Origin of the sequence: Roseococcus pinisoli, from assembly GCF_018413645.1 — a bacterium.
GTDB classification, from domain to species: domain Bacteria; phylum Pseudomonadota; class Alphaproteobacteria; order Acetobacterales; family Acetobacteraceae; genus Roseococcus; species Roseococcus pinisoli.
Genome location: NZ_JAHCDA010000002.1, coordinates 947,891 through 1,060,084 on the forward strand (window position 1 = coordinate 947,891; position 112,194 = coordinate 1,060,084).

The 112,194-nt window shown below is 69.4% G+C and carries 103 protein-coding genes, 2 pseudogenes and 1 riboswitch (1 of these 106 running past the window's edge); of the genes and pseudogenes, 42 read left to right on the forward strand and 63 right to left on the reverse strand.

What is annotated here, in order from left to right; all coding sequences use genetic code 11:
* Positions 1–8: 8 nt before the first annotated feature.
* The gene (locus KHU32_RS13215; RefSeq protein WP_213670547.1) at positions 9–2,267 is read right to left on the reverse strand and encodes a xanthine dehydrogenase family protein molybdopterin-binding subunit; all 2,259 of its coding nucleotides are present in this window, start codon (positions 2,265–2,267) and stop codon (positions 9–11) included.
* A 165-nt stretch (positions 2,268–2,432) separates the two neighbouring features.
* Between KHU32_RS13215 and KHU32_RS13220 the strand changes: the two genes are divergently transcribed.
* Positions 2,433–3,896, forward strand: coding sequence for an L-lactate permease (locus KHU32_RS13220; protein WP_213670548.1), 1,464 nt, complete (start codon positions 2,433–2,435; stop codon positions 3,894–3,896).
* 18 nt (positions 3,897–3,914) lie between these two features.
* On the opposite strand, the gene KHU32_RS23465 is transcribed toward KHU32_RS13220, so the two are convergent.
* Entirely contained in the window at positions 3,915–7,511 is a 3,597-nt protein-coding gene (locus KHU32_RS23465; RefSeq protein WP_213670549.1) for a YhdP family protein, read from the reverse strand.
* A gap of 20 nt (positions 7,512–7,531) precedes the next feature.
* On the opposite strand from KHU32_RS23465, the gene KHU32_RS13230 reads away from it, so the two are divergent.
* Both KHU32_RS13230 and KHU32_RS13235 read left to right on the forward strand, forming a co-directional pair.
* On the forward strand, positions 7,532–10,456 hold the full coding sequence (locus KHU32_RS13230) for a bifunctional [glutamine synthetase] adenylyltransferase/[glutamine synthetase]-adenylyl-L-tyrosine phosphorylase (protein WP_213670550.1): 2,925 nt from the start codon (positions 7,532–7,534) through the stop codon (positions 10,454–10,456).
* 110 nt (positions 10,457–10,566) lie between these two features.
* Complete coding sequence (locus tag KHU32_RS13235; RefSeq protein ID WP_213670551.1) at positions 10,567–10,845, forward strand: hypothetical protein; 279 nt, start codon at positions 10,567–10,569, stop codon at positions 10,843–10,845.
* Between the two features lie 10 nt (positions 10,846–10,855).
* Here the strand turns inward: KHU32_RS13235 and KHU32_RS13240 are convergent, their stop codons facing one another.
* The 6 genes from KHU32_RS13240 to KHU32_RS13265 all read right to left on the reverse strand — a co-directional run bounded on the left by KHU32_RS13240 (position 10,856) and on the right by KHU32_RS13265 (position 15,942).
* Positions 10,856–11,671, reverse strand: a complete 816-nt coding sequence (locus KHU32_RS13240; protein ID WP_249681022.1) for an ABC transporter permease — start codon at positions 11,669–11,671, stop codon at positions 10,856–10,858.
* 8 nt (positions 11,672–11,679) lie between these two features.
* Positions 11,680–12,597 carry an ABC transporter permease gene (locus KHU32_RS13245; protein WP_347265552.1) on the reverse strand — a complete coding sequence of 306 codons (918 nt, stop codon included), beginning with the start codon at positions 12,595–12,597 and terminating at the stop codon, positions 11,680–11,682.
* On the reverse strand, positions 12,594–12,983 hold the full coding sequence (locus tag KHU32_RS13250) for a VOC family protein (protein WP_213670553.1): 390 nt from the start codon (positions 12,981–12,983) through the stop codon (positions 12,594–12,596). Before KHU32_RS13250 ends, KHU32_RS13245 begins: the two co-directional genes overlap by 4 nt.
* On the reverse strand, positions 12,983–14,632 hold the full coding sequence (locus KHU32_RS13255; RefSeq protein WP_213670554.1) for a peptide ABC transporter substrate-binding protein: 1,650 nt from the start codon (positions 14,630–14,632) through the stop codon (positions 12,983–12,985). The genes KHU32_RS13250 and KHU32_RS13255 overlap by 1 nt, the downstream gene beginning before the upstream one ends.
* Positions 14,633–14,692: 60 nt before the next feature.
* Complete coding sequence (locus tag KHU32_RS13260) at positions 14,693–15,136, reverse strand: PPC domain-containing DNA-binding protein (RefSeq protein WP_213670555.1); 444 nt, start codon at positions 15,134–15,136, stop codon at positions 14,693–14,695.
* An 80-nt stretch (positions 15,137–15,216) separates the two neighbouring features.
* Complete coding sequence (locus tag KHU32_RS13265) at positions 15,217–15,942, reverse strand: orotate phosphoribosyltransferase (RefSeq protein ID WP_213670556.1); 726 nt, start codon at positions 15,940–15,942, stop codon at positions 15,217–15,219.
* A gap of 87 nt (positions 15,943–16,029) precedes the next feature.
* Here KHU32_RS13265 and KHU32_RS13270 point away from each other — a divergent pair, with 87 nt between their 5' ends.
* From KHU32_RS13270 to KHU32_RS13285, 4 genes are all read left to right on the forward strand, one after another.
* Entirely contained in the window at positions 16,030–16,947 is a 918-nt protein-coding gene (locus KHU32_RS13270; protein ID WP_213670557.1) for a mitochondrial fission ELM1 family protein, read from the forward strand.
* Positions 16,944–17,816, forward strand: a complete 873-nt coding sequence (locus KHU32_RS13275) for a protein-methionine-sulfoxide reductase heme-binding subunit MsrQ (RefSeq protein WP_213670558.1) — start codon at positions 16,944–16,946, stop codon at positions 17,814–17,816. The genes KHU32_RS13270 and KHU32_RS13275 overlap by 4 nt, the downstream gene beginning before the upstream one ends.
* A 30-nt stretch (positions 17,817–17,846) precedes the next feature.
* Positions 17,847–18,917, forward strand: a complete 1,071-nt coding sequence (locus KHU32_RS13280; RefSeq protein ID WP_213670559.1) for a tartrate dehydrogenase — start codon at positions 17,847–17,849, stop codon at positions 18,915–18,917.
* A 268-nt stretch (positions 18,918–19,185) separates the two neighbouring features.
* Entirely contained in the window at positions 19,186–19,425 is a 240-nt protein-coding gene (locus KHU32_RS13285) for a hypothetical protein (protein WP_213670914.1), read from the forward strand.
* Between the two features lie 99 nt (positions 19,426–19,524).
* On the opposite strand, the gene KHU32_RS13290 is transcribed toward KHU32_RS13285, so the two are convergent.
* The 3 genes from KHU32_RS13290 to KHU32_RS13300 all read right to left on the reverse strand — a co-directional run bounded on the left by KHU32_RS13290 (position 19,525) and on the right by KHU32_RS13300 (position 22,731).
* Positions 19,525–20,688, reverse strand: coding sequence for an aminotransferase (locus KHU32_RS13290; RefSeq protein ID WP_213670560.1), 1,164 nt, complete (start codon positions 20,686–20,688; stop codon positions 19,525–19,527).
* A gap of 56 nt (positions 20,689–20,744) precedes the next feature.
* On the reverse strand, positions 20,745–21,293 hold the full coding sequence (locus tag KHU32_RS13295; protein ID WP_213670561.1) for a DNA-3-methyladenine glycosylase family protein: 549 nt from the start codon (positions 21,291–21,293) through the stop codon (positions 20,745–20,747).
* Positions 21,294–21,354: 61 nt separating this feature from the next.
* Positions 21,355–22,731 carry a carbohydrate porin gene (locus tag KHU32_RS13300; protein WP_213670562.1) on the reverse strand — a complete coding sequence of 459 codons (1,377 nt, stop codon included), beginning with the start codon at positions 22,729–22,731 and terminating at the stop codon, positions 21,355–21,357.
* Positions 22,732–22,882: 151 nt separating this feature from the next.
* On the opposite strand from KHU32_RS13300, the gene KHU32_RS13305 reads away from it, so the two are divergent.
* Complete coding sequence (locus KHU32_RS13305) at positions 22,883–23,587, forward strand: RraA family protein (RefSeq protein WP_213670563.1); 705 nt, start codon at positions 22,883–22,885, stop codon at positions 23,585–23,587.
* A 3-nt stretch (positions 23,588–23,590) separates the two neighbouring features.
* Positions 23,591–24,082: a thioesterase family protein gene (locus tag KHU32_RS13310; RefSeq protein WP_213670564.1), complete on the forward strand. Its 492-nt coding sequence runs from the start codon at positions 23,591–23,593 to the stop codon at positions 24,080–24,082.
* A 98-nt stretch (positions 24,083–24,180) separates the two neighbouring features.
* Here KHU32_RS13310 and KHU32_RS13315 read toward each other — a convergent pair whose 3' ends face one another.
* From KHU32_RS13315 to KHU32_RS13325, 3 genes are read right to left on the reverse strand one after another with little or no spacing between them, the layout of a single operon-like run.
* Positions 24,181–24,555, reverse strand: a complete 375-nt coding sequence (locus KHU32_RS13315; protein WP_213670565.1) for a cupin domain-containing protein — start codon at positions 24,553–24,555, stop codon at positions 24,181–24,183.
* Positions 24,556–24,592: 37 nt separating this feature from the next.
* Positions 24,593–25,276 (reverse strand): cysteate racemase, encoded by a 684-nt coding sequence (gene cuyB, locus KHU32_RS13320; RefSeq protein WP_213670566.1) that lies wholly within the window; start codon positions 25,274–25,276, stop codon positions 24,593–24,595.
* On the reverse strand, positions 25,273–26,031 hold the full coding sequence (locus KHU32_RS13325) for a sulfite exporter TauE/SafE family protein (RefSeq protein ID WP_213670567.1): 759 nt from the start codon (positions 26,029–26,031) through the stop codon (positions 25,273–25,275). Before KHU32_RS13325 ends, cuyB begins: the two co-directional genes overlap by 4 nt.
* 93 nt (positions 26,032–26,124) lie before the next feature.
* Between KHU32_RS13325 and KHU32_RS13330 the strand changes: the two genes are divergently transcribed.
* On the forward strand, positions 26,125–26,943 hold the full coding sequence (locus tag KHU32_RS13330) for a sulfite exporter TauE/SafE family protein (RefSeq protein ID WP_213670568.1): 819 nt from the start codon (positions 26,125–26,127) through the stop codon (positions 26,941–26,943).
* A 37-nt stretch (positions 26,944–26,980) separates the two neighbouring features.
* Here KHU32_RS13330 and recJ read toward each other — a convergent pair whose 3' ends face one another.
* From recJ to KHU32_RS13360, 6 genes are all read right to left on the reverse strand, one after another.
* Entirely contained in the window at positions 26,981–28,744 is a 1,764-nt protein-coding gene (gene recJ / locus KHU32_RS13335) for a single-stranded-DNA-specific exonuclease RecJ (RefSeq protein WP_213670569.1), read from the reverse strand.
* 13 nt (positions 28,745–28,757) lie between these two features.
* Entirely contained in the window at positions 28,758–29,753 is a 996-nt protein-coding gene (gene glpX, locus KHU32_RS13340) for a class II fructose-bisphosphatase (RefSeq protein WP_213670570.1), read from the reverse strand.
* A gap of 22 nt (positions 29,754–29,775) precedes the next feature.
* The gene (locus tag KHU32_RS13345; protein WP_213670571.1) at positions 29,776–30,447 is read right to left on the reverse strand and encodes an SIMPL domain-containing protein; all 672 of its coding nucleotides are present in this window, start codon (positions 30,445–30,447) and stop codon (positions 29,776–29,778) included.
* Positions 30,444–31,736: a homoserine dehydrogenase gene (locus KHU32_RS13350; RefSeq protein WP_213670572.1), complete on the reverse strand. Its 1,293-nt coding sequence runs from the start codon at positions 31,734–31,736 to the stop codon at positions 30,444–30,446. Before KHU32_RS13350 ends, KHU32_RS13345 begins: the two co-directional genes overlap by 4 nt.
* Positions 31,733–32,944 carry an LL-diaminopimelate aminotransferase gene (locus KHU32_RS13355; RefSeq protein ID WP_213670573.1) on the reverse strand — a complete coding sequence of 404 codons (1,212 nt, stop codon included), beginning with the start codon at positions 32,942–32,944 and terminating at the stop codon, positions 31,733–31,735. Before KHU32_RS13355 ends, KHU32_RS13350 begins: the two co-directional genes overlap by 4 nt.
* A 104-nt stretch (positions 32,945–33,048) precedes the next feature.
* Positions 33,049–33,735, reverse strand: a complete 687-nt coding sequence (locus KHU32_RS13360) for a hypothetical protein (RefSeq protein ID WP_213670574.1) — start codon at positions 33,733–33,735, stop codon at positions 33,049–33,051.
* Positions 33,736–33,824: 89 nt separating this feature from the next.
* Here KHU32_RS13360 and KHU32_RS13365 point away from each other — a divergent pair, with 89 nt between their 5' ends.
* Positions 33,825–35,630: a PHA/PHB synthase family protein gene (locus KHU32_RS13365; RefSeq protein ID WP_213670575.1), complete on the forward strand. Its 1,806-nt coding sequence runs from the start codon at positions 33,825–33,827 to the stop codon at positions 35,628–35,630.
* Positions 35,631–35,672: 42 nt separating this feature from the next.
* Here the strand turns inward: KHU32_RS13365 and KHU32_RS13370 are convergent, their stop codons facing one another.
* From KHU32_RS13370 to rplM, 8 genes are all read right to left on the reverse strand, one after another.
* On the reverse strand, positions 35,673–36,302 hold the full coding sequence (locus tag KHU32_RS13370; RefSeq protein WP_213670576.1) for a hypothetical protein: 630 nt from the start codon (positions 36,300–36,302) through the stop codon (positions 35,673–35,675).
* The gene (locus tag KHU32_RS13375) at positions 36,299–36,787 is read right to left on the reverse strand and encodes a hypothetical protein (protein WP_213670577.1); all 489 of its coding nucleotides are present in this window, start codon (positions 36,785–36,787) and stop codon (positions 36,299–36,301) included. The genes KHU32_RS13370 and KHU32_RS13375 overlap by 4 nt, the downstream gene beginning before the upstream one ends.
* 79 nt (positions 36,788–36,866) lie before the next feature.
* A complete protein-coding gene (locus KHU32_RS13380) occupies positions 36,867–37,430 on the reverse strand; it encodes a hypothetical protein (protein WP_213670578.1) in 564 nt (187 codons plus the stop codon).
* A 96-nt stretch (positions 37,431–37,526) separates the two neighbouring features.
* Positions 37,527–38,090, reverse strand: a complete 564-nt coding sequence (locus KHU32_RS13385) for a hypothetical protein (protein WP_213670579.1) — start codon at positions 38,088–38,090, stop codon at positions 37,527–37,529.
* Between the two features lie 62 nt (positions 38,091–38,152).
* Positions 38,153–38,686 (reverse strand): gamma carbonic anhydrase family protein, encoded by a 534-nt coding sequence (locus KHU32_RS13390; RefSeq protein WP_213670580.1) that lies wholly within the window; start codon positions 38,684–38,686, stop codon positions 38,153–38,155.
* The gene (argC, locus tag KHU32_RS13395) at positions 38,683–39,645 is read right to left on the reverse strand and encodes an N-acetyl-gamma-glutamyl-phosphate reductase (protein ID WP_213670581.1); all 963 of its coding nucleotides are present in this window, start codon (positions 39,643–39,645) and stop codon (positions 38,683–38,685) included. The genes KHU32_RS13390 and argC overlap by 4 nt, the downstream gene beginning before the upstream one ends.
* Before the next feature lie 128 nt (positions 39,646–39,773).
* Complete coding sequence (gene rpsI / locus KHU32_RS13400; protein ID WP_213670582.1) at positions 39,774–40,277, reverse strand: 30S ribosomal protein S9; 504 nt, start codon at positions 40,275–40,277, stop codon at positions 39,774–39,776.
* A gap of 4 nt (positions 40,278–40,281) precedes the next feature.
* Positions 40,282–40,776: a 50S ribosomal protein L13 gene (rplM, locus tag KHU32_RS13405; RefSeq protein ID WP_213670583.1), complete on the reverse strand. Its 495-nt coding sequence runs from the start codon at positions 40,774–40,776 to the stop codon at positions 40,282–40,284.
* A 184-nt stretch (positions 40,777–40,960) separates the two neighbouring features.
* Here rplM and KHU32_RS13410 point away from each other — a divergent pair, with 184 nt between their 5' ends.
* The 7 genes from KHU32_RS13410 to KHU32_RS13440 all read left to right on the forward strand — a co-directional run bounded on the left by KHU32_RS13410 (position 40,961) and on the right by KHU32_RS13440 (position 47,208).
* Positions 40,961–42,676 (forward strand): dihydroxy-acid dehydratase, encoded by a 1,716-nt coding sequence (locus tag KHU32_RS13410; protein ID WP_213670584.1) that lies wholly within the window; start codon positions 40,961–40,963, stop codon positions 42,674–42,676.
* 278 nt (positions 42,677–42,954) lie between these two features.
* Positions 42,955–43,785, forward strand: a complete 831-nt coding sequence (locus KHU32_RS13415) for an NAD(P)H-binding protein (protein WP_213670915.1) — start codon at positions 42,955–42,957, stop codon at positions 43,783–43,785.
* A gap of 23 nt (positions 43,786–43,808) precedes the next feature.
* Positions 43,809–44,984 (forward strand): M20 aminoacylase family protein, encoded by a 1,176-nt coding sequence (locus tag KHU32_RS13420; protein ID WP_213670585.1) that lies wholly within the window; start codon positions 43,809–43,811, stop codon positions 44,982–44,984.
* Positions 44,977–45,633 carry a chromate transporter gene (locus KHU32_RS13425; protein ID WP_213670586.1) on the forward strand — a complete coding sequence of 219 codons (657 nt, stop codon included), beginning with the start codon at positions 44,977–44,979 and terminating at the stop codon, positions 45,631–45,633. The genes KHU32_RS13420 and KHU32_RS13425 overlap by 8 nt, the downstream gene beginning before the upstream one ends.
* The gene (locus KHU32_RS13430) at positions 45,630–46,148 is read left to right on the forward strand and encodes a chromate transporter (protein ID WP_213670587.1); all 519 of its coding nucleotides are present in this window, start codon (positions 45,630–45,632) and stop codon (positions 46,146–46,148) included. Before KHU32_RS13425 ends, KHU32_RS13430 begins: the two co-directional genes overlap by 4 nt.
* Positions 46,145–46,681 carry a chromate transporter gene (locus KHU32_RS13435; RefSeq protein ID WP_213670588.1) on the forward strand — a complete coding sequence of 179 codons (537 nt, stop codon included), beginning with the start codon at positions 46,145–46,147 and terminating at the stop codon, positions 46,679–46,681. Before KHU32_RS13430 ends, KHU32_RS13435 begins: the two co-directional genes overlap by 4 nt.
* Complete coding sequence (locus tag KHU32_RS13440) at positions 46,678–47,208, forward strand: chromate transporter (RefSeq protein WP_213670589.1); 531 nt, start codon at positions 46,678–46,680, stop codon at positions 47,206–47,208. Before KHU32_RS13435 ends, KHU32_RS13440 begins: the two co-directional genes overlap by 4 nt.
* A 41-nt stretch (positions 47,209–47,249) precedes the next feature.
* On the opposite strand, the gene KHU32_RS13445 is transcribed toward KHU32_RS13440, so the two are convergent.
* The 5 genes from KHU32_RS13445 to KHU32_RS13465 form a co-directional block, all read right to left on the reverse strand.
* Positions 47,250–48,062, reverse strand: coding sequence for an aspartate dehydrogenase (locus tag KHU32_RS13445; protein ID WP_213670590.1), 813 nt, complete (start codon positions 48,060–48,062; stop codon positions 47,250–47,252).
* Between the two features lie 61 nt (positions 48,063–48,123).
* Entirely contained in the window at positions 48,124–48,909 is a 786-nt protein-coding gene (locus tag KHU32_RS13450; RefSeq protein ID WP_213670591.1) for an SDR family NAD(P)-dependent oxidoreductase, read from the reverse strand.
* Between the two features lie 78 nt (positions 48,910–48,987).
* Positions 48,988–49,725 (reverse strand): peptidase, encoded by a 738-nt coding sequence (locus KHU32_RS13455; RefSeq protein ID WP_213670592.1) that lies wholly within the window; start codon positions 49,723–49,725, stop codon positions 48,988–48,990.
* 81 nt (positions 49,726–49,806) lie between these two features.
* Positions 49,807–50,748 (reverse strand): alpha-E domain-containing protein, encoded by a 942-nt coding sequence (locus tag KHU32_RS13460; RefSeq protein WP_213670593.1) that lies wholly within the window; start codon positions 50,746–50,748, stop codon positions 49,807–49,809.
* Positions 50,742–52,187 (reverse strand): circularly permuted type 2 ATP-grasp protein, encoded by a 1,446-nt coding sequence (locus tag KHU32_RS13465; protein ID WP_213670594.1) that lies wholly within the window; start codon positions 52,185–52,187, stop codon positions 50,742–50,744. The genes KHU32_RS13460 and KHU32_RS13465 overlap by 7 nt, the downstream gene beginning before the upstream one ends.
* A gap of 169 nt (positions 52,188–52,356) precedes the next feature.
* Between KHU32_RS13465 and KHU32_RS23535 the strand changes: the two are divergent.
* From KHU32_RS23535 to KHU32_RS13475, 3 genes and pseudogenes are all read left to right on the forward strand, one after another.
* Positions 52,357–53,280: pseudogene (locus KHU32_RS23535) on the forward strand (thiamine pyrophosphate-binding protein); the annotation flags it as partial.
* A 222-nt stretch (positions 53,281–53,502) separates the two neighbouring features.
* A pseudogene (locus tag KHU32_RS23540) lies at positions 53,503–53,982 on the forward strand (thiamine pyrophosphate-dependent enzyme); the annotation flags it as partial.
* 64 nt (positions 53,983–54,046) lie between these two features.
* The gene (locus KHU32_RS13475; RefSeq protein ID WP_213670596.1) at positions 54,047–55,000 is read left to right on the forward strand and encodes a Bug family tripartite tricarboxylate transporter substrate binding protein; all 954 of its coding nucleotides are present in this window, start codon (positions 54,047–54,049) and stop codon (positions 54,998–55,000) included.
* Positions 55,001–55,052: 52 nt separating this feature from the next.
* On the opposite strand, the gene KHU32_RS13480 is transcribed toward KHU32_RS13475, so the two are convergent.
* Positions 55,053–55,802, reverse strand: coding sequence for an enoyl-CoA hydratase (locus KHU32_RS13480; RefSeq protein ID WP_213670597.1), 750 nt, complete (start codon positions 55,800–55,802; stop codon positions 55,053–55,055).
* Positions 55,803–55,921: 119 nt separating this feature from the next.
* On the opposite strand from KHU32_RS13480, the gene KHU32_RS13485 reads away from it, so the two are divergent.
* Genes KHU32_RS13485 through queC form a run of 3 tightly spaced genes read left to right on the forward strand, consistent with a single transcriptional unit; the run spans position 55,922 to position 58,034 of the window.
* Positions 55,922–56,320, forward strand: coding sequence for a RidA family protein (locus KHU32_RS13485; protein ID WP_213670928.1), 399 nt, complete (start codon positions 55,922–55,924; stop codon positions 56,318–56,320).
* Positions 56,317–57,357: a tRNA epoxyqueuosine(34) reductase QueG gene (queG, locus tag KHU32_RS13490; protein ID WP_213670929.1), complete on the forward strand. Its 1,041-nt coding sequence runs from the start codon at positions 56,317–56,319 to the stop codon at positions 57,355–57,357. Before KHU32_RS13485 ends, queG begins: the two co-directional genes overlap by 4 nt.
* A complete protein-coding gene (gene queC, locus KHU32_RS13495; RefSeq protein WP_213670598.1) occupies positions 57,354–58,034 on the forward strand; it encodes a 7-cyano-7-deazaguanine synthase QueC in 681 nt (226 codons plus the stop codon). Before queG ends, queC begins: the two co-directional genes overlap by 4 nt.
* A gap of 45 nt (positions 58,035–58,079) precedes the next feature.
* Here queC and KHU32_RS13500 read toward each other — a convergent pair whose 3' ends face one another.
* From KHU32_RS13500 to KHU32_RS13510, 3 genes are all read right to left on the reverse strand, one after another.
* Positions 58,080–59,681, reverse strand: a complete 1,602-nt coding sequence (locus tag KHU32_RS13500) for a thiamine pyrophosphate-binding protein (protein WP_213670599.1) — start codon at positions 59,679–59,681, stop codon at positions 58,080–58,082.
* Between the two features lie 84 nt (positions 59,682–59,765).
* Positions 59,766–60,182, reverse strand: a complete 417-nt coding sequence (locus tag KHU32_RS13505; RefSeq protein WP_213670600.1) for a hypothetical protein — start codon at positions 60,180–60,182, stop codon at positions 59,766–59,768.
* On the reverse strand, positions 60,179–61,657 hold the full coding sequence (locus tag KHU32_RS13510; protein ID WP_213670601.1) for an N-acyl-D-amino-acid deacylase family protein: 1,479 nt from the start codon (positions 61,655–61,657) through the stop codon (positions 60,179–60,181). The genes KHU32_RS13505 and KHU32_RS13510 overlap by 4 nt, the downstream gene beginning before the upstream one ends.
* Positions 61,658–61,985: 328 nt before the next feature.
* Here KHU32_RS13510 and KHU32_RS13515 point away from each other — a divergent pair, with 328 nt between their 5' ends.
* The 3 genes from KHU32_RS13515 (at position 61,986) to KHU32_RS13525 (ending at position 64,741) form a co-directional block, all read left to right on the forward strand.
* Entirely contained in the window at positions 61,986–63,218 is a 1,233-nt protein-coding gene (locus KHU32_RS13515) for an ABC transporter substrate-binding protein (protein WP_213670602.1), read from the forward strand.
* A 252-nt stretch (positions 63,219–63,470) separates the two neighbouring features.
* Positions 63,471–64,487: an amino acid ABC transporter substrate-binding protein gene (locus tag KHU32_RS13520; RefSeq protein ID WP_213670603.1), complete on the forward strand. Its 1,017-nt coding sequence runs from the start codon at positions 63,471–63,473 to the stop codon at positions 64,485–64,487.
* A gap of 53 nt (positions 64,488–64,540) precedes the next feature.
* Positions 64,541–64,741, forward strand: coding sequence for a hypothetical protein (locus KHU32_RS13525; protein WP_213670604.1), 201 nt, complete (start codon positions 64,541–64,543; stop codon positions 64,739–64,741).
* Positions 64,742–64,833: 92 nt separating this feature from the next.
* Here the strand turns inward: KHU32_RS13525 and thiC are convergent, their stop codons facing one another.
* From thiC to KHU32_RS13580, 11 genes are all read right to left on the reverse strand, one after another.
* On the reverse strand, positions 64,834–66,648 hold the full coding sequence (gene thiC / locus KHU32_RS13530) for a phosphomethylpyrimidine synthase ThiC (protein WP_213670605.1): 1,815 nt from the start codon (positions 66,646–66,648) through the stop codon (positions 64,834–64,836).
* 48 nt (positions 66,649–66,696) lie between these two features.
* Positions 66,697–66,807: riboswitch (TPP riboswitch) on the reverse strand.
* Positions 66,808–66,896: 89 nt separating this feature from the next.
* Positions 66,897–67,694, reverse strand: coding sequence for a GntR family transcriptional regulator (locus tag KHU32_RS13535; RefSeq protein ID WP_213670606.1), 798 nt, complete (start codon positions 67,692–67,694; stop codon positions 66,897–66,899).
* 77 nt (positions 67,695–67,771) lie between these two features.
* Complete coding sequence (gene putA / locus KHU32_RS13540) at positions 67,772–71,299, reverse strand: bifunctional proline dehydrogenase/L-glutamate gamma-semialdehyde dehydrogenase PutA (protein ID WP_213670607.1); 3,528 nt, start codon at positions 71,297–71,299, stop codon at positions 67,772–67,774.
* 34 nt (positions 71,300–71,333) lie between these two features.
* Positions 71,334–72,089 (reverse strand): class II aldolase/adducin family protein, encoded by a 756-nt coding sequence (locus KHU32_RS13545; RefSeq protein WP_213670608.1) that lies wholly within the window; start codon positions 72,087–72,089, stop codon positions 71,334–71,336.
* A gap of 15 nt (positions 72,090–72,104) precedes the next feature.
* Entirely contained in the window at positions 72,105–73,079 is a 975-nt protein-coding gene (locus KHU32_RS13550; RefSeq protein WP_213670609.1) for a Bug family tripartite tricarboxylate transporter substrate binding protein, read from the reverse strand.
* A gap of 145 nt (positions 73,080–73,224) precedes the next feature.
* Positions 73,225–74,658, reverse strand: a complete 1,434-nt coding sequence (hpnJ, locus tag KHU32_RS13555) for a hopanoid biosynthesis associated radical SAM protein HpnJ (RefSeq protein ID WP_213670610.1) — start codon at positions 74,656–74,658, stop codon at positions 73,225–73,227.
* 169 nt (positions 74,659–74,827) lie between these two features.
* Positions 74,828–75,412, reverse strand: a complete 585-nt coding sequence (locus KHU32_RS13560) for a transposase (protein ID WP_213670611.1) — start codon at positions 75,410–75,412, stop codon at positions 74,828–74,830.
* Between the two features lie 251 nt (positions 75,413–75,663).
* On the reverse strand, positions 75,664–76,416 hold the full coding sequence (locus KHU32_RS13565; protein ID WP_213670612.1) for a hypothetical protein: 753 nt from the start codon (positions 76,414–76,416) through the stop codon (positions 75,664–75,666).
* Positions 76,406–78,034, reverse strand: a complete 1,629-nt coding sequence (locus KHU32_RS13570; RefSeq protein ID WP_213670613.1) for an RNA-directed DNA polymerase — start codon at positions 78,032–78,034, stop codon at positions 76,406–76,408. Before KHU32_RS13570 ends, KHU32_RS13565 begins: the two co-directional genes overlap by 11 nt.
* Positions 78,035–78,344: 310 nt before the next feature.
* On the reverse strand, positions 78,345–79,493 hold the full coding sequence (locus tag KHU32_RS13575; protein ID WP_213670614.1) for a radical SAM protein: 1,149 nt from the start codon (positions 79,491–79,493) through the stop codon (positions 78,345–78,347).
* Positions 79,490–80,566: a lysylphosphatidylglycerol synthase domain-containing protein gene (locus KHU32_RS13580; protein ID WP_213670615.1), complete on the reverse strand. Its 1,077-nt coding sequence runs from the start codon at positions 80,564–80,566 to the stop codon at positions 79,490–79,492. Before KHU32_RS13580 ends, KHU32_RS13575 begins: the two co-directional genes overlap by 4 nt.
* 65 nt (positions 80,567–80,631) lie before the next feature.
* Between KHU32_RS13580 and KHU32_RS13585 the strand changes: the two genes are divergently transcribed.
* On the forward strand, positions 80,632–82,323 hold the full coding sequence (locus KHU32_RS13585; RefSeq protein WP_213670616.1) for a thiamine pyrophosphate-binding protein: 1,692 nt from the start codon (positions 80,632–80,634) through the stop codon (positions 82,321–82,323).
* 127 nt (positions 82,324–82,450) lie between these two features.
* Here KHU32_RS13585 and KHU32_RS13590 read toward each other — a convergent pair whose 3' ends face one another.
* The 5 genes from KHU32_RS13590 to KHU32_RS13610 form a co-directional block, all read right to left on the reverse strand.
* Positions 82,451–83,422: a Bug family tripartite tricarboxylate transporter substrate binding protein gene (locus KHU32_RS13590; protein ID WP_213670617.1), complete on the reverse strand. Its 972-nt coding sequence runs from the start codon at positions 83,420–83,422 to the stop codon at positions 82,451–82,453.
* Positions 83,423–83,502: 80 nt separating this feature from the next.
* On the reverse strand, positions 83,503–84,261 hold the full coding sequence (cnbZ, locus tag KHU32_RS13595) for a 2-amino-5-chloromuconate deaminase CnbZ (RefSeq protein WP_213670618.1): 759 nt from the start codon (positions 84,259–84,261) through the stop codon (positions 83,503–83,505).
* 93 nt (positions 84,262–84,354) lie between these two features.
* Positions 84,355–84,597, reverse strand: coding sequence for a LuxR C-terminal-related transcriptional regulator (locus tag KHU32_RS13600; RefSeq protein WP_213670619.1), 243 nt, complete (start codon positions 84,595–84,597; stop codon positions 84,355–84,357).
* Positions 84,598–84,786: 189 nt separating this feature from the next.
* Positions 84,787–85,767 carry a Bug family tripartite tricarboxylate transporter substrate binding protein gene (locus KHU32_RS13605; RefSeq protein WP_213670620.1) on the reverse strand — a complete coding sequence of 327 codons (981 nt, stop codon included), beginning with the start codon at positions 85,765–85,767 and terminating at the stop codon, positions 84,787–84,789.
* A gap of 64 nt (positions 85,768–85,831) precedes the next feature.
* Positions 85,832–86,143 (reverse strand): hypothetical protein, encoded by a 312-nt coding sequence (locus KHU32_RS13610; RefSeq protein WP_213670621.1) that lies wholly within the window; start codon positions 86,141–86,143, stop codon positions 85,832–85,834.
* A gap of 120 nt (positions 86,144–86,263) precedes the next feature.
* Here KHU32_RS13610 and KHU32_RS13615 point away from each other — a divergent pair, with 120 nt between their 5' ends.
* On the forward strand, positions 86,264–87,052 hold the full coding sequence (locus tag KHU32_RS13615; RefSeq protein WP_249681024.1) for an SDR family NAD(P)-dependent oxidoreductase: 789 nt from the start codon (positions 86,264–86,266) through the stop codon (positions 87,050–87,052).
* A 59-nt stretch (positions 87,053–87,111) separates the two neighbouring features.
* Here the strand turns inward: KHU32_RS13615 and KHU32_RS13620 are convergent, their stop codons facing one another.
* The 3 genes from KHU32_RS13620 to KHU32_RS13630 all read right to left on the reverse strand — a co-directional run bounded on the left by KHU32_RS13620 (position 87,112) and on the right by KHU32_RS13630 (position 90,546).
* On the reverse strand, positions 87,112–88,755 hold the full coding sequence (locus KHU32_RS13620) for a flavin-containing monooxygenase (protein ID WP_213670622.1): 1,644 nt from the start codon (positions 88,753–88,755) through the stop codon (positions 87,112–87,114).
* 79 nt (positions 88,756–88,834) lie between these two features.
* Positions 88,835–89,818, reverse strand: coding sequence for a Bug family tripartite tricarboxylate transporter substrate binding protein (locus tag KHU32_RS13625; RefSeq protein ID WP_213670623.1), 984 nt, complete (start codon positions 89,816–89,818; stop codon positions 88,835–88,837).
* Positions 89,791–90,546 (reverse strand): sensor histidine kinase family protein, encoded by a 756-nt coding sequence (locus KHU32_RS13630; RefSeq protein ID WP_213670624.1) that lies wholly within the window; start codon positions 90,544–90,546, stop codon positions 89,791–89,793. The genes KHU32_RS13625 and KHU32_RS13630 overlap by 28 nt, the downstream gene beginning before the upstream one ends.
* Positions 90,547–90,657: 111 nt before the next feature.
* Between KHU32_RS13630 and KHU32_RS13635 the strand changes: the two genes are divergently transcribed.
* The gene (locus tag KHU32_RS13635) at positions 90,658–91,473 is read left to right on the forward strand and encodes a DUF6502 family protein (protein WP_213670625.1); all 816 of its coding nucleotides are present in this window, start codon (positions 90,658–90,660) and stop codon (positions 91,471–91,473) included.
* A complete protein-coding gene (locus KHU32_RS13640; protein ID WP_213670626.1) occupies positions 91,470–92,816 on the forward strand; it encodes a DUF5666 domain-containing protein in 1,347 nt (448 codons plus the stop codon). Before KHU32_RS13635 ends, KHU32_RS13640 begins: the two co-directional genes overlap by 4 nt.
* Before the next feature lies 1 nt (position 92,817).
* Here KHU32_RS13640 and KHU32_RS13645 read toward each other — a convergent pair whose 3' ends face one another.
* From KHU32_RS13645 to KHU32_RS13660, 4 genes are all read right to left on the reverse strand, one after another.
* Complete coding sequence (locus tag KHU32_RS13645; RefSeq protein ID WP_213670627.1) at positions 92,818–93,786, reverse strand: tripartite tricarboxylate transporter substrate-binding protein; 969 nt, start codon at positions 93,784–93,786, stop codon at positions 92,818–92,820.
* 141 nt (positions 93,787–93,927) lie between these two features.
* The gene (locus KHU32_RS13650; RefSeq protein WP_213670628.1) at positions 93,928–94,989 is read right to left on the reverse strand and encodes a ketopantoate reductase family protein; all 1,062 of its coding nucleotides are present in this window, start codon (positions 94,987–94,989) and stop codon (positions 93,928–93,930) included.
* A 47-nt stretch (positions 94,990–95,036) separates the two neighbouring features.
* Complete coding sequence (locus tag KHU32_RS13655; RefSeq protein ID WP_213670629.1) at positions 95,037–95,792, reverse strand: SDR family oxidoreductase; 756 nt, start codon at positions 95,790–95,792, stop codon at positions 95,037–95,039.
* A 2-nt stretch (positions 95,793–95,794) separates the two neighbouring features.
* Entirely contained in the window at positions 95,795–96,478 is a 684-nt protein-coding gene (locus KHU32_RS13660) for a GntR family transcriptional regulator (protein ID WP_213670630.1), read from the reverse strand.
* 75 nt (positions 96,479–96,553) lie between these two features.
* Between KHU32_RS13660 and KHU32_RS13665 the strand changes: the two genes are divergently transcribed.
* The 11 genes from KHU32_RS13665 (at position 96,554) to KHU32_RS13715 (ending at position 109,832) form a co-directional block, all read left to right on the forward strand.
* Positions 96,554–97,777: an ABC transporter substrate-binding protein gene (locus KHU32_RS13665; protein ID WP_213670631.1), complete on the forward strand. Its 1,224-nt coding sequence runs from the start codon at positions 96,554–96,556 to the stop codon at positions 97,775–97,777.
* Positions 97,778–97,833: 56 nt separating this feature from the next.
* A complete protein-coding gene (locus KHU32_RS13670; RefSeq protein ID WP_213670632.1) occupies positions 97,834–98,709 on the forward strand; it encodes a branched-chain amino acid ABC transporter permease in 876 nt (291 codons plus the stop codon).
* A gap of 6 nt (positions 98,710–98,715) precedes the next feature.
* Entirely contained in the window at positions 98,716–101,223 is a 2,508-nt protein-coding gene (locus KHU32_RS13675) for a branched-chain amino acid ABC transporter ATP-binding protein/permease (protein WP_213670633.1), read from the forward strand.
* Between the two features lie 56 nt (positions 101,224–101,279).
* Entirely contained in the window at positions 101,280–102,209 is a 930-nt protein-coding gene (locus KHU32_RS13680) for a BKACE family enzyme (RefSeq protein ID WP_213670634.1), read from the forward strand.
* Positions 102,209–103,075, forward strand: coding sequence for a phosphonopyruvate hydrolase (locus KHU32_RS13685; protein WP_213670635.1), 867 nt, complete (start codon positions 102,209–102,211; stop codon positions 103,073–103,075). The genes KHU32_RS13680 and KHU32_RS13685 overlap by 1 nt, the downstream gene beginning before the upstream one ends.
* Positions 103,072–103,461: a hypothetical protein gene (locus tag KHU32_RS13690; RefSeq protein ID WP_213670636.1), complete on the forward strand. Its 390-nt coding sequence runs from the start codon at positions 103,072–103,074 to the stop codon at positions 103,459–103,461. Before KHU32_RS13685 ends, KHU32_RS13690 begins: the two co-directional genes overlap by 4 nt.
* A gap of 177 nt (positions 103,462–103,638) precedes the next feature.
* Complete coding sequence (locus KHU32_RS13695) at positions 103,639–104,628, forward strand: ABC transporter permease (RefSeq protein WP_213670637.1); 990 nt, start codon at positions 103,639–103,641, stop codon at positions 104,626–104,628.
* Between the two features lies 1 nt (position 104,629).
* Positions 104,630–105,781 carry an ABC transporter permease gene (locus KHU32_RS13700; RefSeq protein ID WP_213670638.1) on the forward strand — a complete coding sequence of 384 codons (1,152 nt, stop codon included), beginning with the start codon at positions 104,630–104,632 and terminating at the stop codon, positions 105,779–105,781.
* Entirely contained in the window at positions 105,774–106,787 is a 1,014-nt protein-coding gene (locus KHU32_RS13705; RefSeq protein WP_213670639.1) for an ABC transporter ATP-binding protein, read from the forward strand. Before KHU32_RS13700 ends, KHU32_RS13705 begins: the two co-directional genes overlap by 8 nt.
* A complete protein-coding gene (locus tag KHU32_RS13710) occupies positions 106,784–107,782 on the forward strand; it encodes an ABC transporter ATP-binding protein (protein WP_213670640.1) in 999 nt (332 codons plus the stop codon). The genes KHU32_RS13705 and KHU32_RS13710 overlap by 4 nt, the downstream gene beginning before the upstream one ends.
* 25 nt (positions 107,783–107,807) lie before the next feature.
* A complete protein-coding gene (locus KHU32_RS13715) occupies positions 107,808–109,832 on the forward strand; it encodes an ABC transporter substrate-binding protein (protein ID WP_213670641.1) in 2,025 nt (674 codons plus the stop codon).
* Between the two features lie 318 nt (positions 109,833–110,150).
* Here the strand turns inward: KHU32_RS13715 and KHU32_RS13720 are convergent, their stop codons facing one another.
* The 3 genes in view from KHU32_RS13720 to KHU32_RS13730 are tightly spaced (each overlapping or abutting the next) and all read right to left on the reverse strand, a layout consistent with a single transcriptional unit that may run on beyond the window.
* Positions 110,151–110,888, reverse strand: coding sequence for an ABC transporter ATP-binding protein (locus tag KHU32_RS13720; RefSeq protein WP_213670642.1), 738 nt, complete (start codon positions 110,886–110,888; stop codon positions 110,151–110,153).
* Positions 110,885–111,631, reverse strand: coding sequence for an ABC transporter ATP-binding protein (locus KHU32_RS13725; protein ID WP_249681026.1), 747 nt, complete (start codon positions 111,629–111,631; stop codon positions 110,885–110,887). Before KHU32_RS13725 ends, KHU32_RS13720 begins: the two co-directional genes overlap by 4 nt.
* A protein-coding gene (locus KHU32_RS13730; protein ID WP_213670643.1) for a branched-chain amino acid ABC transporter permease crosses the window boundary here: on the reverse strand, positions 111,621–112,194 show its 3' portion. Its footprint extends 422 nt past the window's final position; 574 of the gene's 996 nt are visible here — the last part of the coding sequence; its start codon lies off the right edge, out of view — the gene reads right to left on this strand; its stop codon occupies positions 111,621–111,623. The genes KHU32_RS13725 and KHU32_RS13730 overlap by 11 nt, the downstream gene beginning before the upstream one ends.

Consider the following 112,194-nt stretch of genomic DNA (forward strand, 5'->3'; position numbering starts at 1 on the left):
AATGGTTCTTAGCCCTGCACCTCACGCCGCCGCAGCGCGCGCCAGACCTTCTCCGGCGTCGCGGGCATGGTGATCTCGGCACCGGCCGCATCGCGCAGGGCCGCCATGATCGCCTGGGGGGCAGCGATGCAGCCGGCCTGGCCCGTTCCCTTCACGCCCAGGCCGTTCGCCTCGGTGGGTGTGTCCTCGCGCAGATGGATCTGCAGGTCCGGCAGGTCGGAGGCGCGTGGCATCGCGTAGTCCATGAAGCCGGCCGAGAGGAGCTGCGCACTCTCCGGGTCGTAGGCGATGCGCTCCATCATCGCCTGGCCGATACCCTGCGCCACACCGCCCTGCACCTGCCCGCGCGCCAGCATCGGATTCAGCAGCCGGCCGTAATCATCCACCGCGATGTAGGAGAGCAGCCGCGCCTCGCCAGTCTCGGGATCGAGCTCCACTTCTGCGGCATGGGCGCCGTTGGGGAAGGTGACGAGGTCGAGCCCATGGGTCACCTCGCCTTCCAGCGGCCCTTCCTCAGAGGCAAGCTCAGCCAAGGTCAGCCCTCGCCCGTCACCCAGGCCGAAGCGGCCCTCGGCGTAATGCAGTGCTTCCGGCGTGGCCTGCAGCAGCCGCGCCGCGATACTGCGGGCCTGGGCCAGCAGCGCACCGGCCGCCAGGCGCATGGCCTCGCCGCCCATGTGCAGACTGCGCGCGCCGCCATGGCCGTTGCCGCGCAAAATGCGGCCGGTATCCGCCTGGACGTAGCGGATGGTCTCCATCGGGATGTCGAGCAGATGGGCGATGTATTGGGGGAAGCTGGTCTCGTGCCCCTGCCCGTTCGACTGCGTGCCGATGGCGAGCTCGATCATCCCGTCGGCCGTGGCGCGCAGCCGCGCCCATTCGCCCGGCGCGCCCCGCGCGGTCTCGAGGAAGCAGGTCAGGCCGAAGCCGCGGCGGCGGCCACGGGCGGCGCTTTCCGCACGCCGGGCCGCGAAGCCCGCGCGGTCGGCCAGGCGCGCGCATTCGTCGAGGCGGGCGGAGAAATCGCCGTCGCGGATCTCCATGCCGAAGGCCGTCCGATGGGGCAGCGCATGGATGAGATTCCGCGTGCGCAGCAGCTGGGCGTCGATGCCCGTCCGTTCCGCCGCCACCTCGATCAGCGTCTCGATGATGAAATTGGCCTCAGGCTTGCCGGCCCCGCGATAGGCCTCCATCGGCGCGGTGTTGCTGAAGGCCCCGCGCACGGTGAAATGGATCGCGGGGATGTCATAGCAGCCGCCCATTGCCGTCGCCGCCGCATTTGTGGGGCAATGCGGCCCAAGGGAGGACAGATAGGCGCCGAGCTCGGCCACGGAATCCACCTCCAGCGCCAGGAAGCGGCCTTCGGCGTCGAGCGCCAGTCGCGCCTCGGCATGAAGGCCACGACCATGCGCGGAGGCCGAGAAATCCTCGGTCATCGCCGCCATCCAGCGGACCGGCCGGCCCACCACGCGCGCGGCCTGCACCAGCGCCAGATGCTCCGGGAAGGAGACGTTCTTCACGCCGAAGCCACCGCCGATATCGGGCGCGACGAGGCGCAGCGCGTCCGGCTCCAGGCCCATGGCGGCGCAGATCTGGTCGCGGATCGCGTGGAGGTTCTGGCCGTTGCAATGGAGCGTGAGCTGGCCGTCCTCCACCAGCGCCAGGGCCGCGCGCGTTTCGATCGGCGCGCAGGTCACGCGCTGGTTGGGGATGGTGGCCGCCACCACCGTCGCGGCGGCAGCGAAGGCCGCCTTCACGGCCGCCGCATCGCCCTTGTGCCAGAGGAATCCTAGGTTTCCGGGTGCCTCCTCATGCAGTTGCGGCGCTGCCGGGCGCAGCGCCGCATGCGGGCAGCTCACCGCATCCAGCGCCTCATAGGTCACCTCGACAAGCTCCGCGGCGTCCTGCGCCTGGAGGAAGGTCTCGGCCAGGATGCAGGCCACCGGCTGGCCGACATGCCGCACCGCATCCGTCGCGAGGCCCGGCCGCGGCGGGACGACGAGCGGCCTCTCCGCCGCCAGCACCGCGTTGCAGGGCATGTTGCCGATGCCCGCCGCCGCAAGATCGGCGCCGGTCAGGACGAGATGCACGCCAGGTGCGGCACGCGCCGCCGTCGTGTCGATCGCGAGAAGCCGCGCATGCGCATGGGGGCTGCGCAGGAAGACGGCCTGAAGCGTATCGGCCGGCACGTCGCGATCCTCCATGTAGCGGCCGCGGCCGGTCAGAAACCGCTCATCCTCGAAACGCCTGATGGATTGCCCGAACATTGCCGTCTCCGAAGTCCGCCACGAGGTTAGGCGCGCCCAGGCCCACCCGCCAGCAGCATGGCACCGCGCGCAGGCTTGCCTGGGGAGCGCAAATGCCCTGCGATCCCCACCGGAAGCACCAAGCGGGGTTCGAGGGGTGATCAAACTGGCTTCAGCGGCAGGCGCGTGACGTATCTTCTTTGGGCCTCGCCCCTGGCCCTCGTGGTGGCGGTCCTGGCGAGCCGGCGAGGCACCTCCCTGACGGCGGGGCTGGCGGGATTGCTGCTGGCCTGCCTGGTCGCCTGGACCGCCGCGCCCACCCTGCTGAGCAGCCTGGGGCTGGTGCACGCGCTCGGAAAGGGGCTCTGGCTCTCCTGGCTCATCGGAGCCGTGATCCTGGGCGGGCTGTTCTTCCGGACGGCCGTCTCGCGGCCCGGCACCGAAGCAGATCCCGATTCCGGCTCGGTCACCGATGAGCGGCTCCGGCGACAGCGGGCCTTCGCGGCCTGCTTCCTCATCGGGCCCTTCTCCGAGACGGCGACCGGCTTCGGCGTCGGGCAGATGACGACCATCGCCATCCTCATGCATCTGGGCCTGGGCCCGCTGCATGTCGCGACCCTCGGCCTCTTCAGCCAGATCCTTGTCCCCTGGGGCGCCATGGCAAATGGCACCATGGTGGGCGCGGTGTTCTCCGGGCTGACCCCGCAGGCGCTCGGCGTCTGGAGCGCCGTGGTAAGCGTGCCGCTGGTGCTCGGCTGGCTCGCCCTCTTCTGGTGGTTCGCCGGGCGGGCCGGCCTCGAGGGCGGAAGAAAGCATCAGCTGACGGAGCTCGGCTGGATCGCCGCCATGCTCGCGGCCCTCATCCTGGCCAATCAGGGGCTGGGGCCGGAGACGGCCGCCCTCGCCGCGCTCGGCCCCCTCATCGTCCTCCAGTTCTGGCGCGACGAGCGCCCGAGCCGCGGGCACTGGCTCTCGCTGCTGCCGGTGGCCCTGCCCTATGCCTTCCTGATCCTGGCCCTCGCCCTGACGCGCGCGGTCCCGGCGCTGAACGATGTCCTGCGCGAGGCGATCGAGCTACGGCCCATCGACGGGATGATCGGCTGGTTCCCGCTGCTGCATCCCGGATCCTGGCTCCTGGCCGTGGGCCTGCTCTACCTCCTGCTCCTGCGGCGGGCCGGGGCGGTGCCGCGGATCGCCGCCACGACCTGGCGGCAGGGCTGGCGGGCCATTGTGACGATCGGCTCGTTCCTCGTGATGGCGCAGGTCATGGCGGATTCCGGCACGGCGCAATCGCTGGCCGATGGGCTGGTGCTCGCGCTCGGCGCCGGTGCCCTCGTCGCGACCCCGCTGCTGGCCGGCGTCTTCGGCTTCGTCACGGGCAGCAGCAATGCCACCAACGCCCTGCTGATGACGTCCCAGGTCAATCTTTCCGCGCAGCACGGTGTATCGCCGCTCTGGATCGCGGCCATCCAGAACGTGGCGGCGGCGGCGCTCACCATGCTCTCGCCCGCCCGCGTCTCCATGGGATGCGCGCTCACCGGGGAGAAGAAGCTGGAGGGCCAGATCTATGCGCGGGCCTGGAGCCTGGGGATCGTCCCTATTCTCCTCCTGATGTTGCTCTGCGGGGCGCTGCTCCTGCAGCGTCCCTAGGCCAAACCCCGGGTCCGACTATCGCGGCGGGCGGGAGCCCTCGGTCAGGCCGAAGAGGCCGCGCAGGAAGCCGGGCGTGAGCGCCGCCAGCGGATTGACGGAGACCTCGGCCGTCTCCGCCGGCCCGCGGGCGCGGAAGGTCGCCGCGAAGACCCCGCCGCCCTGCTCGGGGCTGAAAAGGCGCCCCACCAGGGGCAGGTTGCCCAGCAGCGTGTTGAAGAAATAGGCCGGCACGATCGTGCCCTCGATGTCCAGGACCGATCGCTCGCGCAGGATCTGGCCGCGCGCCGTCAGCCCGAGCGAGGCCGAGAAGGCGCGCGCGCCCTCGATGCGCAGGGCCTCGGGCGTCAGGACGAAGGGCACCACCGCCCGGCTGAACACCAGACCGCGCTGCATGGCCTCCACCACGCCAAAGAGCGTCATGGCCTGGAGCACCTTGCCCAGCACCGGCGCGTCCCGGACGGTGAAGTTGTCGAGCTCCGCCGTGCCCGCCAGCGGCGCGCCGGGCGTGGAACGCTCATACTGGCCATTCAGCGTGAGGCGCCCGCCCTGGATGGTCTCGACGATGCCGAAGGCCCGCAGCAGCCCGCCGCCATCCTCGGCCGTGCCGCGCAGCTGGCGCGCCTCCCCGTGAGGGGTCACCGCCAGCTCGAAGGGCCCGCCCTCCCGCGAGGTACGGCCCTGCAGATTGACCTCGCGTGGCACGCTGGCGCTGTCGACGCGCGCGCGGATGCGGGCGGCGAAGAGTTCCCGTGCCGGGCCGAGGAGCACCTGGTCGAAGCGCAGGTCCAGCACCATCGGCGCCTGGCTTTCCTCCGGTTCCGACGCGCCACGCCCCCGCGCCGAGCCCGGGCCTAGGACGGCCCGCAGATCCAGGACCGGGCCACGCATGTTGATGTTCCAGGCCTGGCCGGTGGCCGCGGGCGTGATGGCTTCGCCCGTGAACCGGCTTCCGCCCAGGCTCGTCTCCTGAAATTCCAGCCGGTCGATGCGGCCGGCGCGGGTCGTCGCGCGCCCGCGCAGCGCGAGTTCGGGCGCGGAAATGCGGATATTGTCGATGGCCGCCAGCCGCTCGCCCTGCAGGCGGAAGACGGCCGAGGCGTTGCCCGGAATGCCCGGTGCCTTCGTGAATCCGAGGGGCGAGAAGGCGAGCACGGCGTCGCGCAGGTCGCCCTGCAGGTTCACGACGCCCTGGCCGTTGCGCCGGCGCTCCGTGCGGACCTCGAAGGCGACCGGTCCGCGCAGCAGGTTGCCCGTGTCGAAGCCGATCATCGCCAGCCGCTCGGCATCGCCGCGCGCCGTCACCGTCTCGCGGCTCACGACCTGCGAGCCCGCGCCGGGGCGGAAATCCATCTCCACCCCGATGCGGAGCGGAATGCCGATCATGCTCGCCGTGCCCTGGAGGCGAAGCTGCTCGCCATCGGTGGTGAGGTCGAGGCTGGCTTCCTCCAGGTCCCGATCGAAGAGCAGGCGCGTGAAGCGCGTATTGGTCGCCCTCGCCTCGGCGCGGATCCGCACCTGTTCCATGTGCAGGTCCGCGACCAGCGGGAAGCCGATGTTGAGCCTCCCCTCGAAGGCGCCGGAGGCGATGGTCACGGGAAAGGGACGCCGGTCGAAAAGATGCAGGCGCGGGTGCTTTAGCACGTTCACGATTTCCGTGACCGGGCCCGCCAGACCGAAGGACATCTCCGTGCTTTCCTGGCCGCCCGGCGGCAGCAGGAAGCGGAGGCTGCCGGTGCGGATCTCGAGTGCGCTCGGCTGACCCGCGGCATTTTCCTGCCGCGCGCCGGCCACACGGACCTCGATCGCGTCCAGCCCGAAGAGGGCATGGCCGGAGGCGTTCCGGACGGGCGGCATGGGGCGGAGCCAATGCACCGTGGCGTCCGAAACATCGACGCGGCCGGTCAGCCCCGTCACCTTCGGGTCCGAATAATCCTCGGCCACCTCGCCGGTCACCTGCCAGTTCCCGGCGGTCGCCTCGCCGGCTGTGACATTCTCGGTGATCCAGTGCCGCGCGCCGGGGACGAGGCCCTCCGGCCAAAGCATGCGCAGATCGGCGAAGCGGGCGCGGTCCAGCCCGAGGTCCAGCGTGCCGCGCCAGCGGCCTTCCGACAGCGTCGCCTGTCCCTCCGCCCGCAACGTGCTGGGATAGGCGCCCTCGCCGGGGGGCGTGGGCCAGCGCAGCACCAGATGCTCCACCCGCAGCGCGCCGGGCCGCAACTCGGCCGCGACCTCGGCACTCCCGACGGCGAGGCGCGGGCCACCCGGCGCGACCAGGACCGCATCGGCCAGCAAGGCGTCGACGCGCACGCTCGGCAGCCGCCATTGCGCGAGATCGGCGTCGGCCGCGATTTCCAGCCGAAGGGCGGCGTCGCGCACGGCGCCGCGCGGAGCCGCCTGCAGCAGGATGGTGCGGAATTCGGGGGCGAGGCCTTCGGGCCAGAGCTCCGGTATCTCGGTCAGGTCCAGCTGCGCGACGCCGGCGCGCAGTTCCCCCGCCCAGCCCGCCTCCCCCAGCGCCGCGCCGCCCGTGACCTCCAGCGTCGTGCGCCCCCGTCCCGGAAGCTCCAGCTGCGCGAGCTCCAGGGAGATCCGCTGCCGGTTGCCCTCGAGGCTGGCGGAAAGCCGGGCGAAGGGCAGCCCAGTGGCGCCGTCGAGCCTGAGATGGCCGCCCTCCGTCGCCTGGATGTCCAGCCCCCCGCGCAGGGGCCGCCCCTCCCCGTCGAACTCCGCCCGCGCCTGGATCGCGACCGGCGCGTCGAGCATGGCCAGCGGCGCGAGGGGCGGCAGCACCCTGGCGAGCTCGGCGGGGCGCAGCACCGGCAGGTCGAGCCGTACCGAGAAGCGCGTGGGATCGCCCTGGGCACGTCCGCGGAGGTGCACGGGTAGTTCCACCTCGCCCATGCGCATGCGCGCCTCGCCGTCGCCCTCGATGCCGCCTTGCGGCAGGCGCTGCAGCTCGATCTGCATGTCGTTCAGCGACCAGTCACGCTCGAGCGTGAGATCGCGCACGGTCACGGTGCCGTCCACGAGGCGGATGCGGCGCAGCGCGGTGTGCATCGCGCGGTCCTCGGCCGGCGCCATCAGATCCGCGAGGATATGGTCGACCGAGGTCGCGGGCGCCGCCGGGGCCTGGCCCTCGGCGGGCGCCGGGGGGCCGTCGCGGTCCAGCGAGATGCTGCCGTCGGCGGCGCGCAGCAGCATCAGCTTCGCGCCGCGCAGCTCGATCGTCGAGGGCGCGAGCGTGCCCTCCAGGAGGGAGGCGATGGAGAGGGTCACCGCCGCCTCGGGAAGCCGCGCCCGCTCCTGGCCCGTCGCATCGCGGACCGTCACGTCCCGGAGGCGGATGTCCAGCGGCGCCCCCCGGCCGCTCCAGCCCTCCCAGGCGACGGCCGCACTGGCGATGCCGATCCGCAGCGAGGCGTCGGCGCCATTGGCCGCATTTTCGATCTGTCGGGCGAGGAAGGTCGATTCGAGGGGGCTGTGCGCGAGCCGGGCGATCAGCGCACCGATCGCGAGTCCGCCCAGCAAGGGGATCGCCAAGGTCAGCCCGCAGACCCATCCCGCAAGGCGCGGCAGATGCCGCCGCGGCGACGGGGGTTGACCCTGGCTCACCTCGGGCTTTCCAGTGCGGCATGAAGCCGCTCCATGATGCCGATGCCGTCCAGCGCCTGCGGGACCGTCTCGCCGCGGGCAATGCCGCCCAGCAGTCCCTCGTCGCGCGCCCCGATGCGGCGCCGCTGCTGGAGGTGATGGCGGCGCACAGCCCCTTCCTCGGGGATCTCTGCTGGTCCGAGGCGCCGAGTCTCGTCCGCCTGCTGGACCGCGGGCCGGAGGAGGCGATGCAATGCGCGCTCGACCCGCTGACCAAGGCCGATCCCGCCGCGACGCGCGATGCGGTGGCGAGCCTGCTTCGCCGGGCGAAGCGCCAGGGCGCGCTGGTGGTCGCCGCGGCCGACCTCTCGGGCGCCTGGACGCTGGACCGGGTGACGCAGGCGCTGAGCGAGCTGGCGGACCTGTCCATCGACTTCGCCTGCGCCCATCTGCTGCTCGACGCCGCGCGGCGCGGCCAGATCCGCCTGGCGCGCACCAAGGGTGAGCCCCGGCAGATCACGAAGGGCTCCGGCCTCATCGTGCTGGGCATGGGGAAACTCGGCGGTCGGGAGCTGAACTACTCCTCGGATGTTGATCTGCTGCTGCTTCATGATCCCGATTCGCCTTCTTATCACGAAGAGCACGGTGCGGCGCCTTATGTCCGTCTTGCCCGCGACCTGGTCCGCCTGATGGAGGAACGCACGGCGGAGGGCTACGTCTTCCGGACGGATCTTCGCCTGCGCCCCGACCCGGCGGCGACACCGCTCTGCGTGAGCGTTCCCATGGCGCTCTCCTATTATGAGAGCCTCGGTCAGAACTGGGAGCGGGCGGCCATGATCAAGGCCCGGCCCGTGGCGGGCGACCGCGCGGCCGGCGAGGCCTTCCTGCGCGAGCTGCGGCCCTTCGTCTGGCGCCGGCACCTCGACTTCGCGGCGGTCGCGGACATCCATTCGATCAAGCGCCAGATCAACCGCCACAAGGCCGATCACGGCGCGGGCGCGGAGATCGGCGTCGCCGGCCATGACGTGAAGCTGGGTGCCGGCGGCATCCGCGAGATCGAGTTCACCGTGCAGGTGCTGCAGCTCATCTGGGGTGGACGCGACCCGGCCCTGCGCGACCCGACCACGCTGGGCGCGCTGGCGGCCCTGGCCGCAGCGGGCAAGCTGGACCGCCGCGCCGCCGCCGACCTCGCGGACGCCTATGTCTTCCTGCGGACCACCGAGCACCGCATCCAGATGGTGGCCGACCGCCAGACCCATCGCCTGCCCGAAGCCCCGGAGGAACTGGCCCGCATCGCCAGCTTCATGGGCTATCCCAGCACGGAGGCCTTCGCCGAGGCGCTGACCGCCTATCAGCGCCGGGTGCAGGGGCATTATGCGAAGCTCTTCGAGGCGGCGCCGCAGCTGAGCTCCTCCGAAAGCTCCGGTAGCCTCGTCTTCACGGGCGTGGACGACGACCCGGAGACCATGGCCACCCTGCGGCAGATGGGCTTCCGCGACCCCGGCTCCGTCGCCGCCATGGTGCGCAGCTGGCATCACGGCCGCCCGCGCGCCATGCGCAGCGAGCGGGCGCGCGAGCTCATGACCGAGCTGATGCCGGCCCTGCTCGCCGCCTTCGCCCGGCAGCGGGAGCCGGATGCCGCGCTGGCCCGCTTCGATGTCCTGCTCCAGCGCATGGCCGCCGGCGTGCAGTGGCTGTCGCTGCTGCACCGGAACCCGCGGCTGCTCATCCGCCTTACGGGCCTGCTCGGTGCCGCGCCGCAGCTCGCCGACCATATCGCCCGCCGGCCCGAGGCGCTGGAGGGGCTGCTGGCCGGCAGCTACGCCGCGCCGGGCGAGAAGCCGCTGGCCGCCCTGCCCGCCCTGGTGCGCGAGGCGAGCCACCTGGAGGAGGCGCTGGACGCCACCCGCCGCCTCGTGGGCGAAAACCTCGTCGAGATCGACGCGGCGGAGCTGGAAGGCCGGCTGGACCCCGATTCCTCGGGCGAGGCGCGCAGCGCGGTGGCCGAAGCCGCCATCGCCGCCCTTCTCCCCGCCATGCAGTCCGACTTCGCCCGGCGCTTCGGCCAGGTCGCCGACGGCGGCCTTGCGGTGCTGGCGCTGGGCAAGCTCGGCGGGCGGGAAATGCTGCCGGGTTCGGACCTCGACCTCATCTTCATCTACAGCCACGACCCCGAGGTCGAGGCGAGCGAGGGCGGCCCCCGGTCGCTCGCGCCGTCCGAGTACTTCATCCGCCTGTCGCATCAGGTGGTGGCGGCGCTGACCACGCCCGGCCACCATGGCAGCGCCTTCGAGGTGGACATGCGGCTCCGCCCCTCGGGCAACAAGGGCCCGGTAGCGACGCGCCTCACCTCCTTCGAGCGCTATCACCTCGAGGAGGCCTGGACCTGGGAGCACATGGCCCTCACCCGGGCCCGCGTGGTCGCGGGGCCGCCGGCTCTGACCAAGCAGATCACCTCGGCGGTGGAGGCGGCCTTGGCCGCCCCGCGCGACCCGGCCAAGGTCCTGGCCGACGCCGTGGCCATGCGCACGCGGATGCTGAAGGACCTGCCGGCGGACGGGCCCTGGGACCTGAAGGCCATGCCCGGCGGCCTCGTGGAGGTGGAGTTCATCGCCCAGGCCATGACCGTCGCCCATGCCGCGCAGAATCCCCGGCTGCTGCGGCGCACGACCCGCCATGTGCTGGCCGAGCTCGGCAGCCAGGGGCTGATCGACGAGAGGGAAGCCGCGACGCTGATCCAGGCCGAGCGCCTCTGGCGCTCCCTGCTCGGCCTCATGCGCCTAACGGTGGGCAAGTGGCGCGAGCCGGGCCTGCCGGTCACCGTCGAGGAAGCGCTGCGCCGCGGCGCCGGGGCGCTGGTGCACCAGGAAGTCCCGGATCTCGCGGCCCTGCGCCAGCTGATGCAGGCCCATGCGGGGGCCGTGCGGGCGGCTTTCGAACGCCACCTGGGCAAGCTATCCGGCTGATCCGGTTTGATTTCGGAACGACTTGCCCTGGAATGGTGACAATTCCGCCCGGATCATGTCCCGACATGGAACTCCTATGAGGCCATGGAAATCGCATTGAGGACAACAAGATGCGTCGGATTCTGATAGCGGCCGCGCTCGGCCTGGGACTGATGACGGCCGGTGCAGAGGCCGCGCCCGTCATCGGCGCCGCGCCGGTCGTGGCCGGCGAGGGCATCACGACGGTGCAGTACCACCCGCATTACCGGCCGCACCACCACCGCCCGCACTACCGGCCGCCGCCGCCGCGGCCGCATTACGGCTACCGGCACCCGCCACCGCATTGGCGGCACCACCGCCACCCGCCGCGGCACTACGGCTATCGCCCGCCGCCGCGGCACTGGCGCTGACGCCATGACCCTAGCGCCGGCGGGCTACGCCGTCGGCGACCAGGTTGCAGCCCAATACGGTGAGCAGGATCGCGAGGCCGGGCCATAGCGCGGCCAGCGGCGCCTGGAAGATCAGCTCCTGCGCATTGGCCAGCATATTGCCCCAGGAGGGCGCGGGCGGCGCGATGCCCAGGCCGAGAAAGCTCAGCACGCTCTCCGCCAGCACCGCGCCACCCACGGCCAGCGCCGTCGCGATGGCGATCGGCGCCGCAAGCTGCGGCAGGACGTGGCGCAGCAGGATGCGCCCCTCGCCCACACCCATCGCCCGGGCTGCCCGCACGAAGTCCTGGGCGAGGACGGAAAGCGCCGTGGCGCGGACCAAGCGGGCCACGCCCACCCAGCCGAAGGCGGCCAGCAGCGCCGCGATGCGCAGGATATCGGCCGCAGCCTCGCCGCGCGGCAGGCCCACCACCGCCGGATCGAGCGCCGCCAGGATCACCAGCAGCGGCAGGGCCGGCAAGGCGAGCAGGCCGTCGGCAAGCCGCATCAGCGCCGCATCGATCCATCCGCCGCGCCACGCCGCGAGCAGGCCCACGACCGTGCCGATGAGCGTCGCCGCAAGGGCCGCCATCAGCCCCACGACCAGCGAGACCCGGGCCCCGTAGAGCAGCCGCAGCAGCAGGTCCCGCCCGAGATCGTCGGTGCCGAGCGGATGGGCGGCCGAAAGAGGTTCGAAGCGGTTGAAGAGATCCGGCAGGAAAGGATCGTGCCCCAGCCAATCCGCGGCCAGCGGTGCCGCGATCGCCGCCAGCCCCAGCGCCGCGAGAAGCAGAAGGCCGGCCCGCATGCCGCCGGTCATCGGCTGAGCCTCGGATCCAGCCAGCGCTGGGCGAGATCGGCGGCCAGGGTCGCCAGCATGGTCATGATCGCGACCACCAGCAGCGCCAGCAGCGCCAGGTTGAAGTCGTTGCCCATCACGGCGTCGTAGATCAGCTTCCCCATGCCCGGCCGCGCGAAGATGGTCTCGGTGATCAGCGCGCCGGAGACCAGCGCCCCCGCATCCAGCGCGGCGATGGTGAGCAGGGGCACGCCGGCATTCGGCAGCGCATGCCGCCACAGCAACCGGCCCTCGCCGGCCCCATGCGCGCGCGCCGTGCGGATGTGCGGTTCACCCATGGCGGCCGTCAGCGCGGAGGCGGCGTGGCGCGCGTAGCTCGCGAGATGGGCGAAGGCCAGCGTCGCGACGGGGAGGACGAGGAAGCTCAAACCGCCGTCGCCTCCCGCCGGCAGCCAGCCCAGCTGCACGGCGAAGAGGATGATGAGCAGCAGGCCCAGCCAGAAGGACGGCACCGCCTGCGCGAAGAGCGCCAGGCCCTGCACCGCCGGCGCCAGCCGGGGCTTCAGCGCCGCCAGCCCGCCCAGCCCCACGCCGACCGTGATGGCGATGGCCAGCGCCAGTCCCAGCAATTTCACCGAGCTCAGCAGCGCCGGGCCCAGCAGTTGCGCCACCGGCTGCGCGAAGAGCCGCGAATGGCCGAAATTGCCCTGCAGCACGGCCCCGGCCCAGGCGAGATAGCGGGCCATCAGCGGCTGATCGAGCCCGTGCAGCGCGCGCAACCGCGCCGCGTCCTCGGTGGTGAGGCGCGGGTCGCCCGCGATGGCCAGGTCGATCGGGTCTCCCGGCATCAGCGCGATCAGCAGGAAGGCGCAAAGCGATAGAATCGCCGCCGTCACCGCGATCTGCGCCAGGCGCGAGAGGATGAGGCGCGTCACGCCTCCGCCCGATGGCAGGCGGCCTCGACACGGTTGCCGTCGGGGTCGAGCAGGAAGGCGGCGTAGTATTGCTCGTGATAGTCGGGGCGCAGACCCGGTGGTCCATCGTCCCGACCGCCATGGGCGAGGCCCGCCGCGTGGAAGGCCCGCACGGCGGCGCGATCGGGCGCGCGGAAGCACCAGTGCCGGCGATCGGCCACCACCCCCGGGCGCACATAGATGGCGAGATAGGTGTGGCCATCGTCATCGGGCGTACTGCGAAGGCCGTAGCCGATGCCCTCCGCCGTCACCCAGACGCGCGGCACGCCGAGCGCCTGCATGATGGCGTCGTAGAAGCGCCGCGCCGGCTCCAGCGCATTCACCGTGATGGAGACGTGATCCAGCATCAGCGCACCCGCCACTGCTCCGCCCAGAGGCTGGAATAATTCAGGTGGCCGGTGGGCCGCACGCCCTCGAGCCAGGTCGGCCAGACATGGGCATCCTGGCGGAACCAGAGCGGGAGGGAGGGCAGTTCCTCGGCAAAGATCGCCTGCAGCCGGTGCCAGAGCAGGCGCCGCTTCTCGCGATCAAGCTCGATGGGCAGGGCCTCCAACAGCGCATCCATCTCCACGTTACGGAAGCCCGGATAATTCTGGCCGGACCAGTTCCGCGCCGCCGTCGGAATCTCCCCGGAATGGAGCGTCGTGCGCGGCACGTTCTCGGGCGAGGAGATCCAGGCGTAGAGGGCCGCCCCCTGGAAACGCCGGCGGGACATGGTCTCGCCGAAGAAGACGCGCGGCGGCTCGTTGCGGATGCGCGCTTCCACGCCGATCCGCCGCCACTGCGCCTGGATCACCTGCTGCGTCGCCTCGCGCGAGCGGTTGCCGGCGGTGGTCATGAGCTCGAAGGACAGGCGCTCACCGGCCGCATTGCGGCGGATGCCGTCGGGGCCCGGACGCCAGCCGGCCTCCTCGAGCAGCGCCGCCGCGCGCTGCGCGTCGTGCGGCCAGGCGCGGACCGACGGATCGCTCGGCCAGTCCAACGGGTTCACGCTGGAATTGGCCACGGTCTGCCGGCCCTCGAAGAGGCGCGCGACGATCTGCGCACGGTCGAGCGCCAGCAATAGCGCCTGCCGCACGCGCCGGTCGGCGAAGATCGGCATGTCGAGGTTCAGGTCCATGTGCTCGTAGCTGAGGCCCGGCCGGTACTCCACGCGAAAGCGCGTGCCGGTGCGCCGGGCCAGGGCCGTCGCCTGCTCCACGGGAAGGCCGAGCTCGCCCGCGATCATGTCCAGCTGACCGGCCAGGAGCTGGGCCTCCAGCGCCGGCGTGCTCTCCACCGCGCGGATCACGATGCGCCGGAAGGCGGGCGCCTCGCCGCTCCATTCGGGATTGCGCTCCAGCGTGATGGTCGAGCCCGTCTGCACCTCGGCGATGCGATAGGGGCCGTTCCAGAGGCCGCGCGTGGTGGGCTGGGTGTCGTAGAGCGTGCGCGAGCGATAGGCGCGCGGGTCCGCCCGCCAAAGCTCGCGCTCCAGATGCGCGGGCAGCGGCGCGAAGTCACCCAGGCTCGCGAATTCGAAGGTCACGCGGTCGAAGCGCAGCGTGAAGGTCCGCGCATCCTCGGCGATGAACTCATAGGCCGAGCGGTAGAACTCGGCCGGGCCAATGCCGGTGGCGGGCTCCCGGCCTGCCTCATAGGCAAAGCGGAGATCCTCGGTCGTGATGGGCGTGCCGTCGCCCCAGCGCAGCCCCTCGCGCAGGCGCCAGGTGACGCGCAGTCCCGGCTTGCCGTCGGGCGTGGTTTCCAGCCGGGCCTGGCCGTTCTCCAGCGTCGGCAGCGCCTCGCACAGCAGGCAGACGAGCTTCCAGTCGGCGTCGTAGGCGGTGACGGGGCGTCGGACGAAGCCCAGCACGTAGGATTTCGCCGCCATCGTGTCGATGTTCGGGTGCAGCGTGGACGGGTACTGCGTGATGCCGATGGCCAGCGTCTCGCGCGGCTGGGCCGCGGCGGGAAACGCCCAGATCAGGAAAAGAAGCACGAACCGGAAAGCCATCCAGGACTCCAAGCCAGGAAGCCCCATGGTGGCCCGGCGCGGGCGCCGGTAGCAACCGAGCTAGGCGCCGGGATCGATCAGGGCGAGGCCGAGCTCGGGCCGCTTCTTCCGCCGCAGGTGGCTCGGCGCCTCGATCACCGTGACTTCCAGCGTGGGGCGGACGATCGCTTCCATCAGGTGACCGCCGCGCGTGGTGCCGTCGCGCAACCCCAGGACGACATGGGCGTGCAGGCTGGGCTTGCCCTCGTCGTCGATCGCGATGTCGCCGATCAGGCTCAGCACCTCGACCTGCTCCGTGATGGGAATCTTCACGTAGTCCTGGGTGGCGAGGTCGAACCAGGCGACCGTCGTCCGCTCGAAGGCGCCGAGCGCCGTCAGCGACGCGGCGCCGATCTTCTCGGCCTTCGCGAAGTCCGTGATGGCGGAAAAGGCTTCCTCGCCCGGCGCGAGAACAAGAAGGAAGGTCTTCTGGCCCGCGGCCTCGGCGATCATCTTCGATTTCATGTCGGCTCCGTCGCGTGATGAACAGGATCAACGCGCGACGGAGCCGGAAGTTCTTCCCGGCCTTCCGGCCTCGACTTCGCTCAGCCGGTCTTGAGCTTGTAGGCCAGGGCCTCTTCCGGGGTGCCGACGCCGCCATGCGCGCGGCTCCAGGCCATCGGATCCTCGAGGAACTTGCGCACGCCGGTCAGCGAGGCCTCGGGGAAGTAGCTCTTCTCGCGGCAGACCTCGAGGACGTCCCACCAGGTGGCGAGGTGATGCAGGGAGAGGTCCATCGCCTTCATCTGCTCGAAGCTGCCGGGGAAGACGCCGTAGTAGAAGACGACGAAGGTGTGCGAGCACTTCGCGCCCGCCTCGCGCAGCGACTGCGCGAACCGGATCTTGCTGCCGCCGTCGGTGGTGAGGTCCTCGACGAGGAGCGTCTCCTTGCCCACGGGCACGTCGCCCTCGATCAGCGCATTGCGGCCGAAGCCCTTGGGCTTCTTGCGCACATAGGCCATCGGCAGGTTCATGCGATCCGCGATCCAGGACGCGAAGGGAATGCCCGCCGTCTCGCCGCCGGCGATGCTCTCGATCGTCTCGAAGCCCACGGCGCGGTTGATCTTCTCGACACCCAGATCGCTGATCCGGGTGCGGGCGCGCGGATAGGAGATGATCTTGCGGCAGTCGATATAGACGGGGCTCTTCCAGCCGGAAGTCAGGGTATAGGGTTCATCAGGGCGGAAATTGACCGCCTTGATCTCCAGGAGGATGCGCGCCGTGGTCAGGGCGGCGTCCTGATCCCAATCCGAGGCGTGATGGCCACTCATTCTGCTTCTGCTGCTCCGGCTCAAACGCCGTTTCCTAACGTCCGGCGGCTTTTCCGTCCATGAGGGTTTGGCCATGAGGCTGTCGCTGTGAGGGTCTGGGTCCTGGAAGATCCGCGGGCCGGCACGGCGGCCCAGGCGCTGGGCATCGCTGAACGGCTGGGCGAGCCCTTCCGGCGCATCCCGCTGCGCTTCGGCCCCTGGGCGAAGGTGCCCTGGCCCTGGCCCAGCCTCGCCGGGCAGGCCGATCGGGGGGAGTTCGTCCCGCCCTGGCCGGAGCTGGTGATCTCGGCCGGCCGCCGCGCCGCGCCTGTCGCCCGATGGCTGCGCGCGCGCGGGGCACGCACCGTCCATGCCATGCGGCCGGGCCTCGGCGCCCGGGATTTCGACCTGCTGGTCATCGGCGCGCATGACGCGCCCCGGCCGGCGCCCAACCTCCTGGTCATTCAGGGGGCGGCGCACCGGCTGACGCCCGAGGCGCTCGCCGCCGCGCCGGCGGGCTTCCCGGAGCTGGCCGCCCTGCCCTCGCCCCGGGTGGCGCTGGTGCTGGGCGGGCCCGTCCGGGCGGAAAACATGACGCCCGAGGCCGCGGCCGCGATCGCCCGGCAGGCGGCCGGCCTCGGCGCCAGCGTGATGGCCACGACCTCGCGCCGGACGGGCGTAACCGCGGCCGAGGCGGTGGCGAAAAGCCTTACCGAGACGCCCCATCACCTCCATCGCTGGGGCGGCACTCGCGCCAACCCCTATCTGGCGATGCTCGCCCTGGCCGACCGCCTCGTGGTCACGGGCGATTCCATCTCCATGCTGTCCGAGGCCCTGATGACGACGGCCCCTCTCCTGATCGCCGATCCCGGTGGCCTCGGCCCCCGGCACCGCGCCATGGCCGACAGCCTGATCGAGGCCGGCCTGGCCGCGCGGCTGGGCGAGCCGCTGCCCCCGCCCCGCGCGGCGCTGGACGAGACGGGACGCGTGGTGGCGGAAATCAGCGCGCGCGGCCTGCTCCGATGAGGCCTCCGCGCCCCGACCGGGCGCCGGCCAAGCCGGTTCCCGACTGGGTGCTCTGGCGGGAGCGCAACGGGAAGCTCTCGCCGCTGCGGATCGCGGCGCTGGCGATCCTGGTGCTGCCCCTGTTCTTCATCCTCGCCGACTGGTGGCAGTCCAATCTCGGCGCCGAGCCGCTCAATGCCGTGATGCACGAGACCGGGCGCTGGTCGATCCGCTTCCTGATCGCGAGCCTCGCCATCACGCCGGCGGGCCGCATCCTGGCCTGGCCACGGCTCTACCAGATCCGCCGCATGGTCGGGCTGGGCGCGCTGGCCTGGGTGCTGCTGCACCTGACGCTCTATCTCGCCGACCAGAACTGGGTGGTGACGACCGCCCTCTTCGAGATCGTGAAACGCTTCTATCTCACCATCGGCTTCGTCGCGGTCCTCGGCCTCTGCGCGCTCGGCTGGACCTCGACCGACGGCTGGATGCGCAGCCTCGGCCGCCGCTGGAAGAAGCTGCACCGGCTGATCTTCCCGATCATCGTGCTGGCCATGCTGCATGCCTTCATCCAGGCGAAGTCCGACGTCAGCCAGGAGAGCCTGCTCACCGGCATCCTGCTCTGGCTGCTGCTGTGGCGGCTGATCCCGGCGCGCCTGCAGTCCAACCTGCTGGCACTGGCGGCGCTCACCCTCCTCGCCTTCCTTGCGACGGTCGCGACGGAATACGCCTGGTACGCGCTGGCCACGAACCTTCCCGCCTCGCGCGTTGCGGCCGCCAATTTCGACCTGACTTTCGGCCCGAGACCGGCCGCCTGGGCCGCGATCGGGATGGCGTGCTTCGTCCTGCTAACCGCCGCCCGGCAACTTGTCCAAAGGCTGCGCCGGGCGTAACTCGGATGCCATCTGAGGATGGGACGCATCATGGCACGAACGCACCGCATCGCCGTCATTCCGGGCGATGGAATCGGCAAGGAAACCACCCCCGAGGGCCTGCGCGTCCTCGACGCCGCCGCCCGGCGCTTCGGCTTCGATCTCAAGCTGACCCATTACGACTGGTCCTGCGAGACCTACACCAAGACCGGCCGGATGATGCCCGAGGACGGCCTTGACCAGCTGAAAGACAGCGACAGCGTCTTCCTCGGCGCCGTGGGCTGGCCCGGCGTGCCGGACCACACCTCGCTCTGGGGCCTGCTGATCCCCATCCGCCGCGGCTTCGACCAGTATGTCTCGCTGCGCCCCTGCAAGCTGCTGCCGGGCGTCTCCACCCCGCTCGCCAACCGCACCCCCGCCGAGATCGACTTCTACGTCGTCCGCGAGAACACCGAGGGCGAGTATTCCTCCATCGGCGGCACGATGTTCCCGGGCACGGACCGCGAATTCGTCTCGCAGCAGAGCGTGCTGACGCGCACCGGCACCGACCGCATCATCAAGTACGCCTTCGAGTTGGCCATGAAGCGCCCGCGCAAGAAGGTGACCAGCGCCACCAAGTCCAATGGCATCACCTTCACCATGCCCTATTGGGATGACCGCTTCGCCGAGATGGCGAAGAACTATCCCGAGGTGAAGACCGACCAGTTCCACATCGACATCCTCTGCGCGCATTTCGTGCAGCATCCCGACTGGTTCGACGTGGTGGTGGGCTCCAACCTGTTCGGCGACATCCTCTCCGACCTGGGCCCGGCCGTGGCCGGCTCCATCGGCGTGGCGGCGAGTGCGAACATCAACCCGGAGAAGGAATTCCCCTCGATGTTCGAGCCGGTGCACGGCTCGGCGCCCGACATCGCGGGCCGCTTCGTCGCCAACCCGATCGGCCAGATCTGGTCGGGCGCGATGATGCTGGACCATCTCGGCGAGGCCGAGGCGGCCAAGGCCATCACCACGGCCATCGAGAAGCTTCTGGCCGAAGGCGGCCCGCGCACGCGTGACCTCGGCGGCCAGGCCGGCACGCTCGACGTGGGCAAGGCCATCGCGGAAGCCGTCGCCGCGTCCTGATACGACGCCCCGGGAAGCGTGCCGCGCCTCGGCCCGGCACGCTTCCCGGGCCTCGAAACGCCGCGTGATCGCGCGGCGCCGCCGGTGATCAAAACGCCTCTTCTGGCGCCGCGATCCCGACCCTATATTATACGGATGCGGGGTGGTGATGCAGCGGCCACACACCCCTTCCCTTTCCGCCGCACAGCCTGACGCACACTTGAACGACCGTTCAGATGTGGCTATTGTGACGTGACATTGCGAATGATTCGCAATTGGAGTGAGAATGATGGGTCGAGACTTCAGCCATATCGCCCGCCGCTGCGAGCGGGCCGTCGTCACCGCCTATCGCGAGCTGCGCGATGTGGGCACGCCGGACCTGTCCGCCTTCCAGGCCTGCACGACGCTGTATCGCGTCCACCATCCGGAATCCTCCGTGGCCGAAGCGCGCCGCCTGGTCGCCGAATGGGTGGACCATCACATCATGCGCGAGAGCCTGGCGCCGACCCCCGGCTGCGAGTGCGACTGATCGCCTCGCGCGGCGCCCTCGCCCCGCATTTCTCCAGACAGGACTGAATGTGTCGCCGGCGGCCTCCGCCGGCGATTTCGTATGTGACGGCCGGGGCGCTCAGCTGATCGCCAGGCCGGCCAGCCGCACCGGCAGTTCCGCCAGCCTCTCCGCTTCCGCATTGGCGAAGGCGAGCCGCAAGTGCCGCTCCTGCCCCGGCCCGAAGAACGAGCCCGGCAGGCAGAGCAGCCCCTTCTCGACAGCCAGGATCTCCGCCGCCCGCTCCGCCTCCGGCGCGCCGTCGGGCAGCCGCACATAGGCGAAGTAGCTGCCCATCGCATCGATGGAGCCGTCATCGAGAGCGGCCCGGCAGGCAGCCGCGCGCTCGGCCATGATCGCGCGATTGCCGGCGCGCCAGTCGCGAAGCGCCTCGACCGCCCAGGCCACGGCCTGCTGGCCGGCCCGCGCCGGGCAGATCTGCAACGAGTCGATCGCCTTGGCGAGCTGCCGCTGGAAAGCCTCGCCCGCGATGACGGCGCCCAGGCGGTGGCCCGGTACGCAATAGGCCTTCGAGAAGCTGTAGAGATGCACGAGCCCGTCCCGCCAGGCCGGGTCGCTGAACAGGGCATGGGGCGGGCTTTCCGCCTCGGTCAGGAAGTCGCGATAGGTCTCGTCCAGGATGAGCCAGATGCCCCGCCTGCGCGCCAGCTCCGCAAAGGCGCGGATCACCTCGGCAGAATAGACGGCGCCCGTGGGATTGTTCGGCGTCACCAGCAGGATGGCGCGCGTCCGCCCGTCGATCAGCGCGGCGGCACGCGCGGGATCCGGCACGAAGCCTTCCTCCGCGCGGCAGGGCAGCGGCCGTGCCTCGATGCCCGCCATGTTCAGCGTCATCTGGTGGTTGAAGTACCAGGGCGTGGGAACGAGCATGTTGTCGCCCGGCGCGGCGACGACCTTCGCGGCCATGGCGAAGGCCAGGTTGCAGCCGGCCGTGATGGCGACCTCGCCCGCCGAGATATCGCCCCCGTAGAACCGCACCGCATCGCCGGCCAGCGCCTCGCGCAGCACCGGGTCGCCGGCGATGGGGCCATAGCCGGCCGCGTCGCGCGATCCCGCTGCCTCGGCCAGGCGCGACAGCAGCTCGGGATGCGGCGGATAGCCCGGCACGGCCTGCGTCAGGTCCAGCGCCGGCCCGTTCCTGCCGTGGTAGCGCGCAGCCCAGGCACGCACGGTCGGAATGGCGGGGTCGGGCGTGTCGAGGATGGTGGGCGCGAAGGACGGCATGGCCAGCAAACTGGCACCGCGCGCCGTGCCGTGGAAGCCGGCGGGCGCCCCCGCTTTCAGGGATCCTCGATCAGCGTCCGGCCCGTCACATGGCGCCAGTGGTGCCACAGCAGCCGCGCCGCCAGCGACCGCTGGGGCGACCAGGCGCGCGCGAGCTCGGCCAGCGCCTTGGGCTTGGGACGAGCCTCCAGCTCGAGCAGGTGCTGCGCGGAATTGGCGAGGGCAATGTCGCCCGAGGGGAAGATGTCCGTCCTTCCCTCCGCAAAGACGAGATGCACCTCGGAGGTCCAGGGGCCGAGCCCCTTCACCGCGCTCATCATCGCCACGGCCTCGGCATCCGGCAGCGTCGGCAGGTGCTCGAAGTCCAGCCGGCCGTCGAGGCAGGCCGCGGCCAGGGAACGCGCATGCGCGGCCTTGGGGCGGGACAGCCCGGCCGTGCCGCACAGCGCGGCATCGTCCAGTGCGAGCAGCCCTTCCGGCGTCAGCGCGCCGGGCAGCGCGGAGAGACGCCGCCAGATGGCGCCCGCCGCCTGGTTGCTGATCTGCTGGCCGCAGATGGTCCGCAGGATGCCGGCGAAACCGCGCGGCCGGGTGCGCCAGGGCAAGGGGCCCGCGCGTTCCTCGATAGCAGCGAAGCGGGGCTCGGCCGCGAAGAGGACCTCGCGGTCAGAAAGCGGTGCGGAGGCGGAGGGAGAAGATGGAGACGGGGCCACGATCGGCATTGTAGGCCGGGTTCACCACCAGCTGATAGCCGAGTGCCGCGTTCACGCCGGGCGCGAGCCGCGCATCGTAATAGGCCTCGCCGATCCACTCCGGCCGGTAGTTCAGCCGGCCGTCGCCGGTGATGAAGCCGATGCCGCCCGCCTCCAGGTAGCGCCGGCGGCCGGCGCTGATCCAGCCGACATTCCCGCCGAGGCCGACCGTGTCGCCCGGCCGGTTCCAGCGCTGCCCGGTCAGCACGCCGCCCACGGCGATGGCGCGGTCCATCTCGGTGAACATCCAGTTCTGCGTCTGGCCGTCATTCCAGGACAGGCGGCCGAAGACGCCGAAATCCTCGGTGATCTGCTGGTCGGCGGAAATCGTGAGGTTGTTCTTGAAGCGATAGGCGCGCGGGTTCTGCTCGAAGGTCGAGGGATCGGTGGGGTCGATCTCGTTCCAGCGCGATTGCCGGGCGCGGGAGGCGCCGTAGATGACGCGCACGGCGCCCTCGCGCTCGCCAATACGCCAGAAGCGCTCGACCGAGGCCAGCGCCTGGAAGCCGCGGGTCACCGAAGGATCGAGGAAGAGGCCGTTGGCCCGGCGCGCCACCTGGAAGGCGCCGCCACGCACCGCCCAATGGCCGTTCTCCCACTCGACGGCGATGCCGTTGGTGAAGCCGCGCGCATCGGCCGCGTAGTCGAAGCCGCCGCCGCCGACGAGCGCCCAGTTCATGAACTGCGTGCGCGCATCATGCGCGTAGCGGTTGTCGTCGAAGATGTCCCAGACCGCGAACTTGCCGACGGTGATGGTGATGCGCTCGCGCGGCATGGGCGCGCTGAAGCGCAGCGGATCGTCATCGGTGTCGACCGTGTCGCCCGACAGGCCGATCGTCTGCCGGAAGAAGGCGCGGGGCACGAAGAAATTGGGCTCCGTGGTTCCCAGGCGGAAAGCCTCCCCGTTCGGGAAGGCCGCGACGCCCGTGGAGTTCGACAGGCCGAAGCCGCGGGTCACGGAGGGGTTCACGATGAACTCCGCACCCTCCCACAGCCGCCGCCCGACGATCAGGTCGGTCGAGAGCGTGTTGCGCGCCTGGGCGGCCGGCGTGAGGCTGCCCGCGGCGCGATAGGGCGAGCGGAAGCCCGCCTGGCCCTGCAGGATGAAGGTCGCCTGGCCGCGGATCATCCAGCCCTGCTCCTCCAGCCGGTCCTGCATCGCGGCCAGCGAGGGGAAGAGCGCTTCCTCGGGATGCCCGATATTGGGCGTGCCTGCGGAGTTGAAGCGTCCGGTCTGCGCCGCGGCGAGGCCGGGCAGGAGCAACAGGGCGAGGACCAGGGACAAGCGCATGTCGCGCCCGCTAGACCGCCCTAGCCGGAACAGCAAGCGCGACTCAATTCTGTCATGTTGCAGGTCACTTATGAGTAATGTTCGGGCGCCGGGGGTTTGACGCATTGCCCGCCTGCGATGAAGGTGCGGCCTCCATCCGGAGGACATCCAAATGACCCAGCGCCCCTATACCCAGGCAGATCTCGACGCCCTGTGCGAATGGGACACGCCCACCATCTGCAACGCGCTCGAGGTCGTCGTGCCGGCGCGCCGCGGCTACGGCTTCACGGTCCGCACCTTCGACTGCGCGCATCCCGGCCTGAAGCCGATCTGCGGCCCGGCGCGCGTCGGCACGATCCGCGCGGCCCATCCGCATGGCCGCACGCCCGAGGCCGACCGCGCCGCGCGCATCGGCTGGTACGAGTACGTCGCCAACACCGACATGCCGACCGTCGTCGTCCTGCAGGACCTCGATGACGTTCCCGGCACCGGCGCCTTCTGGGGCGAGGTGAACACGGCGGTGCACAAGGGCCTGAAGTCCCTCGGCTGCGTCACCAACGGTTCGATTCGCGACCTCGACATGGTGGCGCCGGGCTTCCAGCTCCTCGGCATCATCAACCCGAGCCATGCCTTCGTGCATGTCGTCGACTGGGGCCGCCCCGTCACCGTTCATGGCATGGCCGTGAACCACGACGAGGTCGTGCACGCGGATCGTCACGGCGCTGTCGTGATCCCCGCCGAGGCCGTGAAGGCGATTCCCGCCGCGATCGACCTGCTGACCCGCAAGGAAGCCGTGATCCTCGAGATGACGAAGCGCCCGGACTTCGACATCGCGAAGCTGCGCGAGGCCCTGGCCAAGTCGTCCGAGATCCATTGAGGCATGCCCCCCGTCGAGAACGGCCCGTCCCCTCGAATCGACGGGGGGTGGTTTCACTGGGATCAGCCGCTGACCTCCGTTCGCCCCGAATGGGTGGACAGCTACAAGCACATGAACATGGGCAACTACCTGGTTGCCTATGACCTGCAGACGGATCGCCTCTGGCCGCATATCGGCCTGGGGTCTCCGCTGCGGGAACTGGGCCTCGGCACCTTCGCGGCCGAGGCCTGGCTCGACTATCAGCGCGAGATGCTGGAAGGCATGCCCATCGGCGGGTCGAGCATGGTGCTCGCCTTCGACGAGAAGCGCCTGCTGTGCCGGCACCGCATGTTCCACTTCACCGAAGGCTGGACCTCGTCCGAGCACGAGGTGCTCTACCTCTGCGTCGACCTGACCAAGCGGAAGGTCGCGACCTGGCCCGAGGCCGTGCTCGCCGCCTTCGCACGCGCGGCCACCGGCGAGGCGCCCAAGCGGCTGGCACTCAAGCGCCGCTGATCCCCGACGCGGCGCGCCCTTCGCTCGAACGGGCCGCGCCGCGATCGGAGCGGCCTCAGGTGTTGGGCGGCCGCCGGACGGATCGGCGCGCGTCGGCGTCAGGTCGCGGAGGCGAATCCCTTGCCTTCCCGGCGATAGGCCTCGCGCGGCGGGGCGAAGATGTCGAGGACCCGGCAGCCCTCGGGGCCCGCGCGCATCGTGTGCTCGATGCCGCCAGGGGTGCGCCAGAAGTCGCCCTTCTTCACCGAAATTTCCTCGCCGCCCTGGATCCGCACGGCGCTGCCTTCGAGCAGCATGCCCCACTGCTCCTCCGGATGGCTGTGCATGGTGCCCGCGCCGTTGGGCGCGATGGTGACGACGGAGAGCATCGCGTGCTCGCCGGGGAAGATGCGCGTCGTCACGCCGGGGGCGAGCTCCCGCGCCAGCCCCTGGCCCTCATCGTCGATGTGGTGGAATTCCTGCGCCTGGCTCATTGGTCGATCCTCCTGTTTCAGGAAATCTAGCCGCGCTTCATTCCCTCGCCCATAGGATGGCCGCGCGCGCGAGCGCGGCGATGGTGTCGATGACCGGAAAATCGAGCGTCGGCCCCGCCGCGATGCCGAGCGGAATCTCCGTGCAGCCCAGAACCACCGCCTTCGCACCTCGCGCGCGCAGGCCCTGCGCGACCTCGGCGAGCGGCGCATAGGCCTCGGCGATGCGATTGGCCTTCACGAGGCCCACGCACGGCATGACGAGGCGTTCCTGCGTCTCCGCATCCGGGGTGAGGCATTCAATCCCGAGACGGTCCTGATAAAGACGCATGGCCAGCGTCCCCGTCGTGCCCATCAGGCCGATGGGCCCTTCCGTCACGCCCTGCCGCCGCAGCTCGGCCGCCGCGGCGTCCACAATGTGCAGGATGGGAAGGTCGGTCGCCGCGCGCATGCCCTCGTACCAGCCGTGCGCGGTGTTGCAGGGGATCACGATGGCGCCGCAGCCCGCGGCCTCCAGCCCGCGGATGCCGCGGACCAGCGCGGGCAGCGGATCCTCGCCACCACTCACGCGCGCCGCGGTACGATCCGGCACGCGCGGGTCGGACCAGAGGATCGTCGGGATGTGATCCTGGTCCCGCTCGGCGGGCGTGAGCAGCGTCAGCTGCCGCATGAACTCGGCGGAGGCGAGCGGTCCCATGCCGCCCAGGACACCCAGCATCTTCATCGGAACAGCCCCTCATAGACCAGCTCCACGCCCGTCACGGCCAGGAGCACGTAGATGATGCGATAGAAAACCCGGTCGCTCATGCGGCCCTGCAGCCAGACGCCCAACCGAATGCCGATCGGCGCCAGCGGCAGCAGCACGAGGCTCGTCAGCACATTCTGCAGGGAAAGCGCGCCGAGGAAGAAGTAGGGCACGAGCTTGAGGTAGTTCACCGTCGCGAAGAGCGCCACGGTCGTGGCCGTGAGCCGCGCGCGGTCCAGCTTCAGCGGATAGAGATAGACGGCGGCAGGCGGCCCACCGGCATGGGCGATGAAGCTCGTGAAGCCGGCGCAGGCGCCCCAGAACCGCCCCTTGATCTTCGAGGCCACCGCGGCCGGCACGACACGGTTGCCGCGCTCCAGCCACAGGCTGCGCGCCAGGAAGACCAGCGTGATGGTGCCGATGAAGATCTTCACCACGGCATCCGAAAGCGCGCCGAAGACCAGCGTGCCCAGCCCGATCCCGATCACCGCGCCCGGCAGCAGGATGCGCAGCTGCTCGCGGTCCCACTTGCCCCACCAGGCGCGGAGTGCCGCGATATCCATGGCGCAGAGCACCGGCAGCGCGATGCCCGCGGCCTGCGAGGCCGGCATCACCAGCGACATCATGGGAACGCCCGTATTGCCCGCGCCCGAGGCGAAGCCGCCCTTGCTGATGCCCGTGATGAGAAAGGCCGGGATGGCCAGCGCGTAGAACCAGGGATCGGTGATGAGCAAGCGGCCTCGCGGGGATGACAGTGGGGCGTTGCGAAGCTATGGCAATGGAGGCGGAACGACCACTGCCGGGAACGTCTGAAAGGCCTGTTTTCTATGGATGATCTGGTGTGGCTCGGCCTGTTGGCCGCGGCGATGGGCGCCACTGGCCTGTTCTCCGGCCTGCTGGCGGGACTCTTCGGCGTCGGCGGCGGCATCGTGATCGTGCCGGTTCTCTTCTACGTCCTGCCGCTTTTCGACGTGCCGACCGCCACGCAGATGAAGGTCGCGGTCGCGACCTCGCTGGCCACCATCATCCCGACCTCGATCGTCTCCGCCCGCAAGCATTGGGCGAAAGGCGCGATCGACATGCCGCTGCTGAAGAGCCTCACGCCGTCGATGTTCGTGGGCGTGATCGTCGGCACCTATCTCGCGGCGGTGCTCAAGGGCCCGGGCATGACCTTCGTCTTCGCCTGCGTCGCGCTGCTGGTGGCGGCCAATATGGGCCTGACCAGCGTGGCCTTCCGGCTTCGGGACAGCATGCCCTTCGGCTGGGCGCGGCAGGTGATCGGCTCGGGCATTGGCGCGATCAGCGCCATCATGGGTATCGGCGGCGGTACGGTTGGCGTGCCGGTGCTGACCATGTTCGGCACGCCCATCCGTTCCGCCGTCGCGACGGCCTCCACCTTTGGCATCGTGATCTCGATCCCGGCCACCATCGGCCTGATCCTGGCCGGGCTCGGCGCGGAGGGGCGTCCCCCCTTCTCCCTCGGCTGGGTAAACCTGGTGGGCTTCGCGCTGATCGTGCCCGGCTCCATCATCGCGACGCCCTGGGGCGTCTCGCTGGCCCATAGCATCCGGCCGGAGTTGCTGAAGAAGGCCTTCGCCATCTTCCTCGCCTTCACGAGCGTGCGGATGTTCTACTCGCTGCTGTGATCCTGGCCGCGTAGCCCGGCCGGGTCATCAAGAAGGCCTAATGCCGGGCCGCGTCGGTCACGAAGAAGCCGACGCTGGTCTGCTCGTTCCAGACCTCGGCGCGCAGATGCCCCGTCAGCAGCAAGGGCGCGCCGCCCTGGGCGAGCAGCGCTTCTGCGAGCGGCCCTTCCTTGGCGCGGAAGCAGATCGCCTTGAGCCGCCCGCCATCCTCGCCCTCCAGGAAGGCGCGGATCGTCGCCCCCTCCTTCCCCACGCGCCCGGCCTTCACGACACGGGCCCGCGAGATGGCGAAGCAGGGCTCTTCGTTGCCGGCGCCGAAGGGCGCAAGGCGCGCGACGCTCTGCGCCAGCTCCGTCGTGGCACCGCGCACGCTGATGGCGCCCTCGATCACGAGCTCCGCTGCCCCGGGCAATTCGCGCGCCAGCGCCAGGCGCTCGTCGAGATGCGCGTGCAGGGCTGGGATCTTGTCGGCCTCGATGGTGAAGCCCGCCGCCATGACGTGACCGCCGCCCGCGATCAGCAGACCCGATTGTCGCGCCGCGATGATGGCCGCGCCCAGGTCCAGTCCCGGCACCGAGCGACCGGAGCCTTTGCCCAATCCCGCCTCGAAACCCGCCACGCAGGCCGGGCGGTTGAACCGCTCGCGCACACGGCCGGCCACGATGCCCACGACGCCGGGGTGCCAGCCTTCGTCCCGCAGCAGCAGCACCGCATGCCCCGCCTCGATCTGTGCCTCCGCCTGTCGCATGGCGGAGGTGAGGACGGCGGCCTCCACCTCCTGCCGCTTGCGGTTCACCGCATCCAGGCGCTCCGCGATGGCGCGGGCCTCGACGGCGTCCTCCTCCAGCAGCAGGCGCAGCCCGAGGTCAGGTGCGGCGATACGCCCGCCGGCGTTGATGCGCGGCCCCAGCACGAAGCCGAGGGTATGCGCGGAAGGCTCGTCGCGCAGGGCGGAGAGCTCCATCAGCGCCGCCAGGCCGACGCGCGACCGCCGGGCCAGGACGCGCAGGCCCTGGGTCACCATCGCCCGGTTCACACCGATCAGCGGCACCACGTCGCAGACGGTCGCCAGAGCGACGAGATCGAGCAATTCCCGCAGATCCGGCTCCGGCCGACCGGCAAAGAAGCCGCGGCGGCGCAGTTCGCGCTGCAGGGCGATGGCCGCCAGGAAGGCCACCCCGGCCGCGCAGAGCTGGCGCAAGCCGGAGGTGCAGTCGAGCCGGTTGGGATTGACCGCGGCGACGACGCGCGGCGGCGGCCCTTCGGACTTGTGGTGATCGAGAATGACGACGTCCGCGAGGCCCGCCGCGGCCGCCAACGCCTCATGCGCCGAGATGCCGCAATCCACGCAGACGATGAGCGTGGCGCCCCGGCCGATCAGCGAGGAAATTGCCGGCGCGTTCGGCCCATAGCCCTCGGCCAGGCGGTCCGGCACGTAGGGGATGACCTGGCAGCCCAGAACGCACAGCACCTGCGACATGAGCGCGCCCGAGCAGGCGCCGTCGACATCGTAATCGGCGAAGACCGCCACCGTCTCGGAACGCTGCACCGCATCGGCCAGCCGCGCGGCCGCACCATCCATGTCCAGCAGCAGCGAAGGGTCGGGCAGCAACGCCCGGAGTGTCGGCTCCAGGAAATGCGCGGCCGCCTCCACCTCGACGCCACGCGCGGCGAGCAGGCGGCCCACGACTTCGGGAAGATCGAGTTGCTGCGACAGCGCCGCGGCCCGCCGGGGATCGGCCGGGCGCCAGACCCAGCGGCGACCCGTGAGGCTGCGCTCGACGCCGAGCGCAGTGTCCATCACGGAGTCCCCGTCAAATGGGCTTCACCTTGAAGTTGTGGTGACCCTCGACATAGCGGACCGTGCCGGACTTGCTTCGCATCACGATGGAATGCGTGATCGCCCCGCCCGGGATGAGCCGGACGCCGCGCAGCATGGGGCCGGTGGTGACGCCGGTGGCGGCGAACATCACATCGCCGCTCGCCATGTCCTCCATGTCGTACTTCTTGCCGGGATCGTCGATGCCCATCTCCTTGGCGCGGACGATCTGCGCGTCATCCTCGAACATCAGGCGGCCCTGCATCTGGCCGCCGATGCAGCGCAGCGCCGCCGCCGCCAGCACGCCCTCGGGCGCGCCGCCGGAGCCGAGATAGAGGTCGACGCCCGTCTCGGGCTGAGCGCAGGCGACCACGCCGAAGACGTCGCCGTCCGGGATGAGCATGAGGCGCGCGCCGGCCGCGCGGCAATCGCGGATCACGTCGCGGTGGCGGTCACGGTCCAGCATGCAGACCGTCAGCTCGCCGATCGAGACGCCCTTGGCCTTCGCCATGGCGGCAAGATTCTCGGCCGGGCTGCGGTCGAGGTCGATCACCCCCGGCGGATAGCCCGGGCCGACCGCGATCTTGTCCATGTACACGTCAGGCGCATGGAGGAAGCCGCCGCGATTGGCGAGCGCGACCACCGCCATGGCGTTCGGCCCGCCCTTCGCGGTCAGCGTGGTGCCCTCGAGCGGATCCACGGCGATATCGGCCAGCATGCCGCCGCCGGTCTTGGCGTAGAGGCCGACCTTCTCGCCGATGAAGAGCATCGGCGCCTCGTCCATCTCGCCCTCGCCGATGACGACGGTGCCGTGGATGGCGACCGAGTCGAAGGCGCGGCGCATGGCCTCGACGGCCGCGCCATCGGCCGCGTTCTTGTCACCCTTGCCGACCCAGGAGCTCGCAGCCAGGGCGGCAGCCTCCGTCACGCGCACCAGCTCCAGGGCCAGGTTGCGGTCCACATTGCGGGCCTTGTTCTCGGTCTCGCTCATGGTTTCGGACACCCTTCTTTGATTAGCGGCTGAGCTGGAAATCGGCCGAGACGCGGGCCGTCGTGGTGACCTCTTCCGCGGTGACGGTGGGCGCCGTCGGACCGGAAGCGGAGGCCGAGAAGCTGCCGGCGCGCGCGGCCATCATCGGACGCACCATCGGCGACACCTCGACCGCCAGCTCGCGCATCTCCTCCACGCGCTGGCCGATCTCGGCGGCGATGGCCTCGGCGCGCGCCTGGACGGCGCGGATGGCCTCGCGCGTGGCGGCGTCCCGCGCGGTGCGCGCGGCGGCATCGCTCAGCGTCCAGCCCACCTGGTCGAGCTGCAGGCCGTCGGCCTGCAGGCGCGCAACCAGGCCCAGCACGGCCTCGCCGCCGCGCAACGACAGCGATTGCTGGGCCACGAACTGGCGCCGGGCCGTGTCGTTCGACGTGCCATAGGCGCCGGTCTCGGTCCGCGTGCCGGACACCGCGCGGGCGGCGGTGACGGCGGCGGCCATGCGCCGGTTGAGCTGCTCCTGGGCCTGCTCAGCCGTGGCCGCGCGGACCTCGACGCGCAGCGCGGCGCGCAGCTCGTCCGGGGCGGTCTTCACGCTGCCTTCCTCGGAGAGGCGCAGACGCGTGCCGGTGGCGGGCTGCGCGGCCGCGGCGAACGGCGCGAGCAGGACGGCAGCAACGAGGGCGCGGCGGATCAAAGCGTTTCGATCCGGATGAGGGCGGGCTGTTCCACCACGCTCGACAGTTCGGCGATCCGCTTCAGGGCTGCTTGCATCTGGGCCTCCTCACATTCGTGGGTCACCATTACCACAGGAACCGCTTCGCCGGGCGCGCGGCCGCGCTGGAGCATGGATTCGAGGCTGATGCTCATGTCGCGCAGCACGCCGGTCACGTCGGCGATCACGCCGGGCTGGTCCAGCACCATCAGGCGCAGGTAGTAGGCCCCGCGATGCCGCTCCATCGGCACGGGGGTGGAAGGCGCGAGCGCCTCCGTCCCCACGCCCCAGACCGGCGACTGGCAGCCGCGCGCGATATCCACGAGGTCGGCGACGACGGCGCTGGCCGTTGGCCCCGCGCCCGCGCCGCGTCCCTGCAGGACGATGCGGCCCACCGCGTCGCCCTCGGCCAGCACGGCGTTGAACACGCCGTCCACGCTGGCGACCGGGCTCGAGACCGGCACCATGCAGGGATGGACACGGGCGGTGACGCCCCCCTCCTCCCGGCTCGCGATGCCCAGCAGCTTGATGCGGTAGCCGAGCTCGCCGGCCAGCGCGATGTCGAGCGCAGAGATGTTGGTGATGCCCTCGATGTGCAGCGCCGCGAGGTCGACCTGCTGGCCGAAGGCCAGCGCCGCCAGGATGGCGAGCTTGTGCGCGGCGTCCACGCCCTCGATGTCGAAGGCCGGATCGGCCTCGGCGTAGCCCAGGCGCTGCGCCTCGGCGAGCACCTCGGCGAAGGGCAGACCCTTCAGCCGCATCTCGGTGAGGATGTAGTTGCAGGTGCCGTTCAGGATACCGGCCACGCGGCTGATGCGGTTGCCCGCCAGACCCTCGCGCAGCGCCTTGATGGCCGGGATGCCGCCGGCCACCGCCGCCTCGTAGGCGAGCGCCACGCCCTTGGCCTCGGCCAGCTTCGCCAGCGCACCGCCATGGGTCGCAAGCAGCGCCTTATTGGCCGTGACCACCGGCTTGCCGGCGGCCAGCGCCGCCTCGACCAGCTGGCGGGCCGGCCCCTCGGAGCCGCCCATCAGCTCGACCACGACCTCGACCTCGGGATCGGCGGCCAGGGCCACCGCATCCTCGTGCCAGCGCAGGCCGGAGAGATCGACGCCACGGTCCCGCGTACGGTCGCGCGCGGAGACGGCGACGACCTCGAAGGAGCGCCCAGCCCGGGCGGTAATCAGCGACGCATTGTCACGCAGCAGGCTCAGCACGCCGGCGCCGACCGTTCCGAGGCCGGCGACACCAAGTTTCAAAGGCTTGTTCATACGGGGTGAAGTTCCTCGACGGGTGCCACGTTGTCGCCCTGCAGGAAGCCGCGGATACCGCGCAGCGCCTGGCGGATGCGATGATTGTTCTCGACCATGGCGATGCGGACATGCCCGTCGCCATGCTCGCCGAAGCCGATGCCGGGCGCGACGGCGACCTTCGCCTTCGCCAGCAGTAGCTTGGAGAATTCGACCGAGCCGAGGTGCCGGAACTTCTCCGGGATCGGCGCCCAGAGGAACATGGAGGCCTCGGGCATCGGCACGTCCCAGCCGGCCTGCTGCAGGCCCTTCACCAGCACCTCGCGCCGGTCGCGATAGAGCTCCCGCATCTCGGCCACGCAGTCCTGCGGACCGTTGAGCGCGGCGGCGGCGGCCACCTGGATCGGCGTGAAGGCGCCGTAGTCGAGGTAGGACTTCACCCGCGCGAGCGCCGAGATCAGGCGCGGATTGCCGGCCGCGAAGCCCATGCGCCAGCCCGGCATGTTGTAGGTCTTGGAAAGGCTGGTGAACTCCACCGTGCAATCCATCGCGCCCGGGATCTCCAGCACGGAGGGTGGCGGCGTCGCGCCGAAATAGAGCTCGGCATAGGCGAGGTCGCTGAGGATGAAGAGCTCGTGCTGGAGCGCGATCTTCACCAGCTCCTTGTAGAATTCGCGGCTCGCCAGCAGCGCCGTCGGATTCGACGGGAAGTTCACGATCAGCGCGGTCGGCTTCGGCACGGAGTGCTTCACCGCGCGCACGATCGCCTCCAGCATCGCGTCATCCGGCGTGTAGGGGATGAAGCGCGCCGAGGCGCCGGCGATGATGAAGCCGAACTGATGGATCGGGTAGGACGGGTTAGGCACCAGGATGGTGTCGCCCGGGCTGCTGATGGCCTGGGCGAGGTTCGCCAGCCCTTCCTTGGAGCCCAGCGTCGCGACCACCTCGGTCTCGGGGTCGAGCTTCACGCCGAAGCGGTTGGCGTAATAGCCCGCGAGCGCGCGGCGAAGGCCAGGAATGCCCTTGGACATCGAATAGCGATGCGTCCGCGGGTCCTGCACGGCCTCGATCATCTTGGCGACGATGTGCGGCGGCGTCGGGCTGTCGGGATTGCCCATGCCGAGATCCACGATGTCCTCGGCGGCTGCGCGGGCCTTAGCCTTAGCCGAGTTCACCTCGGCGAAGACATAGGGCGGCAGGCGACGGATGCGGTGGAATTCTTCGGCCATGATGGCCCTCCCGGACGAAACGAAAGTGCCGCCTTTTAGAACGCTTCGTCGCTGCGGCGCAAAGCGCGGCTGCGCGGGTCAGCCATGGCGGGAAAATGCCGGGCTCAGCGGGCCGGAGGCGCAAGAAGGTCGGGCGACGGCGGTGGCGGCACCGCCGAGGGGGCCGGCGGCTCGGCGCTGCCGCCGGGCGCCGGCGCGACGGGCGCCAGAAGCTCCGGCGTCGGAAGCGCGGGAACGTCGCCGGGCGTCAGGCGATCCGGCGCCAACAGCTCGGGCGGACGCGCGGCCGGCCCGCCGGTGGCAGGCACGGGCTGGGCGGGACGCGGCGCCACCCAGGGGATGGCCGGCGCACCCGCGAGCCGCGGGGGCTCCGGCGGGCGCGCGGGGATCGGCGGCTGGCCCGGCGCATCGGGCTCGGTCAGCGGGGCCGCGGCGCGGCCGACCGGGACCTCGTCATGAGAAGCGCCGCGCTCGGCCTCCAGCCGGCGGGTCAGCGCCTCGCGGGCCGCGAGGTCCGGACGCTCCGGGATGGGAGGCACGCTGGCGAGGTTGGGCGTTGGCCGGTCCATCCCCGGCGGCGGCAGCCGTGAATCCATGGCTGCCCCGGAAATGTCACGGCCCAGCGCCCGGGGGTTGATCTGAACGGGAGTCGCGCAGCCCGCCAGGGCGAGCAGCGGCAGGCCGGCCAGGAGCAGCCGGCCGCCAACCCGTGGCCGCGCTTGATCCGTGGCGGGGCGGTCACTACCCTTCTCCATGCTGGTTCGGGCCATGTCCCTGGTGTGAAGCGTCACGCGGCGTCCTCGAGGCGTCAGATGATTGATAGCGCCGCTGGACGTGAGCGCGAAAGGGCGCAAGGTCGTCTAAGGTCGGGAAGCAACATATGACGCAGTCGCCGGGCGGGAAACCGCCGGAGTACCAGGTACCCGACCCAGCGCTGGTTTCGCGCACCATGGCGGAGGTGGCGGAGCGCGGGCAGCGCATCGTCCAGGATTTCCTGAAGCGCCAGTCGACGACGGACGGGTTTTCCGCGCCGCTCAACATCGGCTCCGCCTTCATGGAAATGACGGCCAAGCTCATGACCAACCCGGCCGCGCTCATGCAGGCGCAGCTCGGCTTCTGGCAGGACTATCTGACCCTCTGGTCGAACACCACGCGCCGCATGTTGGGCGACCCGAATGTCGATGCGGTGATCGAGGAGGCCAAGGGGGACAAGCGCTTCAAGGATGAGGCCTGGCGCGAGAACGAGGTCTTCGACTTCATTCGCCAGTCCTACCTGCTCTCGGCCCGTTACTTCACCAATGCCGTGCATTCGGCCGACGGGCTTGATCCGAAGACTGCCCAGAAGGTGGATTTCTACACGCGGCAGTTCGTCGATGCGATGAGCCCCGCGAACTTCGTGATGACCAATCCCGAGGTCCTGCGGCGCACCGCGGAGACGGGTGGGACCAATCTCCTCAAGGGCCTGTCGAACCTGCTGGCCGACCTGGAGCGCGGCAAGGGCAAGCTGCGCATCCGCATGACGGACGACAGCAAGTTCAAGGTGGGCGAGAATATCGCGGTCACCCCGGGCAAGGTGGTGTTCCAGACGCCGCTGATGCAGCTCATCCAGTACAACCCGACCACCGAGAAGGTGCTGAAGCGCCCGCTGGTGATCTTCCCGCCCTGGATCAACAAGTTCTACATCCTGGACCTGCGGCCCAAGAACAGCTTCATCCGCTGGGCGGTCGAGCAGGGCCACACGGTCTTCGTCGCCTCCTGGGTGAACCCGGACGAGGCGCTCGCCGAGAAGGGCTTCGACGACTACATGAAGGAGGGCGTGCTGGCCGCGCTCGACGCCATCGAAGCCGCGACCGGTGAGCGCGAGGTGAATGCCATCGGCTACTGCCTGGGCGGCACGCTGCTCGCCACCACCCTCGCCTACATGGCCACCAAGCGCGACAACCGCATCAAGTCGGCCACCTATTTCGTGACCATGACCGACTTCGAGGAAGCGGGCGAGCTTGGCGTCTTCATCGACGAGGAGCAGCTGAAGGCCCTGGAGGAGCGCATGGACAAGCGCGGCTTCCTCGATGGGCGCGAGATGGCGACGACCTTCAACATGCTGCGCGCGAACGACCTCATCTGGTCCTTCGTCGTGAACAACTATCTCCTCGGGCAGGACCCCTTCCCCTTCGACCTGCTCTACTGGAACGACGACAGCACACGCATGCCGGCGAAGATGCACAGCTTCTACCTGCGCCGCATGTACCAGGAGAACGACTTGGTGAAGCCGGGCTCGATCGAGCTCCTGGACACCAAGATCGACCTGCGGAAGGTGAAGGTTCCCACCTACATGATCTCGACGCGCGAGGATCACATCGCGCCGTGGAAGAGCACCTATCGCGGCACGCAGATCTTCTCGGGCCCGGTGCGCTTCGTGCTCGCAGCCTCTGGCCATATCGCGGGCGTCGTCAATCCACCGGATTCCGGGAAGTACAGCCACTGGGTGAACGAAGACCTGCCGCCCACCCCCGATGACTGGTTCGCCTCCGCGACGGAACTCGCAGGCAGCTGGTGGCCGGATTGGCAGCGCTGGGTCACCGGCCTCAACCGTGCCGAGGTCCCTGCCCGCCATCCCGGCGACGGCAAGCTCAAGGTCATCGAGGACGCGCCGGGCAGCTACGTCCGCGTGATGGCGATGGATTGAAAGAGGGAGTTCCCACTGGCCTCCGGGCCGGTGGGAACGATCTCAGCGGTCCGTGCGGCCGCCCATGCCGGAGGTGGTGACCCCGGAATCCATGAATTCGGAGGATACGCGCTGGTTGATCCGCCCGTCGGACTGCCGCCGCACGACCTCGTCGCGCAGGGCCGGCAGGGTCAGGGCCGTATCCGGGAACGGACCCGGCTCGCGCAGGCGGCTCATCGCCGGCCGGTCGGTGTCGCGGAAGTCAGGCCCGGTCAGCGCCCGGCTGGCGGCCGGCACATCCCCATTGGTCAGCGCACGCGACGCGGCGAGGAGTGCCGGCACGGTGGTGTCGGGCGAGGCGTCCGGCGCGATGGCCAGGGCCTGCCTCCCCTCCTGCACGCCGCGCCGCAGGCCGAAGAGGAAGGAATCGGGGATATTCTCCAGGCGGTGGCCCGGACGCGTCTCACCACCCAGCCACTCCAGCCGCGCGATGGCGAGGGCCGTGTGCTCGGGATGGCCTTCGAGGCCGGCACCGGCGCGATCGAAGTCGGACACCGCATGGTTCAGGACGGACAGCAGCGGCTGCGCGACCAGACCACCCGCCAGTTCGACGGGCGGTTCAGGCGGCGGCGGCCGCGTCATCTCCGCACAGGCGGCGAGAAGCAGCGCCGCTGCGAGCGGCAGGACCCTCATATTCTCGGGCGGCCGGTGAAGGGGAAATTGGACTCGGACTGAACGCGCGATGCGGCATCGGCGGCGAGCGCCGTCTGCGGCAAGGGCGGCAGTGCGGCCAGGCGAGCCAGCACGGCCGCGCCGCCCGGCGGAATGAGCGTCGGCGAAAGCGCAGCGGCGGCTGCGGCCTGATCGCCGGCGCGCATCGCCCGCCAGACGGTATAGAGGCCATCGACGACCGGCTGTGCCGGTTGCCCTTCGGGAATGCCCAGCGCCCGCCGCCATTCGGCGCGGGCCTGCTGGAGACGCACCGGCAACAGAGGATCGCGCTGCTGGAAGCGCGGGTCGGTCGGCAGTGACACCGCGAGGAATTCCATATCCGCGATGGCGCGGGCGGCCTCGCCGGGCCGTCCCTGGAGCCCGGCCTGGTTGGCGAAGGCGAAGGCGGCACGGGAGACGGCGGCGCGGGTGGGGTCCCCCGCGCCTTCGATCGAATCACGCGGCAACCGCGCTGATTCGGAGGTGGCGAACCCCTCCGCGCAACCTGCGAGGAGCAACGTCAGGAGGAGGGGACGCCGCTTCATCTCAGAGCGTCCGCTGCGGCGTGGTGGTGCGCAGCGCTTCCTGGGCCGTGGCTGCCGCGGCGGCCGTCTGCGGAAGACGCGGCAGCGCGGCGAGGCGGGTCAAGGTGGCAGCGCCACCCTGCGGGAACAGGCCATTCGGCAGCGAGGAGGCTGCCGCGTCCCGCTGGCCGGCCTCGAGCGCGCGGCTCGCCTGGTAGAGCGAGTCGATGACCGCCTGCGGGTCGGCCCCCGGCGCGATGCCGAGCGCGCCGCGCCATTCCTGGCGGGCCGTGAGGAGCTGTGGCCCCAGCGTCGGCGAGGCATTGGAGAAGTTGCTGGCGCGCGGCAGCGTCGCGGCAAGGAACTCCATCTGCGCGATGGCGCGCGCGCCCGAGGCAGGCTGGCCGGCGGCCGGGGTGCGCTCGCTGAAGACAGCATTCGTGGTCAGGATGGCGGACCGCGTCGGGTCACCGGCGCCGACCACGGCGTCGCGAGGCAGGACCGCCGATTCGCCCGCAGGAGCGGTAAGAAGAGGTCCCGAGCAGGCCGCCAACAAAGGCAGAGCCAGGAGAAGCGCACGGTTCATCAAGTCGTCCCTATGTAAAGACCGGCAGATCACGCGCCGATCATCTCATGAATATTTAGAGCAATTGGCCCGGAAAGTCACCCAGCACCGCAAGGTTCAGGGATGCGCGCCGCCGCCGCCTCCGCTACCGCCTCCGCCGCTACCGCCGCCGATGCCGTTCATCCTCTCCGTGTCGATACGGAGAAGCTCCCTCTCCATCAGCGCGCTGGCATTGCGCGTCGCGGGCAGATCGATCGGGCCGGAGAGGCGTGCCAGCGTCAGCGTCGGCTGGGTGAAGACCGCGGGCGAAAGCACCGGCGTCGCCTGGGCCTCGAAGGCGCGGGAGGCGCCGACAAACCCGTCCACGACCGCCTGGGGCGTGGCGCCCGGCGCAACGCCGAAAGCCGCGTGAAGTTCCCGCCGCGAGGCCTCCAACGCCGAGGCGGTGATGGGCGTGTATTCCGCCCATCGCACGTCCCATCGATAATCCGCCGCCAGATATTCCATCAGCGCCGCCGCCCTGGCTCGGTCGGCCGGCAGGCTCTGATGGTTGAAGGTAAAGGCGGTGGTCAGGATGGCCGAGCGCATCGGGTCCGCCGCGATGGGCGTGACGTCGGCGGGAAGCCGCGCGCTCGGCGGGAGGGGCCCGGTGGCGCAGGCCGCCAGGGGCACCATCAGCAAGACGGTTCGTACGGCGTTCCTCATGGCCGGAAAATTAACGCCGAACGATCCGCGATCTCAAGTTACGAAGTGGAACGCAACGAAGCGCGATGCCGTCCCGACAGCTCCACGTAATGTGGCGCGGTCGTGTCGAAGTTCGCCCGCTGCTCCACCGTGAGGACGCGGACCAGCTTCGCAGGGTTGCCCATCCAGAGCTCGAGCGAGCCCACGCGCTTGCCCGGCGGCAATACGGAACCGGCGGCAAGGACGCCGCCTTCCTCGATCACGGCGCCGTCCAGCACGGTCGCGCCCATGCCGACGAAGGCGCGATTGGCCAGCGTACAGGCGTGGATGATCGCCGCGTGACCGACTGTAACATCGTCGCCGATGACGGTGGGGAAGCTGCCCGAATTCACGTGGATGATCGTGCCGTCCTGGATGTTCGTCCGGGCGCCGATGCGGATGAAGTTGGAATCACCGCGCAGCACGCAGTGATACCAGATGTTCGACTTCTCGCCGATCTCCACGTCGCCGATGACGGCAGCCGTCGGCGCTACCCAGGCACGCTCGTCGACCTTCGGCAGCTTGCCCTCGAAGGGATAGAAAGGTCCGTTCATTCCGCAGCGATCCCCAGCGGCAGCGCCGCATCCACGTCGATACCCAGCATCAGGCCGAGATTCTGCACGGCCGCGCCCGAGGCACCCTTCCCCAGATTATCCAGCTTCGCCACCAGCACCGCCTGGTTGTGCGCGGCATTCCCGTAGACCCGCAGTTCCAGCATGTTGGAGCCGTTCAGCGAGAGGGGCTCCAGGCGCTGGCCGCCATCGGCCGGCATCACCTTCACCCAGCCGGACTTCGCGTAGCGGGCAGCGAGGACGGCTTCGAGGTCCGCCGCCTTCGGGTTGCCGGGCAGAGCATCGAGATGCAGCGGGATGCTCACCAGCATGCCCTGCGCGAAGTTGCCGACGCTCGGCACGAAGATCGGGCGGACGGACAGCCCGCTGTAGAGCTGCAGCTCGGGGACGTGCTTGTGCTCGAGACCCAGGCCGTAGAGGAAGAAGGGCGGCGCCGACTTCGTCTCCTCGAATTCCGCGATCATCGACTTGCCGCCGCCGGAATAGCCGGAGACTGCATTGACCGTGATCGGGGCGTCCTGCGGGATGATGCCCGCATCCACCAGCGGCCGCAGCAGGGCGATGCCACCCGTGGGATAGCAGCCCGGATTCGCCACGCGCTTGGCGGCAGCGATCTTGGCCGCATGCCCGTCGGTCAGCTCCGGGAAACCGAAGACCCAGTCGGGGTCGACCCGGTGCGCCGTGCTGGCGTCGAGCAGCTTCGGAGCCTTGTCGCCCATCTCGGCCGCGATGGCCGCGACCTCCTTCGCGCCGGTATCCGGCAGGCAGAGCACCACGGCGTCCACCTGCTCCATCAACCGGCGCTTGGCGGCCGGGTCCTTGCGGTCGGCGTCCGCGATCGAACGGATCTCGACCTGGGGATGGTTCGCAAGGCGCGCGCGGATCTGCAGCCCCGTCGTCCCGCTTTCGCCGTCGATGAAGATGCTCGGTTTCCTGGCCATGGGGGCCCTCCTGTTGGAACGAGTCTGAACGAGTCGGTCGGAAAAAACAAAAGGGGCGGATCCTTTCGGACCCGCCCCTTTCGGATAGCCGGCATGCAGGCCGGGCGTGACGCCCGGTCCGCAGGGCGTCAGCGCTTGGAGAACTGGAAGGAACGTCGCGCCTTCGCCTTACCGTACTTCTTACGCTCGACCGCACGCGGGTCGCGCGTCAGGAAGCCGGCCTTCTTCAGGATGCTGCGCAGCTCCGGCTCGTAGTTCACGAGCGCGCGGCTGATGCCGTGGCGCACCGCACCGGCCTGGCCCGAGAGACCACCACCGGCGACCGTCGCGACGACGTCGAAGGTCTGGTAGCGGTCGGCCACCAGGAAGGGCTGCGCGATCAGCATGCGCAGCACCGGGCGTGCGAAGTACTGCGAGGCCGGCTTGTCGTTGATGGTGAAGACGCCCTTGCCGGGCTTCACCCACACGCGCGCAACGGACTCCTTGCGGCCGCCCGTGGCATAGGCGCGGCCCTGCGCGTCACGCTTCGGCGCGACGGGGGCGGCAGCGGCTTCGGACCCGGAGGCGATGGTCGTGCCCTGAACCAGGTTCTTGAGGTCGGCGAGGGAGTTCGCCGTGGTCTGCTCGCTCATGGATTCAGGCCGCCTTCGACTGGGCGCCGCCGTTGGCGACATTCTTGCGGTTCATCGCGGCGACATCGAGCGCCACCGGGCTCTGGCCGTCATGCGGATGCTCCGTGCCGGCATAGACGTGCAGGTTCTTCATCTGCTTCCGGCCGAGCGGGCCGCGCGTGATCATGCGCTCCACCGCCTTGGTGATGACCCGCTCCGGGTAACGGCCGTCGAGAAGGTCCTTCGCCGAACGGCCCTTGATGCCGCCCGCATAGCCCGTGTGCCAGTAGAAGATGGACTGCTCGGCCTTGTTGCCGGTCAGCCGCACCTTGCCCGCGTTCACGATGACGACGTGATCGCCGCAGTCGACGTGCGGGGTGAAGGTCGGCTTGTGCTTGCCGCGGAGGCGGTTGGCGACAATGGTGGCGAGCCGGCCGAGCACGAGGCCCTCGGCATCGATCACCCACCAGTTCTTCTGGACCTCCGCCGGCTTCACCGAGCGGGTCTGTGTGCTGAGCATCTTAACCTTCGAGATCAACTAGGATTGCGACCGCTATTTGCCGGCTCGGCCCCGCAAGGTCAAGCGGAAAGCGGCATTTTTCAATGAGGTATCAAGATACCTACATCTTTGCGCCCCGGGAACTGGCGCTGAAGCGCGAGATGGGGCAGCGTACACGCCTCAACACGTGACGAAGTGATACCACATGAGCGACGAGAAGAAGGGGCCTGAGCCCAAGGGCCTGGCGCGCAACGCGGCGAACTACGGCGACAAGGAGTTCGCCCTCTACCTGCGCCGCTCCTTCGCGAAGTCCATGGGCTATTCGGCCGAGGCGCTGAAGCGCCCGGTGGTCGGCATCGTGGACACCGGCAGCGACCTCAACAACTGCCACCGCACCGCGCCCGAGCTGATCGAGGCCGTGAAGCGCGGCGTACTGATGGCCGGCGGCCTGCCCCTGGCCTTCCCGACGATCAGCCTCTGCGAGCCCTACCTGACCCCCTGCTCCATGCACTACCGCAACCTCATGGCGCTCGACACCGAGGCGATGATCGCGGCGCAGCCCATGGATTCGGTCGTGCTGATCGGCGGCTGCGACAAGACCGTCCCTGCCCAGCTCATGGCCGCCGCCAGCGCCGGCACGCCCGCCGTGCAGCTCGTGGTCGGCCCGATGAGCGCCAACCGCTACCAGGGTGAGCGGCTCGCCGCCTGCACCGACTGCCGCCGCTACTGGGCGCGCTACCGCGCCGGCGAGGTCTCGGGCGAGCGCATCCAGGAGATCGAGGGCTCGCTGGCCGTCACCGCCGGCACCTGCGGCGTGATGGGCACCGCCAGCACCATGGCCTGCCTGACCAGCACCCTCGGCTTCATGCCGCTGGACGCCGCCAGCATCCCCGCCGTGCATTCCGACCGCCTCCGTGCGGCCGAAGAGGCCGGTGCCCAGGCGGTCCGCCTCATCCACAAGCCCGTCCGCCCGGACGAGATCATCACCGAGAAGAGCGTCGAGAACGCCCTGCGCGTGCTGCTCGCCCTCGGCGGTTCGACCAATGCGCTGGTGCATCTCGCCGCCATCGCCGGCCGCGTCGGCATCAAGATCGACTACCACCGCCTGAACGAGCTCTCCGACACGACGCCGGTGCTGGTCGACCTGAAGCCCACCGGCGAAGGCTACATGGAGGACTTCCACACGGCCGGCGGCATGGTCGCCCTGCTGCATGAACTGCGGGACCTCCTGCACCTCGACACGAAGGACCTGGACGGCGTCACCCTGGCCGACCGCATCGGCGCCGGGCCGGCTTTCGTCGACCGCACCTATATCAAGGCCCGCAACGAGCCGGTCTCGCCGGTCGGCGGCATCGTCTCGCTTTTCGGCTCGCTGGCGCCAGACGGCGCGATCCTCAAGCGCAGCGCCGCCACGCCCAGCCTCTTCGAGAAGGAGGCCCGCTGCCTGGTGTTCGACGGCGTCGAGGATCTGGCCGCCCGCATCGACAGCGACGACCTGGACGTGACCGCGGACGATATCACCATCCTCAAGGGCGCCGGCCCGCTGAGCACCGCCGGTTTCCCCGAGGCCGGATACCTGCCGATCCCGCGCAAGCTGGCCCGCCAGGGCGTGAAGGACATGGTGCGGATGAGCGACTGCCGCATGTCCGGCACCGCCTTCGGCACGGTCGTGCTGCACATCTCGCCCGAGGCCGAGGCCGGCGGGCCGCTGGGCCTGGTGAAGACGGGCGACCGCATCCGGCTCTCCGTGGAGAATCGCAGCCTCGACCTGCTGGTGGACGAGGCGGAGCTGGCCAAGCGCCGTGCCGAGTGGAAGGCCAAGAGCGAGCCCAAGCGCGGCTGGGACGCGCTGGTGCATCGCGAGGTTCTCCAGGCGCCGCAGGGCGCGGATCTGCGCTTCCTCCTGCCCGAAGGCCGGTAAAAGGCTTGGAGCCAGACCGGGACCGTGCGAACTGGCTCCTCGACGAACCCGTTCGCTTCTACCGACGCGGTGAGCGGGTGGCCAACGGGCCACTCCGTGCGGAGGGCTTCTATGTCGATCCCTATTGCGACCCTGGCTGCTGCCGCCCCTCAGGCCCCTTCCCCACGCCCGAGGCCGCGCGGGAATGGGCGGGGTGCATAGGCAGGGCTGTCCTGATCGGTGACAAAGCGGCCTATTCCGCACTCGATGCCGAGGCAAAGCAGCTGGCCCAGACCAACATGATCGCGGTGATCGGCGCCTCCGGGAGATCGGGCTCGGCGCTGTGCCGCGCGCTGCGCGAACCCTTCCGCGCGGTCGTGCGCAGCACGGCCAAATGGCAGGCCCTGGGTATCGACGCCCCGGCTGCGCTGGCCGATCTGCAGGATCCCGCCTCGCTGCGGGCGGCGCTGGCCGGCGTGTCGGTCGTCATCTCCTGCGCTCATGCCCGCAATATCCCCGCGATCCTGGCCGCCGCGCCCGAGGACGCGACCTTCGTCTTCATGGGCAGCACGCGGCGCTATTCCCGCTGGCCCGACGATCATGGCGACGGGGTGCGCGCGGGCGAGGCCGCCTTCCTGGCGAGCGGCCGCTCCGGCTGGATGCTGCACCCCACCATGATCTACGGCGCCGAGGGCGAGGACAACGTCCAGCGCCTGGCTGCGCTGATGCGCCGCCTGCCGGTCCTGCCGCTGCCCGGCGGCGGGAGGAACCTGGTGCAGCCCATCCATCAGGACGATGTGACCGCCTGCCTGATCGCGGCCGCGTCTCTGGAAGCGGCGGGCCCGCAAGTCGTCACCATCGCCGGCCCCGAGGCCGTGACCTATCGCGACTTCTGCGCCGAGGTGGCGCGGGCGGCGGGCCTTCCGCCCCGGCCCGTGCTGGCGCTGCCTGCCGGCCTTCTCATCGCGGCAAGCCCGATCACCCGCCTCCTGCCGTTCCTGCCCCGCATCGGCGCCGAGGAGATCCGCCGGCTGACCGAGGACAAGGACTTCGGCGTCGGCCCGATGCGTGAAATTCTCGGCATCGCCCCCCGCCCTCTTGCCGAAGGTCTGCGTCGGACGTTTGCTTGAGGCAAACGAGGAGTCGTCGCCCCATGCCCATCATCAACCGCGTCGCGGAATTCCAGCCCGAGATGACGGAGTGGCGCCGCGACTTCCACATGCACCCGGAACTCGGCTTCGAGGAGTTCCGTACCGCGGGCATCGTCGCCGACAAGCTGCGCGAGTTCGGCTGCGACGAGGTGGTGACGGGCCTGGCCAAGACCGGCGTGGTCGGCGTCATCCATGGCACCAACGGCAAGACCGGCCGCGCCATCGGCCTGCGCGCGGACATGGACGCCCTGCCCATCCTGGAGGCCACCGGCCTGCCGCACGCCTCCACCATTCCGGGCAAGATGCACGCCTGCGGGCATGACGGGCACACGACCATGCTGCTCGGCGCAGCCAAGTACCTGGCCGAGACGCGCAACTTCGACGGCACCGTCTACGTGATCTTCCAGCCGGCCGAGGAGAACCTGGCCGGCGGTGGCGTGATGGTCGCCGAGGGCCTGTTCGACCGCTTCCCGATGGAGCGCGTCTTCGGCCTGCACAACTGGCCGACCGCGCCGGCGGGCACCTTCGTCTGGCGCGAGGGGCCGGTGATGGCCGCCGTCGCCAACCTCGAGGTCACGATCACCGGAAAGGGCGCGCATGGCGCCCTGCCCTTCCAGGGCAACGATCCGATCGTGATCGCCGCCGCCATCGTGCAGGCACTGCAGACGGTGGTGGCGCGCAACCTCGACGCCTCGGATGCGGGCGTCATCACCATCGGCCATATCAATGGCGGCCACACCTACAACGTGATCCCCGAGACGGTGACCATGCTCGGCACCGCGCGCTGGTTCCTGCCCGAGGTGGGAGACCTGCTCGAGCAGAAGTTCAAGTCGCTCGTCACCGGGATCGCCGCCAGCTTCGGCGCCTCGGCCACGGCCGAGTTCAAACGCGCCTATCCGGCCACGATCAACGAGGCGGAAAGCACGCAGCTCGCGCGCAAGGCCGCCCAGTCGGTCGCCGGTGAGCGCGTGCAGCAGATGGCCAAGCCCACGATGGGCGCCGAGGACTTCTCCTTCATGCTGAACGAGCGGCCCGGGGCTTACCTCATGCTCGGCGGCGGGAAGACCGACAGCGATCCCAGCGTCCACCATCCGCTCTACGACTTCAACGACGAGATCCTGCCCGTGGGCGCGAGCTATTGGGTGACGCTGACGGAGCAGCTCCTGCCCCGTGGCTGAGAGCCTCTCCCAGCAGGCCGCAGGGCCGGGGCAGCAGGCCCCTTCCCCTTCCGGCGTCAAGGCCGGAAGGCTCCCCGCGGACCAGCCCCAGCCAGCGGCGACCACCAAGGTTCCAGGCAGGCTCGAACTCTTCCTCGGCTTCGCGAAGATCGGCGCGCTGGGCTTCGGAGGCGTCGGCCCCTGGGCGCGGCATGTGATCGTCGAGGAACGCCAGTGGCTCACCGAGCGCGAATACGCCGAGGTGCTTGGGATGGGACAGATCCTGCCCGGCCCCAATGTGGGCAATGCGGCGGTGATGATCGGGCGGGGCTTCCACGGCCTGCCCGGCGCCCTGCTGGCTTCGGCGGGCCTCTATATCGGTCCGCTCTGCATCCTGATCGTCCTCGCGATGCTCTATGACGCCTATGGCGCCCTGCCGCGCGTCGCGCCCTTCATGACGGGCGTGGCCGCCGCGGCGGCCGGCATGGTCATCGGCATGGCGCTGAAGATGGGCTTCAACCTGAAGCCACCCGTGCAGCTTGTGGCCGTCGGCCTCCTCGCCATGGGGGCGGCCGCCTGGCTGCGCCTGCCCCTGCCGCTGATCGTGGTGATCCTGGCGCCGCTCGGCATCTGGATCTCGCTCCGGCTCGCGCGGAAGCCCCAGCCGTGATCCTGCTCGGACAGATCCTCATCGCCTTCGCCACCCTGTCGCTCCTGGCGATCGGCGGCGCCAATGCCGTTCTGCCCGAGATGCACCGGCTGCTCGTCGACGTGCATCACTGGATGGACGACGCGACCTTCACGCAGCTCTTCGCACTGGCCCAGGCTGCCCCGGGGCCGAACATCCTCGCCGCCTCGGTGATGGGCTGGCACATCGCGGGGCCCGCCGGGATGATGGTGGCCACGCTCGGCATGCTGGTTCCAGCCGCCTGCCTCGCCTGGATCATGGCGGGGCTGACCATCCGCCTGCGTGGCAATACCTGGATGAAGCCGGCGCAGTTCGGGCTGGTGCCGATCGCCGTCGGGCTGATCGCGGCCTCCGGCCTCATCATGGCGCAGGCGACGGTGACGGGCTGGGCGGCGCTGGTCATCGTCATCGCCGCGACACTCTTCGTCTGGCGCACCAAATACTCGCCGCTCTGGGTTCTGCTGGCGGGCGGTCTCGTGGGGTTGGTGCTGCTGTGAGCGAGCGGCCCAGCCGCACCGCGCTTTTCCTTGGATATCTGCAGATCGGCCTGACGTCCTTCGGGGGCGTCAATGCCTGGGCCCGGCGCTTCTTCGTCGAGAAGAAGGGCTGGCTGACCGAGCAGGAATATGCCGAGGTCCTGGGCATCGGCCAGGTGCTGCCCGGCCCCAACGCCCTCAACACCGCCATCGGCATCGGCACGTATTTCCATGGCGCGACGGGGGCGATCGTCTGCGCGCTGGGCCTCTTCACCGGGCCGATGGTCCTGCTGGCCGCCGTCGCCTCGCTCTACGACACCTACGGCCAGCTGCCGCTGGTCCGCGCGATCCTGACCGGCATCGCGGCGGCCGCCGCCGGCATGGTGATGGGCACGGCGGTGAAGATGGTCACCAAGCTGCGCCCTTCGCGGACGCTGCTCTGCATCGGCCTTGCCGCCTTCACCCTCGCCGCACTGAAGGTCCGCATGCCTTATGTGCTGCTGATGCTGGCGCCGCTGGGCCTCATCGCCGCCTGGCGTGAGCTCGACCGGTGACCGGCGAGGACGACCTCTGGCCGCTCGTCACCGGCTTCCTCGGCATCTCGCTGCTGAGCGTGGGTGGCGGCATCGCCGTGCTGCCGGAGATGCACCGGCTGGTCGTCGAATCCCACGGGTGGATGGACGGCCTCGCCTTCGCCAAGCGCTACGCGCTCGCCCAGGCCGCCCCGGGGCCGAACATCATGGTGGTCGGGCTGATCGGCTGGCACGTCGCCGGCGCGATCGGCATGGTGTCCGCCATGCTGGCGATGTGCGGGCCGACCTCGCTGCTGGCCTATGCCTTCGCGCGGCTGCGGCGGAGGGTGGCCGGCGCCCGCTGGATGCGCGTCTTCGAGCGCGGGATGGTGCCCATCGCCATCGGGCTCATCGCGGCCTCCGGCCTGCTGCTGGCATCAGGTGCGGCCGAAGGCTGGCTGCCGGTGGCCATCAGCGCGGGCAGCACGCTTTTCGTCTGGCGCACCAGGCGCAGCCCGCTCTGGGTGCTGGCCGTCGGTGCCGTGCTCGGCGCGCTGTTCCTGCATTGAGCGCGCGCCGGGAGGCCAGGCCTCCCGGCGACGTCTTCCTCTCAGCTGCCGACCTTGAGCGTGCTCGTCAGCCCGCGCAGGCAGGCGAGGATGCTGAGCGGCGTGATCTTGCCGGTCCGCGGATTCTCCAGGCTCGGCACATTCTCGATCGTCATGGTCAGCCGCACCTCGTCGGCTTCCACGCGGATCGTGTGCGTGTTGCGCGTCACGGTCGGATCCGCCCAGATCTCGACCATGGTGCGCTCGGGGCCGATGCCCGCCAGCGCCAGCGCAGCCGCCACGTTCACATTGGCCGGAAAGCCCTGCGCCGCATCGAAGGCATTGCCCTTGAAGACGAGCAACGGCTTGTCCACCGCCGTCAGGTCAACCTTGTTGATCTCGAGATAGGGCGCGCCAGCGAGGCCGCCTGGCGGCTTGCGCGTCTCGATCGTGACCGTCGAGACCGTGCCCTCGGCGGCCGCCCGCACGGCATCCAGGCCGAGCAGCGCGCCCGTCGGCACGACGATGCGCGCGCCCGTCTTCCGGGCCAGATCGACCAGCTGCATGCGCGGCAGCAGCGCACCGACCGAGCTCGGCACGAAGATGCGCCCGCGCGTGATGGCCGCCGTCGCCACCTCCTCGAAAACGGCCGCCGGCGCCGCCTCCACGACGATATCGGCGAGCGCCGCGAGCTCGGCCAGCGGCACCAGGGCCGGCTTGGCCCGGAAGCCGGCCAGATTGGCCGTGGCCTTCGCCTGGTCCTTCGCGCTGACGGCGACGAGCTTCAGCCCCTCCACGCCCTGATCAAGGGCACGGGCGAGGTGCAGCCCGATCGCGCCGAGGCCGGCGATGCCGACCGTAAGTTCTTTTGCCATGTCTTCCGATCACCAAAAGGGTCGCATGTCTTCAAGCCGCTCGCCGCCTGGCGGGCGCGGCTCACACCACCGGGCTGCGGCCGCCATCCACATTGATGGCGGTGCCGGTCACATAGCCGCATTGCTCGCTCACCAGCAGCAGGGCCATGGCGGCGAATTCCTCGGCCTTGCCGATGCGGCCGAGCGGCACGGGCGCGCCCTGCTCCGCCTTCCACTCTTCCCAGGTGATGTTGCGCTTATCCGCCGCATGGCGGCGCACCCACTGGTCGCTCTCGATGATGCCGACCAGCATCGCGTTCACCAGGATATTGTCCGGGGCAAATTCATTGGCCAACGCCTTGGTCAGCGCCATGCCGGCCGCGCGGCTGACGCTCGTGGGCGCGGAGCCGGCGGCGGGTGCCTTCGCGCCGATGTTCAGGACATTGATGATGCGGCCCCACTTGCGCGCCTTCATGCCCGGCAGCACGCCCTTGCACAGCCGGACGGCGGCCATGAGCTTGAGGTCCAGGTCGTCCTTCCACAACTCCTCGCCCACTTCGAGGAAGGGCCCGCGCTGCGAGGTGCCCGCGTTGTTGACCAGGATGTCGATGGGCCCCAGCGCCTTTACAGCATCCGCCACGGCGCCGGCGCAGCCTTCGGCGGTACGGATATCGGCCGGCACGGCCGCGACCTTGGCCTTGGGGGCGGCGGCCTGGATCTCGGCCTTCGCCGCCTCCAGCGCCTCGGCGCCACGCGCCACGATCGCGACGTTGCCGCCCGCCTGCGCAAAGGCCTTCGCCATGGCGAGGCCGAGACCCTTGGAACCGCCGGTGATGAACGCGTTGCGGCCGTCGATGGTGAGATTCATGTCGGCATCCTTCCCGATTTCGCGCGAGGCTAACCCCGCTGCGGAGCGCGGCATAGAAGGGGCGGAAAGCCCGGCAGATCAGGCCAGCACGAAGTCCGGACGGGGCAAACCGAGATAGGCGTCGCGCAGCGCGTTGGACCAGCCGTCCCGGATCGTCCGGTAATAGGCATCGTCCTCGGTGATGCGCCGGCGGGTGCAGATCCGCAGCTGGTCCACGCGCACCACCGAAAGGTCCAGCGGCAGCGCCACGGAGAGGTTCGAGCGGATGGTGCTGTCCATGCTGATCAGGGTCAGCGCCACGCCTTCCACCAACGTCGTCTGCGGCGTCACCACGCGATCGAGGATGGGCTTGCCGTACTTGTGCTCGCCGATCTGCAGGAAGGGCGTGTCGTCCGTCGCCTCGATGAAGTTGCCTGCCGAATAGACCAGGAACAGGCGGGGCCTTCCGCCCGCGATCTGGCCGCCGATCAGCAGGCTGCAATCGAAGCCGAGCCCCTGCGCCGCCAGCGCCGCGCTGTCCATCGCGGCGACCTGGCGCACTGCCGCGCCCACCAGTTGGGCGGCGGTGAACATGTCGGGCACGTCGGCGAGCGTCTGCGAGCTTCCGTTAAGCCAGACGCCGGCCTGCAGCAGGTTCCAGACGGCCTGGGTGATGGCGAGGTTGCCCGCGGTCATCAACACCAGCGCGCGGTCGCCTTCCCGCTCGATGGCGAACATCTTCGAGAAGGTCGAAATATTGTCGAGGCCCGCATTGGTGCGCGTGTCCGAGAGCATGACGATGCCCTCGTTCAGCAGCATCCCGACGCAATAGGTCATCGTCCGTCTCCCCTTCGGGCACAGGCGCGGCGGGGCCGCGATCGGTCCCGCCGGATCACGCCCGCCGCAGCGGGCCGGGCCCTAGGCGCGGATGTAGAACGCCTCGATCTCGCCGCCCAGGGTCGCGACGCCGTTGATCGTCTCCGTCAGGTAGTCGTGCAGCCCGCCCCGCATGATGTCCTCGATCCGCCCGGCATGAAGCGCCGCCTGCGTCGCGCGCGCCATCCGGTGGCATTCGCCGCGCCGGCCGCCCTGGCCGGCGGCGATGAGCTCGAGCACCTCGCAGACCCGATCGTAGCAGGCGGCCAGGCTGCGGGGCATCTCGCGGTTCAGGATCAGGAACTCGGCGACGCGCCCCGGCTCGATCCGGTCGCGATAGGTCCATTGATAGGCCCGCAGCCCGGAGACCGATTGCAGCACCGCCTGGCACTGGCCGTGCTGGACGGTGACTTCCCGCGAGGGCCCGCCCAGCAGGTCGTGCTTCACGTCCAGCAGACGCGCGGTGGCGTCCGCCCGCTCCAGGGCCGTGCCGAGCTGGACGAAGAGCCAGGCCTCTCCGCGCAGCATCGTGTCCATGGCCGCGCCGTTGAAGAGCAACACCCGCTCGCGCACCCATTCCAGGAAACCGTGCAGCTTCTCGCCCTGGAAGTCGGCCGGGGTGACGTGGCGCAGCCGCGTCCAGCTGTCGCTGAGCGCACTCCACATGTCGACGGTCAGCGAAGTACGCACGCTGCGGCCGTTCTGCCGCGCCGCCGCGAAGCAGGGGATGATGCCGGAGAAGTTGCCCGGATCGCGGATCAGGAAGTCGACGACCTTCTCCTCCGTCGCCTCCCGGTGATGCTGGAAGAAGGCCGGCTCGCAGCCCGCGGCGACGAGCAGCGAGCGCCACTGGTCATTCTCGGCGTTCAGCTCGTCGGTCAGGCTGGCCATGCGCGACGCGACGGCAAGGCCGCGCGCCACATTGGCCGCACGCTCGGTGTAGCGGCCCAGCCAGAAGAGGCTTTCGGCGGCGCGGCTCAGCATGGCACGCCTCCCGTCATCGGGTCGCGGTCCAGGACCCAGGTGTCCTTGGTCCCTCCCCCCTGCGACGAGTTCACGACCAGCGAACCCTCGCGCAACGCCACGCGCGTCAGCCCGCCCGGCACGATGCGCACCTCGTCCTTCGTACTCAGGACAAAGGGCCGCAGGTCCACGTGGCGCGGGGCGATGCCCGCCTCCACCAGCGTCGGCACGGTGGAGAGCGCGAGGGTGGGCTGCGCGATGTAGTCCTGCGGCCGGGCCCGGATGCGCGCGGCGAATTCCGCTCGCTCGGCCTGCGTCGCATGCGGACCGATCATCATGCCGTAGCCGCCCGAGCCCTGGGCCAGCTTCACCACCAGCTCGTGCAGATGCTCCAGCACATAGGACCGGTGCGTCTCCTGCTCGCAGAGATAGGTGGGCACGTTCTCCAGCTTCGGCTCCTCGCCGAGGTAGAAGCGGATCATGTCCGGCACGTAGGGGTAGATCGCCTTGTCGTCCGCGATGCCGCAGCCGGGCGCGTTGCAGAGCGCGATGTTGCCCGCTTTGTAGGCGGCCATCAGGCCGGGAACGCCCAGCATGCTGTCCGGCCGGAAGGCCTTGGGGTCGAGATAGTCGTCGTCGATGCGGCGATAGAGCACGTCGACGCGCTTCGGCCCGGCAGTCGTCCGCATGTAGACGACGTCGTCCTCGATGGTGAGGTCCGCGCCCTCCAGCACCTCGACGCCCATTTCGTCGGCCAGGAAGCAGTGCTCGTAATAGGCACTGTTGAAGGAGCCGGGCGTCAGGATCGCGACCGTCGGATCGGGGCCTGCCCGCTCCGGCGCGGCCGCCTTCAGCGTCGCCAGCAGCTCTTCCGGGTAATGGTTCACGGGCGCGATGCGATGCTGCGCGAGCAGGCGGGGAAAGAGGCGCAGCATCGCCTCCCGGTTCTCCAGCATGTAGGAGACGCCCGATGGCGTGCGCGCATTATCCTCCAGCACGTAGAACTGGTTCGGCGCCGTGCGCACCACGTCGATGCCCGCGATATGCGTGTAGATGCCGCCGGGCGGCGTGAAGTCGCGCATCTCGGGGCGGAACTGCTCGTTGCCGACCACCAGATGCTCGGGGATCTTGCCCGCCTTCAGGATCTCCTGCCGGCCATAGACGTCGGCGAGGAAGGCGTTCAGCGCCCTCACCCGCTGCGAGAGACCAGCGCTCAGCCCGTCCCATTCCGACCGGCCAAGGATACGCGGGATGATGTCGAAGGGAATGAGGCGATCAGGATCGCCGCCCTCGCCATAGACCGCGAAGGTGATGCCGACGCGGCGGAACAGCACCTCCGCCTCGGCGCGCTTGGCCGCCAGGTCAGTCGGCGGCGTCTTGCGGAGCCACTCGGCGATGGCCCGGTAGGCGGGGCGAAGCCGGTCGCCCTCCCCCATTTCGTCGAACGCATTTCCTGTCATGAAGAATCCGGCTCCGTCGATCCCGCCAGATTGGAGCCAGCCACGCGAGGTGCGCAAGCCAGACCGGCCGCAAAAGCGGAGCTTGGATTTGAACCTGCCGAAAATCCGGGCAGGTTGGGCGCCGGAAGCATCTCGCTTATGGTGTTGGGATAGCTAGGGGAATCCAGGAATGAACGATCAGTCGCGCCTCACCACTGGCGCCGATGCCGTGGTGCAGAGCTTCGCGGAGGCGGCGATGCCGGCCATCTTCGGAGTGCCGGGCGGCGGCTCCAGCCTGGATCTCATCTCGGCGGCCAAGGCGGCCGGCATTCCCTTCGTCCTGACACGCACCGAGAGCGGCGCCGGAATCATGGCCTCGGCCGTGGCCGAGCTCACGCATCGCCCCGTGGGCCTGCTGACGACGCGCGGCCCCGGCGTCTCCAACGCGGCCAATGGCGTCGCCAATGCCGATCTGGAGCGCGCGCCGGTCATCCTGATCGCCGACGGCTTCGGGGCACGCGAAGCCGCGATCGCCACCCACCAGCTCTTCGACCAGGCCGCCATGATGGCGCCCGTCACCCGCGCGCAGCGGCGCGTCGCCGGCCATCCGGCCGCAGCGGCCGAGGCCGTCGCTGCGGCGATGTCCGCGCCCCGCGGGCCTGCCTATCTGGAGCTAGCCGGCGACGCCGCCAAGGCGCCCACGCCCAACGCGCCGCCGCTTCGGCTGCCCGTCCTCGCTGCGCCTTCGGAATCCGATCTCGCGGCCGCGCGGCGTCTGCTGACCGCGGCGAAGCGGCCCGCGGTGATCATCGGGCTGGAAGCGACCGAGCCCGCGCGCTGCGCCGCGGTCCGTCGCCTGGTGGAGGCGCTGGGCTGCCCCGGCCTCGTCACCTACAAGGCCAAGGGCGTGCTGCCGGATGCCCATCCCCTCTTCGGCGGCGTCTTCACCGGCGGCGAGGCCGAGGCGCCGCTGCTGCGCGAGGCGGACCTCATCATCCTCGCCGGCGCCGATCCCGTCGAATTCATCCCCCAGCCCTGGCGCTTCGACGCGCCCATCCTGGACCTCGCCACGGCGGCGCGCTCGCTCGAATACCGCAAGCCCGCGGTTCAGATCCTGGGCGCCTGGGAGATTGCCGCGGCGGCCCTCGCCGAGGATGCGCCGCGTCGCGCCTGGCCGGACGGCCGCCTCGTCGCGTTGCGCGACGCCTGGCTCGCTTGCCTGCGGAACACCGCCAGCGGCAATCGCGGCATGGCGCCCTCCGAGCTCGTGCGCGTCACCCAGGAAGCCTGCCGCAAGCAGGGCGCCGATCCGCGCGTGGCCGTAGATGCGGGCGCGCATATGTTCCCCTGTACCACCTTCTGGCAGGCCGAGCGCCCCGGCGACCTGCTCATCTCCAACGGCCTCGCCACCATGGGCTATGCCCTGCCCGCCGCCATCGCTGCCGCCTGGCATGACCCCGCGCGCGGCGCGATCGCGCTGACCGGCGACGGCGGGCTGCTGATGGCAATCGGCGAACTCGCGACCGCGACGGCCATGGGTCTCAACCTCACGGTCGTCGTGTTCAACGACGCGACGCTCTCGCTCATCGACATCAAGAAGGGCGACCGTGATCTGCCCAGCGGCGCCCTGGACTGGCCGGAGATCGACTTCGCCCAGGTGATGCTGGGCATGGGCGGCGCCTCCTGGCGCGTGAACGACGCCGAGGGCCTGCGCACGGCCCTTGCCGAGGCCCTCGCGACCAAGGGTCCGCGCCTCATCGATGTGCGGACCGATCCGTCCTCCTATCCCGCGCAGATCAAGGCCTTGCGCGGATAGCTTGGCATATCGCCGGAGTTCGCTATTCCTCTCCGCAAATCATTATACCAATGGAGAGGATTTCATGCATCGACGGCTTCTACTCGGCGCGGCGCCCGCCGCGCTCGCGACGCCCGCGCTCGCCCAGCAGGGAGCGACCATCCGGCTGATCGTCGCGAACTCGCCTGGCAGCGGCACCGACCAGACCGCCCGCCTCCTCGCTCCCATCCTGCAGGAGCGCGTCGGCGCCCATGCCGTGGTGATCGAGAACCGCAGCGGCGCCTCGGGCGTCATCGGGGCCGATCTCGTCGCCAAGTCGCGCCCGGACGGCAACACGCTGCTCGTCACGGCCGCGATCTTCTCGATCACGGCGACGGCGCCCAACCTGCCCTACAACGTGGAACGCGACTTCTCGCCCGTCTCGCTGCTCACCATGCTGCCGACGCTGCTGGTCGTCGCGCCGGACTTCCCGGCCCGCACCTTCCAGGAATTCGTGGAGTACGCCCGCGCCCGCCCGGGCCACGTGACCTACGGCTCGCTCGGCGCCGCGAGCACACAGACGCTGGCCGGCGGCCTGATGAAGCTCCGCCTGGGCATCGAGCTCGCCAACGTGCCTTACCGCGAGGCCGGCACGTTGCTGACCGAGCTGATGTCGGGCCAGGTCAACGCGTCCTTCAACAATATCTCGTCCACGCTCAGCGCCGTGCAGGCTGGCCGCCTGCGTCCGCTCGCCGTGGCGCTGGACGAGCGCTTCCCGGCCCTGCCCGACGTACCGACCTTTCGGGAGCTGGGCATGCCCGAGCTCCAGGCCTCCAGCTGGGTCGCCGTCTTTGCACCGCGCGGCACGCCGGCACCGCTGCTCACGCGCTATTCGACCGCGCTGCGCGAGGGCCTCGGCAGGCCTGACATCCGCGACAGGCTGCTGGCCACGGGCGCGGTGCCGGTCGGCTCCAGCCCTGAGGAGCTCACGACCTTCATCGGCTCGGAGGTCCGCAGCTGGGGCGAGGTGATCCGCGCGACCGGCGTGCGCCTGGACTGATCACAGGCGCAGACCAGCCCTGATCGGACGCGTGTCCGATCAGGGCTTCCTTCTATCGCTTGCGCGAGAGGAAGTGGCCCATCATCTCGTTGGGCTCCTTCGTCTCAAAGCTCTTCGCGAAGGCGGCGATCCCGGCGTTGATCGCCTGGCTCATCGGCAGATCCTCCCATTCGCGGATCAGCGCCTTCTGGTTCGCGATGGCGACCGGCCCGGCCTCGCGGATCAGGGCGATCCATTCCTCCACGGCGCCATCCAGCCCTTCCAGCGGCACCACGCGCTCGAGGAAGCCCCAGCGCTCCATCTCATCGGCTGCGATGGTCTCGGCGAGCAGCAGCAGGCGCCGCGTCTTGCCCCAGCCGATCAGCCCTGGCAGCAGCGCGGCTTCCACGACCGAGGGGATGCCGACGCGCACTTCCGGCATGCCGAAGCGCCCCGCCGTCGCGGAGACGCGCAGGTCGCAGGCCGCGGCGATCTCCAGCCCCGCGCCGAGGCACCAGCCCTGGATGCGCGCGATCACCGGCACGCGGCAGGCGCGGATGGCGGCACAGGCGCCATGAACGCGGCGGATGAAGGCCTCGCCCCCGGCCGGCGTCGTGACCGCGCCCATTTCCTTGATATCGGCGCCGCCGATGAAGGCGCGATCGCCCTCGCCGGTCAGCACCACGGCGCGGATGTCCCCCTCGACGTCGAAGGCCCGCGCCAGCTCTTCCAGCAGGGGCGAGCCGAGCGTGTTGAGCTTGGCATGGTTCGCGACGGTGACATGCCGCACGTCGCCGCGGCGTTCGATCAGGATCTGGCTCATTGGCCGGAGCCTGCCATCGGCGCGGGGCACGCGGCAATGGCCCGGCGTCCCCTGCCGTCGTAGTCTTGCGCGGATCGCGCCCTTGCACGGCGCTCCCCCTCCTGCGAAAGCCTCCGCCCATGAGCCTCGTCGCGCTGCAACCGAAGGACTGGCCCACCCCGAAGGGCTACGCCAATGGCCTGGTGGGCGAAGGCCGGCTCGCCATCATCGGCGGGCAGGTCGGCTGGGACACGGCCGGGCGCTTCCCCGAGGGCTTCGTACCGCAGGTCCGCCAGGCGCTGCTCAACGTCCTCGCCGTGCTGGCCGAGGCCGGCGGCAAGCCCGAGCATATCGCCCGCCTCACCTGGTTCGTGACCGACATCGGCGAGTATCGCGCGAACCTGGCCGAGCTCGGTCCGGCCTATCGCGCCGTGATGGGGCGCCATTTCCCGGCGATGACGCTGGTGCAGGTCGGCGCCCTTGTGGAGGAGGAGGCCAAGGTCGAGCTCGAGGCCACGGCCATCCTGCCCAAGGGGTGACGCCGCCGACCGAAGCCGCCGAGGCCATCCGCGCCGAGGCGATCGCCCTCGGCTTCGACGTCGCCCGCTTCACCGAGGCCGTCCTGCCCGACGCCGCCCGCGCGCGGCTGGACGCCTTCCTCGAGTCCGGCGCGCACGGAAGCATGGGCTGGCTGGAAGGCCGGCGTGAGCAGCGGGCCCAGCCGCGCCAGCTCTGGCCGGAGGTGGTGAGCGTCATCGCGCTCGGCCTCAATTACGGGCCCGACTACGACCCCCTCGCCAGCCTGGAGGAGCGCGATCGTGCGACGATCAGCGCCTATGCCCAGGGTCGGGACTATCACGACGTCGTGAAGAAGCGCCTGAAGGCGCTCGGTCAATGGATGGTGCGACGCTTCAAGGGCAGCGAGCTCAAGGTCTTCGTCGACACCGCGCCGGTCATGGAAAAGCCCCTGGCGGCGCAGGCCGGGCTCGGCTGGCAGGGCAAGCACACGAACCTGGTGAGCCGCACCCATGGCTCCTGGCTCTTCCTCGGCGAGATCTACACGACGCTGGAGCTGACGCCCGATCCGCCCGAGACCGACCATTGCGGCCGATGCCGCGCCTGCCTCGACGCCTGCCCCACCGGGGCCTTCCCGCAGCCCTACCGGCTGGATGCGCGGCGCTGCATCTCCTACCTCACGATCGAGCATCACGGCCCCATCCCGCACGAGTTCCGCGTGGCGATGGGCAACCGCATCTATGGCTGCGACGACTGCCTGGCCGTCTGCCCCTGGAACAAATTCGCCCGCGCCTCGGCCGAAATCCAGTTCGCGCCGGGCGCGGAGGTCGCGCCCCCGCTCGCTGAGCTCGCGATGCTCGACGATGCGGCCTTTCGCACACGCTATTCCGGCTCGCCTATCAAGCGCATCGGCCGGAACCGCTTCACGCGCAACGTGCTCAATGCGATCGCCAACAGCGCCGACCCGGCCCTGCTGCCCACCGCGCGCAGCTTGTGCGAAGATGAGGACCCCGTCGTCGCCGAGGCGGCGCGATGGGCGGTGGAAAGGTTGCAGGCATGACGAAGGGCGCCCTCGTCCTCTTTTCCGGCGGGCAGGACAGCGCGACCTGCCTGGCCTGGGCCCTCGAACGCTTCGAGCATGTCGAGACGGTGGGCTTCGACTACCGGCAGCGCCATGCGGTCGAACTCACCTGCCGCGACGCGCTGCGCGAAGGCATGGCGTCGCCCCGGCTGGGGCCGGACCATACGATCGACCTCGGCGTCCTCGGGCAGATCAGCGAGACGGCCCTGACGCGCGAAACCGAGATCGCGATGCGGGAGGACGGGCTGCCCAATACCTTCGTTCCCGGCCGCAACCTCATCTTCCTGATGTTCGCCGCCACGCTCGCCTATCGGCGTGGGCTGAAGCATATCGTCGGCGGCATGTGCGAGACGGATTATTCCGGCTACCCCGACTGCCGCGACGACACCATCAAGGCGCTGCAGGCGGCCCTCAACCTCGGCATGGACTCGCGCCTGGTGCTGCACACGCCGCTCATGTGGCTGGACAAGGCCGAGACCTGGCGGCTGGCGGAATCGCTCGGCGGGTCGAAGCTGGTGGAGCTCATCCGGGTGGAGAGCCATTCCTGCTACAAGGGCGAGCGGCAGACGCTGCATCCCTGGGGCCACGGCTGCGGCCACTGCCCCGCCTGCGACCTTCGCGCGGCAGGCTGGAACGCCTATTCCCCGACGCCCTGAGGGCAGCGGCCTTCGCGCCACGGAGACGCGAAGGCCGGGTTTGCGTCAGGGCAGCACGGCCTGCATCGAGGTCTTCACCAGGATCGCCGCCGGACCCGGCTTGCGGATGGCCTCCTGCATCGCGGCGAAGTCATCGCGCGTGTTCACCCGCGTGACGGGCATGCCGAAGGCCTGCGCCCAATGCGCGAAGTCCGGATTGGCGAACATCGTGCCGCTGACGCGACCGGGATGCTGCCGCTCCTGATGGATACGAATGGAGGCGAAGCCCAGATTCTCCGACAGGAGCAGCTTGATGGGCAGGTTCCGCTCCACCGCCACCGCCAGCTCGCCGCCCGTCATCAGCACGCCGCCGTCGCCCACGCCGCAGACCACGGTGCGCTCGGGATGGCGCAGCGTCGCCGCCACCGCCGCCGGCACGCCGAAGCCCATCGCGCCCGAGATCGGCACGATCAGCCGCTGGCCGGGCGCATAGCTCACCTTGCGGTAGAAGGGCGCGCCGAAGGTGCCGGCATCGAGCGTGATGATGCCGTCCGGCGGCAGCGCCGCGCCCACCGCCTGCGCGACCTCGGGGAAGAAGAGGCCATCCGGCCAGTCGCTCGGCTTCACCTGGCAGTCCGCCACATGCAGCGCGCGCAGCTTGGCCGCCCATTCGCGGCGCCCCGCCGGCACGTTCGAGGCCGGCATCGCCGCGATGAGCGCGAGCGGATCGGCCGCCAGCGCGATCTCCGCCGGGAAGTGCCAGTTCAGGTGCTTCGGGTCGGCGCAGACATGGATCAGCCGCTGACCCGGCGCCGGCCAGGAATAGCCCTGGGTCGTGATGTCGGTCAGCCGCGTGCCGAGCGCCAGGATGAGGTCGGACGAAGCGAAGGCCTCGCGCTGCGCATCCGGGTTCCGCAGGCCGAGATCGCCGGCATAGAGCGGGCTGTGATTGTCGAAGAGATCCTGCCGGCGGAACGACACGGCGACGGGCAGGTGCCAGGCCTCGGCGAAGCGGGCGAGCGCGGCGCGACCCTCGGGGCTCTCGAAACCATGGCCGGCGAGCAGGATCGGACGCTCGGCCGCCGCGATGGCCGCGGCGATCCGGTCCATGTCGGCAGGCGCGGCCGCGGCGGGCGAGGCCAGGCTGTACTGCGGGGCCACGGCCGCGCATTCCATATCCAGCACGTCCTCGGGCAGCGAGAGCACGACAGGGCCGGGCACGCCCTGCATCGCCATGGCATAGGCGCGCGCGATGAGCTCGGGCACTTGCTCGGGATGCGTCGCCTCGCCCACGAACTTACAGAAGCGGCCGAACATGTGGCCGTAGTCGATCTCCTGGAAGGCGTCGCGGCGGAGGTCCTTCTGCTCCACCTGCCCGATCAGCAGGATGAGCGGGACGGCGTCCTGCTCGGCGGTGTGCAGCGCGATGGCGGCATTGCAGGCGCCGGGGCCACGGCTGACCATGAAGACGCCGGGGCGGCCGGTGAGCTTGGCATCCGCGATGGCCGCGAAGCCCGCACCGCCCTCGTGGCGGTTGACCACGAGGTCGATCGGCGCGTCGTGCAGCGCCTCGAGAAGGGCGATGTAGCTCTCGCCCGGCACACAGAAGGCGCGGTCGATTCCCTGGGCGGCAAGAAAATCCACCAGGCGTTGGGCGGCTGTCGGCAAGGCTGTTCCCCGGATCATTTCGTCGCCAAGGTGTAGCCCTACGGGCGGCGCCGGCAAACCCGCCCCCGCGCCTGGATGGACGCCTCAGCGCGGCGTTTCGGTGATGCTCGCGGAACTGCCGACGACGACGCCGTGATCCACGCGAATGACGGCCTCGATCGTGACCAGCTTCCGGTTATCCGCCTGCCGGCGCATGAGGCAGCGCCATTCGCCCACCGTCGTTTCCGGCGCGGCGCATTGCAAGCCGAGGGCACCAAGATGCTGGACCGCCGGCCCCGGATCCCGCCCTTCGGGCGAGAGCCGCCGGATGTCGCGCATCAGCAGCTCCGCGCCCTGCCGCGTGCCCTGCCGGAGATAGAGCTCGATCTGCGTGCGGCTGCGAGGGTTTGGCCAGAAGATGCCGACCATCGCAACCAAGGCGACCAGGATCAGGAAGACCAGCAGCGCGCGCCGCTTGGTCCCCTTCTGCAGATGAGCCGAGGCCCGGTGGTCGACTCTCATCCGGCCTTGAGGCGAGGATTGCCCAGGAAGCGGCCGGGCGCCGCCGTGCCGGGCTCCGAACCCTCCGTGTAGGTGACGACGCCGTTGCACCAGACCTGCTCGATGCCGTCCGAGACGCGGTCGGGCTCGGCATAGGTCGCGTTGTCGCGCACGCGGTCGGCGTCGAAGAGCACGAGGTCGGCGAAGTTGCCGGGGCGGATCGTCCCACGATCGGGCAGGCCGAAGATGCCGGCGGGGCGCCCCGTCATCTTATGGATCGCCGTCTCGAGGCTGAAGAGCTGCACGTCGCGCACATACATGCCGAGCACGCGCGGGAAGGTGCCCCAGAGGCGCGGATGCGGCTTGGCGTCGTGCGGGATGCCGTCGCTGCCGATCATGGAGCGCGGATGCGCCATGATGCGGCGAACGTCCGCCTCATCCATCGAGAAGGAGATGGCGCCGGCGGGGAGCAGCTTGTCGGCCGCCGCGCGGCGCGTCATGCCCCATTCCTGCGCGATATCGTCGAGGTTGCGGCCCGCCACCTCCGGATGCGGCACGGACCAGGTGATCTGCACCGGCACGTCCTGCCGCAGCTTGTCCGGCATCAGGACGGTGGAGCCGGCGGGATAGGGGTAGACGTCGAAGGCCACCGGCTGGTCCTGCGCCATGGCGTCCATCAGCGCCAGCGTCTCGCGCGAGCGGCCGAAATTCTCGCTCATGCTGCACTTGTGATGGCTGATGACGAGGTCGAGCGCGCCCGTCTCGCCGCCCGCCTCACGCGAGGTGCGCAGCGTCTCGCGGATGCTGTCCAGCACATGGTCCGCCTCGTCGCGCATATGGGTGGCATACATGCCGCCCACCTCGGCCACGACCTCGGCGATGGCGATGATCTCCTCGGTCGTCGCCTGGGTGTTGGGCGGGTAGTAGAGGCCCGTGGAGAAGCCGCAGGCGCCATCGCGCAGCGACTCACGCAGGCGGTCCTGCATCTTCACGATCTCGTGGTCCTTGGCGGCGCGATAGACGTCGCCGTCCATCGCCTCCACGCGCAGCGACATGTTGCCGCAGAAGGCGAAGGTGTTCACGGCCGTGGGCCGCTTGCGCAGCGCCTCGGCATATTCACCGAAGCTTCCCATGGTGAACCAGCTCTCGTCACCCAGCAGGTCCAGCGGCGGCGGCGGCCGCTTCGTCATGCGCACCGGGGCCAGGCTGACGCCGCAATTGCCAACGACGACGGTGGTGACGCCCTGGCTGGTCTTGCAATGCACGCATTCCGGCCCGCAGGTGACGAGGCGGTCGTCATGCGTATGGGCGTCGATGAAGCCCGGCGCCAGCGCGCGGCCCTTCGCCTGGATCTCCTTCTGGCCGGCGATGCTTCCGAGGTCGCCGACAGCGAGGATCCGGTCGCCCTCCACGGCCACGTCGCCACGGAAGCGCGGGGCGCCTGTCCCGTCGAAGACGGTGGCATCGCGAATGACGAGGTCGCAGCGAAGGGTCATGTTTCTCTCCTCTAGGTTCACCGATGATGCCCGAGGCCGGGCGGCTGCGCCATCGGGTCAGCCCACACCATCTGGGATGGTATGACTTGACCTCCGGGACGCATCGATGCAGCCCCAAAACCCCAAGAAAACCTCTGTTCAGGCTCCGCTCTGCGGCCCTCATCGCCGTGGTCCATGCGATCCGGCCGGATGTTCCTGCGCCGCGGGATTGGCTGGCATCTACCCCCATGATCTTCCGCAGGTCGGCGATCCCGTCTTCCGCTGATGACACTTGCACGAGGGCACCGCGCCCGCGCAGCATCCCGGTACAGGCAGGGATGGAAATAAAATGAATGAAATCACCCGTCGCGGCGCCCTCGGGGCGGCCGCGGGCAGCGTCGTCACCGCGAAGAGCTGGGCTCAGCCCCGCGACAACACCATCCGCATCGGCGTGCTGGCGGATTTCTCCGGCCCCTACCGCGACACCTCCGGCCCCACCTCCTTCGCCGCGGTGCAGCAGGCTATCGAGGACCTCGGGGTGGCGCAGCGCGGCATCAACGTGGAGGTCGTTCAGGGCGACCACCTGAACCGCCCCGATGCCGCGCTGGCGCTCGCCCGCCGCTGGATCGACACGCAGGGCGTGGACATGATCTGCGAGGTGAACAACAGCGCCGTCGCCCTCGCCGTCGCGAACCTCGTGCGCGAGAAGGACAAGGTGCAGCTCGCCTCCGGCGCGGCTAGCTCGGCGCTGACCGGGCCGCAATGCAGCACCCACACCATCCAATGGACCTACGACACCTGGGTCTTCGCCAATGTCGTGGGCGGCGCGGCCGTGCGCGCGGGCGGCGACAGCTGGTACTTCATCACGGCGGACTATGCCTTCGGCCATCAGCTCGAGCGCGACACCGGGCAGTTCGTCACCCGCGCCGGCGGACGCATGCTCGGCAGCGCGAAGTTCCCCTTCCCCGGCACGACGGATTTCTCGTCCTTCCTGATCCAGGCGCAGGCGAGCCGGGCGAAGGTGGTCGGCCTCGCCATGGCGGCGGCCGACACGCAGAACTGCGTGAAGCAGGCGCATGAATTCGGCCTGACGCGGCGGGGCCAGAAACTCGCGGGCATGATCATGTTCGTGCAGGACATCAAGTCGATCGGCCTGGAGGCCGCGCAGGGCATGTTGCTGTCGGAGGTCTTCTACCACGACCTCAACGACCGCACGCGCGGCCTCGCCCAGCGCATCCTGCGGCGCACGCCGACCAACATGCCGGGACAGGAGCATGCGGGCACCTATTCCTGCGCGATCCACTACCTCAAGGCGGTCGCGGAGGTGGGCGTGGCGCGCGCCAAGGCCTCGGGCATCGAGGTCATCAATGTCATGAAGCGCATGCCCACAGACGACGACGCTTTCGGCCCCGGCCGCGTGCGCGAGGACGGCCGCAAGATCCACCCGGCCTATCTCTTCGAAGTGAAGAGCCCGGCCGAGAGCCAGCGCGAATGGGACTACTACAAGTTGATCTCGACGGTCGGCACGGAAGAGGCCTTCCGGCCCCTCGCCGAGGGCGGCTGCCCGCTGATCCGCACCTGAGCGGCCCGGCGGCGCAACCAGAAAGCCTTGGTTCTCAAGCCCAGGTTGCATGCCCGGGCAAAGGCCGTCGCCTTCGGGCGCGGCCTGGGTTGATCTGCCCCGGGTGGCCCGTGGACGGGCAGCGCGGGGACCATGTATTGCTGGCCCCGCCCCACATCACCGCGCCGGGCGAGATCGAGACCATCGCCGAAACGTCCGGCAAGACCGTGGATGCGGCCATCGCCTCCTGCCACTGAAAGAAGGAAACGCAATATGTTCCGTCATCTGCTGCTCGCAGCGGCCACCGTCGCCACCGCCTGGGCCGGCGTGGCTTCCGCCGCGACGCTGGACACCGTGCGCCAGCGCGGCACGCTGATCTGCGGCGTGAGCCAGGGCTTCGCCGGTTTCTCGACGGCCGACAGCCGCGGCGAGACGCGCGGCCTGGACGCCGACTATTGCCGCGCCGTGGCCGCCGCCGTCCTCGGCGACGCGACCAAGGTGCGCTTCGTACCCCTGACCGCGCAGAACCGCTTCACCGCGCTGCAGGCCGGCGAGATCGACGTGCTGTTCCGCAACTCCACGCAGACCTTCCTCCGTGGCAATTCCATCGGCCTGCGCCAGCTGCCGGTGAATTTCTATGACGGCCAGGGCTTCGCCGTCCGCCGCGATGCCGGCGTGGCCCGCGTGAACGACCTGAACGGCGCGACCGTCTGCGTCGCCCAGGGCACCACGCACGAGCTGAACCTGGCCGATATCTCCCGCGCCCGGAACATCCGCTTCCAGCCCGTCGTCTTCGAGCGCGTCGACACGATGTACTCGGCCTTCTTCGCCGGCCGCTGCGATGCGATGACGCAGGACGCCTCGGCCCTCGCCGGCGCCATCTCCGTCGCGCCGAACCCGGCCCAGTTCATGGTGCTGTCGGAGACCATCAGCAAGGAGCCGCTCGGCCCGTTCGTTCGTAACGGCGACGACCAGTGGGCGAACATCGTCACCTCGGTCCATTACGCGCTGATCGAGGCGGAAGAGACCGGTGTAACGCAGGCCAATGCCCAGCAGCAGGCCACGAGCAGCCAGGATGCGACCGTGCAGCGCCTCCTCGGCCGGACCGGCGAGTTCGGCTCGCGCCTCGGCCTGGACAATGCCTGGGCGCTGAACATGCTTCGCGCGGTCGGCAACTATGGTGAGGTCTTCGAGCGCAATCTCGGCCAGGGCAGCCCGCTGAAGCTGGCGCGCGGCCTGAACGGCCTGTGGAACCAGGGCGGCCTGCACTACGCCATTCCGTTCCGGTGACAGCTTGCGCGGGGCGCGGTCCGGACCAATCTGATCCACGAAGGAGATCGATCATGATCCTGAGAATGCTCCGCGCGAAAAGGCGCCTGGCGAAAGCGGCGATTGGCGGTGCCTTTGCCGCCGGCGCCGTGGCGGGTGGCACGGCGGCCGCCGTGGCCGTGACGGGCGTCGCCCTCACCGGCGCGGTCGGCGTGGCAGGCCTCTGCGCCCTTAAGCGCGTGAAGGACAAGCGCGAGGCTTCCGCCTCCGCCTGACAAAAAGCCCCATCGGGCAAAAGCTGACCGTGATCTCCGAAGGCGATCACGGGACGTAGGGGGGAGGGCAGCGCGCCCTCCCCCTTTTCGTTTCAGTCGCCCGCAGCGACTGGCGGCAGGTAGATGGCGCCGCCATTGCCGCGGAAATTCGCGCTCATCTCGTCCATGCCCTTCTGCGCGGCGTCGCGGATCTCCTGCGTGATCTTCATCGAGCAGAATTTCGGCCCGCACATCGAGCAGAAATGCGCGAGCTTGGCGCCCTCCGCCGGCAGCGTCTGGTCGTGGAATTTCTCCGCCGTTTCCGGGTCCAGGCCGAGATTGAACTGGTCGCGCCAGCGGAACTCGAAGCGCGCCCGAGAGAGCGCATCATCGCGCATCTGCGCCGCCGGATGCCCCTTCGCCAGATCCGCCGCATGGGCCGCGATCTTGTAGGTGATCACGCCCGTCTTCACGTCGTCACGGTCGGGAAGACCGAGATGCTCCTTGGGCGTCACGTAGCAAAGCATGGCGCAACCGAACCAGCCGATCATCGCCGCCCCGATGCCCGAGGTGATGTGGTCGTAGCCCGGCGCGATGTCGGTCGTCAGTGGCCCGAGCGTGTAGAAGGGTGCCTCGCCGCATTCCTCGAGCTGCTTGGTCATGTTGACCTGGATCTTGTGCATCGGCACGTGGCCGGGGCCCTCGATCATCACCTGCACGTCCTGCTCCCAGGCAACCTTCGTCAGCTCGCCCAGCGTCTCGAGCTCGGCGAATTGCGCGCGGTCATTGGCGTCGGCGATGCTGCCGGGCCGCAGGCCGTCGCCCAGCGAGAAAGAGACGTCATAGGCGCGCATGATCTCGCAGATCTCGCCGAAGCGCTCGTAGAGGAAGCTTTCGCGATGATGCGCCAGGCACCACTTCGCCATGATCGAGCCGCCGCGCGAGACAATGCCGGTGACGCGCTCGGCCGTCAGCGGCACATAGGCGAGGCGCACGCCGGCATGGATGGTGAAGTAGTCCACTCCCTGCTCCGCCTGCTCGATGAGCGTGTCGCGGAAGATGTCCCAGGTCAGTTCTTCGGCCTTGCCGCCCACCTTCTCCAGCGCCTGGTAGATCGGCACCGTGCCGATCGGCACCGGGGAGTTGCGCAGGATCCATTCGCGCGTCGTGTGGATGTTCCGGCCCGTGCTGAGGTCCATCACATTGTCGGCGCCCCAGCGGATGGCCCAGACGAGCTTGTCCACCTCTTCCGCCACCGACGACGACACCGCGGAATTGCCGATATTGGCATTGATCTTCACGAGGAAGTTGCGGCCGATGATCATCGGCTCGCTCTCGGGATGGTTGATGTTCGCCGGGATGATGGCGCGGCCGCGGGCGATCTCGCTGCGGACGAATTCCGGCGTCACATGGTCAGGGATGGAGGCGCCGAAGCTCTCGCCATCGCGCTTGCCAGCCAGTGCAGCCGCCCGCCCCATATTCTCGCGGATCGCGATGTATTCCATCTCGGGCGTAATGATGCCGGCGCGGGCATAGGCCAGCTGCGTCACGGCCTTCCCGGCCTTGGCGCGCAGCGGCAGGCGGCCCTGACGATCGAAGAGAGGAACGCGGCGTTCCTCGCCCAGCTTCAGGCCGTCATCCTCGGGCTTCTGCTCGCGGCCGGCGATGGCCTCGACGTCGCCGCGGGCCATGATCCAGTCCCGACGATGCGGCGAAAGGCCGAGGCCAATATCGGTGACGACACGACCATCCGTATAAGGTCCTGAGGTGTCATAGACCCGCAGGGCCGGCTCTCCGCCGGAGACGTCGATCTCGCGCATGGCGACGCGAATCTGCGGATGGATCTGGCCGGCGACATGGACTTTACGGGAAGCGGGCAGCGGGCCCGTGGTGACGCTGGGGCCTTGTGGCGGCAGGCTGTCTGGCATTTCTGGTGCTCCCTTCGCAAAAAACGACACGAAGGGTGGTGGTGACGAAAACGCCATTTTTCCCATCCCTCCGCCGGCATGACCCGGATCAGGTTAGAAGGGTCACCGCGTCGCTCGCGGAATCTCAGCCCTGCAGAAAGGGCCCCCCTTGGATGGCTGAACCCTGCGCCGCTTCGACGGGAGATGTCAATGGATCGAGAAGGCCGCGGCGCCGTGGCTTTGCACAGGCGCGCCGCGACGCGAAGCGGTCAGCTTCGCTTCATGTGCATCGTGTAGGTCGCGACATCGGTGCGATAGGTCGTCCGCGCGACTTGCAACACCCTGCCCGACGCACCGCGGTTGATGCGCGTGATCACCAGCAGCGGATCACCGGCGCGGACGCCCAGGATGCGGGAGACCTCCGCCGTCGCGCGCGTCGCGGTCATGGTCTGGTCGAGCTCGGTCATGCGCTCACCGCTCGCGCGCTCCGCGGCTTCCACCAGCAGCGGATAGCGCGGAAGCCAGCTCTCGGGCGATTGCTTGGCGACGACCTCCCCGATCGCCGGGGGGTAGAAGACGTCGGTTATCATCAGCGGCGTTCCCTCGCGCACCCGTGCGATGCGGAGGTGCTGCCCGGGCTCACCGGACGTTAGGCCCAACACCTCGGCCGCCCAGTCCGGAACCGGGCGGCGGCCGCTGTCGAGCAGCCGCACCTCGGCGAGGCGGTTCGCGATCTGGATCTCGTCGATGCTGCCCAGGCCCCATTCCGGCGTCGGCGCGCGGGGTGCGGCCACGAAGGTCCCCCGCCCCTGCCGGCGCTCGATCAGGCCGCGCTGCTGCAATTCCCGCAGCGCACCGCGAACGGTGATCATGCTCACGCCGAAGTGGTTCGCGAGCTGCTCTTCCGTCGGAAGCTGCGTGCCCGGAACCAGCCGCAGCTTGCCCACGACCTTCTGAACCTGATCGGCGAGCGCCTGATAAAGCGGCGTCCGCCCGGCCGGCAGCCGGCCGAACTTCGACGCCGCCACGGAACCCCCGCTTGCCGCCATGTGCCGTCCGCCGTCCATCACCATTCCCCGAAGAACATTCGCGGCTCATGGCACGTCCCGACCAGACAAATCGACGGAAAAGGCGCGCCTCCCCCTCAGATCGTCATGAGGGCTGCATTGCCGCCGGCGGCGGCCTCGTTCACCGACAGCGTCCGCTCGGCGACGAGGCGCAGAAGCGCTGCGGGCTCCACTCGGTCAATTACGGGAATGAGCGCCCCCTCCCGAAAGGCAAAGGTCTTCCTGGCCTCCTCGGCCTGCCCGTCCGTGAGCGCCAGCACGGCCGCGCAATCCGCCAGGCGCCAATCCTCGACGACACCGATGCGCAGCCCGTCCGGCAACAGCGCATTCAGCGCTTCCGCCAATGAGCCAGAGGGCGCGAGGGCGGTATTGCCGGAAGCCCAGGCGGCGGCGACACCGGTCAGGAGACCAGACAAATCCCCTGCCAGAACCAACACCTTCCCCCGTCCGGCAAAGCGGAGCGTGTTCGTCTCTCCCACCGGTCCTGGCAGCGTGAGGTTGGCCGGAAGCGGCGAGGCCGAACGCAGCTCGGCCAGCAGTTCCGCCAAAGGCGCCGCTTCCGGCAGGGCGGCAAGCCGGTCGAAGGCCTCCAGGACGCCCTCGTCCCGCACGCCTTCGAGGCACGGCACGGGTCCGGCACGCATCAGCCGTCGCAGATAGAGCGGGCCGCCCGCCTTGGGCCCGGTCCCCGACAGCCCCTCGCCGCCGAAGGGCTGCGCGCCGACCACCGCGCCGATGATGTTGCGGTTCACATAGGCATTGCCGACATGCGCGCGCTCGACGACGAAATCGATCGTCTCATCGATGCGGGAATGCACGCCGAGCGTCAGGCCATAGCCGGTCGCGTTGAGCGCCTGGACCAGCTCGCCCAGCCTCTCCCGATCGAAGCGCAGCACGTGCAGGACGGGGCCGAATACTTCGCGTCCCAGCTCGGCGACGGAGCCGATCTCGATCAGGCTGGGCGGCACGAAGCTACCCTGCGCCGCGTCGGCGGACAGCGGCAGCGTCAGCCGCGCGGGATGCCGTGCCAGATGGCCGCGCAGATTGGCCTCCGCCTCGACATCGATCACCGGGCCCAGATCCGTCTCGATGCGCGAGGGGTCCCCGATGACGAGCTCCCTCATCGCGCCTTCCAGCATCTCCAGGATATGGGGAGCAACCTCCTCCTGGAGACAGAGCACACGCAGCGCCGAGCAGCGCTGGCCCGCGGAATCGAAGGCCGAGGCCAGCACATCCGCTACCACCTGCTCGGCCAGCGCGGAGCTGTCCACGATCATGGCGTTCTGTCCGCCCGTTTCCGCGATCAGCGGCACGTCGCCGCGCGTGGAAAGGCTTCGCTGCAGCAGCCGCGCTACCTCGGTCGAACCGGTAAAGACCACGCCCTGACAACGCGGATCCGCCACGAGGCCGCCGCCGATGCTCGCGCCGTCCCCGGGCAGGAGTTGCAGGACGTCCGGCGGGATACCGGCTTCGTGCAGCAGCCGCACCGCCTCGGCGGCGATCAGCGGTGTCTGCTCGGCGGGCTTGGCGATGACCGTGTTGCCGGCCGCCAGCGCCGCCGCGACCTGCCCCGTGAAGATGGCCAGCGGGAAGTTCCAGGGGCTGATGCAGACCACGGGCCCCAGCGGCGTACCGGGCAACGCACGCGCCTGTGCCGCGTAATAGCGCAGGAAATCCACCGCCTCGCGCAACTCGCCTATGGCATTGGCCATGGTCTTGCCGGCCTCGCGAATGGCGAGCGGCACGAAGGTATCGCGCCGCGCCTCGAAGAGATCGGCCGCCCGCTCGAGGATATCCGCACGGGCGTCGGCTGGTCGGGCCGCCCAGTCCGGCGCGATTGCTTCCGCCCTGGCCAGCGTCTGCGGAACGGCCTCGGGCGGTGCCTCATGCACCAGCCCGACCTGGTCGCGGCGGTCGGCGGGGTTGAGAACTGGCCTTCCCGGCCAGGCTTTGTCGCCCGCAGTGAAGCCGATGACCCGGCTGGCCTCGATGGCCACCTGCATGGCCTTCAGGACAGGCGGCGAAGACAGGTCGCTCCCGGTGGAATTGCGCCGATCGCCGAAGATATCCGCCGGCAGCGCGACCCTCGGATGCGGCGCGCCGCCGAGCCCTTCGGCCTCAGGCACCGGATCCTCGGCGAGAGCGTCGATGGGCACGCCGTCATCCACCAGGCGATGCACGAAGGAGGAATTGGCACCGTTCTCCAGAAGCCGGCGGACGAGATAGGCCAGCAGCGTCTCGTGACTGCCGACGGGCGCATAGATGCGGCAGGGCCGGTCGAGCCGGTCGGCCCCCACCACCTGGCCGTAGAGCCCCTCCCCCATGCCGTGCAGGCATTGGAATTCCCAATCGCCCTCGCGGAAATCACCGTCCGCCAGATGGAAGATCGCGCTCAGCGTCTGCGCATTGTGCGTGGCGAATTGCGGAAAGACGTCCGCCCGCGCCTCCAGCAGGAGCTTGGCGCAGGCGATGTAGGAGACGTCGGTGTAGGCCTTGCGCGTGAAGACCGGGAAGCCGGCGAGGCCGTCTACCTGTGCGCGCTTGATCTCGCTGTCCCAATAGGCGCCCTTCACCAGGCGGATCATGATCCGCCGGCGGTACTGGCGCGCCAGGGCGATCACGTGGCGTATCACCGCCGGCGCGCGTTTCTGATAGGCCTGCACGACGAAGCCGAGGCCCTGCCATCCGGCGAGCTCCGGATCGGTGGCCAGGGCCTCCAACAGGTCGAGCGATGGCTCCAGCCGATCGGCCTCCTCGGCATCGATGTTGAAGCCGATGTCGTGGCGCGCCGCGGCCAGGGCCAGACCGCGCAGGCGCGGCAGGAGCTCCTCCCTCAGCCGGCCGGGCTGCGTGTAGGAATAGCGGGGATGCAGTGCGGAGAGCTTCACCGAGATGCCGGGGCCGGCATAAACGCCTCGCCCACGGCCGGCCGCGCCGATGGCCTCGATCGCCGCCCGATACTGCGCCGTGTAGCGCTCGGCATCGCGGGCCGTCATGGCCGCCTCGCCCAGCATGTCGAAGGAATAGCGGAAGCCCTTCGCCTCCATCGGCCGCGCATGGTCGAGCGCCTCGGCGATGTTCCGGCCCAGGACGAATTGCCGCCCCAGCAGCCGCATGGCGAGGTCGAGCCCGGCCCGGATCAGCGGCTCGCCCCCGCGCGCGACGAGGCGCGAGAGGGAGGCGCTCAATCCGCGTTCGCTGTTGGTCGCGACGAGGCGCCCGGTGACGAGGAGCCCCCAGCTGGCGGCATTGACGAAGAGCGAGGGGCTGGCGCCGAGATGCGCGCGCCAGTCGGCGCCGGCCAGCTTGTCGCGGATCAGGCGGTCGCGATTCTCGGTGTCGGGGATGCGAAGCAGCGCCTCGGCCAGGCACATCAGCGCCACGCCCTCCTGGCTGGAGAGCGAGAATTCCCGCATCAGCGCATCGACGCCGGAGGCACGGGATCTTTCGCCGCGAAGCTGGCGGACCAGCCGCATGGTCAACTCGCGAACCGGCGCGTCCAGCTCGGAAGGAAGACGTGCCGCCTCGACGAGGGGCGGCACGCAAATCGGTTCGGGGAGGCGGTCGCCTTCGGCGATCGCGGCGCGCGTGGCTCTCAGGTCCATGTCGCGCAGCGTCGCCTACCTTGGTGGCCTGGGGCTAGCCCTTCCGCTTCACCACGTCCGGGTACATCACGGAATCGCCCGCCTTCCACATGTGGGAAAGCTCCTCGTCGGTGATGTATTCCGCCGTCTTGCCGTTCCGCGAGGTCAGCGTCTCCACGATGATGTTGCGCTTCACCTCGGAGACCAGCACACAGGTGCGGTGATAGGCCTCGGACAGCGTGCGGCCCAGCACGGTGAAGCCGTGGCGCCGCATGATGACGCAGTTGGTGTCCTGGATGAAGGTCTTGATCGGCGCCACATCCTCCTCGACGTTGATGCTGGCCGGCAGGTAGAAGGCCGGTTTCTGCATCAGGAAGCCGTAGGTGAGGCTGAAGCTCCTGATCTCCTCGTAGCCCGAGGCGAGGAAGGCGATGGTTTCGTCGTGGTGCAGATGGATCACCGCATTGATGTCCGGGCGCAGGCGCAGCATCTCGCGGTTCATCTGGTGGCCGACGGTCGTCGCCTTCTCGCCCGCCAGGATGCGGCCATAGGGGATGTCGGTGATGACCAGATCCTCGGCCTCCACCTCCTCCAGGCTCACACCCTGCGGCTTGGCGTAGCAGACGCCATCCGGATAGTCCGGATGCGGCACGCGCACGACCATGCCGCCGACGCTGGAGTTCACGAGGCCGCGCGCCGCCAGCCAATGGGCGTACTTCACATAGGAGCCCGTGACCTTCGGATCGAAGGGCACGTTCGGATCGGGCGTCAGCTCGTTGACGCGATAGAGGGGGGCCTGATTGCCGTCCATGGGGGTCGTTTCCTCTTACTCGGGCTGGATATTGAGCCGATCGGCGAGGGCGCGCCACTTCCGTGCATCCTCGGTGACGATGCGGGCGAATTCCGCCGGCGTCGGCATGGCCGGGGTCACGTCCAGCCTCTCGAGCTCGCTCTTGTTGGGGCCGGAGAGGAAGGCCGTGGCCAGCGCCTGCTGGATGCGCGACGCGATCTCGGCCGGCAGCCCGGCCGGGCCCATCAGCCCGTACCAGAAGGCAGCGTCGAGGTCCGGCACGCCCAGGCTGGAGAAGAGCGGCACCTGCGGCAGCATCGCCGAGGGGCGGCTCAGCGCGAAGGCGGTGAACTTGCCGTCGCGGATCATGGCGGCGGAGCCCGGCGGGTTGTCGAAGAGCAGCGCCACCGTGCCGTTCAGCAGGTCCGGATAGACCTGGGCGGAGCCGCGATAGGGCACGTGCCGCATCTCCAGGCCCAGAATCAGCTCCAGCTGGCGGGTCAGCAGGTAGCCGAGCGTCGTGGAGCCGGGCGAGGCGTAGACGACCTGCCCCGGGTTCGCCTTGATCCGCGCGACCAGCGCGGGGAAATCCGCAGCCTGCGCGGCGGGCCCGCCGATCAGCACATAGGGCGTGTTGCCGATCAGGGTGATGGGCGTGAAGGAGGTCACGGGATCGTAGGGCAGGTCCCGGCGGAAGATGGGCGCCACGGGATGGCTGCTCGAGGTGGCGAGGCCGATCGTGTAGCCGTCCGGCGCGGAGCGGGCGACCGCCTCCGAACCCACGGTGCCGCCGGCCCCCGGCCGGTTCTCGACCACCACGGGCACGCCGAGTGCGTCCGACAGGCGGCGCGTGACGACGCGCGCCGTGGCGTCGGTGCCGCCGCCGGGCGGCAGCGGGACGATGCAGCGGATGGGGCGGGACGGCCAGGCGGCCTGGGCCAGAGCGGGGGCAGTCAGCGCGGAGGTCGCCATCGGGGTGGCGAGAAGCGCGCGGCGCGTGGTGCGGATCATTCTCATCTCTCGTGAAGGGGCGGAGAGACGTCTCCTCGCGGCCGACTTAGCTCCGACTCGTGAAGCTATACTGATCTGCCGCGGGGAATGAGACAAGACACGCCGCGGGGAAGTTGATTCCCCGCGGGATGCTTGGAGTTGCGGGTCAGGCCGCCTTGGCGCCGTTGCGCTCGCGCAGGAAGCGGAAGAATTCCACGCCCTCGCGCAGGCGGCGGACCAGCATCTGGCGGTCCCGCACCATCTCGCCGCAGATCGAGGCAATCTTCGGGGCGCGGAAGTAGAACTTCTTGTAGAAGGTCTCGACGTTGTCGAAGATCTCGGTGTGCGTCAGGTGCGGGTAGGCCAGCGGGGCGATCTGCACGCCGTGGGCATCCACGTAGTCGGTGTTCGCGACGTCGAGCCAGCCTTCCTTCGCCGCCTGGTCGTAGAGGAAGGTGCCGGGATAGGGCGCCGCCAGGCTCACCTGGATGGTGTGCGGGTTGGTCTCGATCGCGAAGCGGATCGTCTCCTGGATGGTCTCCTGCGTCTCGCCGGGCAGGCCCATGATGAAGGTGCCGTGGATCTTGATGCCGAGCTCGTGGCAGTCCTTCGTGAACTGCCGGGCCGTATCCACGCGCATGCCCTTCTTGATGTTGTGCAGGATCTGCTGGTTGCCGGACTCATAGCCCACCAGCAGCAGCCGCAGGCCGTTCTCGGCCATCACCTTCAGGGAGTCGCGCGGCACATTGGCCTTGGCGTTGCAGGACCAGGTGACGCCCAGCTTGCCGAGCTCCTTAGCGATGGCCTCGGCGCGCGGCAGGTCGTCGGTGAAGGTGTCGTCGTCGAAGAAGATTTCCTTCAGCCCCGGGAAGTTCGCCAGGACGTACTTGATCTCCTCGATCACGTGACCGACCGAGCGCGTGCGGTAGCGATGCCCGCCCACCGTCTGCGGCCAGAGGCAGAAGGTGCAGCGGCTCTTGCAGCCGCGGCCCGTGTAGAAGCTCACATAGGGGTGCTTCAGGTAGCCGATGAAGTACTTCTTGTATTCGAGGTCGCGCTTGTAGACCTCGGAGACGAAGGGCAGATCGTCCATGTTCTCGAGGATCGGGCGATCGCCGTTATGGACGATCACGCCCTCGGAATTGCGGTAGGACAGGCCCTTGATGGAGGAGAGGTCCCGCCCCTCGGCCACGTCCTTCACCGTGAAGTCGAACTCGTTGCGGGCGACCCAGTCCACCACCGGCGCGTCGCGCAGGCTCTCATTGGCCTGGACGGCGACCTTGGCGCCGATGAGACCGATCTTGAGGTTCGGGTTCTCGGCCTTCAGGCGCTCGGCGACCTTGATGTCCGAGGCGAAGGAGGGGGTGGAGGTGTGCAGCACCGCCATGTCGAAGTCGCGCGCCATGGGGGCGACGTCGGCCAGGGTCTGGTTGTGCGGCGGCGCGTCGACCAGCTTGGAGGTCGGGATCAGCGCGGCCGGCTGGGCGAGCCAGGTGGGGAACCAGAAGCTCTTGATCTCGCGCCGCGCCTGGTAGCGGGAACCGGCGCCACCATCGAAGCCGTCGAAGGAGGGGGCCTGGAGGAAGAGCGTACGCATCATCGCGGAAGCGACCTTTCGAACTGGCAGTCGGGCCCTGGAATCGCCCAGGCGGAGGAGTCCTCGGACCCCCCTGCCCCATATGGAACGGATGCCGGGTTTGACCAGCGAAAGCAAGCGGCCGTGTGACCGAACGACGAATTCCCCACGTCGTGGCAAGGATGCCCGGGGCTCATGGCCAGGACGCCTTGAGGGCCCGCGGGATCCATCGGCGCCCGGCGACAGTGCCGAGGCAGCGCCGCAGGGCGCGGAGCCAGGCGATTCCGCGCGCCTTCCTTCGCCGAGTGACCGGCAGGAGCGCCGGAAACGGCAGGGCAAAGAGCTTTTCGGACAAAATGGGGTCGGCAACCAACCAGGGCGGGGCCGGCAGGGCGCGCTTCAGGTTGAGGCGGCGGATAAGGGTGATGAGGCGCAGGCCCCGGATGCGGATGGCACGGCGGGCGGCGCGGCAGATCAGGCCTTCCAGGCGGCGGAGGGGGTGATCCGCGGGCGCGCTGGAGAGCGCGATGAGAAGACGTTCCCAGAGGCCGGCATGGGTGAGACGGCGGAAATGGCGGGCGATGGTGTCGTGATTGCCGTAATGCCTGGGGAGTTCACGCCAGGGGCCGTCGGTGGCGGCGAGGCGGAAGATGGCGTTGAAGTGAGCCCGAAGGTCGCAGGGGCGGCCGCGGGTGGTGGTGTTCGGGAGGTGGGGTAGGACGGCCTGCCACTCGGCATCTGAGAGAGGGGTGAGGGGGATGCGGAGGGAAGCGAGCATCACTTATATAGGAATAATGTCCAAATAAACGCAAGAAAATTTCCTCTGATAGGACGCCTTCCACCCTCCACATTGCGACGACAAAGTAACTTGAAATGGCCGGTAGCGGTCTGGCGGCTTCTGACCCCGGAACTCGCCGAAGCGGAAACTCGAACCGCCGGCCCTCTCCTGCCGATGCTGACGATTTGGATAAGTTAGCGTTCAAATCTGTAACACGTCGAGCAAGTTCGGCTCCAGCACAGACCTGATATTCAGCGCCGATCAAACTCCTGCCCAACCGCAGACCGCAGCAGCTCGACCAACTCGACGCGGTTCGACGATGCCGATGCCGACCGGAGAAGATGATCAAAATCTACCAGAAGTCCTGCGTTGCGACGCGGGTTCAGCAATAGCACGTCCGACCAAATCTCGCTGTTACTCTCAACGGTTCGCGCATAGCGCAGCAGCCAATACATCAGCACCTGACGGAAGTCGCCCGCGCCAAAGTTGTGCTCGGCGTGCTTGACCTCGATTAACGTCGAGCCAATCGCGAAGTCCCCATTGCCGGATGCCACCCAGCCGAGGCCGGGAATGAGGGGCGCATGTTCCAGAATTGCAGATGGTCGCTGAGCCCCGACGCTGTTCAGCATCGCCACCAGATTGCGAGCGGCATGATCGGCAACGAGTATATCACTTGGCTCGAGTTTTTCCGGGATGCGCGCATCGAAATGGCGACGCTGGCGCTTCGATGCGACCGCTAGGCATTCATCCCACGACGCCACCGCCCCGCCCCGCAACTCACTCTCGGCGCGCGCCATGGACAGTTCGAACATCATCGCCTTCTGCAACCGACTTCTCTCGATAATCTCGCTCGGGATGGGGCTGATACCGGAGAAGGAGAACATCTTCGCGTTGAGGGCGTTGACGAGGCCGCCAGTCAGTCGCGGGAAGAGAATGTCGAGAACGCCGGGGATGTCACGCGCGACGGTCCTCGGGTCTCGGACCGACAATCGGCTAAATCGCATGCTTGACCCAGTCTTCGTAGCAGGCCGCAAAGCTGCCCGGTGCGCCGGTCTCGATCCCCAATTGCCAAGCCTTCGCGAGCGAACCGCGCAGTTGGTCCCTTGTCTTTAAGCCTTCGTCGCCGAACGCGCCTGCCGCCAGCCATAGCGCCCGCTGTTCGCCGGCACCAAGATTCTGCCATTGGTTGCGCAAACGGGTGAAGTTCGACCGATCGGCCCAATACCTCCAGCAGTCAATGCAGGCGCGCCGGACCGAGGCGGATGCCGTTGCAGCGTAGGTCTGACGGACGAAAGCGCCGCGAAGATCAGTCCTAGTGAAGCGAAGCGCGCGCAGGAAATGCAGCATATTGGCTTCGGGCACGAGCAGGTGACCGCCAGCGGCCGGGATCCGGTCGAGCAAAGCGTCGATCTCGGCGAAGATCGATGTGAACTGGTCGTTCGACCGGACGGCATATACTCCGCGCATGATTTTCGACCAGGAGGCACGGAACGAGTCCAGATTTTTCGGGTCGAGGAGCGTGGCGCACAGCTGAACCGCGACAGCTGGCTCCTGAAACTTGAGTGCACGACCGATCTGCGCAAGCACGAAGGCATCGGGCTGCGACTTCTCCCGCTCAAGATCGAGCAGAAACGAGATGTCGATCTTCTCGAAAGAATGTTTCAATTTTTCATATTCGGCACTCGCATTGTCCGAGTATGGATCAAAATGCAGGTCGAGTTCTCGCAACGCGAGACTCGAATCCTCACCCTCTCCCAACTGCGCTGAAACGAAATCTCTATAATGTTTGGCGCTAAGGATGGTCGTCTTGCTGCGATTGAGCGAAAGGCCATAATCGGCCAACGCATGCGATAATTCGGAGAGCGCCTTGTAGGCGTCCTGCTGCGAGCGGCAGATCAAGGTGTAGTCGTCGACATAGCGGTGCCAGATGACCCCGGCGTCGGTTAGCGACCGATCGATCGGCGTCATCATCACTTCGGCCAAAATGCGCGCGCATTGACCGCCGACCGGGAGACCAAAAGAACGGCCTGCCGCGAGCTTGCTCAGAATGCGATCGATCTGCATCGCTAGGGTTGACCCCGGCGAGAGGTCTTTCACAACATTCTCAAGCCGATGGTGGTAGATGTGCTCGTAGAAGCTCGCGACATCAGTCTGTATAACAACAGCGCGTTCTTCTTCCAGATCACGCTCGTTCAACGTCGCGAGCTTATAGGCGCGCCACGACTTGGTTCGGTCGAAGAAGCCCGGCCCCTGCGGTGCTAGCCGGTAGGAGTGCGCGCGGGCGCTCCGTTGCCCTTCGTTCTCCTCCGCGATCGCCAGGCCCAAGCCATTCAGATAGAGGTTCCAGAAGGGATGTATCTTGGTGGTGATGCGGAAGCCATGCGGCCCGGACGGAACGAGCAGGCGTTCCGCCACGATCGCTAGTCCATTCATGAAGTTTGCTGGTTTTCCTAGCGTGCCGGTCTCAACACCCTGAAACAAGGCCAAGCAAATCGCCGCGAGATCGGAGGCCTTGTCCTTGATGAAGGCCGCGTCCAAGTCATAAGGCAACGTGTCGTTTTCGCCGCTATGACCGATCTCAAGCGCTGCCCGAAAAAAATGATCTTTCTCAATCTTGACCATTCCGGACCTTTTCTTACGTACTATGAATGGCGAGGATTGCAGCCCTCCGTCTCGCCTGTGTTTGTAGCTTTCAATGTTGCGTGTCTAGTGGTGGGCAGCGCGAGGCGCCCAGTGGCTTGTCGGCCACTTGGCTCGCAATGTAGGCGCCCGCTTCTGTTAAAGCGTCGCGAAGTGCGGTTAGGCAGGCGATGTCCCCAATTTCGACTGCTACGCCCTAGATTCGTCCGTTGTGAACGAACGTCGGCTTTCGCAATCTCCTCCGCCGGCACTGAACGGCGGCAATGGGCGCAAAGCGGAGTTACAACCGCTTCTAACTCGCGCTCACCAACCCCTTAAGCCGCTTCCCATGCCCCATGATGGCCGCGATCGATCCCAGGTTCCGCCGGTCGGCCAGGCTCTTCAGCGCCGCGCCGACCTTCCCCTCGCGCAATCTCGCGAAGCTGTCGCCTAGCGAGACGGAAAAGTGCAGCATGATGCTAGCGTCGCGGTAGCAGTCGGTCGTGCAGGACTGGCAGACCTCGCGCATCATCTTGTCGGGCGAGAAATCCCAGACCTTGGAGATGGGCGCCTTCCAGTCCTCGCAGCGCCAGAGGTCGTAGTTCCAATCCAGATAAAAGTACTTGTAGCCGGCGTGGCAGATGAAGCGCTCGCCCTCGCCCGTCAGGCGGCGGCGCATGTCGGCGATGCCCTCGCGCGGGTTATGGACGGGGATGATGTCGCGGACGGACTGCGCGCCGTCGAAGGCCGCGATCAGCTCCTCCTTGGACATGTCCACGAGGTCGCTGTCCTCGGAATAGACCAGCGAGGAGGAGCCCAGCGCCGCCTTGCGCGGATAGGAGAAGGTGACGGCCTCGAAGCCCAGCTCCCGCAGGAAGTGGCCGAGCGCCTTGTAGTCGCGGATCAGCCGCGTCATCGCCACCGAGGCGATGGGGGTGATGTTGAGCTCCTTCAGGCGCTTGGTGCTCTTGCGGATGCGGTCGCAGACGCCCTTCAGGCCGCGGTTCTTCTCGTGCAGCCCCTCGTCGTCGCTGTCGATCGAGATGAAGAGCGTGCTGAGGCCGGTATTGGCCAGGGCCTCCAGCTTCTGGGGCAGGTTCCAGCCGTTGGTGACCAGCGTGGGCTGGATACCCATCTCGGTCGCCTGGGTGACCATCTGGATGATCTTGGGGTGCAGCAGGGGCTCGCCGCCCATAAAGGTGACGAAGCGGACGTTCGCCTTCTCCTTCATGATGGTCATGGATTCCTCGAACCGCGCGGCATCCAGCCAGCCGCGGTGGGTCACGAAGCCCTTGTTGTGCGCGAAATTGCAGAAATCGCAGGTCGCGTTGCACATGTTGGTGACGGAGACGTTGCAGATCGCAGGCCCCCCACTGGGGACCAGTCGCACCAGATCCATGAAGCCGGTCTTGTTCACGGCCCGGACGGGGGTGGTCGCGGGCGCGATGGCAGTCGCAGTCATAGACTCTCCTTCACCGCCGGGGCGGTCGCGTGCACCGGCATACTCCCAACCTCCGCCCGCTGCCAAGCGAACAGCCCCGGCAGGCTGAAGGCAACTTCCCGGCTCCGGCGCACCAGGGCCGCGGCGAGGGCCGCGCCCGGCGGCACGCCGACCAGGGCGGCGGCGGCGATGATCGCGCCCTCCTGAACGGCAAGCGCGCCGGGCAGGAGAATGCCGAGGTTCCGCAGCGCCTGGGCCAGCGCCTCGATCACCACGGCATCGGCCAGTGAGACGGGATGGCCGAGCAGGTTGAGCACCAGGGCGATCTCCACCGCCCCCAGCACCCAGGAGATGGTGTGCCAGCTGATCGCCGCCAGGAGGCGGGGCCAGGCGGTGTGCAGGGAAAGGATGGCCTCCTGGACCTCGCGCGCCGCCTCGGGCCGGATGGAGGGCCAGCGCCGGGCCAGGCGGGCCAGGCCGCGCTCGATGAGGCCGAGCGGCAGGCGGCGGGAGAAGACGATCAGCGCCCCCGCCCCCAGCGTCGCGAAGCCGAGCCCGCCCATGGCGAAGCCCACCAGCCCGCCATCGCCGGCATGGGCCAGCAGCAGCGCGATCCCGGCCAGGGTGAAGAGGAGCTGGGAGACCGTCTCCATGGTGATGTCCACCGTCGCCGTCGCGCCGGCGAGCCGGCCCGGGACGCCCTGGCGGGTCAGCAGCCGGGCGGCCGCGGCCTGGCCCAGCAGCGCGCCGGCCGGCAGCAGGGCATGGGCCGACTCGCGGTACCAGCGCAGTGCCGCCATCGAGCGCAGTCGCGGCCGGAGCTCGGGCGGCAGCAGCACGCCCCAGGCGAAGCCCGTCATGACGATCTGCGGCAGGTGGACGGCGGCCGAGACCGCCACGGCCGAGGGCATCTCGGCCAGGATGCGGCCGAGGCCGGGCAATTCCTGGTGGTTGAGGGCGATCAGCGCGCCCACCGCCAGCACGGCCATGATGGCGCCGTTCCAGAGGCCGCGTCGCCACCAGCGCGCCGTCGCCTGCCCCTCGCCGCTCAGTACCGCCTCGCCTGTCGAATCATGGGCGCCTCCATAACACATCGCGCGCCGAGGGGTGGCGCTCCGCCGTGGCCGACGCCACGATGCGTCCCAACAAGGAGGGACGCATGTCCGAGAACAACTACACCGTGGGCGACATGGTCGCCGAGTTCCTGTCGCGCATCGGCGTCACGACCGCCTTCGGCATCGTCTCGGTGCATAACGTGCCCATGCTCGACGCCATCGGCCGCCGCAATGCGATCCGCTACGTCATGTGCCGCGGCGAGATGGGCGGCGCCCATATGGCCGATGCCTATGCCCGCGTGACCAACAGCCTCGGCGTGCTCTTCACCAGCACCGGCCCCGGCATGGCCAACAGCATCGGCGGCCTGGTCGAGGCGCGCTTCGCGGCCTCCCCGGTGCTGCACATCACCGGCCAGACGGCGACCAAGTTCATCGACCGTGACCTCGGCACCGTGCACGACGTGCCGGGGCAGACGGCGATCCTCGCGGCCTCGGGCAAGGCGGCCTATCGGGTGCGCGCGGCCTCCGAGGCGCTGGGCGTGCTGGTCCGCGCCGCGGCCGAGGCGCTGACGCCGCCGCGCGGCCCCGTCTCGGTGGAAATCCCCATCGACCTGCAGCGCGTGGTGATCCCGCGCCCCGCCGCGCTCGACAGCCTGGTGCTGCCGGTGCCGCCGCCCCTGCCCCCCTCCGAGGCGGCGCTGGACGAGGTGGCGGCGATCCTCGCCAAGGCCAAGCGCCCGATGATCTGGCTCGGCAACGGCGCCCGCAACGCGCGGGCCGGCGCGCTTTCCCTGCTGGAGCTCGGCTTCGGCGCGGTCTCCTCCTGGAACGGGCGCGGCATCGTGCCGGAGGACCATGCGATGACCTTCGGCGCCCTGCAGGGCAACGGCGCGCCGCGCATCCTCTCCTTCTACGAGGGCGTGGATGCGATGGTGGTGCTCGGCTCGCGCCTGCGCGGGCACGAGACGATGGATTTCTCGCTGAAGCTGCCGCGCAACCTCATCCATGTGGACGTGGATGCGGCGGCGGATGGCCGCACCTATCCCAACGCCTATTTCCTGCAGGGCGACGCCCAGCTGGTGGCCGAGGGCCTGGCGAAGCGCCTGAAGGGCAAGATGCAGGTCGATCCCGGCTTCGCCCGGGACTTCGCCGAGACGAAGCGCCTGGCGCGGGAGGAGTATCTCTCCACCCTCGGCCCCTACGCGACCTTCCCCGAGCAGATCCGCGCCGCCATGCCGCGCGACGCGCTCTGGGTGCGGGACATCACCATCAGCAACTCCACCTGGGGCAACCGCGTCTTCGAGGTCTACGGCCCGCATGACGCCGTGCATCCCGTGGGCGCGGCCATCGGGCCGGGCCTGCCGCTGGGCATCGGCGCGGCGATGGGCGCGGCCGAGGGCGAGAGCAACCGCCACACCGTGGCCATGGTGGGCGATGGCGGCTTCGCCATGAACATGACCGAGCTCTGGACCGCCGTGCAGGAGCGCGCGCGCCTCTGCACCATCGTGATGAACGACAAGGGCTACGGCGTCATCCGCCACATCCAGGATGCGGTGGTCGACGGCCGCCGCTTCGGCGACGACCTGCGCGGCCCGGACTTCGCGCAGCTCGCCACGGTGGCCGGCCTGCCGCACTTCAAGGTGAGCCGCGCCGAGGATTTCGGCCCGACCGTCGCGAAGGCGCTGGCGGTGGACGGGCCGACGCTGGTGGAGGTGGACATGGTCGCGATCGGCGATTTCCCGCCCTACGCGCCCTACAACACCATGGGCAAGCACGCCGAGCGCGCCCGTCGATGAGGCTGCCTTGGTGATGAGGCCCACCAACTCGAAGTGACCCGCGCCTTGAATGTGCCGGAAGCGACGGCTTCCGGCACCGCGTTTCCGGCCGTGTCTCCAGGCCTTCTCGCACGCCGGCAGGCCGGTCCTACTCCACGCGGATATTGTTGGCTCGGATCACCTGGGCATAGGTGTCGGCATAACGCCTGATCTCGGTCCCGAACTCCTGCCCGGGACGGGCGAGCACCGTGAAACCAGTTTCCTGCAGGCGCCCCTTCACCTCGGGCCGGTTGAGTGCGGCGACCCAGGCCCCCTCCAGCCGCTCGCGCGCGGCCGGCGGGACATCGGCGCGCGTGAGCAGGCCGAACCAGCTGTCGGACAGGACGAGCGGGAAGCCGGACTCCGCCATGGTCGGCACCTCCGGCAATTCCGGCGCGCGGGCACCGGCGGAAATGGCGAGGGCGCGAAGCTGGCCGGTCTGCCTGGGCTGGATCACGTCCGGCAGGTTGACGAACGCGAATTGCAACCGGCCGCCGATCAGATCGGTGACGGCCTGGGCGGTGCCGCTATAGGGCACGTGGGTGGCGTTGAGACCCGCCAATCCCCGGAACTGCTCGGCGCCCAGATGGATCGAGGTGCCGATGCCGTTGGAGCCGAAGGCGAGACCAGGCCCCGGCCGCCGCCCCGCTTCGAGAAAGCCGGCGAAGTCGCGTGCCACCGAGGGATGCACGACGAGCACGTGCGGCACCACCGCGCACATACAGATCGGGGCGAAGTCGCGGATGGAATTATACGGCATGCTCGGCCGCAGCGTCACGTTGGCCGAGAAGCTGTTGGCCACCATGATCATGGTATGGCCGTCCGGCGCCGCACGCGTGACCTCCTGCGTGCCGACCACCGTGGCGCCACCCGGCTTGTAGTCGATGACGACGGGCTGCCCGAGATCCTGCTGCAGGAAGTTCTGGGCCAGCCGGACCACCGGATCCATCGCGCCGCCCGCCGTAAAGGGGATGATCACGCGGATCGGCTGCGTCGGCGACCAGCGTGACTGGGCGCGCGCCACGAAAGGCGCGCCAAGAGCCAGGGCCGTGGCTCGGCGCGTGAGACGAAGGGGGTTCATGCTCAGTCCTTCTTGACGGGACAGGGCGATGCGCGCCGAGCCCTTGGTTTGTTCAAGCCAGCCAGACGCGGTGGCGCGGCTCAGCCCTTGGGCAGCACTCGCTCGGTCGGCACGGCGCGGCAGTCCATCTCGAATTCGAGGTCCTGCACCGGCGGGCGGCAGAACTGCCAGGTCAGCCCGTGCCGGGCAGCACCGCGCGCGACGATCTCGCTGCCGAGAAAGGGATGAGGGTCGTGCACGGTGTAGAGCTGCACGGCCGTCGTATCGCTCCAGCCGAAGCCCAGGGCCGCCATGCGCCGCTCCATCTCGTCGAGGACGTACCGCCCCTTCTTCAGCAGGCCCGCAGGCGAGACGTCGCCCAGCGCGATGGCGTGGTCGCGGTAGTTCCCCTTGCCTTCCGGGACCTCGCCGCCACCGGAGACGACGAAGCTCGGCGCCGCATCGGCGTCGGGCACCACGAAGCTGAAGGCATGGAAGCTCGGCTCCGGGGGCGGCGCGATGTCGGGGCAGACATTGCTGCGCGCCACCGGATTGTCGCCGTCCAGGAAGATGCCCCAGTCGGCGAGCACGGCGCCGTAGATCTTGTTGAAGTCGGAAAACCCCTGCTCCGTGAAGGGCGCGGGTGACCGCATCTCGCAGGCGCAAAAGGCCGTCTTCGGCAGGCCGGCCGCGGCCAGGAAATCCGCGATGCGCCCGAAGCCGGCGACCATCGGCACGGGATCGGCAAAGCGCACGCGCTCGATGCGGAAGCCGGGCTCAGCCGCCACCCCCGCGGAATATTGGTAGACGCCGGGAACGTAGCGGAAGCCGCGATCGGCGGCGATGCGGGTCGAGGACATGCGGTAGTGAATCTCCGGATTAACTATCCGGCGCTAACCCGCCCTCCATGAATTGACAATCCTTATCGTGGAATTTTTTGTAGATCACACAAATTAACGATGAGAAATCGCATATGGCGACCTGACTGCCCGCCCTGCATTGAGTGTGCCGGATTGCGAAGCACCCCTCTCCAGGGCTCGCCCACGAGCCCGGATCCGGACCGCCTCCGGCAGGCCAGGCACCCCGAGCTTCTCCATCAGATGGGCTCGGTACACCTCCACGGTGCGCGGGCCGATGTCGGGCCCAAGGCCGATATTGGCCTTGCCCCTCACCAGCGCCGCAGCGAGGTCGTTCATCTGGGGGGCCGGCACGCCGGAGGATGGCCGGCAGTCAGGCGGCCTCTTCCTCGGAGAGGGGGCCGCTGGCCAACACGACCGATCGACGATCGCCTTGGCGATCCAGGCGGGCGCGCCGCTTCGATTCAGCCGTCGGGCGGGCTCGTGGCCGTCAGCCCGAGCCCGACATCGACGCCGTCCTCGAGGAGGCTACCCCGCGCTGATATTGGCTGCCCGCACCACCTCGGCCCAGCCGGCCGTCTCCCGCGCCAAGCGTTGCGCCATGGCCTCGGGACCGAGCGGCGCCACCAGCGCGCCGGCCTCGAAGGCACGGCGCCGCAGCGCCGGATCCGCCAGCACCTCGTCGAGCTTCGCGCTGACCAGCCGCGTCACCGCCTCGGGCGTGCCGCGCGGCGCGTAGATCGCGAACCACACGTTCAGCGCCATGTCCGGATAGCCCTGCTCGCCGGCCGAGGGGATGTCGGGCAGTCCCGGATGCCGCTCGTTGGAGCTGACGGCCAAGGCGCGCAGCTTCCCGTCGCGCACCAGCGGCGTCAGCGGCGGCGGGGAGTTCATGTAGAACTGCACCCGGCCGGCGATCAGGTCGCGGATCGTCTCGCCCGTGCCGCGATAGGGCACGTGCAGCATGTCGATGCCCGCGCGCAGCTTCAGCAGCTCGGCGCCCATGTGATGCATGGAGCCGACGCCGGCGGAGGCGTAGGTGACCTCGCCGCGGCGCGCCTTCGCGAAGTCCACGAACTCGCGAAGGTTGTTCACCGGCACGGTGGGATGCGTGACGAAGAGCTGCGGCGTGTCGGTGATCTGCCCGACCGGCAGGAAGTCGCGCATCGGCACGATGGAGCCCAGCCCGCCCACCGCCGCGCGTCCCGCCATGGTCCCGCAATAGCCGCAGAGCAGCGTGTGCCCGTCCGGACGCGCGTTGAGGACGGCGGTGAGGCCGACCACGTCGTTCCCGCCCGTGCGGTTCTCCACGACCATGGTGGTGCCGAGCGCGCGGCCCAGCGGCTCGGCGACCAGGCGCGCGCTGTAGTCGGTGCCGCCCCCCGCCGGCGAGGGCACGATCAGCGTGATGGGGCGCGAGCCGAAGGCCTCCTGCGCACGCAGGATGCCGGGCATCGAAAGCCCGGCCAGGGTGGCGGCGACCAAGGGGCGGCGGCGCGGTTCGATCATGGGAAGTCCCTCCAGGCGGCCTCTTCGGGCCATGGAGGGAGGATGCCGCAGCCGCGCGCCGCCGTCACTTCATGCGTGCGAAGACCATGCGGTCCTTGTTCACTTCCATCAGCCGGGTGAAGCCCGGGATGGACTCGAAGCTCAGGCCGAGCGGCAGGCCCGTCTCCGGATCGGCCTGCACCTCGCCATAGGGCTTGCCCGCGATCTTCTCCCACTTGCCGGCCGGCTTCTTCACCTCGACGTTCACGACCGTCGCCTTCAGCGACATCCGCACGATCGCTTCCTTGGGCGCGGTGGGCTTCATCAGGCTCGGCATGCCCGCGACCATCTGCCAGCCATTGGCCAGCGCCCAAGCCGTCAGCTCTTCCTTGTCCATCTTCGCGTCCTTCCCGATTGGCCCAGAGCTATGCGCCCGATGGCCGCGCCCGCCAACCGCCGCGATGGACGCAGCCGCTGCGCCATGGAACGCTGCGGGCCAAGAAGAGGGAGGGTCATCATGAGCTTAGAAGGAAAGGTCGCCGTCGTGACCGGCGGCGCCAGCGGCATCGGCGCCGCCTGCTGCCGCCTGCTGGCCGCGCGCGGCGCGAAAGTGGCGGTGACGGACCGCGACCTTCCCCGCACCGAAGCCCTGGCCCGGGAGATCGGCGGGCATGCCCTCGCCCTCGACGTCGCGACCCAGGCCGCCAACGAGGCCGCGGCCGCCGAGATCGAGGCCTCGCTCGGCCCGGTGGAGATCCTCGTCACCTCGGCCGGCGTGCTGCAGCGCCCGCTGCGGGCCGAGGATCTGCCGGAGGCGGATATCCATCAGGTCGTGAACATCGACCAGATCGGCACCTATCTCTCCGCCGTGGCCTTCGGGGCGCGGATGGCGCGGCGGGGGCGCGGCAGCATCGTCACCATCGCCTCCATCTCAGGCTCGCGCGGGCTGCCGCTGCACGCCTATGCACCGGCCAAGGCGGCGGTGATCGAGATGACGCGCTGCCTCGCGGGCGAATGGGGCCGTTCGGGCGTGCGGGTGAACTCGGTCTCGCCGGGCTTCACCATGACGCCGGCCATGGCCTCGGCCATCCAGGCGGGCGAGCGCGATCCCGCCTTGCTGGAGGAGACGAGCGCGCTCGGCCGGATGATCACGACGGAGGATGTGGCCGAGGCCGTGTGCTTCCTGGCCTCGGAGGCCGCGCGCGCCATCACCGGGATCGACCTGCCGGTGGATGCCGGCTGGCTGGTGGCCCCCTCCTGGGCCAGCTACGGCGGCCTACCGCCTGCCCGCGGCAACGCGGCCTAGTTTTTTACGGGCCAAAAGCCCTGACAGGGATCGAGGGGGCAGCACCCCCTCGCCTTCCCTCACGCGTGCGCCGCGACCTTGCCCAGCTCGAAGCCCTTATAACCTTCCGCCGCCACCTCGTCGCAGATGGCGCGATAGGTCGCCATGCCGCCCGCATAGGGCATGAAGACGCGCGGCTTCCCCGGCACATTCGCGCCGAGATACCAGGAGCTCGAGGCCTGCGGCAGCAGCGTGGCCTCGGCCGCACGGTTCACCTCGGACACCCAGTTCTCCGTCGCCTCCTCGGTCGCCTCGATGGTGGCGATGCCTTCGCGGCGCATATGCGCGATGCAGTCGGCGATCCACTCCGCATGCTGCTCGATGGGCACCGGCATGTTGCAGAGCACCGAGGGGCTGCCCGGCCCGGTCATGGTGAAGAGGTTCGGGAAACCCTTCACGTTCAGGCCGAGATAGGTGCGCGGCCCGGCCTCCCAGGCCTCGGCGAGGGTCAGCCCGTCGCGGCCGCGGATGTCCATGCGCAGGAAAGGCCCGGTCATGGCATCGAAGCCCGTCGCGAAGACGAGGATGTCGAGCGGATATTCCTTGCCCGATTGCAGGCGGACGCCGTTCTCGGTGATCCGGTCGATGGGATCGGTGCGGATATCCGCGAGCTCCACATTCTCGCGGTTGAAGGTCTCGAAATAGAAGCTGTCGATCGGCGGGCGCTTGGCCGCATAGGGATGGTCGATCTCGGCCAGCTTCGCCGCCGTCTCCGGATCCTTCACGATCGAGCGGATCTTGCCCTTGATGAATTCGGCTGCCGTCCTGTTGGCGTCGAGGTCCGTCGTAATGTCCCGGAAATTCGAGCGGAACTGCAGGCCGCCCTTGGCCCAGGCCTTCTCGTAGACCGCCTCGCGCTCCTCGGGGGAGACGTCGAAGACGGAGCGCTCCTCGATGGTGAAGGGATGGCCGTTGGTGGTGGAGTGCATGGTGCGGCGGATATCGGCGAAGTTCGCCTTCACCTGCTGCTTGAACTCGGCCGTCAGCGGCGCGTTATGCGCAGGCACGCTGTAGTTGGGCGTGCGTTGGAAGACGGTGAGGCGCGCGGCCTGGGCGGCGATCACCGGGGCGGCCTGGATGCCGGTGGAGCCCGTGCCGATCTGGCCCACGCGCTTGCCCGTGAAATCCACGCCCTCATGCGGCCATTCGCCGGTGTGGTACCAGTCGCCCTTGAAGTCCTCGTGCCCCGGGATCTTCGGCACATTGGCCGAGGAGAGGCAGCCCACCGCCGTGATCAGGAACTGCGCGTTGAAGGTCTCGCCGGCCTCGGTGCGGATGATCCAGCGGCTGGTCGCCGCCTCGAAGCTCGCGCCCGCCACGCGCGTGCCGAGCTGGATGTCGCGCTTCAGGTCGAAGCGGTCGGCGACGAAGTTGAGATAGCGGCGGATCTCCGGATGCTCGGGATAGCGCTCGGACCATTCCCAGTCGCGGATCAGCTCGTCGGAGAAGCTGTAGCAGTAGGAATGGCTCTCGGAATCGCAGCGCGCGCCGGGATAGCGGTTCCAGTACCAGGTGCCGCCGATGCCCTCGGCCGCCTCCAGTACGCGGACCTTGAGGCCGAGGCGGTCGCGCAGGCAATGCAGCTGGTAGAGGCCGGAAAAGCCGGCGCCGATGATGATGGCGTCGAATTCGGCTGCGGGGCTCGCGCTATTCACGTCGGGCATGGATCGTTCACCTCCGTTTTCACGGATTTTGACGCCCCGATCGCCCCGGCCGCAACCCCGCATCCGGCCGGCGTGGAAATCAGTTGATCGTCACCCCCGCGGCGCGGACGATCGGGCCCCATTTGCGCTCCTCGGCGATCATGAAGGCCTGATAATCCGCGGGGCCGGCCGGCCAGGGGTCGGCGCCGAACTCCCTCAGCCGCGCCACCGTCGCCGGATCGGCCAGGGCGCTGAGGATCGCGGCCCCCAGCTTCTCTACGATGGGCCGCGGCGTGGCGGAGGGCGCCGCCAGCCCGTACCAGGAGGCGACGTCGAAATCCGGCACGCCGCTCTCCTGAATGGTGGGAACATCGGGGAATTGCGACCAGCGCTGCGCCGAGCTGACGGCCAGCGCGGTCAGCATCCCGGCCCGCACCTGCTGCGCCGAGGCGGGGGCGTTGTCGATCGCGAAGAGGATCTCCCCGGCCAGCACGGCCTGCATGTTCGGCGCGGTGCCGCGATAAGGCACATGCGTCACCTCGACGCCCGCCCGCTGGCCGAAGAGCACGCCGCTCAGATGCGAGGAGGTTCCCACGCCCGCCGAGCCGAAGGTGGCGGATCGGGGATTGGCACGGGCATAGGCCACGAGGTCCGCCACGTTGCGGAAGCCGCGGGAGGGCAGCACGATCAGCGTATTGGGCATCGCGGCGATCCGCGCCACGCCGGTCAGGTCGCGATTGGGCTCGAAATTCGGACGGCGGTGCAGATGCGGCCCGATGCCGTTGCTGGCGATGTGGTTGACCAGGAAGTTGTAGCCATCGGCCGGCGCCTGGGCGCAGATCTCGGCCGCCAACATGCCGCCCGCTCCGGGGCGGTTGTCGAGCCAGAAGCCGTGCGGGCCCAGATTCTCGCGGAGATAGGGCTCCAGGATGCGCATGAAGATGTCGCTGGCGCCGCCCGGCGCGCCGCCCACCAGCACCCGCCAGGGCTTGTCGGGCCAGTTGACGGCGGATTGGGCCAGGGCAGGAAGGGTGCAGGCGGACAGGCCGAGGCCCATCAGGGCTCGGCGCGCGACTTGGTCCATGAAGGCCTCCCGGTTTTGCGGGAGCGTCGCGCTTTTTCCTCACGGATTTCAAGCTTGACGTTCGGCAGGCTCATCTCCGCCCGCGTGGTGTCGCCGACCCGCCGCAGGCTGCTGCTGCCGCCATGCTGCTCGGCCAGCGCCTGGGTCAGGCCCAGCCCCTCGCCCCCCTCGCGCCCGGCGCAGAAGCCCCAGCCATCATCCTCGACCGTCAGCCGCGTCTCCCGCGGGCCGACGATCAGGCGGACGGTGAGCCGGCCCAGCATGCGCTGGTGCAGCCCGTGCTTGATGGCATTGCCCAGCATCTCGTTGGTGCCGCGCAGCACCGTCTCGCGCAGATGCTCCGGGCAGTCCCCGCCCACCTCGATGTCGAGGCGGATGATCTGGTCGGGATCGCTCAGCAGCTCGATCGTGCCCTTGCAGAGCGTCCGCAGCCGTTCCTCCATGGGCTGCGGCGCCCCGGTCAGGCCGAAGAGCGCATCGGAGATCGCGGCGCTGAGCATGATGCGCCGCTCCAGGTCGCGCAGCAGGCGGCTGCTCTCCCGCGAAAGGCGGGCGTCGTCGATCAGCACCACCTCCGAAAGGATGCGCTGCAGGGCGTTCTTGGTGTGATGGCGAAGCAGGCGCAGCGCGAGTTCGTCCCCCGAGGGCGGCTCGCCGCCGGTCGCGTTCAGGGCCAGGGACCAGAGCGGCTGATCGGCATGGGCGAAGCAGGCCTGAAGGGGGGTCAATTGCGTGACTCCGTCATGGTGATGCGATCGGGATACGTGGGAATTTTTCCCACGTAAAGGCGAATGTGGGTGTTTTTCCCACAATTCATCCGTGCTAGGCGTAACGCCGACGTGAGCGACCTGCCCTCCCCTCCCGCCGCCGAAGCCCTGCTGCGAGCCCTTCGCCGGCCGCTGCGGCCGCTGGTGCGCCTGCTGATCCGCGCCGGCGTCACCTTCCCCGTCTGCGCGGAGATGCTGCGGTGCCTCTACGTCGAGACGGCCGCGAAGGACCTCTCGCCCGACGGCCGGCCGCCCACCGACAGCCGGCTGACCCTGCTGACCGGCGTTCACCGAAAGGAGATCCGCCGCCTGCGCGAGGCCGCGGAGCCCGGCGACGACGCTCCGCCCGCGGTGGTGACGCTCAACAGCCAGCTCATCGCCCGCTGGCTGGGCCTGCCCGAGACCACGGATGAGGGGGGCGACCCCCTGCCCCTGTCCCGCGCCGGCTTCGATGCGCTGGTGGCGGGCGTGACGACCGACCTGCGGCCCCGCACCGTGCTGGACAACTGGATCGCGCAGGGCATCGCGACGATCGACCACGACGAGCGCATCCGGCTGAACGTCGCCGCCTTCGTCCCGCGCGAGGGCGGCGAGGCCCGGCTGTTCTATCTTTCGCGCAACCTGCACGACCACGTGGCCGCCGCCGCGGCGAATGTCTCCGCCGCCGGCGCGCCGCCCTTCCTGGAGCGCAGCCTGCATTACGACCGCCTCTCCCCGGAGGCGGCGGCGAAGCTGGAGGCCGCCGGACGGGCGGCGGCCCAGCAACTCCTGGTGGATCTCAACCGGCTGGCGCTCTCGCTCGTCGAAGATGAGGAAAAGGTGCCTGGCGCGCCGACACGGCGGGTGAATCTCGGCATCTACCTCTACGGCGAGGACGAACAGGCTTGAACTCCACGAAATTCCTCGCCGCGCTGTTGCTGCTGTCCGTCGGCGCCTGTTCGCACCGCACCACGCCGCCACCGACGCACTCCCCCTTCCTGGCCGGCACGGCCGAGACCTGCCGCATCGGCCCCAATGGCGGCCCCCCTGCCCGGACGGCCATGCCGCAACTGGCCTCCGACGATCGCGGGATCGGCGGCACCGGCCAGCGCGCCAGCGCCGAGGAGGGCGACCGGGGGATCGGCGGCACGGGGATCGTGGGCGTGGTCACCGGCTTCGCCAGTATCTGCGTGAACGGCCTGCATATCGGCTACGACCAGACCGTCCCCGTGGTCTTCGGCGACGTGGTGACGCCGCCCGACGCGCTGCGCGTGGGCCAGGTGGTGGTCATCTCGGCCAGCGAGCAAGAGGGGGCGCTGAAGGCGCGCCGGGTGGCCGTGCGCTACGAGGTCTCGGGCCCCGTCGAGGCGGTAGGGCCCGGCAGCCTGCGCGTCGCGGGGCAGCGGGTGACGCTGGTCGGCGCCGTGCCCGGCGGCACCGGCTGGCAGGTCGGCGATTCCGTGATGGTCAGCGGCCTGCGCGGGCCGGATGGCAGCGTCATCGCCTCGCGCATCGATCCCCGGCCCGCGGGCGCCCCGCGCACGGTGACGGTCTATGGCGTGCTCCAGCGCCGCGACGGCGTGACCAGCATCGGCAACCTGCCGATCCGTGCCGAGCCCGGGCTGCTGCTGCCCGATCCCGGCCCGGTGATCGCCACCGGCCTGGTGCAGGACGGCGTGCTCCTCCCCATCGCCGTCGTGCCGGACCTGCTCCTGCGCGACCCGACCGACTGGTTCGGGCCCGCCTATAGCCGCTTCTTCTTCGAGGGCTATCTCAGCCTGGGCGACGGAACCGTCATGCTGGGCTCGGCGCTCCATGCACGGGCGCCGGCCGGCATCGCGCCCTTCGGCGCGCGGCGCGGCGTGGTGGAGCTGCGGCCGGAGCCCGGCGGCGAGGTCGCGGCCTCGGGCCTTCGCGACACGGCCGGCGCACCGATCACCGGCGGCCCCCTGGGCGCGCTTCGCCAGGCGCCGATGCCCGGCGCCCTTCCCGGCAATCCGGCCGGGCAGCGCAGCGAGCTCGCGCCCATGCCCGATCGCCGCTTCGACCGCCGCCAGAGGGCCGGAACCGAGGCCGCCGGCCGGGACGGCAATGCGACGCCGCGGAGCCGGCCAACCGACCGCAACCGGCGCGACCGCCCGGACAATGACGACCGGCCGATGCCGCCGGGTGCGTTCCCCGGCAACGTCCAGGGGGGCGGCTTCCAGGGCGGTCCGCCGCCGGGCGGCGGCTTTCCCGGCCGCCCGCGCTGAATCAGTCTGCGTAGGCGCCCGTCGCCTCGATGATCGGCCGCCAGCGCGCCACCTCCTCGGCCAGGAAACGCCGGTGGAAGGCGATGCTGGCGCGCTCATCCGTCGCCGGATCGGTGAGCAGCTCGGCGAAGCGCTGCTTCAGCCGCTCCTCGTGCAGGGCGGCGCGCAGCGCGGTGGAGAGGAATTCCTGGATCGGCTCCGGCGTGCCGGCCGGCGCGTACATGCCGTGCCAGGTGGACATGGCGATGCCGGGAAAGCCGGCCTCGGTCGTCGTCGGCACGTTCGGCAGGCCGGGGAGCCGCGCCGGGCTGCTGACGCCATGCACCAGCACACGGCCGTCCCGGATATAGGGCACGGTGTTCGTCGCCTGGTCGCAGAGGATGTCGATCCGGCCGGCCATCAGCTCCGCGATGGCCGGCGCCGTGCCACGGAAGACCACCACCGTCGCCTGCTTGCCGGCCGCGCCCTGGACCAGCAGCCCGCAGAGATTGGCCGCCGAGCCGAGGCCCGCGGTGGCGAGGTTGATCGCATCCCCGTCCCGCGCCAGCCGGGCCATGACGCCGCGCAGGTCCTCGGCCGGGAAGTCGGGGCGGGTGATGACCGTCATCGCGGCGTCGGAAACGAGGCCGAGGGGCGCGAAGCTCGCCAGCACGTCATAGGGCATGCGGCGGTACAGCGTGGCGCTGGCGGCCATGCCGATATTGTTGATCATCAGCGTGTAGCCGTCGGGCCGCGAGGTCGCGAGGCGCTGCGGCCCGATGACCGACCCGCCGATCGATTCCACCACCACCGCCTGGCCGACATGGCGGCCGAGATTGTCAGCCACGATGCGGGTGATGGTGTCGGTCGGGCCGCCGGCGGCGCCCGCCGCGATGAGCGTGATGGAACGGTTGGGATAGGGCGACTGGGCCCGGACCGCCGGGGCGGCTAGGGCCAGCGGCAGGCCCGCAAGGATGGCGCGACGGCGCATGACGTGTTCCTCCTGTATCGGCCCGCGGTTGATCCGTCGTGGCCCTTATTCCGCCCCGCGCTCCGTGGATCCGGGGCGCGAGGCGATCGATCAGTCAGCACTGCCGTCCGGCCGGCCCACCGGCCGGGCGATCGCCGCGGCTTAGTTCAGCCGCAGCTCGAGGATATGGCGGGGATCGGGCGCGATCTCGCCCCGCTCCACGCGCTTCACGATCTCGGTCAGCGCGGCATTGGCCGGCGTCGCGATGCCGAGGGGCTTGGCCTTGTCGACGATGAAGCCGTTGATGAACTCGATCTCGGTCCGGCGGCCCTTCACCATGTCCTGCCCCATGGAGGGGCGGTGTGCGCCGCCGCCCTTATTGGCCTCGGCGATGCGGTGCTCGTCGTATTCCTTGGTGGCGGCGGCATTGCCCTCGCCGGCGCCGGCGATGATCTCGGGATCCATGTGATGGATCTCCTCGAGCTCGTAGCCCAGCGCCTGGCCGACGCGCACGCCCTCGGCGCCCAGCCGCGCGCCGAAGCGGCGCAGCGTGTCGTTCAGCAGGATGTCCTTGCTGATCAGCCCCGTGCAGGCCGAAAGCCCGTTCGCCATGCCATTCGTGACCAGCTTGGACCAGCGCTCGCCCCAGAGGTTGGGCGTGACATGCGTGCTGTCGGAGAGCGCCGTCAGCCGGCCGATCTCCTTGGCGCGCTCGGTGATGCGGCCATGCACCTCGCCCACGCGATAGACCGTGTGCGCCTTGCCGCCCTTGCCGGAGGCGCGGCGCACATGGCCGGGCTCGGTGAGCTCGACGGTAATGGAGCTCGCGATGGCGCCCAGCGTGCGGCCCCAGCCGACGATGCCCGCGATCGTCTCCTCGTTCATGCAGTTCTGCAGGCTGACGACGAAGCCGCCCGGCGACAGGTACTGCTGGATCATCGTCGTCGCCCAGGCCGTGTCGTAGGACTTCACGCAGATGAAAGCGATGTCGAAAGGCTTTTGCTTCACCGTATTCTGCAGCTCGGTGAGGTGGATGGCCTTCACCGGGACGGTGAATTCCGGCACGTCCCGGATATGGGTGATGCGCAGGCCCTTGCTGCGCATGGCCTCGACGTTCTCCGGCCACATGTCGATGAAGGTAACGTCCTCGCCGGCCTGCGCCATATACGCGCCGGCATAGCCGCCGACCGCGCCCGCGCCCACGATGGCGATGCGATAGCCCATGGATCGTATTCCCCGTTCATTTCTTTTTCGGGGAAAACGCTAGTCCTTCAAAAGAGCATCTGCAAATCACCGTCGATGCCGATCGCCTGGCCGCTGGTCGTGCGGCCGCGCGTGCTGGCGAGCAGCAGAATCTGGTCGGCCAATTGCCGCGCCGTCACGAATTCCTTCACGCTCGCATAGGCCATGGCCTGCCGCTCCACCTCGGCATAGGGCGTGCCGCGCGCCTGGGCCTTGGCCTCCAGCACGCGCCGCTGCCGGTCGCCGGCGACGAGGCCCGGCAGGATGGCGTTCACACGGATGCCGGCGCCGCCGAGCTCGATGGCGAGTGACTTGGTGAAGCCGATCACGCCCCATTTCGCCGCCGCATAGGGAGCGCGCAGGCCGAAGCCGAAGCGGCCGGCGGCGCTGGAGAGATTGGTGATCGAGGGGTTGCTGCTTTTGCGCAGCAGCGGGATGGCGAGGCGCGCCACGTTGAACTGCCCGGTGAGGCAGATCTCGAGGCAGCGGTCCCAATCCTCGGGGTTGATCTCCTCCACGAGGCCGGTCGGCCCCGCGATGCCGGCATTGTTCACGAGCACGTCGAGCTCGCCGATGCCGGAGAAGAGCTTCGCCACCGCCGCGCGGTCCGAGACGTCGCAGCGCTCGCCAGTGATGCCGGCGGGCAGCGTCGACAGCGCCGCGTCGTCCACGTCGCAGACATGGACGATGGCGCCTTCCTCGAGGAAGGCTTCCGCCACGACGCGGCCGATGCCGCCCGCCCCCGCCGTCACCAGGACGCGCGCGCCCTGCAATCCGAGTTCCATGGTCAATCCTCCCTCAGGACGCCGCGCGCCAGGATGAAGGCGGCGGCGTCGGCGATGTCTCCGGCGATGGCGGCGCGGGCGGCCGCGCCGTCGCGGCGGCGAAGCGCGGCCAGGGCGGCGGCGTGGTAGCGCGGCGCCGGCGTGTGCGCGAGGCGACGCGGGTCGCCGCGCATGTCGAGGTTCAGCACCGGCCCCGCGAGCAGCCAGAGCCGTTCGATGGCGCCCTCCAGCAGCGGCATGCGCGCGGCGGCATAGATGGCGAAGTGCAGGTCTCGGTTGAGGGCGACGGCCTTGGCCCCGTCGGGCTCGCGGCTCGCGACCATGGCGGCGAAGGCGCGCTCGATCTTCGCGATGGCCGAGAGGTCGGCCTTCGTCGCGGCCAGGGCCGCGCGCTCGGCGGCCAGGCCCTCCATCTCCTGCCGGAGATCGGCCAGCTCCTCGAAGCGCGCGCGCGACATCACCGGCACGCGCACGGCGCGGTTGGGCGAGACCTCCAGCGCGCCATCCTCGGCCAGCCGGCTCACGGCGGCGCGGATCGGCATGGTGGAGGTGCCGAGGCGCTCGGCGAGGTCGCGCAGGGAGAGCCGCTCGCCCGGCCCGACGTGGCCTGAGGTGAGCAGCGCCGCGATGCGGTCGTAGGCGGTGTCGCCCTTCGTCGGGGGGCTCGGTTTCTGGGTGCTGGACAAGGGTGCGCTTCCTGCGCGACTATGAACCGTGATCACAGTCGGCGGCAACAGCCGACACACGAAGGGAAGACCATCATGTCCATGACCCGCCGCGGCATCCTTGCCGCGTCCGCATTGGGCCTTGCCGCCCCGTCGATTTCCTACGGCCAGTCCGACGTCATCCGCCTCGGCCACCTCACGCCCCGCACCGGCTTCCTCGGCCCGCTCGGCGAATACGCGGTGCAGGCCGCGACGCTCGCCGGCGAGGAGATCAACGCGGCCGGCGGCATCAACGGCAAGCGGCTGGAGATCCTCTTCGAGGACAGCGTCAATCCGCAGACCGGCAGCGCCAAGGCCGAACGCTTCGTCCAGCGCGACCGCGTGGCCGCCATCGTGGGCGAGATCAACTCCGCGACCGCCCTGGCCATCGCCCAGGTGGTGACCCGCGAGCGCGTGCTCTTCATCAACACCGGCGCCAATTCCGACACGCTGCGCGGCTCGGATTGTCAGCGCTTCATGTTCCACGTCGAGGGCCAGAACTCGATGTACGTGAAGACGGTGGGCCGCGCGCTTGTCGCGGGCGGGCTGGTCCGCGGCAAGAAGTCCTACGCCCTCACCGCCGACTACGCCTTCGGCCATGACCTGCTGCGCGTGGCCCGGCGCTTCCTCACCGAGAATGGCGGCACCATCTCCGGCGAGGACCTGATCCCGACCGACCTCACGGATTTCTCGCCCTTCCTGCTGAAGATCCGCCAGGCGCGGCCCGACCTCGTGGTGGCCAACCTCGCGGGCGCGCAGATCACCAACTTCCTCAAGCAGTATTCGGAGTTCGGGCTGCAATTCCCCGTCGCGGGCTTCGGCTTCGACACGGCGCTGGCCTGGGGCGCGGGCCAGGGCAACTTCCTCGGCACCTGGCCGGTGATGTGGCACCACCTGATCCAGGCACCCTCCGCCCAGACCTTCGTCCGCGCCTTCACGGCGAAGTACAACCGTCCGCCCGAGAATCAGGCCTGGGGCGACTACCTGGCGGTGAAACTGATGGCCCGCGCCATGACCGAGACGCGCGGCACGGACGGCATCAAGATCGTCGAGTATTTCGAGGGCGAGGGCCGGGTCGACATCCTGAAGGGCCGCGAGGGCTATTTCCGCAAGCGCGACCACCAGCTCATGCAGGAGGCCTACGCCATCACCGCGCTGCCGGCGCGCGAGGTCCGCAACCGCTGGGACATCTTCCGGTCGGGCCCGGCGGTGCCGGGGCCGGACGAGCCGCTGGATGCGATCGCGGCCACGGCCGAAGAGAACGCCTGCACCTTCCGCTGATGACCTGAAATGGGGCCGCCGGCACTGGGCGGCCCCCTGCTCCAGGATATCCCCCCTTGCAGCTCATCTTCATCCTCGAGCAGGTGCTGAACGGCCTGCTGGTCGGCTCCCTCTACCTGCTGATCGCGCTGGGCCTTTCGCTCATCTTCTCGCTCGGCGGGATCGTGAACCTGGCGCATGGCGCCTTCTACGCGATCGGCGCCTATCTCACCGTGGCGCTGGCAGACCATATCGGCTTCGGCGGGGCCTTCCTGGCCGCGCCGGCGCTGGTCGCGCTGCTCGGCCTCGTCATCGAGCGCTTCCTGCTGCGCCGCTTCTACCGGGCCGATCCGATCCTGAGCCTGCTGCTCACCTTCGGCCTCGCCATGGTGGCGGAGCAGACGCTGCGCATGGTCTTCGGCGCCGCGCCGGTGCCCTTCTCCATTCCCCAGGAGCTGCGCGGACAGGTCCTGATCGGGGACTTCATCTATTCGCGCTACCGGCTGCTGATCCTCGCGGTTTCCGCCGCCGCGGTGCTGGGCCTCTGGCTGCTGCTGTCCCGCACCGCCTTCGGCCGCGTGGTCCGCGCGGGCGTGCAGAACCCGGACATGGTTGCGGCGCTGGGCATCTCGCTGAAGCCCTATATGAGCGCGGTCGTGGCGATCGCGGTCGGCCTCGCGGCCCTGGCCGGCGTGATGACCGCGCCGATCAGCGGCGTGCACCCCGCCATGGGGGCCGAGATCCTGACCTTCGCCTTCGTGGTCGTGGTCATCGGCGGCCTCGGCTCCTTCTGGGGCGTCATCGCGGCCGCCTTCATCGTGGGCGTGGTCCGCGGCCTCGCCGCCTATTTCTACCCGCCGGCCACCGAGGCCTCGGTGTACCTCCTCATGGTGCTCGTTCTGCTGCTGCGCCCGCGCGGGCTCTTCGGCGAGCGCATCCAGAAATTCGAGTGACCCCCGATGCGTGACGCTCGTTCCCTCCTCGTCGCGGCCGCCGCGCTGCTGATCCTGCCCTTCGCGCTGGATCTGCTGGGCCTGCCGCTGAAGACCGCGACCGATGTCGTGATCTTCGCCATCGCCGCCATGGGCCTGAACATCCTGGTCGGCAGCACGGGCCTGGTCTCCTTCGGCCATGGCGTGTGGTTCGGGATCGGCGCCTTCGCGGCCGCCATCCTGCAGCGGCACTATTTCCCGGGCGCCATGCTGGCCCCCGGCCTCGCCGCGCTGGTCATCGTGGGCCTGGGCTCCGCGGTGGCGGGGCTCGTCATCCTGCGGCGGCGGGGCGTCTACTTCTCCCTGCTGACCCTGGCGCTGACCGCCATGAGCTTCGCCATCGCCTTCCGCTGGACCGAGCTGACCGGCGGCGAGAACGGCTTCGGCGGCATCGAGCGCACCCCCTTCTTCGAAGACACGCGGCATTACTACGCGCTGGTGGCCGTCATCGCGCTGGTGGCCTGCATCGCCCTGTGGCGTTTCCTGCGCTCGCCCATCGGCACCGTGCTGGTGGCGATCCGCGAGAACGAGCAGCGGGCGGGCTTCATCGGCTACCACACCAACCGCTACAAGCTGGTGGCCTTCGTCGTATCGGCAACGCTGACCTCGCTGGCGGGCGTGCTCAGCACCTTCAACCACCGCTTCGCCAGCGCCGACCCGCTGAACATCGCCTTCTCCGGCGAGCTGCTGGCCATGGTGGTGATTGGCGGCATGCGGTCCTTCCTGGGGCCGGCGCTGGGGGCGCTGTTCTACATTCTCTTCCGAGAATTCCTGTCGATCTACACAGCCAACTGGCTGCTGGTCTTCGGCCTGCTCTTCGTGGGCTTCATCGTCTTCAGCCCGAACGGGCTGGTGGGCGTGGCGGAGCGGCTGCTGGCGCCGTTCCGGCCCAAGGCGCCCGACCTCGACGCCGCCATGTCCGCCCGCCGCGTGGAGGCACCGACGCCGGTGCCGCGCGAATTCATCCGCCCCGGCGTGACGCAGGGCGCGGCGCTGGCGGCCGAAGGCATCCAGAAGTCCTTCGGCGGGGTGCGCGCCGTGCGCGACGTCTCCTTCGCCGTGGCGGATCGGAGCCTGCATGCGCTGATCGGCCCTAACGGCGCCGGCAAGACCACGGCCTTCAACCTTCTCTCCGGCATGTTCGCGCCCGACCAGGGGCGCGTGGTGCTGGACGGGCGGCAGATCGGCGGCCTGGAACCCTACGCCATCACGCGGGCGGGCATGGGGCGGTCCTTCCAGATCACCAACCTCTTCCCCGGCCTGACGATCGAGGAAAACATCCGCCTTGCCGTGCAGGCGCGGCATACCGAGCGCTTCTCGCCCTGGCGCGACGCCCGCGCCATCCGGGAGATCAACGCCGAGACGGAGACCCTGATCCGCTGGATGGGCCTGGCCGGCATCGAGCATGCCGAGGCGGGCGCCCTTTCCTATGGCGGGCAGCGTCTGGTGGATATGGGCCTGGCGCTGGCCACCCAGCCGCGCGTGCTGCTGCTGGACGAGCCGCTGGCGGGCCTGGCCGCGGCCGAGCGGCTGCGCGTGGGCGACCTGATCAAGCGCCTCTCCGCCGACATCCCCGTGCTGCTGGTGGAGCACGATATCGACCGCGTCTTCCAGATCGCCGACCACGTCACCGTCATGAATGAGGGCGAGGTGCTGGTCGACGGCGGCGTCGAGGATGCGCGGGGCGATGAGCGCGTGCAGGCCGTCTATCTCGGCAGCGGCGCGCATGCGGTGGCCGCCAAGCCCCGCGAGAGTGCCGCCGAGGAAGCCACGCTGCTCGCCCTGGAGGGCGTGAATACCTATTACGGGAAGAGCCACATCCTGCGCGACGTCTCGCTGACGCTCCGCAAGGGCGAGGTGATGGCGCTGCTGGGCCGCAACGGCGCGGGCAAGTCCACGCTGCTCAAGACCGTCATGGGCATCGCGCCGCCCGCCTCGGGCCGCGTGACGCTGGCCGGCGAGGAACTGGCCGGGCTTTCCGCCGAGGTCGCGGCGCGGCGCGGCGTGGGCTTCGTGCCGCAGGGCCGCGGCCTCTTCGCGGGCATGACGGTGGAGCAGAATCTGAGTCTCGGCCGGCTCAAGCGCCTCACCGGCGCCGGCACGCATTGGGAGGAGGAGCGCGTGCTGACCTTCTTCCCGCGGCTCAAGACGCGCTGGAAGGTCGAGGCGGACCGGCTTTCGGGCGGCGAGCAGCAGATGGTCGCGGTCGCCCGCGCGCTGGTCGGCGACACGCGCGTGCTGCTGCTGGACGAGCCCTTCGAGGGGCTGTCGCCCGCCATCTCGGAGGAGCTCTTCGAGGCCTTCGACAAGCTCCGCCACGAGGTCTCGATCGTGCTGGTGGACCATCATCTCGACCTGGCGCTCGCGCTCTCCGACCGCACCGTCGCGCTCGAGCGCGGCAGCGTGACGTGGAGCGGCGAAAGCCGCATGCTGCGCGACGACCAGGAACTGCGGAGAAAGGTGTTGTGGCTGTAGCGGCCCCGCATCCCTTCCCCGCCGGAAAGCGTGCCCACAAGCAAAAGGACTGAGCCATGGCCAAGCCACGCCGCGTCATCATCACCTGCGCCGTCACCGGCGCGATCCACACGCCCAGCATGTCGCCGCACCTGCCCATCACGGCGGCCGAGATCGCCGAGGCCGCGCTGGGCGCCGCAGAGGCCGGGGCGGCCATCGTGCACCTGCACGCGCGCAACCCGGAGGACGGCAAGCCCGACCAGTCGCCGGAGGCCTTCGCGCCCTTCCTCGGCATCATCAAGCAGTCGTCCAACTGCGTGGTGAACATCACCACCGGCGGCGCGCCGACCATGACCATCGAGGAGCGCGTGCGCCCCGCCGCGACCTACAAGCCCGAGGTGGCGTCCCTGAACCTCGGCTCGATGAATTTCGGCCTCTTCGGCATGCTGAACCGCTTCAAGGAATTCAAGCATCCCTGGGAGAAGGAGTACCTTGAGAACAAGGACATCATCTTCCGGAATTCCTTCAAGGACATCGAGTACATCCTGACGACCTGCGCCGGGAACAACACGCGCTTCGAGTTCGAGTGCTACGACACCTCGCACCTCTACAACCTGAAGTACTTCTTCGATCAAAGGCTGGTGAAGGCGCCGCTCTTCATCCAGACGGTGTTCGGCCTGCAGGGCGGCATCGGCGCGCATCCGGACGATGTGATGCACATGAAGCGCACGGCCGACCGGCTCTTCGGCGACAACTACCAGTGGTCGGTACTGGGCGCCGGCTCCAACCAGCTGAAGATCGCGGCGATCGCGGCGGCCCAGGGCGGCAACGTCCGCGTGGGGCTGGAGGACAGCCTCTGGGCCGGGCCGGGTCGCCTCGCCTCCAGCAATGCCGAGCAGGTGCGCCTGGCGCGCCAGATCATCGAGGGCCTGGGTCTCGAGATCGCGAGCCCGGACGAGGCACGCGAGATCCTCTCGCTCAAGGGCGGTGATCAGGTCGCCTTCTGATGAGTTCCAAGGCCGATCTGCTCCGCGCGAAGCTGGACCCCGACAGGCCGGCCCTCGCCATGGCGGCGCATAACCCTCTCGCCGCCAAGCTGGCGGCGGAGGCCGGCTTCGACGCCATCTGGGGCAGCGGCTTCGAGCTCTCGGCCAGCTATGCCGTGCCCGATGCCAGCATCCTGCCCATGGGCACGCATCTCGAGATGATGCGTGCCATCGGCGAGGTGCAGGAGGCGCCGGTCGTCGCCGATATCGACACCGGCTTCGGCAATGCCGTGAACGTCGCCTATGCCGTGCCGCGCTACATCGCGGCCGGCGTGGCGGCGGTGGTGATGGAGGACAAGACCTTCCCGAAGGACAGCAGCCTGCGCCCCGGGGGGCGACAGGAGCTGCTGCCCGTCGAGGAGTTCCAGGGCAAAATCGAGGCGGCGCGCGCGGCCGGGGACGTGCTGGTGGTCGCCCGCACCGAGGCGCTGATCGCGGGACTCGGCGAGGCGGAGGCGCTGCGACGCGGCGATGCCTATGCCGAGGCGGGCGCGGATGCCGTGCTGATCCACAGCAAGCAGAAGACGCCGGACGAGATCCTGTCCTTCTGCCGCGCCTGGCCCGGGAAAGTGCCGCTGGTGCTGGTGCCGACCAGCTATCCGCAGCTCTCCTTCGCCGAGGTCGCGGCGCTGGGCAAGGTGGGCCTCATCATCTGCGGCAACCACGCGATCCGCGCCGCGGTCGGCGCCATGCGCGATACCTTCCGGCGGATCCTCGCGGAAGGCGGCATCGCGGGCGTCGAAGCGGGCATCGCCTCGGTGGGCGATGTCTTCGCGCTGCAGGGCGATGCGGCCATGCGCGCCATCGAGAAGGCCTATCTGCGATGATGCAGTTCAACCATGTCGCCCAGCGCGTCGTCGGCCGGCACTTCGAGAGCATCGTCGCGCTTTTCGTGGAGCGGCTCGGATTCGTGGAGCTGCGACGGACGGAACGCGCGATCTGGCTGCGCCAGCTCGGCGCCAACATCGATCTTCAGCTTAGCCGGAGTGAGGCGACGCATCGCGAGGAGGACCGCCTCCGTTCGCAGATCTCCTTCCTCAGCGAGACGCCCGAGGCAGACCTCCGCGACCTCGCGCAATGGCTTTCGGAGCGCGGCATTCCCGCCACCGTCGGCGCCTATTCCGACCGCGAATTCTACCTGGATGCCCCCGATGCGCTGGTCGATGTCGTGATCGAGGCGATGCGTCCCGAGCTCGCGGATTACGGCATGTAAGTCCGGCGCGGCCACGCCTTCGCGACGACGTTCCCACGCCGGATTGTCGTCGTCGCCATGAAGGCGTGAGGCGCTTGCCTATCGAAGAAAGCGGATATCTACTGCCTCCAGGACACGAGCTGACATCGATCGGCCGGCCGGAGGAAATGTCACGATGCCACCAGGCGAACCGCGCCCATGGTGATCTATCTGCTGCGCAGACTCGGACTCGCGCTGATCACCTGCGTCTTCATCTCGATCTTCACCTTCGTCATCATCCGGCTTCCGCCCGGTGACTTCGTGGATGCCTATATCGCGAACCTGGCCGCGAGCGGCAGCTCCGTCTCCGCGGAGCAAGCCGAAGCGATGCGGCGCGAATACGGCCTCGATCGTCCGGTCGTCGTTCAGTACGGCATCTGGATGGGCCGCGTGCTCAAGGGTGATTTCGGCGTCTCGATGGTCTGGCGCCGCCCCGTCACGGAAGTCATCGGCGACCGGCTCTGGCTCACCATGGCGGTCTCGGTCTCGGCGCTGTTCCTCACCTGGATGATCGCGCTGCCGATCGGCATCTACTCCGCGATGCGACAATATTCGATAGGCGACTACATCTTCACGACATTGGGCTTCATCGGCCTCGCCATACCGAACTTCCTGCTCGCGCTGATCCTGATGTATCTGGGCTTCCGCTATCTGGGCCTCAATGTCGGCGGCCTCTTCTCGGCGGAATATGCGCAGGCGCCCTGGAGCCTGGCGCGCGTCTGGGATCTCACGAAACACCTCCCCCTCCCCGCCGCCGTCCTGGCGATGGCCGGCACCGCGCAGCTCATCCGCATCATGCGCGCCAACCTGCTCGACGAGCTGCGCAAGCCCTACGTCGTCACCGCCCGCGCCAAGGGCCTGACGGAAATGCGGGCGGTGCTGAAATACCCGGTGCGCGCGGCGCTCAATCCCTTCGCGAGCTCGCTGGCCTATCTGTTCCCCTACCTTGTCTCGGGCAGCATCATCGTCTCGCTGGTGCTGGGCCTGCCGACGGTGGGGCCGCTGCTGCTGCAGGCGCTCGTCGCGCAGGACATGTTCCTGGCCGGCGCCATCGTCCTGCTGCTCGGCGTCATGACCGTCATCGGCACGCTGATCTCGGACATGCTGCTCATGTGGATCGACCCACGCATCCGGCTGGAGGGGCGCTGAGATGAGCATCGCGATCGATACCGCCACTCCCCCGTCCGCCCCTCTGGACGAGAAGGCCGCCGCGGCCGAGGCGCGCTACGCCCAGGCCACGCAGCTGCAGCTCACCTGGTGGCGCTTCCGCAAGCATAAGCTGGCGCTCGTCAGCCTCGTCGTCATCGTCCTCTTCTACGCCGTCGCGATCTTCGCCGACTTCCTCGCGACCACCGATCCCCATGCGACGGATGCGCGGCGCAGTTTCATCCCGCCGCAGGGCATCCACTTCTTCGACGAAAACGGCTTCAACCCGCATGTCTACGGGCTGCGCGGCGTGCGCAACCCGCGCACCTTCCAGCTCGCCTATTCGCCCGACCCTTCGCGCAAGCTGCCGGTGCGGATGTTCGTCCGCGGCTATACCTACAACCTGCTCGGCATCTTCGAGACCAACATCCACCTCTTCGGCGTCGAAGGCGCGCGGGCGGGTGAGAGCATGTTCCTCCTCGGCACGGACCAGCTGGGGCGGGATCTCTATTCACGCATCCTGGTCGCGACGCGCATCTCGCTCTTCATCGGGCTTGCCGGCGTGGTCCTGAGTCTCTTCCTCGGCGTTCTGCTGGGCGGCGTCTCGGGACTCTACGGCGGGTGGGTGGACCTCGTGATCCAGCGCATCATCGAGGTGCTGCGATCAGTGCCCACCATCCCGCTCTGGATGGGCCTCGCCGCCGCGCTGCCGCGGACCTGGAACGTCATCCAGGTCTATTTCGCCATCACCATCATCATCTCGCTGATCGGCTGGACCGACCTCGCCCGCGTCGTGCGCGGCCGGTTCCTGGCGCTGCGCGAGGAGGATTTCGTGGTGGCGGCGGAGCTTTCGGGCGCCAGCCAGGGGCGGATCATCTTCCGCCACATGCTGCCTTCCTTCACCAGCCACATCATCGCGGCGACCAGCCTGGCCCTGCCCGCGATGATCATCAGCGAGACCTCGCTGAGCTTCCTGGGCCTCGGCCTCCGGCCGCCGGCGGTGAGCTGGGGCATCCTCCTGCAGGATGCCCAGAACATCCAGGTGCTGTCCGGCGCGCCGTGGCTGCTGGTGCCGGCCATCCCGGTGACGATGGTGATCCTCGCCTTCAACTTCCTCGGCGATGGCCTGCGCGATGCGGCGGACCCCTATGGCTGACAGAACCTCCCTCGCCGTCCGCGACCTCGCGGTCGAATTCCGCTCCGAGCAGGGGGTCGTGCGCGCGCTGGACGGCGTTAGCTTCGACCTGCATGCCGGCCGCACCCTCGGCGTCGTCGGCGAAAGCGGCTGCGGAAAATCCGTCACCGCGCGGTCGATCCTGCGCATCGTGGACCGTCCGGGCCGCATCACCGCGGGCCGCATGATCCTCGACCCCGGTACGCCGCGGGAAGTGGATCTCGCGCAGCTCGATCCGGAATCGAAGGAGATGCGCGGCGTCCGCGGCGGGCGCGTCGGCCTGATCTTCCAGGAGCCGATGACGGCGCTCAGCGTCCACTACACGGTCGGCAACCAGATCATGGAGGCCGTCCTCCAGCATGCCGACATCTCCAAGGCCGAGGCGCAGAACCGCGCCATCGAGCTGCTGCGGGAAGTCGGCATCCCGCGGCCCGAGACCCGCATCTCGGCCTATCCCTTCGAGCTCTCGGGCGGGCTGCGGCAGCGCGTGGGCATCGCCATGGCGCTGGCCGGCGATCCGGAGATCGTCATCGCCGACGAGCCCACCACGGCGCTCGACGTCACCACCCAGGCGCAGATCCTCTCCCTCCTGCGGCGCCTGCAGGAGGAGAAGAACATCGCGCTCATGCTCATCACCCATGACATGGGCGTGATCGCCGAAATGGCCGACGAGGTGGCGGTCATGTATCTCGGCCGGGTCGTGGAATTCGCGCCGGTGGAGGAGGTCTTCTCCGAGCCGCGCCACCCCTATACGCGCGCCCTGCTGCGTGCGGTGCCGAGCATCCTGGCCACGCCGCGCCAGCGCCTCTCGACCATCGGCGGCGCCGTTCCGCATCCGGGCGCCCGGCCCTCCGGCTGCCCCTTCCACCCCCGCTGCTCGGAGCAGCTCGGCGCGCTGTGCACCGAGCAGTCGCCCCGGCCCGTGCCGCCCGGACGATCCGGCGCGGCCTGCTTCAAGGTCGATCAGAGCGAGGCTGTCACCGCATGAACCTGCTCGAAGTCCAGGACCTGAAGAAGCACTACCCCATTCGCGCGGGGCTGATGCGCCGCGAGGTGGGCCGGGTGCGCGCCGTGGACGGCGTCAGCTTCCACATCGCCCAGGGCGAGACACTGGCGCTGGTGGGTGAGAGCGGCTGCGGCAAGACCACCGTCTCCCGCTGCATCCTGCGCGCGCTCACCGTCACCTCCGGCGCCATCCGCTTCGCCACCAGCGAGACGGAGACGGTGGACCTCGCCACCCTGCCGAAGCGCCAGGTCCGGCCGCTGCGGCGGCATATCCAGATGATCTTCCAGGACCCCTATGCGTCGCTGAATCCGCGCATGATGGTCGGCGACATCATCGCGGAGCCGCTGAAGGTCAACGGCGTGCCGGCGGCCGAGCGGCGGGACCGCGTGGCCGAGCTACTGGAGCTCGTGCAGATGCCGCAGAGCGCGCGCATCCGCTTCCCCCATGCCTTCTCGGGCGGGCAGCGGCAGCGCGTGGGCATCGCCCGCGCCCTCGCCCTGAACCCCCGGCTGGTGGTGGCGGACGAGCCGGTCTCGGCCCTCGACGTCTCGGTGCAGGCGCAGATCATCAACCTGCTGCTCGACCTTCAGGACCGGCTGGGCCTGTCCATGCTCTTCGTGGCGCATGACCTCAGCGTGGTGCGCCACGTGAGCGACCGGGTGGCGGTGATGTATGTCGGCCGCATCGTCGAGGTGGCGCCGACGGACACGCTCTACCGCGCCCCGCTGCATCCTTACACCGAGGCCCTGCTGGCAGCGGTCCCGGCGCCCGACCCGTCGCGCCGCGGCCGGCGCCGCGTGGCCCAGGGCGAGGTGGCCGACCCGGCCAACCCGCCGCCCGGCTGCGCCTTCCACCCGCGCTGCCCCTATGCCGTCGATCGCTGCCGCATCGAGCGGCCGGAGCTGACGCCGACGGGCTCGGGCCGTTACGTCAGTTGCCATCGCGCCGCCGAGCTCGATCTCGTCGGCGTCCGCTAAACCAAGAAACAGAGGGAGAAACGCCATGCGGCGCAGGGAATTGGGGGCTTTGGCCCTGACCGGGGTCGCCGGCGCGGCCGTCGCGCAGACCGGCGGCAGCTTTCATGATTCGGGCCTGATCGGCCAGCTTGAGGGGCCGACCATCGTCACCGACGAGGCCCGCCGTCCCCGGCAGTTCAAGGAAGCGCCGATGCTGGCCGAGCAGGTCCGCGCCGGCCGCCTGCCGCCCGTCGACCAGCGCCTGCCTCAGGACGTGATGGTCGTGCAGCCGCTGCGCAGCGTCGGCAAGTACGGCGGCACCTGGCGCCGCGGCTTCATCGGCCCGGGCGACAGCGAGAACGGCAACCGCATCATGTCGGCCGACAAGCCGCTCTTCTTCGATGCTTCCGGCACGGAGCTGCAGCCCTGCCTCGCCCGCGGCTACGAGGTGAGCGACGACGGCCGCCGCACCACGGTCTTCCTGCGCCGCGGGCAGAAATGGTCCGACGGCTCGCCGCACACCGCGGATGACTGGCTGTTCTACTTCAACGACATCTACGCCAACCGCGACCTCGTCCCCTCGCCCGCGCCGGAGCTGGCCTCCAACGGCAAGCCGGGCCGGATCGTGAAGGTCGACGAGCACACGATCGCCTTCGAATTCGACGACCCGTACTTCCTGTTCCCGCAGATGCTGGCCGGCGACACGCTCATCGGCGGCGGCAACACGCGGCAGCAGTCGCAGGGCCAGAGCTACGGCATCTATGCGCCGGCCAACTACCTCAAGGCCTTCCTGCCCAAGTACACGCCGATGGAGCAGCTCACCGCCCAGGCCCGCGCGGCCGGCTTCGGCAATTGGGTGGAGCACTTCAAGTACAGGTCCGACTGGCGCCTGAACCGCGACCTGCCGACCCTTTCGGCCTGGCGGATGGTGCAGCCCATCAACACCCAGCTCTGGGTGCTGGAGCGCAACCCTTACTACTACGCCGTCGACACCGAGGGGCAGCAGCTGCCCTATATCGACCGCGTGCAGATGTCGCTGGCCGAGAATCCCGAGGTCATCAACCTGCGCGCCATCGCCGGCGAATACGACTACCAGGAGCGCTTCATCGACCTCGGCAAGCTGCCGGTGATCATCGAGAACCAGCAGCGCAGCCGCTACAAGGTGCATCTGGACCCGGGCTTCAACGGCGCCGATTCCGTGCTCTTCCCGACCATCACCTACAAGGAGGACGCCGAGATCGGCGACCTGCTGGCCAAGGTGGACTTCCGCCGCGCCCTGGCGCTGGGCATCGACCGCGACCAGCTGAACGAGGCCTTCTGGCTCGGCCTCGGCACGCCGGGCTCGGTCGTGCCGGACGACAACCTGCCCGAGAATCCCGGGCCGGAATGGCGCCAGAAATGGTCCACGCTCGACATCCCGCAGGCCAACCGCCTGCTGGACGGCATCGGCCTGCAGCGTAAGGATCGCGAGGGCTTCCGCCTCCGGCGCGACAACGGCCAGCGCCTGCGCATCGAGATCGCGGTGGGCCAGACGCTCTCCCCCACCTGGCCGCAGCAGGCCGAGATGATCGCCCAGCATTGGCGCCAGATCGGCATCGCGACCGACGTGAAGGTGATGGAGCGCAGCCTCTGGTACACGCGCGCTTATACGGACCAGCACCAGATCGCGCTCTGGACCAATAACGGGACGGAGAGCCTCTACCTTTACCCGCGTTATACCCTGCCGGTGGACCCGATCGGCGCTGTCATCAGCAATGTCTATTCGCACTGGTACGCTTCCAACGGCGCGCGCGGCGAAGCGCCGACGGATCCCAAGCTGCTCCGTGCCTACGAGCTGATGCGCTCGGCATCCGGTCAGCGGCAGGAGGAGCGCAACCAGACGGCCAAGGAAGTCTGGAAAATCGCGGTCGACGAGCAATGGGGCATCGGCCTCGTCGGGCTCTCGCCGGCCTTCATGGGCGTGCGCGTGGTGAGCGAGAAGCTGGAGAACGTGCCGGCGCGAACGGGCATTTCCCAGCACTGCCGCACGCCCTGGGGCGCCCGCCCGGATCAGTGGTACTTCAAGAGCTGACACCCATGGGGAGCCGGCGTGCCCGGCTCCCTCCCCCTCCAAAGGGAGGCGCGTGCCTCAGCCAGCCAGGAGGTCGATGTAATCCTCGGCCCGGGTTTTCGCCCGGGACGGCAATTCGCGAATCAGGGCGCTCGTCTCGATCAACGCCTGCACGCCCAGGGCACTCGCCTCGCCGTCGCGCGGGAAGATCTCCTCGCCGGTGCAACGGCACCTCGTCGCGTGGCTCCCAGAACGAGACGAAGCCCTGCTCCATCGCGATGCGGTTCAGCGGCACGCCCCCAGCCGAGCCGCGACCTCCTCGATCCCATTGATGTCATCTCACGCCGGGGCCTCATCGCCGCCGATGCCCAGATAGGCCCGCTGCACCTCGGGGCTGCGGGCCAGTTCGTCCGCCGGCCCCTCCAGCACGGAGCGACCGGTCTGGATGACGTAGCCCCGGTCGGCAATGTCCAGCGCGAGCTCGACGGACTGTTCCGCGATGAGCAAGGTCAGCCCCTCGTCGCGCAGGACCTGCAGCTTCTCGTACATCATCTCGACGATGGCCGGCGCGAGGCCCAGCGACGGCTCATCCAGAAGCAGCAGGCGCGGCGCGCTCATCAGCGCGCGCCCCACCGCCAGCATCTGCCGCTCGCCGCCGGAGAGCGTGCCAGCCGCCTGGCGCCGCCGTTCCTTGAGCTTCGGCAGGAAGGCGAAGACCTTCTCCAGCAGTTCCGCCTCGCGCTTGCGGTTTCCCAGCGGCGTGGCGCCCAGGCGCAGGTTCTGCTCCACGGTCTGGTTCACGAAGAGCCGCCAGCCCTCCGGCGCCAGGGCAAGCCCGCGGCCGACGACCGCAAAAGCCGGCTGACCGGCGATCGAAGCGCCCTCCCACAGCACCTGGCCCGCCGTGGGCCGGACGAGGCCGATGATCGCGTTCAGCACCGTGGTCTTGCCCGCCCCGTTCGAGCCGAGCAGCGCGACCACCTCACCCTTGCGAACCTCCAGCGACACGTCCGACACGCCCACGAGATCGCCGTAGCGGACCTCGAGGTTCCGGACGCTCAGCAGCGCGTCGGTCATGCCCTCGCCTTCCGGTTGAGGCTGCGGCCCAGATAGGCCTCGATGACCCCCGGGTCCTGCACCACGTCCTTAGGCGCCCCCTGCGCGATCACCTTGCCCTGGTGGAAGACCACGGCCCGGTTCGCGAGCGACAGGATGACCTCCATCACATGCTCCACGATGACGAGGGTGATGCCGCGCGCATGGATGCGGCGCACCAGCTCGATGGCGGCCCGTACCTCCGTGGGCGTCAGGCCGGCCAGTGCCTCGTCGAGCAGCAGGATCTCGGGCTCCGTCGCCAGGGCACGGGCGATCTCCAGGCGCTTGCGCGCTGGTGTCCCCAGGCTGCCGGACCGTGCCGCCGCGATGGGGCGCAGGCCGGTGAAGTCGATCACCTTCTCGGCGGCAGCCACGGCATCGGCGGTGCGCGGGTGCCGCAGGAAGGCACCCACCATCACGTTCTCCAGCACGCTCAGGTCGTCGAACACCGCGGGCACCTGCCAGCTCCGAGCGAGGCCCAGGCGCGCATGCTCCTCGGGCGTGGCCCGTGTCACGTCGTGGCCCCGCAGCATGATCGTGCCCGAAGCCGGCTGCCGGTCTCCTGCCAGGCAGTTGAAGAAGGTGCTCTTCCCCGCGCCGTTCGGCCCGATCAGCCCGATGATCTCGCCCTTGCCGATACTGAGCGAGGCGCCGTCGACCGCGCGGAAGCTTCCGAAGGCGACGACGATGTCGCGGGCTTCCAGCAAAGGGGCATCAGCCGGCATGTCGCGCCCTCCAGGCCTTGAGGCGGGACAGGATCTCGGCCAGCCCTCCCGGTGCGAAACGGCTGATGAACACGATGATGGCGCCGTAGACGACATAGGTGACGCCCGTGCCGCTTCCGCCGAACATCGCGTTGGTGATCTCCTCGAGGGGTACCAGGATCGCCGCGCCGACCAGCGGACCGAACAAGGTGCCCGCGCCGCCCAGCGCCGCCGCGATCACCATCTTGACCGAGAGAAGGATGCCAAGTCCGCTATCGGGATCGACGAAGCCCAGCATGGCCGCATAGAGCGAGCCCGCGAGCGAGGTGAAGCCCGCCGACGCCAGAAGCGCATACATCTTGTAGCGCTCCGCCGGCACCCCGAGGCTGCGCGCCGCCCGCTCCTGCCCACGGATCGCGCGGAGATAGAAGCCCATGCGCGAGCGGCTCATCCACCAGGTGAAGAGCAGGAGAACGCCCAGGACGCCGCCGAAGATATAATAATAAGGCAGGGGGCTGATGAAGGAGAGATCGAGCACCGACCGCGGCATCGCCGGCCCCGAGACACCCACGGCCCCACCGAGG

What these genes read in the sequence shown, in the direction of transcription:
- KHU32_RS13215 (WP_213670547.1), bottom strand. Translation starts at nt 2,267, where the DNA reads ATGTTCGGGCAATCCATCAGGCGTTTCGAGGATGAGCGGTTTCTGACC.
- KHU32_RS13230 (WP_213670550.1), top strand. Translation starts at nt 7,532, where the DNA reads ATGAAGCCGCTCCATGATGCCGATGCCGTCCAGCGCCTGCGGGACCGT.
- KHU32_RS13235 (WP_213670551.1), top strand. Translation starts at nt 10,567, where the DNA reads ATGCGTCGGATTCTGATAGCGGCCGCGCTCGGCCTGGGACTGATGACG.
- KHU32_RS13240 (WP_249681022.1), bottom strand. Translation starts at nt 11,671, where the DNA reads ATGCGGGCCGGCCTTCTGCTTCTCGCGGCGCTGGGGCTGGCGGCGATC.
- KHU32_RS13250 (WP_213670553.1), bottom strand. Translation starts at nt 12,983, where the DNA reads ATGCTGGATCACGTCTCCATCACGGTGAATGCGCTGGAGCCGGCGCGG.
- KHU32_RS13255 (WP_213670554.1), bottom strand. Translation starts at nt 14,632, where the DNA reads ATGGCTTTCCGGTTCGTGCTTCTTTTCCTGATCTGGGCGTTTCCCGCC.
- KHU32_RS13260 (WP_213670555.1), bottom strand. Translation starts at nt 15,136, where the DNA reads ATGAAATCGAAGATGATCGCCGAGGCCGCGGGCCAGAAGACCTTCCTT.
- KHU32_RS13265 (WP_213670556.1), bottom strand. Translation starts at nt 15,942, where the DNA reads ATGAGTGGCCATCACGCCTCGGATTGGGATCAGGACGCCGCCCTGACC.
- KHU32_RS13275 (WP_213670558.1), top strand. Translation starts at nt 16,944, where the DNA reads ATGAGGCCTCCGCGCCCCGACCGGGCGCCGGCCAAGCCGGTTCCCGAC.
- KHU32_RS13280 (WP_213670559.1), top strand. Translation starts at nt 17,847, where the DNA reads ATGGCACGAACGCACCGCATCGCCGTCATTCCGGGCGATGGAATCGGC.
- KHU32_RS13285 (WP_213670914.1), top strand. Translation starts at nt 19,186, where the DNA reads ATGGGTCGAGACTTCAGCCATATCGCCCGCCGCTGCGAGCGGGCCGTC.
- KHU32_RS13290 (WP_213670560.1), bottom strand. Translation starts at nt 20,688, where the DNA reads ATGCCGTCCTTCGCGCCCACCATCCTCGACACGCCCGACCCCGCCATT.
- KHU32_RS13300 (WP_213670562.1), bottom strand. Translation starts at nt 22,731, where the DNA reads ATGCGCTTGTCCCTGGTCCTCGCCCTGTTGCTCCTGCCCGGCCTCGCC.
- KHU32_RS13305 (WP_213670563.1), top strand. Translation starts at nt 22,883, where the DNA reads ATGACCCAGCGCCCCTATACCCAGGCAGATCTCGACGCCCTGTGCGAA.
- KHU32_RS13310 (WP_213670564.1), top strand. Translation starts at nt 23,591, where the DNA reads ATGCCCCCCGTCGAGAACGGCCCGTCCCCTCGAATCGACGGGGGGTGG.
- KHU32_RS13315 (WP_213670565.1), bottom strand. Translation starts at nt 24,555, where the DNA reads ATGAGCCAGGCGCAGGAATTCCACCACATCGACGATGAGGGCCAGGGG.
- cuyB (WP_213670566.1), bottom strand. Translation starts at nt 25,276, where the DNA reads ATGAAGATGCTGGGTGTCCTGGGCGGCATGGGACCGCTCGCCTCCGCC.
- KHU32_RS13330 (WP_213670568.1), top strand. Translation starts at nt 26,125, where the DNA reads ATGGATGATCTGGTGTGGCTCGGCCTGTTGGCCGCGGCGATGGGCGCC.
- recJ (WP_213670569.1), bottom strand. Translation starts at nt 28,744, where the DNA reads ATGGACACTGCGCTCGGCGTCGAGCGCAGCCTCACGGGTCGCCGCTGG.
- glpX (WP_213670570.1), bottom strand. Translation starts at nt 29,753, where the DNA reads ATGAGCGAGACCGAGAACAAGGCCCGCAATGTGGACCGCAACCTGGCC.
- KHU32_RS13350 (WP_213670572.1), bottom strand. Translation starts at nt 31,736, where the DNA reads ATGAACAAGCCTTTGAAACTTGGTGTCGCCGGCCTCGGAACGGTCGGC.
- KHU32_RS13355 (WP_213670573.1), bottom strand. Translation starts at nt 32,944, where the DNA reads ATGGCCGAAGAATTCCACCGCATCCGTCGCCTGCCGCCCTATGTCTTC.
- KHU32_RS13365 (WP_213670575.1), top strand. Translation starts at nt 33,825, where the DNA reads ATGACGCAGTCGCCGGGCGGGAAACCGCCGGAGTACCAGGTACCCGAC.
- KHU32_RS13370 (WP_213670576.1), bottom strand. Translation starts at nt 36,302, where the DNA reads ATGAGGGTCCTGCCGCTCGCAGCGGCGCTGCTTCTCGCCGCCTGTGCG.
- KHU32_RS13380 (WP_213670578.1), bottom strand. Translation starts at nt 37,430, where the DNA reads ATGAACCGTGCGCTTCTCCTGGCTCTGCCTTTGTTGGCGGCCTGCTCG.
- KHU32_RS13390 (WP_213670580.1), bottom strand. Translation starts at nt 38,686, where the DNA reads ATGAACGGACCTTTCTATCCCTTCGAGGGCAAGCTGCCGAAGGTCGAC.
- argC (WP_213670581.1), bottom strand. Translation starts at nt 39,645, where the DNA reads ATGGCCAGGAAACCGAGCATCTTCATCGACGGCGAAAGCGGGACGACG.
- rpsI (WP_213670582.1), bottom strand. Translation starts at nt 40,277, where the DNA reads ATGAGCGAGCAGACCACGGCGAACTCCCTCGCCGACCTCAAGAACCTG.
- rplM (WP_213670583.1), bottom strand. Translation starts at nt 40,776, where the DNA reads ATGCTCAGCACACAGACCCGCTCGGTGAAGCCGGCGGAGGTCCAGAAG.
- KHU32_RS13410 (WP_213670584.1), top strand. Translation starts at nt 40,961, where the DNA reads ATGAGCGACGAGAAGAAGGGGCCTGAGCCCAAGGGCCTGGCGCGCAAC.
- KHU32_RS13415 (WP_213670915.1), top strand. Translation starts at nt 42,955, where the DNA reads ATGATCGCGGTGATCGGCGCCTCCGGGAGATCGGGCTCGGCGCTGTGC.
- KHU32_RS13420 (WP_213670585.1), top strand. Translation starts at nt 43,809, where the DNA reads ATGCCCATCATCAACCGCGTCGCGGAATTCCAGCCCGAGATGACGGAG.
- KHU32_RS13445 (WP_213670590.1), bottom strand. Translation starts at nt 48,062, where the DNA reads ATGGCAAAAGAACTTACGGTCGGCATCGCCGGCCTCGGCGCGATCGGG.
- KHU32_RS13450 (WP_213670591.1), bottom strand. Translation starts at nt 48,909, where the DNA reads ATGAATCTCACCATCGACGGCCGCAACGCGTTCATCACCGGCGGTTCC.
- KHU32_RS13455 (WP_213670592.1), bottom strand. Translation starts at nt 49,725, where the DNA reads ATGACCTATTGCGTCGGGATGCTGCTGAACGAGGGCATCGTCATGCTC.
- KHU32_RS13460 (WP_213670593.1), bottom strand. Translation starts at nt 50,748, where the DNA reads ATGCTGAGCCGCGCCGCCGAAAGCCTCTTCTGGCTGGGCCGCTACACC.
- KHU32_RS13465 (WP_213670594.1), bottom strand. Translation starts at nt 52,187, where the DNA reads ATGACAGGAAATGCGTTCGACGAAATGGGGGAGGGCGACCGGCTTCGC.
- KHU32_RS13475 (WP_213670596.1), top strand. Translation starts at nt 54,047, where the DNA reads ATGCATCGACGGCTTCTACTCGGCGCGGCGCCCGCCGCGCTCGCGACG.
- KHU32_RS13480 (WP_213670597.1), bottom strand. Translation starts at nt 55,802, where the DNA reads ATGAGCCAGATCCTGATCGAACGCCGCGGCGACGTGCGGCATGTCACC.
- KHU32_RS13485 (WP_213670928.1), top strand. Translation starts at nt 55,922, where the DNA reads ATGAGCCTCGTCGCGCTGCAACCGAAGGACTGGCCCACCCCGAAGGGC.
- queC (WP_213670598.1), top strand. Translation starts at nt 57,354, where the DNA reads ATGACGAAGGGCGCCCTCGTCCTCTTTTCCGGCGGGCAGGACAGCGCG.
- KHU32_RS13505 (WP_213670600.1), bottom strand. Translation starts at nt 60,182, where the DNA reads ATGAGAGTCGACCACCGGGCCTCGGCTCATCTGCAGAAGGGGACCAAG.
- KHU32_RS13510 (WP_213670601.1), bottom strand. Translation starts at nt 61,657, where the DNA reads ATGACCCTTCGCTGCGACCTCGTCATTCGCGATGCCACCGTCTTCGAC.
- KHU32_RS13515 (WP_213670602.1), top strand. Translation starts at nt 61,986, where the DNA reads ATGAATGAAATCACCCGTCGCGGCGCCCTCGGGGCGGCCGCGGGCAGC.
- KHU32_RS13520 (WP_213670603.1), top strand. Translation starts at nt 63,471, where the DNA reads ATGTTCCGTCATCTGCTGCTCGCAGCGGCCACCGTCGCCACCGCCTGG.
- KHU32_RS13525 (WP_213670604.1), top strand. Translation starts at nt 64,541, where the DNA reads ATGATCCTGAGAATGCTCCGCGCGAAAAGGCGCCTGGCGAAAGCGGCG.
- thiC (WP_213670605.1), bottom strand. Translation starts at nt 66,648, where the DNA reads ATGCCAGACAGCCTGCCGCCACAAGGCCCCAGCGTCACCACGGGCCCG.
- KHU32_RS13535 (WP_213670606.1), bottom strand. Translation starts at nt 67,694, where the DNA reads ATGGACGGCGGACGGCACATGGCGGCAAGCGGGGGTTCCGTGGCGGCG.
- putA (WP_213670607.1), bottom strand. Translation starts at nt 71,299, where the DNA reads ATGGACCTGAGAGCCACGCGCGCCGCGATCGCCGAAGGCGACCGCCTC.
- KHU32_RS13545 (WP_213670608.1), bottom strand. Translation starts at nt 72,089, where the DNA reads ATGGACGGCAATCAGGCCCCCCTCTATCGCGTCAACGAGCTGACGCCC.
- KHU32_RS13550 (WP_213670609.1), bottom strand. Translation starts at nt 73,079, where the DNA reads ATGATCCGCACCACGCGCCGCGCGCTTCTCGCCACCCCGATGGCGACC.
- hpnJ (WP_213670610.1), bottom strand. Translation starts at nt 74,658, where the DNA reads ATGATGCGTACGCTCTTCCTCCAGGCCCCCTCCTTCGACGGCTTCGAT.
- KHU32_RS13560 (WP_213670611.1), bottom strand. Translation starts at nt 75,412, where the DNA reads ATGCTCGCTTCCCTCCGCATCCCCCTCACCCCTCTCTCAGATGCCGAG.
- KHU32_RS13565 (WP_213670612.1), bottom strand. Translation starts at nt 76,416, where the DNA reads ATGCGATTTAGCCGATTGTCGGTCCGAGACCCGAGGACCGTCGCGCGT.
- KHU32_RS13570 (WP_213670613.1), bottom strand. Translation starts at nt 78,034, where the DNA reads ATGGTCAAGATTGAGAAAGATCATTTTTTTCGGGCAGCGCTTGAGATC.
- KHU32_RS13575 (WP_213670614.1), bottom strand. Translation starts at nt 79,493, where the DNA reads ATGACTGCGACTGCCATCGCGCCCGCGACCACCCCCGTCCGGGCCGTG.
- KHU32_RS13580 (WP_213670615.1), bottom strand. Translation starts at nt 80,566, where the DNA reads ATGTGTTATGGAGGCGCCCATGATTCGACAGGCGAGGCGGTACTGAGC.
- KHU32_RS13585 (WP_213670616.1), top strand. Translation starts at nt 80,632, where the DNA reads ATGTCCGAGAACAACTACACCGTGGGCGACATGGTCGCCGAGTTCCTG.
- KHU32_RS13590 (WP_213670617.1), bottom strand. Translation starts at nt 83,422, where the DNA reads ATGAACCCCCTTCGTCTCACGCGCCGAGCCACGGCCCTGGCTCTTGGC.
- cnbZ (WP_213670618.1), bottom strand. Translation starts at nt 84,261, where the DNA reads ATGTCCTCGACCCGCATCGCCGCCGATCGCGGCTTCCGCTACGTTCCC.
- KHU32_RS13600 (WP_213670619.1), bottom strand. Translation starts at nt 84,597, where the DNA reads ATGAACGACCTCGCTGCGGCGCTGGTGAGGGGCAAGGCCAATATCGGC.
- KHU32_RS13605 (WP_213670620.1), bottom strand. Translation starts at nt 85,767, where the DNA reads ATGATCGAACCGCGCCGCCGCCCCTTGGTCGCCGCCACCCTGGCCGGG.
- KHU32_RS13610 (WP_213670621.1), bottom strand. Translation starts at nt 86,143, where the DNA reads ATGGACAAGGAAGAGCTGACGGCTTGGGCGCTGGCCAATGGCTGGCAG.
- KHU32_RS13615 (WP_249681024.1), top strand. Translation starts at nt 86,264, where the DNA reads ATGAGCTTAGAAGGAAAGGTCGCCGTCGTGACCGGCGGCGCCAGCGGC.
- KHU32_RS13620 (WP_213670622.1), bottom strand. Translation starts at nt 88,755, where the DNA reads ATGCCCGACGTGAATAGCGCGAGCCCCGCAGCCGAATTCGACGCCATC.
- KHU32_RS13625 (WP_213670623.1), bottom strand. Translation starts at nt 89,818, where the DNA reads ATGGACCAAGTCGCGCGCCGAGCCCTGATGGGCCTCGGCCTGTCCGCC.
- KHU32_RS13645 (WP_213670627.1), bottom strand. Translation starts at nt 93,786, where the DNA reads ATGCGCCGTCGCGCCATCCTTGCGGGCCTGCCGCTGGCCCTAGCCGCC.
- KHU32_RS13650 (WP_213670628.1), bottom strand. Translation starts at nt 94,989, where the DNA reads ATGGGCTATCGCATCGCCATCGTGGGCGCGGGCGCGGTCGGCGGCTAT.
- KHU32_RS13655 (WP_213670629.1), bottom strand. Translation starts at nt 95,792, where the DNA reads ATGGAACTCGGATTGCAGGGCGCGCGCGTCCTGGTGACGGCGGGGGCG.
- KHU32_RS13665 (WP_213670631.1), top strand. Translation starts at nt 96,554, where the DNA reads ATGTCCATGACCCGCCGCGGCATCCTTGCCGCGTCCGCATTGGGCCTT.
- KHU32_RS13675 (WP_213670633.1), top strand. Translation starts at nt 98,716, where the DNA reads ATGCGTGACGCTCGTTCCCTCCTCGTCGCGGCCGCCGCGCTGCTGATC.
- KHU32_RS13680 (WP_213670634.1), top strand. Translation starts at nt 101,280, where the DNA reads ATGGCCAAGCCACGCCGCGTCATCATCACCTGCGCCGTCACCGGCGCG.
- KHU32_RS13685 (WP_213670635.1), top strand. Translation starts at nt 102,209, where the DNA reads ATGAGTTCCAAGGCCGATCTGCTCCGCGCGAAGCTGGACCCCGACAGG.
- KHU32_RS13690 (WP_213670636.1), top strand. Translation starts at nt 103,072, where the DNA reads ATGATGCAGTTCAACCATGTCGCCCAGCGCGTCGTCGGCCGGCACTTC.
- KHU32_RS13695 (WP_213670637.1), top strand. Translation starts at nt 103,639, where the DNA reads ATGGTGATCTATCTGCTGCGCAGACTCGGACTCGCGCTGATCACCTGC.
- KHU32_RS13700 (WP_213670638.1), top strand. Translation starts at nt 104,630, where the DNA reads ATGAGCATCGCGATCGATACCGCCACTCCCCCGTCCGCCCCTCTGGAC.
- KHU32_RS13705 (WP_213670639.1), top strand. Translation starts at nt 105,774, where the DNA reads ATGGCTGACAGAACCTCCCTCGCCGTCCGCGACCTCGCGGTCGAATTC.
- KHU32_RS13710 (WP_213670640.1), top strand. Translation starts at nt 106,784, where the DNA reads ATGAACCTGCTCGAAGTCCAGGACCTGAAGAAGCACTACCCCATTCGC.
- KHU32_RS13715 (WP_213670641.1), top strand. Translation starts at nt 107,808, where the DNA reads ATGCGGCGCAGGGAATTGGGGGCTTTGGCCCTGACCGGGGTCGCCGGC.
- KHU32_RS13720 (WP_213670642.1), bottom strand. Translation starts at nt 110,888, where the DNA reads ATGACCGACGCGCTGCTGAGCGTCCGGAACCTCGAGGTCCGCTACGGC.
- KHU32_RS13725 (WP_249681026.1), bottom strand. Translation starts at nt 111,631, where the DNA reads ATGCCGGCTGATGCCCCTTTGCTGGAAGCCCGCGACATCGTCGTCGCC.